General features: G+C 65.1%; 105 protein-coding genes, 5 tRNA genes and 1 pseudogene (2 of these 111 only partly in view). 47 read left to right on the top strand and 64 right to left on the bottom strand.

Annotated elements, in window-relative coordinates:
- From secE to Lysil_RS08865, 8 genes are all read right to left on the bottom strand, one after another.
- A protein-coding gene (gene secE / locus Lysil_RS08900; RefSeq protein WP_103075258.1) for a preprotein translocase subunit SecE crosses the window boundary here: on the bottom strand, positions 1-60 show its beginning. 345 nt of this gene lie to the left of the window's left edge; only the first 60 of its 405 coding nucleotides appear in the window; it begins with the start codon at positions 58-60; its stop codon lies beyond the left edge, outside the window.
- A gap of 48 nt (positions 61-108) precedes the next feature.
- A tRNA-Trp gene (locus tag Lysil_RS08895) sits at positions 109-184 on the bottom strand.
- Between the two features lie 103 nt (positions 185-287).
- Positions 288-1,478: an elongation factor Tu gene (gene tuf / locus Lysil_RS08890; RefSeq protein ID WP_103075257.1), complete on the bottom strand. Its 1,191-nt coding sequence runs from the start codon at positions 1,476-1,478 to the stop codon at positions 288-290.
- A gap of 37 nt (positions 1,479-1,515) precedes the next feature.
- A tRNA-Thr gene (locus Lysil_RS08885) sits at positions 1,516-1,591 on the bottom strand.
- A 39-nt stretch (positions 1,592-1,630) separates the two neighbouring features.
- Positions 1,631-1,704: transfer RNA gene (locus tag Lysil_RS08880), tRNA-Gly, on the bottom strand.
- A 32-nt stretch (positions 1,705-1,736) separates the two neighbouring features.
- A tRNA-Tyr gene (locus tag Lysil_RS08875) sits at positions 1,737-1,822 on the bottom strand.
- 77 nt (positions 1,823-1,899) lie between these two features.
- Complete coding sequence (locus tag Lysil_RS08870) at positions 1,900-2,949, bottom strand: isoaspartyl peptidase/L-asparaginase family protein (protein ID WP_103075256.1); 1,050 nt, start codon at positions 2,947-2,949, stop codon at positions 1,900-1,902.
- 31 nt (positions 2,950-2,980) lie between these two features.
- A complete protein-coding gene (locus Lysil_RS08865; protein WP_205756924.1) occupies positions 2,981-4,012 on the bottom strand; it encodes a cyanophycinase in 1,032 nt (343 codons plus the stop codon).
- Between the two features lie 239 nt (positions 4,013-4,251).
- On the opposite strand from Lysil_RS08865, the gene Lysil_RS08860 reads away from it, so the two are divergent.
- The gene (locus Lysil_RS08860) at positions 4,252-7,065 is read left to right on the top strand and encodes a TonB-dependent receptor plug domain-containing protein (RefSeq protein ID WP_103075254.1); all 2,814 of its coding nucleotides are present in this window, start codon (positions 4,252-4,254) and stop codon (positions 7,063-7,065) included.
- A gap of 71 nt (positions 7,066-7,136) precedes the next feature.
- Here Lysil_RS08860 and ychF read toward each other — a convergent pair whose 3' ends face one another.
- The 8 genes from ychF to Lysil_RS08820 form a co-directional block, all read right to left on the bottom strand.
- Positions 7,137-8,228 carry a redox-regulated ATPase YchF gene (gene ychF / locus Lysil_RS08855; RefSeq protein WP_103075253.1) on the bottom strand — a complete coding sequence of 364 codons (1,092 nt, stop codon included), beginning with the start codon at positions 8,226-8,228 and terminating at the stop codon, positions 7,137-7,139.
- Between the two features lie 6 nt (positions 8,229-8,234).
- Entirely contained in the window at positions 8,235-8,816 is a 582-nt protein-coding gene (gene pth, locus Lysil_RS08850) for an aminoacyl-tRNA hydrolase (RefSeq protein WP_103075993.1), read from the bottom strand.
- 48 nt (positions 8,817-8,864) lie between these two features.
- The gene (locus Lysil_RS08845) at positions 8,865-9,521 is read right to left on the bottom strand and encodes a 50S ribosomal protein L25/general stress protein Ctc (protein WP_103075252.1); all 657 of its coding nucleotides are present in this window, start codon (positions 9,519-9,521) and stop codon (positions 8,865-8,867) included.
- A gap of 81 nt (positions 9,522-9,602) precedes the next feature.
- Positions 9,603-10,562: a ribose-phosphate diphosphokinase gene (locus tag Lysil_RS08840; RefSeq protein ID WP_103075251.1), complete on the bottom strand. Its 960-nt coding sequence runs from the start codon at positions 10,560-10,562 to the stop codon at positions 9,603-9,605.
- A 53-nt stretch (positions 10,563-10,615) separates the two neighbouring features.
- Positions 10,616-10,691: transfer RNA gene (locus Lysil_RS08835), tRNA-Gln, on the bottom strand.
- Positions 10,670-11,563: a 4-(cytidine 5'-diphospho)-2-C-methyl-D-erythritol kinase gene (gene ispE, locus Lysil_RS08830; RefSeq protein WP_103075250.1), complete on the bottom strand. Its 894-nt coding sequence runs from the start codon at positions 11,561-11,563 to the stop codon at positions 10,670-10,672. The genes Lysil_RS08835 and ispE overlap by 22 nt, the downstream gene beginning before the upstream one ends.
- Positions 11,560-12,204, bottom strand: a complete 645-nt coding sequence (gene lolB, locus Lysil_RS08825) for a lipoprotein insertase outer membrane protein LolB (protein WP_165782446.1) — start codon at positions 12,202-12,204, stop codon at positions 11,560-11,562. Before lolB ends, ispE begins: the two co-directional genes overlap by 4 nt.
- A complete protein-coding gene (locus tag Lysil_RS08820) occupies positions 12,201-13,877 on the bottom strand; it encodes a tetratricopeptide repeat protein (RefSeq protein ID WP_240600473.1) in 1,677 nt (558 codons plus the stop codon). The genes lolB and Lysil_RS08820 overlap by 4 nt, the downstream gene beginning before the upstream one ends.
- Before the next feature lie 77 nt (positions 13,878-13,954).
- On the opposite strand from Lysil_RS08820, the gene hemA reads away from it, so the two are divergent.
- Genes hemA through ppk2 form a run of 4 tightly spaced genes read left to right on the top strand, consistent with a single transcriptional unit; the run spans position 13,955 to position 17,540 of the window.
- Complete coding sequence (hemA, locus tag Lysil_RS08815; RefSeq protein ID WP_103075248.1) at positions 13,955-15,253, top strand: glutamyl-tRNA reductase; 1,299 nt, start codon at positions 13,955-13,957, stop codon at positions 15,251-15,253.
- Positions 15,225-16,310: a peptide chain release factor 1 gene (gene prfA, locus Lysil_RS08810; protein WP_103075247.1), complete on the top strand. Its 1,086-nt coding sequence runs from the start codon at positions 15,225-15,227 to the stop codon at positions 16,308-16,310. The genes hemA and prfA overlap by 29 nt, the downstream gene beginning before the upstream one ends.
- Positions 16,307-16,750, top strand: a complete 444-nt coding sequence (locus tag Lysil_RS08805; protein ID WP_103075246.1) for a GNAT family N-acetyltransferase — start codon at positions 16,307-16,309, stop codon at positions 16,748-16,750. The genes prfA and Lysil_RS08805 overlap by 4 nt, the downstream gene beginning before the upstream one ends.
- Positions 16,751-16,763: 13 nt before the next feature.
- Positions 16,764-17,540 (top strand): polyphosphate kinase 2, encoded by a 777-nt coding sequence (ppk2, locus tag Lysil_RS08800; RefSeq protein ID WP_103075245.1) that lies wholly within the window; start codon positions 16,764-16,766, stop codon positions 17,538-17,540.
- A 20-nt stretch (positions 17,541-17,560) separates the two neighbouring features.
- On the opposite strand, the gene Lysil_RS08795 is transcribed toward ppk2, so the two are convergent.
- The 3 genes from Lysil_RS08795 to Lysil_RS08785 form a co-directional block, all read right to left on the bottom strand.
- Entirely contained in the window at positions 17,561-17,974 is a 414-nt protein-coding gene (locus Lysil_RS08795; protein ID WP_103075244.1) for an acyl-CoA thioesterase, read from the bottom strand.
- 112 nt (positions 17,975-18,086) lie between these two features.
- Entirely contained in the window at positions 18,087-18,668 is a 582-nt protein-coding gene (locus Lysil_RS08790; protein WP_103075991.1) for a TlpA family protein disulfide reductase, read from the bottom strand.
- Positions 18,669-18,673: 5 nt separating this feature from the next.
- Complete coding sequence (locus Lysil_RS08785) at positions 18,674-19,954, bottom strand: YihY family inner membrane protein (RefSeq protein ID WP_103075243.1); 1,281 nt, start codon at positions 19,952-19,954, stop codon at positions 18,674-18,676.
- Between the two features lie 51 nt (positions 19,955-20,005).
- Here Lysil_RS08785 and wrbA point away from each other — a divergent pair, with 51 nt between their 5' ends.
- From wrbA to Lysil_RS08770, 3 genes are read left to right on the top strand one after another with little or no spacing between them, the layout of a single operon-like run.
- The gene (gene wrbA / locus Lysil_RS08780; protein WP_103075242.1) at positions 20,006-20,599 is read left to right on the top strand and encodes an NAD(P)H:quinone oxidoreductase; all 594 of its coding nucleotides are present in this window, start codon (positions 20,006-20,008) and stop codon (positions 20,597-20,599) included.
- Positions 20,596-20,946, top strand: coding sequence for a DUF2069 domain-containing protein (locus Lysil_RS08775; RefSeq protein ID WP_103075241.1), 351 nt, complete (start codon positions 20,596-20,598; stop codon positions 20,944-20,946). Before wrbA ends, Lysil_RS08775 begins: the two co-directional genes overlap by 4 nt.
- A 39-nt stretch (positions 20,947-20,985) precedes the next feature.
- On the top strand, positions 20,986-21,474 hold the full coding sequence (locus tag Lysil_RS08770; RefSeq protein WP_103075990.1) for an asparaginase domain-containing protein: 489 nt from the start codon (positions 20,986-20,988) through the stop codon (positions 21,472-21,474).
- Here Lysil_RS08770 and sufT read toward each other — a convergent pair.
- The 4 genes and pseudogenes from sufT to Lysil_RS08750 all read right to left on the bottom strand — a co-directional run bounded on the left by sufT (position 21,471) and on the right by Lysil_RS08750 (position 24,880).
- Positions 21,471-22,028: a putative Fe-S cluster assembly protein SufT gene (gene sufT / locus Lysil_RS08765; RefSeq protein ID WP_103075240.1), complete on the bottom strand. Its 558-nt coding sequence runs from the start codon at positions 22,026-22,028 to the stop codon at positions 21,471-21,473. The two genes, Lysil_RS08770 and sufT, sit on opposite strands and share 4 nt — an antisense overlap.
- A 58-nt stretch (positions 22,029-22,086) precedes the next feature.
- A pseudogene (locus Lysil_RS08760) lies at positions 22,087-23,454 on the bottom strand (NAD(P)(+) transhydrogenase (Re/Si-specific) subunit beta); the annotation flags it as partial.
- A gap of 26 nt (positions 23,455-23,480) precedes the next feature.
- Entirely contained in the window at positions 23,481-23,780 is a 300-nt protein-coding gene (locus Lysil_RS08755; RefSeq protein WP_103075238.1) for an NAD(P) transhydrogenase subunit alpha part 2, read from the bottom strand.
- Positions 23,777-24,880: an NAD(P) transhydrogenase subunit alpha gene (locus Lysil_RS08750; RefSeq protein WP_103075237.1), complete on the bottom strand. Its 1,104-nt coding sequence runs from the start codon at positions 24,878-24,880 to the stop codon at positions 23,777-23,779. The genes Lysil_RS08755 and Lysil_RS08750 overlap by 4 nt, the downstream gene beginning before the upstream one ends.
- A 108-nt stretch (positions 24,881-24,988) precedes the next feature.
- Between Lysil_RS08750 and Lysil_RS08745 the strand changes: the two genes are divergently transcribed.
- The 4 genes from Lysil_RS08745 (at position 24,989) to Lysil_RS08730 (ending at position 26,927) form a co-directional block, all read left to right on the top strand.
- Entirely contained in the window at positions 24,989-25,399 is a 411-nt protein-coding gene (locus tag Lysil_RS08745) for a hypothetical protein (protein ID WP_103075236.1), read from the top strand.
- A gap of 91 nt (positions 25,400-25,490) precedes the next feature.
- Positions 25,491-26,063, top strand: a complete 573-nt coding sequence (locus tag Lysil_RS08740) for an RNA polymerase sigma factor (protein ID WP_165782445.1) — start codon at positions 25,491-25,493, stop codon at positions 26,061-26,063.
- Positions 26,060-26,458 (top strand): hypothetical protein, encoded by a 399-nt coding sequence (locus Lysil_RS08735; RefSeq protein WP_129588418.1) that lies wholly within the window; start codon positions 26,060-26,062, stop codon positions 26,456-26,458. Before Lysil_RS08740 ends, Lysil_RS08735 begins: the two co-directional genes overlap by 4 nt.
- Before the next feature lies 1 nt (position 26,459).
- Positions 26,460-26,927 (top strand): DUF3106 domain-containing protein, encoded by a 468-nt coding sequence (locus tag Lysil_RS08730; protein ID WP_103075233.1) that lies wholly within the window; start codon positions 26,460-26,462, stop codon positions 26,925-26,927.
- 16 nt (positions 26,928-26,943) lie between these two features.
- On the opposite strand, the gene Lysil_RS08725 is transcribed toward Lysil_RS08730, so the two are convergent.
- Positions 26,944-29,160: a DUF1631 family protein gene (locus Lysil_RS08725; RefSeq protein ID WP_165782444.1), complete on the bottom strand. Its 2,217-nt coding sequence runs from the start codon at positions 29,158-29,160 to the stop codon at positions 26,944-26,946.
- A gap of 161 nt (positions 29,161-29,321) precedes the next feature.
- Here Lysil_RS08725 and Lysil_RS08720 point away from each other — a divergent pair, with 161 nt between their 5' ends.
- Genes Lysil_RS08720 through Lysil_RS08705 form a run of 4 tightly spaced genes read left to right on the top strand, consistent with a single transcriptional unit; the run spans position 29,322 to position 31,863 of the window.
- Positions 29,322-29,888: a nitroreductase family protein gene (locus tag Lysil_RS08720; protein WP_129588417.1), complete on the top strand. Its 567-nt coding sequence runs from the start codon at positions 29,322-29,324 to the stop codon at positions 29,886-29,888.
- Entirely contained in the window at positions 29,885-30,814 is a 930-nt protein-coding gene (locus Lysil_RS08715) for a 5'-3' exonuclease (protein WP_165782443.1), read from the top strand. The genes Lysil_RS08720 and Lysil_RS08715 overlap by 4 nt, the downstream gene beginning before the upstream one ends.
- Before the next feature lie 7 nt (positions 30,815-30,821).
- Positions 30,822-31,379 (top strand): NUDIX hydrolase, encoded by a 558-nt coding sequence (locus Lysil_RS08710; RefSeq protein WP_103075230.1) that lies wholly within the window; start codon positions 30,822-30,824, stop codon positions 31,377-31,379.
- Positions 31,380-31,419: 40 nt separating this feature from the next.
- The gene (locus tag Lysil_RS08705) at positions 31,420-31,863 is read left to right on the top strand and encodes a hypothetical protein (protein WP_103075229.1); all 444 of its coding nucleotides are present in this window, start codon (positions 31,420-31,422) and stop codon (positions 31,861-31,863) included.
- A gap of 2 nt (positions 31,864-31,865) precedes the next feature.
- On the opposite strand, the gene pip is transcribed toward Lysil_RS08705, so the two are convergent.
- Both pip and prmC read right to left on the bottom strand, forming a co-directional pair.
- Positions 31,866-32,819, bottom strand: coding sequence for a prolyl aminopeptidase (pip, locus tag Lysil_RS08700; RefSeq protein ID WP_103075228.1), 954 nt, complete (start codon positions 32,817-32,819; stop codon positions 31,866-31,868).
- A gap of 21 nt (positions 32,820-32,840) precedes the next feature.
- Positions 32,841-33,677: a peptide chain release factor N(5)-glutamine methyltransferase gene (gene prmC / locus Lysil_RS08695; RefSeq protein WP_103075227.1), complete on the bottom strand. Its 837-nt coding sequence runs from the start codon at positions 33,675-33,677 to the stop codon at positions 32,841-32,843.
- 129 nt (positions 33,678-33,806) lie between these two features.
- Between prmC and Lysil_RS08690 the strand changes: the two genes are divergently transcribed.
- The 6 genes from Lysil_RS08690 (at position 33,807) to Lysil_RS08665 (ending at position 42,674) form a co-directional block, all read left to right on the top strand.
- Positions 33,807-38,180, top strand: coding sequence for a DEAD/DEAH box helicase (locus tag Lysil_RS08690; protein ID WP_103075989.1), 4,374 nt, complete (start codon positions 33,807-33,809; stop codon positions 38,178-38,180).
- A 106-nt stretch (positions 38,181-38,286) separates the two neighbouring features.
- Positions 38,287-38,850: an alkyl hydroperoxide reductase subunit C gene (gene ahpC / locus Lysil_RS08685; RefSeq protein WP_103075226.1), complete on the top strand. Its 564-nt coding sequence runs from the start codon at positions 38,287-38,289 to the stop codon at positions 38,848-38,850.
- A 185-nt stretch (positions 38,851-39,035) separates the two neighbouring features.
- Positions 39,036-40,628, top strand: a complete 1,593-nt coding sequence (ahpF, locus tag Lysil_RS08680; RefSeq protein ID WP_103075988.1) for an alkyl hydroperoxide reductase subunit F — start codon at positions 39,036-39,038, stop codon at positions 40,626-40,628.
- The gene (locus Lysil_RS08675) at positions 40,625-41,062 is read left to right on the top strand and encodes a VOC family protein (protein ID WP_240600470.1); all 438 of its coding nucleotides are present in this window, start codon (positions 40,625-40,627) and stop codon (positions 41,060-41,062) included. The genes ahpF and Lysil_RS08675 overlap by 4 nt, the downstream gene beginning before the upstream one ends.
- On the top strand, positions 41,059-41,949 hold the full coding sequence (locus Lysil_RS08670; protein ID WP_103075225.1) for a LysR substrate-binding domain-containing protein: 891 nt from the start codon (positions 41,059-41,061) through the stop codon (positions 41,947-41,949). Before Lysil_RS08675 ends, Lysil_RS08670 begins: the two co-directional genes overlap by 4 nt.
- Positions 41,949-42,674, top strand: coding sequence for a hypothetical protein (locus tag Lysil_RS08665; protein WP_103075224.1), 726 nt, complete (start codon positions 41,949-41,951; stop codon positions 42,672-42,674). Before Lysil_RS08670 ends, Lysil_RS08665 begins: the two co-directional genes overlap by 1 nt.
- Here the strand turns inward: Lysil_RS08665 and Lysil_RS08660 are convergent.
- The 3 genes from Lysil_RS08660 to Lysil_RS08650 are packed head-to-tail and all read right to left on the bottom strand — an operon-like array spanning position 42,668 to position 46,557.
- A complete protein-coding gene (locus tag Lysil_RS08660) occupies positions 42,668-43,606 on the bottom strand; it encodes a DMT family transporter (RefSeq protein ID WP_103075223.1) in 939 nt (312 codons plus the stop codon). The genes Lysil_RS08665 and Lysil_RS08660 overlap by 7 nt on opposite strands.
- A gap of 15 nt (positions 43,607-43,621) precedes the next feature.
- A complete protein-coding gene (gene msrA / locus Lysil_RS08655; protein WP_103075986.1) occupies positions 43,622-44,272 on the bottom strand; it encodes a peptide-methionine (S)-S-oxide reductase MsrA in 651 nt (216 codons plus the stop codon).
- Between the two features lie 41 nt (positions 44,273-44,313).
- Positions 44,314-46,557 (bottom strand): diguanylate cyclase, encoded by a 2,244-nt coding sequence (locus tag Lysil_RS08650; protein ID WP_165782442.1) that lies wholly within the window; start codon positions 46,555-46,557, stop codon positions 44,314-44,316.
- Positions 46,558-46,684: 127 nt separating this feature from the next.
- Here Lysil_RS08650 and Lysil_RS08645 point away from each other — a divergent pair, with 127 nt between their 5' ends.
- From Lysil_RS08645 to Lysil_RS08630, 4 genes are all read left to right on the top strand, one after another.
- On the top strand, positions 46,685-48,427 hold the full coding sequence (locus Lysil_RS08645; RefSeq protein ID WP_103075221.1) for a glutamine--tRNA ligase/YqeY domain fusion protein: 1,743 nt from the start codon (positions 46,685-46,687) through the stop codon (positions 48,425-48,427).
- 7 nt (positions 48,428-48,434) lie between these two features.
- Positions 48,435-49,004 carry a nucleoside deaminase gene (locus tag Lysil_RS08640; protein WP_103075220.1) on the top strand — a complete coding sequence of 190 codons (570 nt, stop codon included), beginning with the start codon at positions 48,435-48,437 and terminating at the stop codon, positions 49,002-49,004.
- A complete protein-coding gene (gene rlmM, locus Lysil_RS08635; RefSeq protein WP_103075219.1) occupies positions 49,004-50,059 on the top strand; it encodes a 23S rRNA (cytidine(2498)-2'-O)-methyltransferase RlmM in 1,056 nt (351 codons plus the stop codon). Before Lysil_RS08640 ends, rlmM begins: the two co-directional genes overlap by 1 nt.
- A gap of 265 nt (positions 50,060-50,324) precedes the next feature.
- Positions 50,325-50,627: a hypothetical protein gene (locus tag Lysil_RS08630; protein ID WP_103075218.1), complete on the top strand. Its 303-nt coding sequence runs from the start codon at positions 50,325-50,327 to the stop codon at positions 50,625-50,627.
- A 66-nt stretch (positions 50,628-50,693) separates the two neighbouring features.
- Here Lysil_RS08630 and Lysil_RS08625 read toward each other — a convergent pair whose 3' ends face one another.
- Both Lysil_RS08625 and ubiH read right to left on the bottom strand, forming a co-directional pair.
- A complete protein-coding gene (locus Lysil_RS08625; protein ID WP_103075217.1) occupies positions 50,694-51,872 on the bottom strand; it encodes an FAD-dependent monooxygenase in 1,179 nt (392 codons plus the stop codon).
- Complete coding sequence (ubiH, locus tag Lysil_RS08620; protein WP_103075216.1) at positions 51,869-53,101, bottom strand: 2-octaprenyl-6-methoxyphenyl hydroxylase; 1,233 nt, start codon at positions 53,099-53,101, stop codon at positions 51,869-51,871. The genes Lysil_RS08625 and ubiH overlap by 4 nt, the downstream gene beginning before the upstream one ends.
- A gap of 63 nt (positions 53,102-53,164) precedes the next feature.
- On the opposite strand from ubiH, the gene Lysil_RS08615 reads away from it, so the two are divergent.
- From Lysil_RS08615 to Lysil_RS08605, 3 genes are read left to right on the top strand one after another with little or no spacing between them, the layout of a single operon-like run.
- Entirely contained in the window at positions 53,165-53,740 is a 576-nt protein-coding gene (locus Lysil_RS08615; RefSeq protein ID WP_103075215.1) for a DUF6580 family putative transport protein, read from the top strand.
- Positions 53,741-53,783: 43 nt separating this feature from the next.
- Positions 53,784-54,335, top strand: a complete 552-nt coding sequence (locus tag Lysil_RS08610; RefSeq protein WP_103075214.1) for a cob(I)yrinic acid a,c-diamide adenosyltransferase — start codon at positions 53,784-53,786, stop codon at positions 54,333-54,335.
- Positions 54,336-54,337: 2 nt separating this feature from the next.
- Positions 54,338-55,258, top strand: coding sequence for a histone deacetylase family protein (locus Lysil_RS08605; protein ID WP_103075985.1), 921 nt, complete (start codon positions 54,338-54,340; stop codon positions 55,256-55,258).
- On the opposite strand, the gene msrB is transcribed toward Lysil_RS08605, so the two are convergent.
- A complete protein-coding gene (gene msrB, locus Lysil_RS08600; RefSeq protein ID WP_240600467.1) occupies positions 55,246-55,806 on the bottom strand; it encodes a peptide-methionine (R)-S-oxide reductase MsrB in 561 nt (186 codons plus the stop codon). The genes Lysil_RS08605 and msrB overlap by 13 nt on opposite strands.
- On the opposite strand from msrB, the gene lptD reads away from it, so the two are divergent.
- Genes lptD through Lysil_RS08570 form a run of 6 tightly spaced genes read left to right on the top strand, consistent with a single transcriptional unit; the run spans position 55,766 to position 62,690 of the window.
- Positions 55,766-58,216: an LPS-assembly protein LptD gene (gene lptD, locus Lysil_RS08595; protein ID WP_240600464.1), complete on the top strand. Its 2,451-nt coding sequence runs from the start codon at positions 55,766-55,768 to the stop codon at positions 58,214-58,216. The genes msrB and lptD overlap by 41 nt on opposite strands.
- Positions 58,213-59,601 carry a peptidylprolyl isomerase gene (locus Lysil_RS08590; RefSeq protein WP_103075212.1) on the top strand — a complete coding sequence of 463 codons (1,389 nt, stop codon included), beginning with the start codon at positions 58,213-58,215 and terminating at the stop codon, positions 59,599-59,601. The genes lptD and Lysil_RS08590 overlap by 4 nt, the downstream gene beginning before the upstream one ends.
- 5 nt (positions 59,602-59,606) lie before the next feature.
- Complete coding sequence (pdxA, locus tag Lysil_RS08585) at positions 59,607-60,587, top strand: 4-hydroxythreonine-4-phosphate dehydrogenase PdxA (RefSeq protein ID WP_103075211.1); 981 nt, start codon at positions 59,607-59,609, stop codon at positions 60,585-60,587.
- Entirely contained in the window at positions 60,587-61,393 is an 807-nt protein-coding gene (gene rsmA / locus Lysil_RS08580) for a 16S rRNA (adenine(1518)-N(6)/adenine(1519)-N(6))-dimethyltransferase RsmA (RefSeq protein ID WP_103075210.1), read from the top strand. Before pdxA ends, rsmA begins: the two co-directional genes overlap by 1 nt.
- A 44-nt stretch (positions 61,394-61,437) precedes the next feature.
- The gene (apaG, locus tag Lysil_RS08575) at positions 61,438-61,821 is read left to right on the top strand and encodes a Co2+/Mg2+ efflux protein ApaG (RefSeq protein ID WP_103075209.1); all 384 of its coding nucleotides are present in this window, start codon (positions 61,438-61,440) and stop codon (positions 61,819-61,821) included.
- A 17-nt stretch (positions 61,822-61,838) separates the two neighbouring features.
- Positions 61,839-62,690 carry a symmetrical bis(5'-nucleosyl)-tetraphosphatase gene (locus tag Lysil_RS08570; RefSeq protein WP_103075208.1) on the top strand — a complete coding sequence of 284 codons (852 nt, stop codon included), beginning with the start codon at positions 61,839-61,841 and terminating at the stop codon, positions 62,688-62,690.
- On the opposite strand, the gene Lysil_RS08565 is transcribed toward Lysil_RS08570, so the two are convergent.
- The 16 genes from Lysil_RS08565 to nudE form a co-directional block, all read right to left on the bottom strand.
- Positions 62,687-63,184: a dihydrofolate reductase gene (locus tag Lysil_RS08565; RefSeq protein ID WP_103075983.1), complete on the bottom strand. Its 498-nt coding sequence runs from the start codon at positions 63,182-63,184 to the stop codon at positions 62,687-62,689. The two genes, Lysil_RS08570 and Lysil_RS08565, sit on opposite strands and share 4 nt — an antisense overlap.
- 16 nt (positions 63,185-63,200) lie before the next feature.
- Complete coding sequence (locus Lysil_RS08560; protein WP_103075207.1) at positions 63,201-63,995, bottom strand: thymidylate synthase; 795 nt, start codon at positions 63,993-63,995, stop codon at positions 63,201-63,203.
- A gap of 22 nt (positions 63,996-64,017) precedes the next feature.
- Positions 64,018-64,920, bottom strand: a complete 903-nt coding sequence (gene lgt / locus Lysil_RS08555; protein WP_103075206.1) for a prolipoprotein diacylglyceryl transferase — start codon at positions 64,918-64,920, stop codon at positions 64,018-64,020.
- A 48-nt stretch (positions 64,921-64,968) separates the two neighbouring features.
- The gene (locus tag Lysil_RS08550) at positions 64,969-65,472 is read right to left on the bottom strand and encodes a TPM domain-containing protein (RefSeq protein ID WP_103075205.1); all 504 of its coding nucleotides are present in this window, start codon (positions 65,470-65,472) and stop codon (positions 64,969-64,971) included.
- Positions 65,472-66,362: a TPM domain-containing protein gene (locus tag Lysil_RS08545; protein ID WP_103075204.1), complete on the bottom strand. Its 891-nt coding sequence runs from the start codon at positions 66,360-66,362 to the stop codon at positions 65,472-65,474. Before Lysil_RS08545 ends, Lysil_RS08550 begins: the two co-directional genes overlap by 1 nt.
- A 28-nt stretch (positions 66,363-66,390) precedes the next feature.
- Complete coding sequence (locus tag Lysil_RS08540) at positions 66,391-67,008, bottom strand: LemA family protein (protein ID WP_103075203.1); 618 nt, start codon at positions 67,006-67,008, stop codon at positions 66,391-66,393.
- A 93-nt stretch (positions 67,009-67,101) separates the two neighbouring features.
- Entirely contained in the window at positions 67,102-67,851 is a 750-nt protein-coding gene (locus Lysil_RS08535; protein ID WP_103075202.1) for a TerC family protein, read from the bottom strand.
- Positions 67,851-68,252: a diacylglycerol kinase gene (locus tag Lysil_RS08530; protein WP_103075201.1), complete on the bottom strand. Its 402-nt coding sequence runs from the start codon at positions 68,250-68,252 to the stop codon at positions 67,851-67,853. Before Lysil_RS08530 ends, Lysil_RS08535 begins: the two co-directional genes overlap by 1 nt.
- Before the next feature lie 32 nt (positions 68,253-68,284).
- A complete protein-coding gene (locus Lysil_RS08525; protein WP_103075200.1) occupies positions 68,285-69,517 on the bottom strand; it encodes an ABC transporter permease in 1,233 nt (410 codons plus the stop codon).
- Positions 69,514-70,230 carry an ABC transporter ATP-binding protein gene (locus Lysil_RS08520; RefSeq protein WP_103075199.1) on the bottom strand — a complete coding sequence of 239 codons (717 nt, stop codon included), beginning with the start codon at positions 70,228-70,230 and terminating at the stop codon, positions 69,514-69,516. Before Lysil_RS08520 ends, Lysil_RS08525 begins: the two co-directional genes overlap by 4 nt.
- A complete protein-coding gene (locus Lysil_RS08515) occupies positions 70,227-71,804 on the bottom strand; it encodes an efflux RND transporter periplasmic adaptor subunit (protein ID WP_103075198.1) in 1,578 nt (525 codons plus the stop codon). Before Lysil_RS08515 ends, Lysil_RS08520 begins: the two co-directional genes overlap by 4 nt.
- 65 nt (positions 71,805-71,869) lie before the next feature.
- On the bottom strand, positions 71,870-73,147 hold the full coding sequence (locus Lysil_RS08510) for a sensor histidine kinase (RefSeq protein ID WP_103075197.1): 1,278 nt from the start codon (positions 73,145-73,147) through the stop codon (positions 71,870-71,872).
- A gap of 9 nt (positions 73,148-73,156) precedes the next feature.
- A complete protein-coding gene (locus Lysil_RS08505) occupies positions 73,157-73,867 on the bottom strand; it encodes a response regulator transcription factor (protein ID WP_103075196.1) in 711 nt (236 codons plus the stop codon).
- A 77-nt stretch (positions 73,868-73,944) separates the two neighbouring features.
- Entirely contained in the window at positions 73,945-74,769 is an 825-nt protein-coding gene (gene mazG, locus Lysil_RS08500; protein ID WP_103075195.1) for a nucleoside triphosphate pyrophosphohydrolase, read from the bottom strand.
- Positions 74,766-75,581, bottom strand: coding sequence for a 3'(2'),5'-bisphosphate nucleotidase CysQ (cysQ, locus tag Lysil_RS08495; RefSeq protein WP_425477158.1), 816 nt, complete (start codon positions 75,579-75,581; stop codon positions 74,766-74,768). Before cysQ ends, mazG begins: the two co-directional genes overlap by 4 nt.
- Complete coding sequence (gene nudE / locus Lysil_RS08490; protein WP_103075193.1) at positions 75,560-76,111, bottom strand: ADP compounds hydrolase NudE; 552 nt, start codon at positions 76,109-76,111, stop codon at positions 75,560-75,562. Before nudE ends, cysQ begins: the two co-directional genes overlap by 22 nt.
- 38 nt (positions 76,112-76,149) lie before the next feature.
- Between nudE and bioA the strand changes: the two genes are divergently transcribed.
- Positions 76,150-77,550 carry an adenosylmethionine--8-amino-7-oxononanoate transaminase gene (gene bioA / locus Lysil_RS08485; RefSeq protein WP_103075192.1) on the top strand — a complete coding sequence of 467 codons (1,401 nt, stop codon included), beginning with the start codon at positions 76,150-76,152 and terminating at the stop codon, positions 77,548-77,550.
- Complete coding sequence (locus Lysil_RS08480; RefSeq protein WP_103075191.1) at positions 77,541-78,275, top strand: 16S rRNA (uracil(1498)-N(3))-methyltransferase; 735 nt, start codon at positions 77,541-77,543, stop codon at positions 78,273-78,275. Before bioA ends, Lysil_RS08480 begins: the two co-directional genes overlap by 10 nt.
- 30 nt (positions 78,276-78,305) lie before the next feature.
- Here the strand turns inward: Lysil_RS08480 and Lysil_RS08475 are convergent, their stop codons facing one another.
- From Lysil_RS08475 to pilG, 6 genes are all read right to left on the bottom strand, one after another.
- Positions 78,306-78,785, bottom strand: coding sequence for a chemotaxis protein CheW (locus Lysil_RS08475; RefSeq protein ID WP_103075190.1), 480 nt, complete (start codon positions 78,783-78,785; stop codon positions 78,306-78,308).
- A gap of 7 nt (positions 78,786-78,792) precedes the next feature.
- Entirely contained in the window at positions 78,793-80,532 is a 1,740-nt protein-coding gene (locus Lysil_RS08470; RefSeq protein WP_103075189.1) for a chemotaxis protein CheB, read from the bottom strand.
- Positions 80,525-86,335: an Hpt domain-containing protein gene (locus Lysil_RS08465; RefSeq protein ID WP_103075188.1), complete on the bottom strand. Its 5,811-nt coding sequence runs from the start codon at positions 86,333-86,335 to the stop codon at positions 80,525-80,527. Before Lysil_RS08465 ends, Lysil_RS08470 begins: the two co-directional genes overlap by 8 nt.
- Before the next feature lie 50 nt (positions 86,336-86,385).
- Positions 86,386-88,401, bottom strand: a complete 2,016-nt coding sequence (locus Lysil_RS08460; protein ID WP_103075187.1) for a methyl-accepting chemotaxis protein — start codon at positions 88,399-88,401, stop codon at positions 86,386-86,388.
- 86 nt (positions 88,402-88,487) lie between these two features.
- Positions 88,488-89,027 carry a chemotaxis protein CheW gene (locus Lysil_RS08455; RefSeq protein ID WP_103075186.1) on the bottom strand — a complete coding sequence of 180 codons (540 nt, stop codon included), beginning with the start codon at positions 89,025-89,027 and terminating at the stop codon, positions 88,488-88,490.
- A 1-nt stretch (position 89,028) separates the two neighbouring features.
- On the bottom strand, positions 89,029-89,430 hold the full coding sequence (gene pilG, locus Lysil_RS08450) for a twitching motility response regulator PilG (RefSeq protein ID WP_103075185.1): 402 nt from the start codon (positions 89,428-89,430) through the stop codon (positions 89,029-89,031).
- Positions 89,431-89,605: 175 nt separating this feature from the next.
- Between pilG and gshB the strand changes: the two genes are divergently transcribed.
- Positions 89,606-90,556, top strand: coding sequence for a glutathione synthase (gene gshB, locus Lysil_RS08445; RefSeq protein ID WP_103075982.1), 951 nt, complete (start codon positions 89,606-89,608; stop codon positions 90,554-90,556).
- On the top strand, positions 90,553-91,461 hold the full coding sequence (locus Lysil_RS08440) for an energy transducer TonB (protein WP_425477157.1): 909 nt from the start codon (positions 90,553-90,555) through the stop codon (positions 91,459-91,461). Before gshB ends, Lysil_RS08440 begins: the two co-directional genes overlap by 4 nt.
- A gap of 12 nt (positions 91,462-91,473) precedes the next feature.
- Here the strand turns inward: Lysil_RS08440 and lepB are convergent, their stop codons facing one another.
- The 10 genes from lepB to hrpA all read right to left on the bottom strand — a co-directional run bounded on the left by lepB (position 91,474) and on the right by hrpA (position 107,349).
- On the bottom strand, positions 91,474-92,097 hold the full coding sequence (gene lepB / locus Lysil_RS08435) for a signal peptidase I (protein WP_103075980.1): 624 nt from the start codon (positions 92,095-92,097) through the stop codon (positions 91,474-91,476).
- Positions 92,098-92,194: 97 nt separating this feature from the next.
- Positions 92,195-93,316, bottom strand: coding sequence for a hypothetical protein (locus tag Lysil_RS08430; protein ID WP_103075184.1), 1,122 nt, complete (start codon positions 93,314-93,316; stop codon positions 92,195-92,197).
- 29 nt (positions 93,317-93,345) lie between these two features.
- On the bottom strand, positions 93,346-94,056 hold the full coding sequence (gene tsaB / locus Lysil_RS08425) for a tRNA (adenosine(37)-N6)-threonylcarbamoyltransferase complex dimerization subunit type 1 TsaB (RefSeq protein WP_103075183.1): 711 nt from the start codon (positions 94,054-94,056) through the stop codon (positions 93,346-93,348).
- Positions 94,057-94,059: 3 nt separating this feature from the next.
- Positions 94,060-95,985, bottom strand: a complete 1,926-nt coding sequence (yoaA, locus tag Lysil_RS08420) for a DNA repair helicase YoaA (protein ID WP_103075979.1) — start codon at positions 95,983-95,985, stop codon at positions 94,060-94,062.
- Between the two features lie 23 nt (positions 95,986-96,008).
- Positions 96,009-98,426 carry a penicillin-binding protein 1B gene (gene mrcB, locus Lysil_RS08415; protein ID WP_103075182.1) on the bottom strand — a complete coding sequence of 806 codons (2,418 nt, stop codon included), beginning with the start codon at positions 98,424-98,426 and terminating at the stop codon, positions 96,009-96,011.
- A 63-nt stretch (positions 98,427-98,489) separates the two neighbouring features.
- The gene (locus tag Lysil_RS08410) at positions 98,490-99,389 is read right to left on the bottom strand and encodes a glycosyltransferase family 2 protein (protein ID WP_103075181.1); all 900 of its coding nucleotides are present in this window, start codon (positions 99,387-99,389) and stop codon (positions 98,490-98,492) included.
- Positions 99,389-100,363, bottom strand: a complete 975-nt coding sequence (locus Lysil_RS08405; protein ID WP_103075978.1) for a glycosyltransferase family 2 protein — start codon at positions 100,361-100,363, stop codon at positions 99,389-99,391. Before Lysil_RS08405 ends, Lysil_RS08410 begins: the two co-directional genes overlap by 1 nt.
- Positions 100,360-101,202, bottom strand: a complete 843-nt coding sequence (locus tag Lysil_RS08400) for an NAD-dependent epimerase/dehydratase family protein (protein WP_103075180.1) — start codon at positions 101,200-101,202, stop codon at positions 100,360-100,362. Before Lysil_RS08400 ends, Lysil_RS08405 begins: the two co-directional genes overlap by 4 nt.
- Before the next feature lie 62 nt (positions 101,203-101,264).
- Positions 101,265-103,358, bottom strand: a complete 2,094-nt coding sequence (locus Lysil_RS08395) for a RelA/SpoT family protein (RefSeq protein ID WP_103075179.1) — start codon at positions 103,356-103,358, stop codon at positions 101,265-101,267.
- A gap of 22 nt (positions 103,359-103,380) precedes the next feature.
- Positions 103,381-107,349 (bottom strand): ATP-dependent RNA helicase HrpA, encoded by a 3,969-nt coding sequence (hrpA, locus tag Lysil_RS08390; protein ID WP_425477171.1) that lies wholly within the window; start codon positions 107,347-107,349, stop codon positions 103,381-103,383.
- A 126-nt stretch (positions 107,350-107,475) separates the two neighbouring features.
- Between hrpA and Lysil_RS08385 the strand changes: the two genes are divergently transcribed.
- The 8 genes from Lysil_RS08385 to trpA all read left to right on the top strand — a co-directional run.
- On the top strand, positions 107,476-108,297 hold the full coding sequence (locus Lysil_RS08385; RefSeq protein WP_425477156.1) for a glutaminyl-peptide cyclotransferase: 822 nt from the start codon (positions 107,476-107,478) through the stop codon (positions 108,295-108,297).
- A 193-nt stretch (positions 108,298-108,490) separates the two neighbouring features.
- Entirely contained in the window at positions 108,491-109,879 is a 1,389-nt protein-coding gene (locus tag Lysil_RS08380) for an anthranilate synthase component I family protein (protein WP_103075177.1), read from the top strand.
- On the top strand, positions 109,876-110,451 hold the full coding sequence (locus tag Lysil_RS08375; RefSeq protein WP_103075176.1) for an anthranilate synthase component II: 576 nt from the start codon (positions 109,876-109,878) through the stop codon (positions 110,449-110,451). The genes Lysil_RS08380 and Lysil_RS08375 overlap by 4 nt, the downstream gene beginning before the upstream one ends.
- Positions 110,448-111,479 (top strand): anthranilate phosphoribosyltransferase, encoded by a 1,032-nt coding sequence (trpD, locus tag Lysil_RS08370; RefSeq protein ID WP_103075175.1) that lies wholly within the window; start codon positions 110,448-110,450, stop codon positions 111,477-111,479. The genes Lysil_RS08375 and trpD overlap by 4 nt, the downstream gene beginning before the upstream one ends.
- A complete protein-coding gene (locus Lysil_RS08365) occupies positions 111,476-112,291 on the top strand; it encodes an indole-3-glycerol-phosphate synthase (protein WP_165782441.1) in 816 nt (271 codons plus the stop codon). The genes trpD and Lysil_RS08365 overlap by 4 nt, the downstream gene beginning before the upstream one ends.
- On the top strand, positions 112,288-112,902 hold the full coding sequence (locus Lysil_RS08360) for a phosphoribosylanthranilate isomerase (protein WP_103075173.1): 615 nt from the start codon (positions 112,288-112,290) through the stop codon (positions 112,900-112,902). The genes Lysil_RS08365 and Lysil_RS08360 overlap by 4 nt, the downstream gene beginning before the upstream one ends.
- Entirely contained in the window at positions 112,886-114,070 is a 1,185-nt protein-coding gene (trpB, locus tag Lysil_RS08355) for a tryptophan synthase subunit beta (RefSeq protein WP_103075172.1), read from the top strand. Before Lysil_RS08360 ends, trpB begins: the two co-directional genes overlap by 17 nt.
- Positions 114,071-114,672, top strand: partial view of a tryptophan synthase subunit alpha gene (gene trpA / locus Lysil_RS08350; protein WP_103075171.1) — the 5' portion only. Its footprint extends 139 nt past the window's final position; the window shows 602 of its 741 coding nt (coding positions 1-602); it begins with the start codon at positions 114,071-114,073; its stop codon lies off the right edge, out of view.

Genomic DNA, 114,672 nt, shown 5'->3' with positions numbered 1-114,672 from the left:
GGCCCGGGAATCTCCCGGCTTCGGGGCGCCTTGCTTGGGCTGAATGACCTTGCTGTTCACGCTTGCTTGATTCCTTGACCGGGAGAACGCGCGCGATGCGCAGCGAAGTGGCACGCCAGGAGGGACTCGAACCCCCAACCTGCGGTTTTGGAGACCGCTGCTCTGCCAATTGAGCTACTGGCGTAGACCGAAACCCGGATGTCTCTAAAACGACGACGGCGAACGGACATCTCCGCTCGCCTTCGGCGGTGGCGGAGCCGCTTGCGCGACCCGCCGATGCGGTTGGCTTACTTCAGGATCTTGGCGACGACGCCGGCACCCACGGTGCGGCCACCTTCACGGATCGCAAAGCGCAGGCCTTCGTCCATCGCAATCGGATGGATCAGCGACACCGTGATCTTCACGTTGTCACCCGGCATCACCATCTCCGTGCCTTCCGGCAACTTGATCGCACCCGTCACGTCCGTCGTGCGGAAGTAGAACTGCGGGCGATAGTTGCTGAAGAACGGCGTATGGCGACCACCCTCGTCCTTCGACAGCACGTAGATCTCGCCTTCGAAGTCGGTATGCGGGGTGATGCTGCCCGGCTTGGCCAGCACCTGGCCACGCTCGACGTCGTCACGCTTGAGACCACGCAGCAGCAGACCGGCGTTGTCGCCTGCCTGGCCCTGGTCCAGCAGCTTGCGGAACATCTCGACGCCGGTGACCGTGGTCTTCTGCGTCGGGCGGATGCCGATCACTTCGATTTCGTCGCCGACCTTGATGATGCCGCGCTCGATACGACCGGTCACCACGGTGCCGCGGCCCGAGATCGAGAACACGTCTTCCACCGGCATCAGGAACGGCTTGTCGATGTCGCGTTCCGGCTGCGGGATCCACGTATCCAGTGCATCCACCAGCTTCAGGATCGCCGGCACGCCGATGTCGCTCTGGTCGCCTTCCAGCGCCAGACGCGCGGAACCGGCGATGATCGGGGTGTCGTCGCCCGGGAACTCGTACTTGCTCAGCAGTTCGCGGACTTCCATCTCGACCAGCTCAAGCAGCTCGGCGTCGTCGACCATGTCGGCCTTGTTCAGGAACACCACGATGTACGGCACGCCAACCTGACGGCTCAGCAGGATGTGCTCGCGCGTCTGCGGCATCGGGCCATCGGCAGCCGAGCACACCAGGATCGCGCCGTCCATCTGGGCAGCACCGGTGATCATGTTCTTCACGTAATCGGCGTGGCCCGGGCAATCCACGTGGGCGTAGTGGCGGTTCGGGCTTTCGTACTCGACGTGCGCCGTCGAGATCGTGATGCCGCGCGCCTTCTCTTCCGGCGCCGCGTCAATCGCGTCATAGGCCTTGAACTCGCCGCCAAAACGCTCCGCGCCCACCTTCGTCAGCGCCGCCGTCAGCGTCGTCTTGCCATGGTCAACGTGACCAATCGTCCCCACGTTCACGTGCGGCTTCTTGCGCTCGAACTTTTCCTTTGCCATCTCGCGTCTCGACTCGAATGTTTGGTGGAATGAAAGGTGGTGCTCACGAATGGAATCGAACCATCGACCTCCTCCTTACCAAGGAGGTGCTCTACCGACTGAGCTACGTGAGCGAAACTTTATGCAGCGATCCTGCTGCGGAGCGTCCAAGGTGGAGCGGGAGACGGGAATCGAACCCGCGCTAGTAGCTTGGAAGGCTACAGTTCTACCATTGAACTACTCCCGCATCGGGAACACCGTTCAACGCCTTGCATTTCGTGGTGGAGGGAGGTGGATTCGAACCACCGAAGGCGTAAGCCAGCAGATTTACAGTCTGCCCCCGTTGGCCGCTTGGGTATCCCTCCGCCGAAAAACGCGTGGCGGTGAAACAGCCCACTATTCTGGCGTGCACCTTTGGCGATGTCAACGCGCCACGATCACCTTAATGCGTGGGCGTGGCAGCAGGCGCCGGCTGCTTCAGGACGACGTCACCTTCCAGCCCGTCATCGGCATAGAGGGCCACATGGGGAATGCCGTCTGCGCCGATCCAGCCGCGGTACATGCCTTCGGTATTGAAGGGGAAGGCGAATTTTCCGTCCGAAGTGAGGACGATGGCACCACCGTCGCCGCCCATCTTCACCACTTCACCGTTGATGACGGCACCGCCGGCCTGCGCCGCCGTCTCTTTCAAGAATTTTACCCGGCCACAAACATTGCTGGCCGCGTGGGTGCGGATGTAGTACTCGCCCCAGCCGGTTCCGGAGAAGGCGCAACTGTCGTCCGCCCAGGTTCCGGCGCCGATGATCGGGGAGTCGCCGACGCGGCCCCAGCGCTTGTTGGTCATGCCGCCGGTCGAGGTGCCCGCCGCCAGATGACCCTTGCTGTCGAGCGCCGCGGCGCCGGTGGTGCCGATGTGCTTGACGTATTCGGGATCGGTCGAGGCCTGCTTGGCCGCCTCCTCCTTCAGTATCTTCTGCAACTGCTGCCAGCGCTTCTCGGTGCGGAAGTACGAGGGGTCGACCAGGGTGACGCCCTGCTCTCGCGCGAACGTTTCGGCGCCGTCGCCGACCAGCATCACGTGTTCCGATTTCTCCATTACCGCACGCGCCAGCGTGATCGGGTTGCGCACGCGATGCACCGCCGCGACCGCGCCCGCACGCTGGCCGTCGCCGTCCATGATCGAGGCGTCGAGTTCGTTCTTGCCATCGTGGGTGAATACCGCGCCCTTGCCGGCATTGAAGTGGGGATCGTCTTCGAGCACGCGGATCGCAGCCACCACGGCATCGGCCGAACTCTTGCCCGCTTTCAATTCGGCATAGCCGTTGCGCAACGCGGTTTCCAGCGCCTTGCGCACGGCAGCCTCATCGGCCTTGTTGTTTTCTTTGCGGATCACCCCCGCCCCACCATGGACGATGAGGACGGGCTCGGCGGCATGGAGGCTGGAAGCGGCGGCGAGTGCCAACGCGAGCGTGGCGATCTTGAAGGTGCGCATCGGCGGAATTCCTGGATGTGAAGTGGGATCGTCAGGGCTGGAGTGGTGGCGCGTATTCGAGGCGGCCATCGCGGATGGACGCCGTCGTGGTGAAATCGGGATGCGCCACGCGCCAGTCGCGGGTGTCGATGCGACTGCCACGACCGGCGAGCGTCACCTGCCAGTCGTCGGCACGCAGCGGCCCGTTTTTCTGCAATGAAGAATGGCCAATGCGGAACAACCATGCATGGCCGCCGTTGTCGCTGAAGACGACGCCTTGTCCATCACCATCGATGCACAACGCCGTCTGTTCGTCGATGCCGATGCCGAGCAGCGGCCTCGCGGGATGACGTTCGCGCACTTGCGCCATCATCGTCATCAGGCGCACCTGGCGATCGCGCTGGTTGAAATGGGTATCGGTGAGTACGCCCGCCGAATACAGCGGCTCCAGGCGCAGGAAATCCTCGACGATCGTCACCGCGCGCGCGCGTGAATCCGCCAACGCCTCCTTGCTGGTGAGGCTCCCACCGTCCATCGCGCCGTAGACATAACGCCCCTGCACCGCGAGCCCGGCACTGGTGCCGCCCAACGGCTTTCCGCTGGCGACATGGCGATTCAACGCATCCTGCACCGGCGTGCCTTTCCAGAAATTGACGTAATTCGATTGATCGCCACCGGCGATCCAGATGCCATCGGCGTGCGTGATCACCGCGAGTACCTTGGGATCAAACGACGCCTTGCGATCATGGAAGACCAGTGTTTCGACTGACGTGACACCACCAATCTTGTCGAAAATCTCGCGCTGGTTCTCGTCGCCATAGGACGCACGCAACACCACGATGTGGCCATTGCCGGCACGATCGAACAGCCAGTGGAATGCAGCGTACGGCCAATCACCGCCACCGAGCAGCATCAATCCCGGGCGGACTTTTCCCGGCGTTTTCGCCGCGATCTCGCCGATCCGGTAATAGTCGAAGGGTGATTGCGCGACTTTCGGCGCAGCACTTGCGCACGCCGCGAGAAATAACGCACACATACTTGTTGCAAATGAAACGATGATGCGTTTCGCCAATGGATGTTGCATGCGCACAACCGATGATGCAGTGACATCAACCATACGACATCGAAACGCCGCGTGCATGTGCGCATTCCATTCGCGCGCGCATGCATGACGTTCGTACAGTTGCCACGCGCGGATTTTTTTAGTAATGGTAAATCGGACTCGTTGCGTGATCACTGTATTCGCGGCAATACATCCTGGAGGGGATGCGCGAATCAATCACGTTTGTCGATGCATTCGAAGCCCAAGATAGGGGAGAACTGATGAAGAAAACGAAACTTGATCTCGCAATCCACTGCGCCCTGCTGTTGCTCGCCACCACAAGCGTGCAGGCACAAACAACGACCGATGCACAAACGCAAACACCGCCCGCCGACCAGTCGCTGGGAACAGTGACGGTCACGGGATCGCGCATTCCGCGCGCGCAGATCGAGGGCCCGGCGCCGGTGACGGTGATCACCGCCAAGGACATCAAGAACAGTGGGTTCACCTCGGTGCCGGAAGTATTGCGCTCGCTCTCGCAAAACAGCGGCAGCGTACAGGGGCAACAGAACACCACCAGCGCGCAATCCACACCGGGTGCACAGGCGGTCGACCTGCGCGGGCTCGGGCCCAACCACACGCTGGTGCTGGTCAACGGTCGCCGCATCGCCGACTTCCCATTGCCACTCAATGGCCGCAGCAACTTCACCGACATCGGCAACATTCCGCTGGGCATGATCGATCGCGTCGAGATCCTGACCGGCAGCGCCTCGGCGATCTACGGATCGGATGCGATGGCAGGCGTGATCAACTTCATCCTCAAGAAATCCACTGATGGCACGACCATCGATTTCCGCTATGGCGGCAGCGACCGCAGCGGTGGCCGGTCACGCGACCTGACGTTGACGACCGGCTTCGCGCAAGGGAATTTCTCCGGCATCGTCGGCGTGGAATTGCAGGACAAGAGCCCGTTGTGGGGATTCCAGCGCGATGTGCAGGATTCCACGCTCGACGCACCGACATCGCGACGCCAGCTGCCACGCCTCACTGCGCAACTCTACGATTGGGACGACGACGTCAACATCGCGCCGGCCGACGGTTGCAAGGCGATGTCCGGCCTGAACCAGAACACGACGGTGCTGGCCAATGATCGCTACGGCGAACCGTATTGCGGCAGCGATCGCGCCATCGCCTATCGCACCATCCAGAACCAGCGCAAGGGCGCCAGCGTCTATGGCTCGTTCGAATATCGCTTCTCCGACAAACTGTCGTGGTTCGCGGATGTCCAGCTCGGCTACCAGACCGTCAAGCTGCTGACCGGCACCAATGGCAACGACGTCGCCAGCGACGCCATGGGTTGGGAATTCCATGATCCGAATTCGACCAACAACTACCGCAACAAGATGTTCTACAACGCTCTGACCGGCCACTACGAGATCTGGACACGACAGTTCACGCCCGAGGAAATCGGCGGCCTGCAAAATCGCATGAACAGCACCACCCAGAAAACGCTGGGCATGACGACCGGCCTCAAGGGTTCCTTCGCGGAGACGTGGAACTGGGAAGCGGCGTACAACCATTCCGAGTACAAGGCCGACGTGAAGATGCCGCGCATACGGGCGGCGGCGGCCAACAGCCTGTTCCTCGGTCCGCAGCAGGGCTACGACGCCGACGGCTATGCGATCTTCAGCCCGGATCCGGCGCGCCTGTTCACTCCGATCACGCCTGCCCAATTCGCTTCCATCGCGGCGATGTCCACCTTCCGTCCCGTGGCCAAGAACGACAACCTCAGCTTCACCGCCGATACGCCCGCGCTGTTCTCGCTGCCAGCCGGCAATGTCGGTTTTGCCGGCGCGCTGGAATATGGCCGGCAGTCCTACCGCATCAATCCCGATCCGCTGGCGCTGACCGCCGATGCCTATTACGGCCCGCAATACGGCGATGGCAATGGCGGCCGCAATCACTGGAGCGCGGCGGGCGAACTGCGCATCCCGGTGTTCTCCACCCTGCAGGCCAGCGTTGCCGGCCGCTACGACCGGTACAGCTACGGCGGCAAGAACCCCGGCAAGTTCACCTACAGCATGGGCCTGGAATGGCGCCCGATCCACTCGCTGCTGTTGCGCGGCTCGTATGGCACCGGCTTCCGCGCACCCGACATGCATTATCTGTTCGCTGGCAATGACTATTACCGCACCCGTTACGCCACCGACTACTACCACTGCCGCACCGACACGCCGGGTGCCAGCAATGGCTTCTGCTACGACGACGGCAGTTGGGACGGCGCCACCTTCGACGTCTACCACGGCAATATCGGCTTGAATGTCGAAACCAGCAAATCGTTCACCACCGGCTTCGTGTGGTCGCCCAGCGCCAATTTCGATCTGTCGGTGGACTACTACAAGATCCAGGTGATGAACCAGGTGCAGGTCCAGGACCGGGATCGCTTGAGGATCCAGGAAGCCGATTGCCGCCTCGGCGTCACCGATACCGGCGCGAAAGTCGATGCCAGCTCACCCACTTGCGTCGATGCCCTTGCCCGCGTCATCCGCGATGGCACTGGCGACATCACCAGCGTGCATTTCGCCCCGATCAACATCGCCCGCGAACAGACTTCGGGCATCGACGTCAGCGCCAACTACCGCCTGCGCACCGCCCAGGCCGGCAACTTCAACTTCAGCGCCAACTACAACTGGACGCAACGCCACAGCCGCCAACTGTATCCGGGGGATCCAACCGAAAACATGCTGGATGTCAGCTTCGGCGACACCACGCTTCCACGCACCAAGGGCAACGTCGGCGTGAGCTGGGACAAGGGCGCATGGGGGGCGAGCCTGTTCGGCAACTACCTGGGCCGCGTCGCCAACTATGCCAACACCGACTGGACCGAAGCCACGTGGCGCTTCAATGCCGGCGCGCGCTACAACATCAACGACCATCTGCGCCTGTCGTTGTCGATCAACAACCTGCTCGACAAGATGCCGCCCAAGGATCCGACCTGGTCGAACTACCCGTACTACGACACCTCATGGTTCGATGCGACGGGCCGCAGCTACTTCCTGCAGGTCACGTGGAAATTGGGCGGGAAAGCGTTGTAATTCGTGGCGGATGCAATGCAAACAGCCCCGCTTCGGCGGGGCTGTCTGTTTGGCGAGCTGGCGAAGCCGGGTCAGACGTTGAAGCGGAAATGGAGAACGTCACCCTCTTGAACGCGATACTCCTTCCCTTCCAGGCGCATCCGTCCTGCTTCGCGCGAACCGGCTTCACCGCGGTACTTGATGAAGTCGTCGTAGCCGATGGTTTCGGCGCGGATGAAGCCCTTCTCGAAATCGGTGTGGATCACGCCCGCGGCCTGCGGCGCCGTCGCGCCCTGCTTCACCGTCCACGCCCGCACTTCCTTCACGCCTGCGGTGAAGTACGTCTGCAGGCCGAGCAGCATGTACGCCGCGCGGATCACGCGGTTCAAGCCCGGTTCTTCCAGCCCGAGATCGGCGAGAAAGGTATCGCGATCCTCGTCGTCGAGCTGGCTGAGCTCTTCCTCGATGGCGGCGGACACCGGCACCACCTGCGAACCTTCGGCTTCGGCGCGGGCGCGCACGGCATCGAGGTGCGCGTTGTCGTGGAAGCCGTCTTCGCGCACGTTGGCGACGTACATCACCGGCTTCAGGGTAAGCAGGAACAGGTCGCGCACGGCGGCACGATCCTCCTCGCTCAGCCCCATGCCGCGCGCGGCTTTGCCTTGATCGAGGCCGGCACGGATGCGACCGAGCACTTCGGCGCGCGCCTTCGCTTCCTTGTCGCCGGACTTGGCGGAACGCTCGGCGCGCTGCAACGCCTTGTCGACCGATTCCAGGTCGGCGAGCGCGAGTTCGGTATCGATCGTCTCGATGTCGGCGATCGGATCGACCTTGTTGTTGACGTGGATGACGTCGTCATTTTCGAAGCAGCGCACCACGTGCGCGATCGCATCGACTTCGCGGATGTGAGCGAGGAACTTGTTGCCGAGGCCCTCGCCCTTGGCGGCACCGGCGACGAGGCCGGCGATGTCGACAAACTCGACCGCGGTCGGGATCACGCGCTCGGGCTTGACGATCCCGGACAACGCAGCGAGGCGCGGGTCCGGCACCGGCACCACGCCGACGTTCGGTTCGATGGTGCAGAAGGGGAAATTCGCCGCAGCGATGCCCGCCTTGGTCAGTGCATTGAACAGGGTCGACTTGCCGACATTGGGCAGGCCGACGATGCCGCATTGGATCGCCATCAGTCTTTACTCTTTATTCGTGTTGAGGCGTTTCATCGCCTCGTTGAAATTTCCCGACAGCGCCAGCGGCATCACCGCGATGGCGTCGTCGATGGAACGGTCGATCAGGATGTTGTCGTCCGCGTTGGCCCGTCCCAGCACCCAGCCGGTGACACGATCCTTGTGCCCGGGATGGCCGATGCCGATCCGCAGGCGATTGAACTTGCCGTGGCCGAGCAGCTTCATGGTGTCACGCAAGCCGTTCTGGCCGCCGTGCCCGCCATCGAACTTCAAGCGCGCGACGCCCGGCGCAAGATCGAGTTCGTCGTGCGCGACCAGCATCTGCTCCGGTTCGATCTTCCAGAACCGCAACGCCGCCATCACCGATTTGCCTGAGAGATTCATGAAGGTCGCCGGTTTCAGCAACCAGACGTCGTGTCCGCCGATGTTCGCTTTCGCGACTTCACCGAACAATTTGCCTTCGATCGACCAGCGCGCGCCGACCTGTGCGGCCAGTTCGTCCACAAAACGAAAACCCGCGTTGTGGCGGGTTTTCGCATGCTCGGGTCCGGGATTGCCCAGTCCGACGATGAGACGCAAGGATTCCATGTGCATAAGCGTGATCGCCCCGGACAGTCCGGAGCGATCGCCGGACGATTACTCGACCGTGCCGCCTTCTTCCTTGCTGGCCGGCACATCACCGGCATCGGGAGTGGCTTCTTCTTCCACTGCTTCCACCTTGGTGTTGCGCGCCACGGCGACCGCCGGGTTGTGCGCGTCATCGATGGCGTGGGCCAGCTCGACGCCCTTCGGCAACTTGACGTCGGACAGGTGCACGGTATCGCCGACGTTGATGCCGCCGAGGTCGACTTCGATGAACTCCGGCAGGTTGCCCGGCAGGCAGACGATATCGATATCGTTCTGTTCGCTGGTCACGGTCGCTTCGGTGCTCTTGCCGGCCGGCGACTTGTCGATGTTGATGAAGTGCAACGGCACCTTGACGTGCAGCTTCTGGTCGGCCTTCACGCGCTGGAAGTCCAGGTGCATGATCAGCTGCCGGTACGGATGGCGCTGCATGTCGCGCAACAGGACCTGCTCGCTCTTGCCATCGACGTCGAGCGTGATGATCGACGCGTAGAACCAGTCATTCTGCTGGGCCAGCCAGGTCGGCTCGTGGTCCAGCTGGATGCTGGCGGGTTCCGCGCCACCGCCGTAAACGACGGCCGGAATACGGCCCGCATGACGCAGGCGGCGGCTCGCACCTTTCCCCTCGTCCTTGCGGCCGTAGGCCTTCAATGTGTGTTCGTTCGACATTTGTGTTCTCACTTGCTTGGAAAGAAACCGCATCACTGCGGTTGTGATGACTCGTCCGCGACCAGACGAGCCGTTGGTTCGTCAGTCCACGTAAAGCGAACTGACGGATTCTCCGAAGGCGATGCGGCGGATGGTTTCCGCCAGCAACTCGGCAACGCTGAGTTGGCGGATCTTGCCGCAGGCCTTCGCTGCGTCGCTGAGCGGGATGGTGTCTGTCACCACCAGCTCGTCGAGCTGCGATTTGTTGATGTTGTCGATCGCCGGACCCGACAGCACCGGATGGGTGATGTAGGCGGCGACCTTGGCCGCGCCGCGCTCCTTGAGGGCAGCAGCAGCAGCGCACAACGTACCGGCGGTATCGACGATGTCATCCACCAGCACGCAGTTCTTGCCGTCGACCTCGCCGATGATGTTCATCACCGTGGCGACGTTGGCGCGCGGGCGGCGCTTGTCGATGATGGCGAGATCGGCGTCGTCGAGGCGCTTGGCGATCGCGCGGGCGCGCACCACGCCACCGACGTCCGGCGACACCACCACCATGTTTTCGGTGCCGTAGGCGCGCCAGATGTCGGCGAGCAGCAGCGGCGACGAATACACGTTGTCCACCGGCACGTCGAAGAAACCCTGGATCTGGTCGGCGTGCAGGTCGACGGTCAGCACGCGATCCGCGCCCACCGTCCCGAACATGCTGGCCACCACTTTCGCGGTGATCGGCACGCGCGCGGAACGCGGACGGCGATCCTGGCGTGCGTAACCGAAGTACGGCACCACCGCCGTGACACTGGTGGCCGATGCGCGCTTGAGCGCGTCGATCAGCACCAGCAGCTCGATCAGGTTTTCGGCGCTGGGCGCGCAGGTCGGCTGGATCACGAACACGTCCTGGCCGCGGACGTTTTCCTCGATCTCCACCTGCACTTCGCCATCGGAGAACGTCGAGACCAGCGCCTTGCCCATCCGCACGCCAAGTTCCTTGCACACGGCCTTCGCCAGCGGGCGATTGGCGTTGCCGGAAAACACCAGCAGATTGCGTTCGTCCTTCATTGCGCGCTCCGGCGGCGATTTCGTTACGACGAAAAGACGGTGGATGGGAGGAATGGCAGGGGCGGAAGGATTCGAACCTACGCATGCCAGGATCAAAACCTGGTGCCTTAACCGCTTGGCGACGCCCCTGTTGTGGTGCAACGTTCCACTGCGTCCAGCAATGACGATCGCGCGGCACCCTGCACCACCCAACTCCGGCAACCGGCCGGAACCCGCGGCAACAGGACTTCGGCTTGCGCGCGCGTGGCGCACTCGACGAAGACCGCACTTCCCGATCCGGTGAGTCGTGGCGACGCCCAAGGCTGCAGTGCTTGGAAGACCGCATCGACGTCCGGTTCGAGCCGGCGCAGCACGGGTTCGAAGGCGTTGCCCTCGATCCGGTCTGCGACGAAGTCGGATATTGTCGCGGGTGGAGAATCCCGCGTCAAATCAGGGGCCTGGAACAATTTGGCGGTCGCGCTGTGAACGCCCGGATGAATCAGCAGATACCAGGCTGGCAGCAGCGCCAGCGGGACCAGTATTTCGCCCAGCCCGGTGGCCCAGGCATTGCGGCCGCGCACGAAGACCGGCACATCCGCGCCCAAGCGCAGGCCCAGATCCGCCAGCCGATCCTCGCCCAATCGGGTGTTCCACAGATGATCGAGGGCGACCAGCACGGTCGCTGCATCGGACGAGCCACCGCCCAGCCCGGCGCCGCTTGGAATCAATTTTTCGACGATGATGTCCGCACCTTGCGGACAATTGGCGTCCGATTGCAGCAACTTGGCGGCACGAACGGCGAGGTCGTCATCTTCCGATATCCCTTGCGCCGACGTCCCGACCCGTACGATCCGGCCATCGTTGCGCAGGCGCAGGCGGATGCGGTCACCCCAGTCCAGCAGGCGGAATACAGTCTGCAACTCGTGGTAACCGTCGGCACGCCGCCCGGTGATGTGCAGGAACAGGTTGAGCTTGGCCGGGGCCGGCCAGGACGACCAGCCATCGGCATCGACACCGTTCATTGTTCCAGCGGACCCCAGCGGTCGACCACCAGCCGCACGCGATCGTCGCCGCGCGTGGCGTTGATGCGCACGGGGCGGCTTTGGGCGTCACGGGCGGGATAGTCGATCTGCCAGCCGCCCTGCACCAGCGTCGCGAGCTGGTCGTCGGCGAAGACGTAGCGATCGACCGGCTGCGCCGGATCGGCCAAGCCGCGGATCCAGTAGCGCAAGGACCGTACCGGAATCTCGAAACCGGTGGCTTGCCTGAGCAACGCGGCACCATCGGCACCGATGCGCGGACCGCCAGCCATGCCTTCCAGCGTGGCGCGACCGTTCTGTTCCTGCAATCGCCAGCCCTGCCGGGTGATCGGCGCGGTGAGGACGACCAGATAGCCGGACGGCCCGGCATCTTCCCACTCCACGCCGAGACTGCCCGACTGCTTGCCGTGGCTGATCGCAGCGCGACCACCCATGCCCCACGACGGCGTTTGCGTTGATGCCGATGCGTTGAATGCATCGATGTGACGCACGCATTCGGCGTTCTTCGACAGCTGCGGTTCGCAGACGAGAGTTGGGCCAGTCGGCGATGGTGCAGTCGGCACGGTGCTGCACGAAGCAAGCACGATGCACGCCAGCGCAGTCGCGAGCGACTTGCGCGTCACGCCTTCACCCCGAGTTTTTCCAGCGTGCGCTGCAGGGCCTTGCTGTCGGGATCGAGCTTGCGCGCTTCCTCGAAGTAACGCCGCGCGTCGTCGCGATGGCCCTGCACCCACAGCACTTCGCCGATGTGGGTGGCGATCTCGGGATCCTTCTGCAGCATGTAGGCGCGGCGCAGGTATGGCATCGCCTCATCGGTCTTGCCGAGGCGATAAAGCACCCAGCCGTAGCTGTCGATGATGGCGGCGTTGGCGGGATCGGCGGCGCGCGCGCGATCGATCAACTGCAACGCTTCGGCATAGCGCGTGGTGCGATCGGCCAGGGTGTAGCCGAGCGCGTTGAGCGCGGCGATGTTCTCGGGATCGGTGACGAGGATCTTGCGCAGGTCGGCCTCGGCCTTGTCGACGCGATCCATCCGTTCCCACGCCAGCGCGCGGGCGTAAAGAATGCCCGGTTCGTCCGGCAATGCGGCGGTGCCACGGTCGTAGGCTGCGATTTCGCCCTTGTCGTCCCTGTCCTTGCGGCGAAACTCGCCTTCCAGCAGGAAGGCGTCGCGTTGCACGGCGTCGATCACGCGCGGATCGGTCTGCAACGACTGCAACGCCTTGTATGCCTCGTCCTTGTGGCCCTGATCGTAACGGACATTGGCGCTGCGCAGGCGCGCGCTGTCGCCGGCTTCGCCAGTGACGCCGGCATACCATTTCAGGGCTTCGTCGTAACGCTTCAGCGTTTCGGCGAGGGTGCCGAGCAGCATGCGGTTGCGTGGATCGTTGGCACCTCCGCGACGCTTCGCGAACTCGTAGAGACGCGCCAGGCCGGCATCGTCCTTGGCACGGTCGAACATCGCCGCGCGCAGGCCAATCGTATCGGTCGACTGCGGACCTTTCGCGAGGACACGCTCGGCGGCGGCGAAATCGCCAAGGGCTTCGTACTGGCCGGCGATGGCCAGGCGCAATTCGGCGCTGCCAGCGGCCTGCGGTTCGAGCTGGGCGACCACCGCGCGCGCTTCGTCGATCCTGCCTTCATCCACCAGTTGACCGGAATGCAGCAGGGCGACGCGCGGATCGGCGGGCCAGCGCTTCACCGTTTCCGCCACCATCGCCTGCGACAGTTGTGGCTGCGACAGCTTCTGCGCCAGCCCGGCATAGGCCAGCCACGCCTGCACGTCATCGGGCAAGGCATTCGCGCCCACCAGCGAGGTCAGCACCTGCGCGGCGACTTTGGGATCCTTGCTGCCGCCGGACAATGCCACCAGCGCGTACTTCCAGCCGCGCGGATCGCGATCGGCGATGAGCGCGCGCGCCTGCGTGGTGACCGCGGCGGCATCGTCCGCGCGCAATTTGAGGGTGAGATCGGCCATCCGCACCACCAGCGAATCCGGCGCGCTCGGCCGCCACAACTCCAGCGCCTCGGCTGCGCGCGCGTTGTCGTCGGCCAGCAGGGCGATGCGCGTGGCGCGCTCCGCCAGCACGGCGTCGTGGCTGGACTTCGCTGCGGCCAGATAGTGCTGTGCGGCGTCCTTGAGGCGACCTTCCTGCAGGGCGAATTCACCCGCCAGGGATTCGGCCAACACGCTTGGCTGGCCCTTGGGCGTGGCGGCGTTTGCCGGGCCTGCCAGCGCCGGAAGCAATGCCAATGCCAGCACCATGTGGCGAAAAGATGTGATGAAACCGGGCATCCTGCGGTACCAAGCGTAAAATGTCGGACGTTTTGCAGCTTACCCCACGCGCCTGAACCAAGGGCCTGTTAACGCCTATGACGCTGATCGCTCTCGGCTTGAACCACCAGACCGCGCCGGTTGCCTTGCGCGAACGGGTGGCGTTTGCCGGCGATGCCTTCGCGCCCGCGCTGGCGGCATTGCGCGCGCTGCCGCAGGTCGATGAAGTGGCATTGCTCTCCACCTGCAATCGCACCGAGGTCTACGCCATCGGCGACGATGCCGCGCCTGCCATTGCCGAATGGCTGGCAACGCACGCGGCGGAATCCACCGATCTGCACGCCTATCTCTACCGCCATGGCGAAAGCGCTGCCGCGCGGCACCTGTTCCGGGTCGCGGCGGGGCTCGACTCGCTGGTACTGGGCGAACCGCAGATCCTTGGCCAGGTGAAGGAGGCGTGGAGCCTGGCGCGCGAACATGGGGCGATGGGGCCGCAACTCGATCGCCTGTTCCAGCAAGCCTTCGCCACCGCGAAACGCGCACGCAGCGATACCGCGATCGGCGCGAATCCGGTGTCGGTGGCATCGGCGGCGGTGAAGCTGGCGCGCGATTCATTCGCGCGACCGCAGGATTCCACCGTGCTGCTGATCGGCGCCGGCGAAACCATCGAACTCGCGGCGCGCCATCTGGTGCAGGCCAACGTCCGCCGCTTGCTGATCGCCAATCGCACATTGGCGCACGCGCAGGCATTGGCGACCGCGCACGGCGGCTACGCCCTGGCGCTGGACGAACTCGACCGCCATCTTGCCGAAGCCGACATCGTGTTCTCGGCGACCGCCAGCCAGACGCCGATCCTGCATCGCGCGCAGGTGGAAGCCGCACTCGCCGCGCGTCGCCATCGCCACAACAACAAACCCGTCCTGTTGGTCGATCTCGCCGTGCCGCGCGACATCGCCGCCGACGTCGCCGAATTGCGCGACGTGTTCGTCTACACCATCGACGATCTCCACCGCGCGGTGGAGGACAATCGCCGCAGTCGCAAGGACGCCGCCGACGCCGCCGAAACGATCATCGACCTGCAGGTGGCGCGCTACATGGAAGTCGCCGGTGCGGCATTCGGCATGGACGGCGTGCGTGCAGTGCGTGCACACGGCCAACGCCTGAGCGCCGATGCACTGACACGCGCGAAGCAACAACTCGCGGCTGGCCAGTCGCCGGACGCGGTGCTCGATCAACTGGCGCACACCCTGACCAACCGCCTGCTGCACGCGCCGACCGTCGCCGTGCGCGATGCCGCCCTGCGTGGCGATGCCGAATTGCTGCGCGCCGCCGCGCGCATGTTCCCCGACCACAACGATTCTTCCGACGATGCTGCCGAGCCTGCGCCGCAAGCTTGAAGCACTGGCGGAACGACGCGACGAACTGGAACGGCTGCTGGCCGATCCGGGCGTGATCGCCGATGTCAAACAGTTCCGCAAACTGTCGCGGGAATTCGCGCAACTGGAACCGTTGGCGCTCGGGCTTGCGGAAGAACGACAACTGCAGGCAGCGCTGGCCTCCGCGCAGGCGATGCGCGACGACCCCGAGCTGCGCGATCTTGCGCAAGAGGAAATCGCGACGACGAACGCGCGTCTCGCCGAACTCGATGGCGAACTGATGGCGCATCTGGTGCCGAAGGATGCGCGCGACGACGGCAGCCTGTATCTGGAAGTCCGTGCCGGCACCGGTGGCGACGAGGCGGCGATCTTTGCCGGCGACCTGTTCCGCATGTATGCGCGCTACGCCGAGAAGCAAGGCTGGCGTGTCGACGTGGAATCGGCCAATCCGGGCGAACACGGCGGCTTCCGTGAAGTGGTCGCGCGCATCGAAGGCGGTGGCGCGTATTCGCGACTGAAGTTCGAGTCGGGGACGCATCGCGTGCAACGCGTGCCGGACACCGAATCGCAGGGCCGCATCCATACCTCGGCGGCGACGGTGGCGATCATCGCCGAGGAAGCCGGCGACATCGACATCGAAATCAATCCCGCCGACCTGAGAGTCGACACGTATCGATCGAGCGGCGCCGGCGGCCAGCACGTCAACAAGACCGAATCGGCGATCCGCATCACCCACATGCCGAGCGGCGTGGTGGTCGAATCGCAGACCGAACGCAGCCAGCACGCCAATCGCGACAAGGCGATGAAGCGGCTGAAGGCGATGCTGGTCGAGGCCGAACTGGAAAAACGCGAAGCCGCGCAGGCCGCCGATCGCAAACTGCAGGTCGGCAGCGGCGATCGCAGCCAGCGCATCCGCACCTACAATTTCCCGCAGGGTCGCATCACCGATCACCGGGTGGAAGGACTGACCCTGTACGATCTGCCGAATGTGCTGGAAGGCCAGCTTGATGCGTTGATCGATCGCTTGTCGCACGAAGCCCAGGCCGATGCGCTGGCAAAACTCGTGGAGGCGCCATGAAACCCGTCGTCGAATACGCCACCCTGGATGACCTCGATGCGCTGGCGCCGCTGTTCGACGGCTATCGCCAGTTCTACGGCCAGCCATCCGACATCCAGCGCGCACACGACTGGCTGAAGGCGCGCATCGGGCAACAACAATCGATGGTGTTGCTGGCGAAACACGACGGTGAGCCCGCCGGTTTCACCCAGCTCTACCCGATGTATTCCTCGGTACGCACCACGCGCATCTGGGTGTTGAACGATCTGTTCGTCGCCGCCGGATTCCGTCGCCATGGCGTGGCACGCGCCCTGCTCGATGCCGCCACGGAATTCGCCAAGGAAGATGGCGCGGCATTCGTCATGCTCGAAACCACCCGCGACAACGACGCCGCACGCGCCCTGTATCGCGCCGCCGGTTGGCAGGAAGACGAGACGCAGTGGTATTCCAGACTGCTTTGACGAGGGCGCCGCCATGGCCAAGCTGAAACGCAAGCACTACGAACATGCGCTGGAAGCGATGCAACTGGAACTGGTGCAGCTGGCGCGCTGGCTGCAGCACAGCGGCAAGCGTCTCGTCGTGGTGGTCGAAGGCCGCGACACCGCCGGCAAGGGCGGCACCATCGACGCGATCATGCAGCATCTCAATCCGCGACAGGCGCGCCACATCGCGCTGCCCAAGCCGGACGAGCGTGAACGCACGGAATGGTATTTCCAGCGTTACGTGCAGGAACTCCCGGCCGCTGGCGAGATCGCGCTGTTCGATCGCAGCTGGTACAACCGCGCCGGCGTCGAACGCGTGATGGGCTTCGCCACGCCGGAACAGGTCGCGGCCTTCCTGCGCCAGGCGCCGGTGTTCGAGAAGCAACTGGTGGATGACGGCATCCTGCTGTTCAAGTACTGGTTGTGCTGCGACCAGCAAGAACAGGAACAGCGTTTCGCCGAACGCCACGACGATCCGCTGAAGGGCTGGAAACTGTCGCCGATCGACCTCAAGGCGCGCGAGCAATACGCCGCCTATACCGAAGCGCGCGAGGCGATGCTCAAGGCCACGCATACCAAATGGGCGCCGTGGACATTGGTCGATTTCAACGAGCAGAAGCGCGGACGCCTGACCTTGATCCGCAATCTGCTCGATCGCGTGCCGGACACCCACATTCCCGACGACACCATCGACTTCCCGCCATTGCGAGGCAAGCTGCAGCGCGAACGCTACGGCGCGTTGAAGCCGATCAAGTCGTTCAAGGATTGATCATCGCGCACGTTGCGCGGTCAGGCTGCCTCGGCCACCGGCAACGGCGGCGCTTGGACCGGGCGACCAAGTTCGTCGAGCGCGATCATCACGAACTGACCTCGCGTACACAGTTTGCGATCTCCAGTGAGGAGATCTTCGGCGACCAGATCCACGTCGACGTGCATCGAGCTGCGGCCCACCTTCACGATGCGGGCGATGGTCTCGACCAGTTGCCCCTTGCGCACCGGCTGATTGAAATCGACCTGCTCGGAGCGCGCGGTGACCACGGTGCTGCGGGCATAGCGCGACGCGGCGATGAAGGCGGCCATATCCATCCACGCCAGCGCCTGTCCACCAAACAGCGTGCCGAGGTGATTCGTGTGATCCGGAAAGACCATCTCGAGCAGGCGCGCCTCGGTCGGACGCGGATCATTGGCAATGGCTTCGGACATGACGGCGGCTCCTGTCTGCATTGATCCCCGGAACCACCTTACATGCTGCACCGCAACATCGCCAGTCAGGCAATTTTACCCATTCAGTTTGACGGCATCAGAGCGCTGACCCTCAATTCGGTGCTGGCCCACCTGCGGCCGCGATCGCGGCTTCAATGTCCTTTGCAGTCACCGGACCCATGAAGCGTTTCACCACCTTGCCCTGCGGGCCGATCAACCAGCTGATCGGCAATGTCGGCGGCGGACTGAAATCGCCGGGTGGCGCGGCCGGATCGACCTGCACGATCGGATAGACCACCGGATGCTGCTGCAGGAATTCCTGCAGCTTGGCCGGTTCGATATCGTCATTGGCGACACCGACCACCTTGATGTATTCGCGCATCGCTGCCAGCGCCGACAGTTCCGGCATCTCCTTCAGGCATGGGCCGCACCACGTCGCCCAATCGTTGACCACCACCCAGTGACCGCGCTGTTCGGCGAGATCGAAGGTCTTGCCGTCGACAGTGGGGAGACGCAGCTTCGGTTGCGCACCGACATCGGCGAGACCTGCGGTCGCTGCTGGCATCGGCGTGGTCGCCGGTGTCGATGCGGGTTTCGGCGTGGCCGCTGTCGGCGGCGTCTGTTCGCCATGCGGCTTGCACGCGGCCAGCGCGATCACGAGCGTGAGCGCCAACAGTCGAGGGGAATGGTTCATCGTGTTCATTGCGGTTCGCTTCCAGGTTCGGAATAGATGGTGGCAACCTTGCGTTTCATCGCGACGCGCAGCGGCAGGCGCAGTTCATCGATCACCTGCATCACGTCGCGACCCAGGGCATCATCGCGCAGCGGCAGACTGACTTCCTCGACCGGGATGCGCAACTGCGCCACGACATAGAGTTCGCTCAGGCTGACATCGGCGAGATCGCGCGACAGCAGCCATTCGCCGGTTTCGGCGCGCTGGACGATGCCGGCTTCGCACAACTTCGTCAGCATGTCCTGCACCAGGGAATCGGTGAGGATGGGATCGAGTTCGCGCAGTTCATCGGCGTGCAACCCTTGTCCCCCCCCGCGCGCAGCGTGGAAACGCCCGAGCATGCGCAGCAATCCGTAGATCTCGCAACCCTCCGGCAAGCGCAATGCCACCGGCTGGTAACGGAATGCCGACAGGCTGGATGCGAACGATGCGCCGAGCAGCACCGACACCCAGCTCAGGTAGATCCACAGCAGGAAGATGGGGATGAAAGCAACGGTGCCGTACAGCTTCTCGTAGCTGCGGAAGGTGCCGAGGTAGATGCCCATGCCCCACTTCACGAACTCGAACACCACGGTGGCGAGCAACGCGCCGGCGAAGGCATGGCGCCATTGCACGGTGCGATGCGGCACTACGCGATACAGCAACAGGAACGCGACCAGTTCGATGCACGGTGGCGCCATCCGCAGCATCAGGCTTTCCAGCACGCGCCCCGGCTCCGACGAGAACACGCTCATCGCGAACAACCTGGCGGACAGCGACATGCTGGCGACGGCGATCAACGTGCCGAGGGTAAGCACCGTCCAGTAGACAAGGAAACGCGCGAAGCGCGGCCGCGCCACCGGTACCCGCCAGATGCGATTGAAGATCGATTCGACGCTGGTGAGGGTGATCAGCAGCGACAGCACCAGCGCGATGATGCCGGCGGTGGTGAGCTGGCTGGCGTTGAGCGAGTATTCGCTGATATACCCCTGCACTGCGCGCGCGGAGCTCGGCACGAAATTGGAGAACACATAGTCTGTGAGCTGGTCGCGCAGCCGTGAATACACCGGGAATGCCGAAAGCATGCCGAACACCACCGTCGCCAGCGGCACCAACGCGAACACCGTGGTGTAAGCCAGTGAACCGGCAGCCTCGAACAGGTTGTCGTCCCAGAAACGACGGCCGAGGAAACGCATGAAGACCGCACGCCGCACCGGATCGCGCAGGTGCAACAAACGGGACACGATCTGGGCGGGAAGCCGGGCCATGACGCACAGGGTAGCCGGTCAGCCGTCAAGCCGGCCACGTACACTGGCGGGATGAAAGAAATCCTCGTGCTCTATTACAGTCGCGGCGGATCGGTCGCGGCATTGGCGCGGCAGGTCGCGCGCGGCATCGGTGAAGTGCCCGGCATGGCCGCTCGTCTGCGCACGGTGCCGCCGGTCGCGCCGCAAACCGAACAGGTTTTGCCGCCCGTTCCCGAGGAAGGCGCGGCCTATCTCGAAACGCGCGACCTCGACGAATGCGTCGGCTACGCCATCGGCAGCCCGACCCGTTTCGGCAGCATGGCCGCACCGATGAAGTTTTTCTTCGACGGCCTCGGTGCGCAATGGGCCAGCGGCACGCTGGTCGGCAAGCCGGCCTGCGTGTTCACTTCGACCGCGACCATGCACGGCGGCCAGGAATCGACCCTGCTAGGCATGCAAGTGCCATTGCTGCACCACGGCTGCGTGATCGTCGGCATTCCCTATACCGAACAACGCCTCAGCACCACGCGCACCGGCGGCACGCCGTATGGCGCCAGTCATGTGTCGGGTTCAGCGGATGATCCCGAGCTCAGCGAGGACGAAATCCAACTCGCTCGCGCGCTCGGCAAGCGTCTTGCCACCATCGCCGCAAAACTCTCGGCATGAGCACTGCACGCCGCATCCTGTTCGTCGCGCTGGTGCTGCTGGCGCTGCTCGATCTTGCCTGGTTCTGGCACGAACCCCTAGCGCGAATCGTGTTCACCCTGCCACCTGCCCTGTGCGCGCTCGCGGTGTGGTTGCGCCGGCGCACCGCCGGTTTCTGGTCGGGCGTGTTCGCCTTGCTGTGGTTCTCGCATGGGGTGATGGTGGCGTGGACACGACCGCCGGAACGCCTGCAGGCGTTCGCCGAACTGGCACTGGCCGTGGTGATCATCCTCGCCGCCAGCGTGCCCGGCCTGCGCGCACGGTTTGCAAAGGGCAACGCCTCCCAGCGCAACGCCGCGAAGGAATAAACTATCTTTATCCCCACACAACGCAGCGACATGGACACGATGGACGACCTGCTGATCGTTACCACTGGCGGCACCATCGACAAGATCTATTTCGATGCCAAGTCGGATTACCAGGTCGGCGATCCCCAGATCGGCCGCATCCTCAGCGCGCTCGGCGTCGCCTTCCGTTTCCACGTGATTCCGTTGCTGCGCAAGGATTCGCTGTTCATCGATGGCAGCGATCGTGAACTGATGCGCGCGACCATCGCCGCGCAGGCCGAACGTTGCGTCCTCGTCACCCATGGCACTGACAGCATGGTCGAGACCGCCAAGGTGCTGCGCACGATTCCCGACAAGACCATCGTCCTGACCGGCGCGCTCAATCCGGCGCGCTTCGAGGGTTCCGACGCCGAATTCAACATCGGTTGCGCGGTGGGCGCGGTGCAATCGCTGCCGCCGGGCGCCTATATCGCCATGAACGGTCGCATCTGGGATCCGGCGAAAGTGCGCAAGAACGTCGAGGCCAATCGCTTCGAGGCGGCGGGTTAGAACATTCCGGTTTCGAGCCGCGCCGCATCACTCATCATGTTGCGGTTCCACGGCGGATCGAATACCAGTTCGACGTCGGCTTCGGCGACGGTGGGAATCATCTCGAGCTTGCTGCGGACGTCATCGACCAGGATGTCGCCCATGCCGCAGCCGGGCGCGGTCAGCGTCAGTTCGACATCGATGCGGCGCTGGCCCGGATGTTCGGCATCCGGCTTCACCACGGCGGTGTAGACCAGTCCGAGTTCGACGATGTTGATCGGGATCTCGGGATCGAAGCAGGTGCGCAGCTGCTGCCACACCAGTTTTTCGACGTCTTCATCGCCAGCGCCTTCCGGCAACTCGATGGGCTCCGGCGGTTCCTTGCCGATGGCATCGCCGTCCTTGCCGGCGACGCGGAACAGGTTGCCTTCGACGAAGACGGTCCAGCTGCCGCCCAGCGATTGGGTGATGTAGCCGATGCTGCCGGCGGGCAGGCTCACGGCTTCGCCCGAGGGCACCATCACCACCGGGCAATCGCGCTCGAAGCGCACGGGTTCACTGTTGCGGGAATACATCACGGCACTGGCACTGGATCTTGAATCCGTACCATTTTAGTCCATTTTGACGAAACCCTCAGTGCCCGCCGTCCAGCGCCTTCACCTCGCTCACCAGCGCATTGGCCATCTCGGCGCCATCGCCGTACAGCATGCGGGTATTGTCGGCGTAGAACAGCGCATTCTCGATCCCCGCGAACCCGGTGCCCTTGCCGCGCTTGATCACCACCACGTTCTTGGCGTTGACCGCATCGAGGATCGGCATGCCGTAGATGGGAGATGACGGATCGGTCTTGGCGACCGGATTCACCACATCGTTGGCACCGATCACCAGCACCACGTCGGTATTGGCGAATTCGGGATTGATGTCGTCCATGTCGGCGATCAGGTCGTAGGGCACGCCCGCTTCCGCCAACAGCACGTTCATGTGCCCCGGCATGCGCCCGGCGACGGGATGGATGGCGAATTTCACCTTCACTCCGCGCGCGATCAGCTTTTGCGCCAGTTCCCAGATCTTGTGTTGCGCCTGCGCCACCGCCATGCCGTAACCGGGCACGATCACCACACGCTCCGCATAGGCCATCAACGCTGCGGCATCGGCGGCTTCGATCGGTTTCTGCGCGCCACTGATTTCCTGCCCGCCCGATCCGCCGCCACCGAAATTGGAGAACAACACGTTCTTGATGCTGCGATTCATCGCCTTGGCCATCAATCGCGTCAGCAGCATGCCGGCCGCGCCGACCATGGTGCCGGCGATGATGAGTGCGGGATTGCCGAGGACATAGCCTTCGAACGCCACCGCCAATCCGGTGAAGGCGTTGTAGAGCGAGATCACCACCGGCATGTCAGCACCGCCGATCGGCAGCGTCATCAACTTGCCGAGTCCGAGCGCGAGCACGAAGAACGCGACGATCCACGGCACTGCCAACGTGTGTACCGCCATCGCGCCACAGACGATCGCCACGAGCGCGATCGCCGCGTTGAACCACTGCTGGCCCGGGAAGGTGTAGCGCTTGTCCATGCGGCCATCGAGCTTGGCCCAGGCGATGATCGAACCGGTCAGCGACACCGCGCCGATCAGCGAACCGATCGCCGCCAGCGCCAGCGCGAAATCCGAAGGCCGTTCGCCGCCGGACGATGCCTTGAACAGTTCCACCGCACCGATCGCCGCCGCCGAGCCACCGCCCATGCCGTTGAACAGCGCGACCATCTGCGGCATGTCGGTGATCGCCACCTTCTTGCCCCACAGCCACGTCGGTGCGACGCCAATGATGACCGCGACAAGGATCAGCGCGATGTTGTGCAGGCCCGGCAATGCGAACGTGGCGATGGTCGCCAGCACCATGCCGATGCCTGCCCACTGGATGCCGCTGCGCGCGGTCTTCGGGCTGGACATGCGTTGCAGGCCGAGCAGGAACAAGGTCGCCGCGACGAAATAGCTCAACGCGACCAACGTCTGCAAGTTGAGGCCGATCATGCCTTCGCCTCCGGCTTCTTCGATGACTTGAACATGTCGAGCATGCGTTCGGTCACCACATAGCCACCCGCGGCATTGCCCGCGCCCAGCACCACCGCGATGAAGCCGAGCACCTGTTCCAGCGTGGTCTGCGCCTGGCCGAGCACCACCATCGCGCCGATCAGCACGATGCCGTGGATGAAGTTGGAACCGGACATCAGCGGCGTGTGCAGGATCACCGGCACCCGCGAGATGATCACGTGGCCGGCGATCGCCGCCAGCATGAAGATGTACAGCGCGGTGAAACCGTCGCTCATGGCGTCTCTCCGGTGGATTGCGGGCGCGGCGGCCAGACGGTTTTCGCCAGCAGTTCGTCGTTCCAGTCCATGGCCAAGGCGCCGTCCTTGATCATCAGGCTGGCGAAATTGAAGACATTGCGCGCGAACATCTCACTGGCGTGGGTCGCGCCCATCGAGGCGAGATTGAGCGGCCCGTCGATGACCACGCCGTGGTGCTCGATGGTCCGGCCGGGCTGGGTCAATTCGCAGTTGCCGCCGGTTTCCGCAGCCAGATCGACGATCACGCTTCCCGGCTTCATGCCGTCGACCATCGCCGCCGTGATGATCTTTGGCGCCGGACGACCGGGCACCGCTGCGGTGCAGACGATCACGTCGACGTTGCGGAGATGCTCGGCGAGGCGACGCTGCTGTTCGGCGCGTTCCTCGTCGGTGAGCTGGCGCGCATAACCGCCCTCGCCCGCCGCGCTGACGCCGAGATCGAGGAAACGACCACCCAGCGATTCGATCTGTTCGCGCGTTTCCGGGCGCACGTCGAAGCCTTCCACCTGCGCGCCGAGGCGCTTCGCGGTGGCGATCGCCTGCAATCCGGCGACACCGGCACCGATGATCAGCACCTTCGATGGCCGAATCGTGCCGGCCGCGGTGGTCAGCATCGGGAAGAACCGCGGCGTCAGTTGCGCGGCGATCAGCACCGCCTTGTAGCCGGCCATCGACGCCTGCGAACTGAGGATGTCCATCGCCTGCGCGCGGGTGGTGCGCGGCAACTTCTCCAGCGGAAACGCGACGATGCCGCGATCCTGCAAGGCCGACGCGCGCACGGGATCCGCTTCCGGCTGCAACATCCCGACCAGCACCGCGCCCGGCTTCAACGTGGCGATGGCGTCCGGCGATGGCGCCTGCACGCACAACACCATGCCGGCATCGGCGAATGGGGTGTCCGTCAGCGTGGCTCCGGCATCGACATAGGCCTGGTCAATGAAGCCGGCGCTGGCACCGAGGCCTGGCGCCACTGCGATCTGCGCGCCCGCCTTCACCAACTTGCCGCAGGTTTCCGGCGTCAACGCCACCCGGCGCTCGCCCACGGCCGTTTCCCGACCCACACCGATCCGTACCGCCATTGCACCACCCCGATCCGACCGTTCCCCGAATCCTAAGCGATCGCGCGCGATCCGGGCGGCCGGCCGTGTACCCGGTAACATCTGCGACTCGTTTTCGCGTCTTCCCCCATGCCCGCATCGAAAGCCTCCATCCTCCGCTGGTTCCTGTTCGTGCTGATGGCCGTGGCTTTCGCGGCGGCATGGACGGTGGCGTTCTCGTTCACCCGGCGTGCGATGCCGTGGCTGGCGTTGCTGGCGGCGGTCGATGCCGTGGTCGCGGCGCGATTGCTCGGTATCCCGCGCGGCACCCGCGGCGCGGTTGGCGGTGGCCTGTTCGTGCTGATCGCGGTGGCGCTGTCCAGCGTGGCGATCGCCGCGGTCAGCGTTGGTGGCCCCACCGGGTTCGGATTGGTGGAATCGCTGTCGCGCCTCGGCCCGACACTGGCCTGGGAGCTGGTGCAGCTCGCCACTGGCCTGCCACAATTGCTGCTGTACGTGATCGCGGCGGAACTTGCGGCATGGTGGTGCCACGGAAGATGAACACCCACGTTCTGGCGTCAACCCGGGTTGCCCGCAGGCGTTTTCTGCATGTCACCATTCGGGTACAAGCGGCGAACGGAGCCGTATGTTCATGCATGCCATTGCCGTCAACGCGAAAGGATTGTCCTTGAACGCACCGCTCACCGGCACGCGTGCGCTGACGATCGAGCAGTTCCTGTCTGGCATCCAGTCGCGCGCGTTCCGCTTCGCCGAGCTTGGCCTGCGCAACCGCGACGATGCCCTCGACGCGGTGCAGGACGCGATGCTGCGGATGCTGCGCTACGCCGACAAGCCCGTCGACGAATGGCAGGCACTGTTCTGGAAGATCCTGCGCACCCGCATCATCGACATCAGCCGCCGCCGCGCCTTCCGCTTCGGCTGGCTGCGCAACAGCGGCGACAACGACGAAGACAGCATGGTGGCCTGGGCCGACCCCGCCGGCGATCCTTCCAGCCACAACGACGGTCGCGAAGCCTATGCCCTGATGGCACTCGCGATCCACAAGTTGCCGACCCGGCAACGCGAAGCCTTCACCCTGCGCGTGCTGGAAGATCTCGACGTCGCCACCACGGCCTCGGTGATGGGATGCAGCGAGGGTTCGGTGAAGACACATCTCTCCCGCGCACGCGACGCCCTGCGCACGCATCTGCAAGACTGGACATGACGATGGACGACCACGATTTCGACCGCAAGGCCCGCCAGCTGTACCTGGATGCCGCACAGGAAACCCCGCAGGCTGTCCGGCAACGGCTGCGTTCGACGCTGGCTGCACCACCGCGCGCCAGCCATCCGGCATGGCAGCCAGCACTCGCGTTTGCCTCGGTCGCGCTGTTCGCGCTCGGCGGGCTGTGGCTGCAGCGGCCGCTGGAACCGGCGCCGGCCACTGCTCCGGTCATCGCGACGCCGGTCATCGCACAGGTGGATGCGACGCCGAACGTGGCCGTGCCCACGGTTTCGGCGAAGGAGACCACGCATCCCGTCACTGCGGCCTACGATAACGATCCGGAGTTCTATGCCTGGCTGGGCAACGATGCTCCACCGGTCCCCGGAGAACGATGAAATGCGTATCGCCGCAACATTGATGATGGGCCTGGTGCTGGCAGCGCCGGCGATGGCGCAGCAAGCCGCGGCCCCACCACCCACCACCGCCAGCTATCCGGAATGGGAAAAGCTGACGCCTGAACAGCGTCAATCATTGGTCGGCCCGGTGCGTTCGCGCTGGAACGACAATCCCGACATGCGCGATGAAATGTTGAAGCGCGCCCAGCACTGGCAACGCATGAGTCCCGAACAGCGCCAATCCGCGCAGCGCGGGATGAAGCGTTGGGAGAACCTGACGCCGGAACAGCGCAAGGCGATGCACGAGCAGTGGAAAGCGATGTCTCCGGAACAACGCAAAGCGTGGCTGGACGCCAATGGCCCGAAGACTCCGTCGAATGCGTCCTCCCCGGCCGGCCCGAAAGCGCAGTCAATGTCGCCGCCACACATGACGGCACCGAAGGCACCGAAACCCCAAGGCCATCACTGAGCGAGGGGCCGTCCGCTCAACCGGCGGTCTGGGCGAAACGCCGTTCGCCGAGTGAATCGGCAACCTGTGCCATCACCTGATCGACCGGCGGCTCGGCCGAGCGCACCAGCACGCGTCCATCGGCGACCAGCACCGCCAGCGTCTCCGGCCGCACCACCATCCGCCGTTCGCCGCGGCGATTGACCACCAGGATGCGTCCGGTCAACCCGCTCACCCAGGCGATCTTCGCCATCGTTTCGTGCGCGCCGTCCTCGATGATGCGCAGGCCCTGGCCGGCCCGCAGCCGGCGCACGCGCGCCACCAGCACGCTGTCGACCGTGCGCAGCCGCCGTTCCAGGTCCGGAATCTGCATCGGCAATTCGTCGGCCAGCGGCTCGGGAGGATTGGACAACACCACTTCGCCCGGCGCGGCGTCGGCGCGCAGCAATCCCGCCGCCAACCGCGCCAGCGCCTCGATCGCCGCTTCGCCCTGCAAGCCGACGTAACGCAGATCCTCGAGGATGGCTTCGCGGTTGTCTTCGAAGCCGGCGGCCAACGCGCGGCTGCGCAGCGCCACCGCATCCGCGTCCATCTGCAACAACGCATCGCCGACCGCACGCATCGCCTGGTAGCGCGGCGACTGTTCGCCAAAGCGCAACCAACCCTGCACCAGCACGTTGCGCCAGTATTCGCCGAGGAAATGGAAAGTGTCCGGCAGGATCTTGCGGCCTTCCAGCGCGGCGCCCACCGCCTCGTCGGCAGCGATGCGGGCCTGGCGCAGGCGTTCCTGTCCCTGCAACGTCTCGGTGATGCGGCGCTCCGTCACTTCCGCGAGCGAACGCTGGCGATCCAGCAGTTCCTGCAATTCGCGGGCGGCGAGGTCGAAGATCGCCATGCTCTCCTGGAAGCGCGCAACCACCTGGTCGACCACCTGCGAAGCACGTTCGAGCATCGAGCGGCTGGCATGACTGTCGCCGGTGTTGCCGTCGCAGGCTTCCACCAACGCATCGAGCAGGCGCCGCGCGGGATGGCCGCGATTCTCGAACAGCGAATCGTCCATCACCGCAACCTTGACATAGGGCGCGACAAGCTTGCCCATCATCCGGGTCGCCGGCTCCTCGAAGGCGTTGGCGCGCTGCAATCCATCGAACAACATCGCCACCAGATCGACGGCATCCTCCTCGCCTTCGGCGAACGAGGACTGCTCGGCATCGAAACCGAACTGCCCGGCGGCGGACATCAGTTCGCGACGGATCACCATCGGCAATGGCTGGTCGCCCTGCCCCAGCAGGGCCCGCACGAACGGCGTCGGATCGTCGCCCTGGAGGACGGAGGCGATCGTCAATACTTCCGAGGTGTTGATCACCCGCGCGGTCGATCGCACTGCCGTCGTTCCGCCGTTGTCGCCGTTGCGGGCGCGCCGACGCCATGCATCGAGTTGCGAGTGGACGCGGCTGCGGTAACGGGTTTCCGGACGCACGCCGGCATAACTGGCGATGTCGACGGATTCCCTGCCGCGGTTCGCTGCCGGCATCGCCGCGCCGATGTCACCTGCGGGCGCCGACGCCGGACCCACGCCGCCATGGACCGGGTCGTTGACGTGGCCATTCGTCGGCAACGTCTCCACCATCCCGCCTTCGGGTTGCCAGCCGCTGCCACCAGCCGCGGGCCGATGGGTGGCCGGGCTGTCGTACGCTTCGCTGGAGGATTCGCCGTCGCCGATCACCCGCAACAACTCCGGGATCAAGCCGCGCAGGATCACCGTCATCTGCGTTTCGTAATGGCGCATCAACAGCGGAATCAGGGTCGGCGTGAGCGCCTCGCGATCGAGCGTCGAGATGAACGTGCGGGTGATGCCTTCCACGCTCCACGGGCAATCGTGCCAAGGAAGGCCCGCATCATGCGCGAGCGCTTCGACCGCGCGATCCAGACGATGCGCGAGCGCGCCCAGCCGTGCGTGCATGGCATCGTTGGCCTGCTGGCCCTCGATTTCGAGCAGCAGTTCGCTTTCGCCCATCAAGGTCAGCGCGGTGCCGTGGCGCAGCGACTGGCGATGCCACCACGCCATCGCGTCGGCTTCCAGCGCGACCCGCAGGCGGGCGCGCCAATCCTGCGCATCGTCGAGCATCCCGTGCACGACGAACTGGTCGCGTGGCAAGGAGGAAAAATTGTTGGCCCCGGCCGGAATCCGGTCGAGCGCACTCTTCAACTCGCTCCAGAAAGGCGCAAGCTTCGCCGAAACAAATTCGGCCACCAGGCGCGCTGCCTTCCTTTGCTGCTCATCCACCTGGCTTGTTGCAGGAAGTGTGGAATCATTCCGACTCAAGCCGAACCTCTGAGATGCTGACCGCCGCCCCCTGACGACGGGAAGAATCCCCCCTAGCGCCATCCTAAGCAGGAAATCTTCACACGTCCATGACATTTCAATGTCTCGATCACCGCCGGTCGGTCCCGTCCCGCCAGTTGTCGGCACCGGGCCCGAGCGAAGACCAATTCGGACGCATCTTGCGCGCCGCGGTCCGTGTTCCCGATCACGGGAAACGGGTGCCGTTCCGCTTCCTGCGCATCACCGGCGACGCCCGCCTGGCGCTGGGCGCCCTGCTGGAAGCCCGCACCCGCGAAAGCGATCCGGGCAGCAGCGCGTCCATGCTGCAGAAGGAGCGCGAACGTTTCAGTTTCGCGCCGCTGATCGTCACCGTGATCGCCAAACAGGGGCCGGATGAAAAGATCCCGGCGAGCGAGCGCTTTTCCAGCGCCTCGTGCGTGTGCTTCGCCTTGCTGCAGGCGGCGCAGGTCGCCGGCTTCGGCGCGCAATGGCTGACCGGCTGGGCCGCCTACGATCCGGTGATCCGCGCGCACCTCGGTGTCGGCGACGACGAGGCCATCGTCGGCTTCATCCACATCGGCACGCCGCTGATGGAAGCGCCGGAACGCGAGCGGCCCGATCCCACCGCGCTGATCAGCGACTGGACGCCACGATGAGCCGGGTGCTGCATCCACGGCCGACGCTGTACCTGGTCGACGCCAGCATGTACATCTTCCGTGCCTGGCATTCGATGCCCGACGAATGGCACGACGAAGACGGCTGGCCGCTCAACGCCGTCCACGGCTTCGCGCGCTTCCTGGTGGAACTGCTGGAACGCGAGCGCCCTCGCCACATCGCCATCGCCTTCGACGAAGCACTGGATTCGTGTTTCCGCAATCGCCTGTATCCGCAGTACAAGGCCAATCGCGATCCCGCGCCGGAAGAACTGCGGCGCCAGTTCGCGCTGTGCAAGGCGTTGAGTGCGGCGCTGGGCATGGCGGTGCTGGGGCATGGCGACTACGAGGCTGACGATCTGATCGGCAGCGCGTTGGTGCAGTCGCGCGGGCATGGCGCGCGCGGCGTGATCGTCTCGGCCGACAAGGACCTGTCGCAATTGCTGCAGGACGACGACGAACAGTTCGACTTCGCCCGCGGCCTGCGCTGGGGCCAAGCCGGCGTCAAGGAACGCCACGGCGTGCGCGCCGACCAGATCGCCGATTACCTCGCGTTGTGCGGCGATGCCGTCGACAACATTCCCGGCGTACCCGGCATCGGCCAGAAAACCGCCGCGGTGCTGATCTCGCATTTCGGATCGCTCGACGCCCTGCTCGCGCGCGTCGACGAAGTCCCGTTCCTGCGCCAGCGTGGATCGGCGCGTGCAGCGGCATCCTTGCGTGAACATCGCGAACAGGTGTTGATGTATCGCCAACTCACCACCATCGCGGTGGACGCGCCGTTGCAACCGCATGAGGCGCCGTTCGCGCGCGGCGCCGCGGATGCCACGATGTTGTCATCCCTGTACGAGAGATTCCGCTTCGGCCCGCTGACCCGCCGCCGGCTGCAGACTGCCGCTGGCCTCGATTCCACCCCATCCACTAACTGAGACACGCATGGCCCATCAACTCGATGTCCCCACCGAACTCCTGCACCAGGGCAACTGGCTGCGACTGGTGAAGCGCGGAACCTGGGAATCGTGCGAACGCGTGCACGGCGACGGCATGGCAGTGCTGATCATCGCGGTGACGCCGGAGGATGAAGTGTTGTTCGTCGAGCAATACCGGGTGCCGTTGCAGGCGCGCACCATCGAGATGCCGGCCGGGCTGGTCGGCGACGAGCACGACGACGACACCCTGGAACACGCGGCGCAGCGCGAGCTGATCGAGGAAACCGGCTGGGATGCGCGCGATATCCGCGTCTTGCTGATCGGCCCGACCAGTTCCGGCATGAGCAATGAACGCATCGCCTTTGTCCGTGCCCGCGACCTGGTGAGAGTCGGTGACGGCGGCGGCACGCCCGACGAAGGCATCACCGTGCACGCGGTGCCACGCCACGACGCCCCGCGCTGGCTGATGCAGAAGCACGCCGAGGGTTACGAACTCGACCTCAAGCTGTGGGCCGGGCTGTGGATGGTCGATCACGAGCCGGATGGCAGTCGCATCACGCCCTAGCGCCTACACTGCAACCAACCGCCGCCAACTGGAATTCGTCATGGACAAGACCGCATTGCGCGATGCCCTGCTCGCACTCGAAACGCACGAACTCCAAGCTGCGCGCGAGGCCTACGCCGACTATCTGGCTGCATCCAAACCGGACAATACCGAAGCCCAGGACGTGCAGGATCATTCGCTGGAAGTCGAAGACGCGGAACTCGCCAGCGGACTGGAAGCGCCGTTGCAACAGGCGCAGGATGCGATGGCGCGCTTGCAGGCCATCGACTTCGGCGCGAAGACCGAAGTGTCGCCGGGCGCGGTGATCCGGATGGGTGGAAAGCGCTTCGTGGTCGCGGTGGCGACGCAGCCGTTCGAAGTCGGCGGCGTGACCTACATGGGCATGTCCACTTCGGCACCGCTGTATCGAGCGGCGCAGGGACTTTCTGCTGGCGATACCGCATCATTCAACGGACGCACCATCACCATCGAACAGGTGGACTGAGCCTACATCGCGCGCGGCGCGAAATGATCCGTCGCACGCACCAGCGCGTCGATGTTCTCGGCCTCGAACGCGGAATGCCCCGATAGCGGCGAGACCTGCAATTCCGACTTCGGCCACGCCGCGTGCAGGTCGAAGGCGCTCTGCACCGGGCACACCACGTCATAGCGTCCGTGCACGATCACGCCGGGGATGTCGGCGATGCGGTGGGCATCGCGCAGCAGTTGGTCATCGGCGTCGAAGAAGCCCTTGTTGACGAAATAGTGGTTCTCGATCCGCGCAAATGGCAGCGCGAACTTCGGATCGCCATGGCTGGTGACGTAATCGCCGGGAATGCGCAGATAGCTGGTGCCGCCTTCCCAGATCGACCACGCCTGCGCCGCCGCCAGCCGCGTCGCTTCGTCATCACTGGTCAGGCGCGTGTGATACGCCGCCATCATGTCGCTGCGCTCGCTTTGCGGAATCGGCGCGAGATAGTGCTGCCACGCATCGGGAAACAAGCGCGACGCACCTTCCTGATAGAACCATTCCAGTTCCCAGCGTCGCAGCATGAAGATGCCGCGCAGCACCAGCTCGGTCACGCGCTGCGGATGCGTTTCGGCGTAGGCCAGCGCCAGGGTCGAACCCCACGATCCGCCAAAGACCTGCCAGTGCTCGATGCCGAGCATTTCGCGCAGGCGTTCGATGTCGGCGACCAGATCCCAGGTGGTGTTGTCGACGAGATCGGCGAACGGCGTGCTGCGACCGGCGCCGCGCTGGTCGAACAGGATGATCCGGTACTTCTTCGGGTCGTGGAACCGGCGCATGTTGGTGCCGCAACCGGCACCGGGCCCACCGTGCAACATCACCACCGGTTTGCCATCGGGATTGCCGCACTGTTCCCAGTAAATGGAATGGCGGTCGCTGACGGCCAGCATACCGCTCTGGTACGGCTCGATCTCGGGATACAGGGTACGCATGTGGAATTCCTGCGGTAGCAATCAAGCAGTGGAGTTTAAGCGCCCCAGCGTCACCCGATCGCGATCCTCGAGATCGCGCTGCGTCGCGACGTCGGTGAATCCGGCCTGCTCCAGCAACGCGCGCACTCTGTCGCCCTGGTCGTAGCCGTGTTCCAGCAGCAACCAGCCGCCGCCGTGGAGATGGGCCGGCGCATTCGCCACGATGATGCGGATATCGTCCAGGCCATCACTGCCCGATGACAGCGCCGATGCCGGTTCGTGGCGCAAATCGCCTTCGCCCAAGTGCGGATCGCCTTCGGAAATGTACGGCGGATTGCTGGCGATGAGATCGAAACGTTCGCCTTGCAGCGGTACGAACCATTCACCGTGGCGGAATTCGACGTTGGCGATGGCGAGTCGTTTCGCGTTGCCTGCGGCTACCTTCAACGCGTCGATGCTGGCATCGCTGGCGATGACATGCGCGCGCGGGCGTTCGCTGGCGATGGCGAGCGCGATGGCGCCACTGCCGGTGCCGAGATCGGCCACGCGCGATGGGCGATCGCTCGGCAAACGCTGCAGTGCCAGTTCCACCAGCAGTTCGGTTTCGGCGCGCGGGATCAGCGTTGCCGGGGTGACATCGAGATCGAGCGTCCAGAAACCGCGACGTCCCGTGACGTAAGCGACCGGCTCGCCGTGGGCACGACGCTGCACCAGCGCCTCGAAGCCGGCCACCTGTTGCGCCGTCGCGACATCATCGCCATGCGTGAACAGCCACGTCCGCGGGCGATCCACCACGTGCAGCAGCAGCCATTCGGCATCGACGGGATCGATGCGGAGCGCAGCGGCGGCCAGCAAGGTGCGGAAAGTCGGCATCGTCATCCCCACATGCTACCGGTCTCAACCGCTGAGACGGCATCGAATCACCCTGTACCGATGCACGGCCAGATCCGCTTCGACTTCCATTCCGGCATTCAGGGCGGGTCGCCGGCCGCGGCGGATAATCCGCAGATGGCTGCACATCCCGCCCTCGCGCAGTTCCATCCGGCCGTGTCCGGTTGGTTCGCGCGCAGCTTTGCCGGCCCCACCGAGGCGCAGATCGCGGCGTGGCCATCGATCGCCGCGGGCCGCCACACGCTGGTGGCCGCGCCGACCGGGTCGGGCAAGACGCTGACCGCCTTCCTCACCGCCATCGACACATTGGTGCGCGATGGACTGGCGCGGGGCGAATTGCCGGAAGGCGTGCAGGTGCTCTACATCTCGCCGCTGAAGGCGCTGTCGAACGACATCCATCTCAACCTGGAAGCGCCGCTGGCCGGCATCGGCGAGGAACTCGCCCGGCTGGGCCTGCCCGACGTGGCGATCCGCGCCGCGGTGCGCACCGGCGACACCCCGCAGGGCGAACGCGCCGCGCTGCGCAAGCATCCGCCGCACATCCTCGTCACCACGCCGGAATCGCTGTACATCCTGCTCGGTTCGGACTCCGGACGCGACATGCTCAAGGGCGTGCGCACGGTGATCGTCGATGAAATCCACGCGGTCGTACAGAGCAAGCGCGGCAGCCATCTCGCACTGTCGCTGGAACGGCTCGATGCGCTGGCAGGGCGCCACATCGCGCGCATCGGATTGTCGGCGACGCAGAAACCGATCGAGAACGTCGCGCGCTATCTCGTCGGCAGCGCGCATGTCGATGCCAGTGGCACACCCGATTGCACCCTGATCGATATCGGTCATTCCAAACCACGCGACCTCGCGCTGGAGCTGATTCCAGTGCCGTTGCAGGCGGTGATGTCGAACGAGCAATGGGAACTGGTCTACAACCGCATCGCCGAACTGGTCGAGCAACATCGCACCACCCTGGTCTTCGTCAACACCCGACGCATGGCCGAACGCGCCGCGCGCCATCTCGGCGAGCGACTGGGCAAGGAACACGTCGCCGCGCATCACGGATCGCTGGCCAAGGAATTGCGGCTGGATGCGGAGCAACGGCTGAAGCATGGGAAATTGAAGGTGCTGGTGGCGACGGCGTCGCTGGAACTCGGCATCGACATCGGCGATGTCGATCTCGTCGTGCAAATCGGTTCGCCGCGCAGCATCGCCGCGTTTCTGCAGCGCGTTGGTCGCGCCAGTCACCATGTCGGCGGCATGCCGAAAGGCCGCATCATTCCGACGACTCGCGATGAACTGGTGGAATGCGTGGCCTTGCTCGATTCTGTGCGCCGCCACGAACTCGATGCCCTTATCATGCCGCCCGAACCGGTCGACGTGCTGGCGCAGCAGATCGTCGCCGAAGTGGCCTGCCGCGAATGGGACGAGGCCGCACTGTTCGACACTTTGAAGCGCGCGTGGCCGTATTCGACGCTGGAGCGCGAACGCTACGACGCCATCATCAAGATGCTGGCGGAAGGCTTCACCACACGTCGGGGCATCCGCAGCGCGTGGATCCATCGCGACGCCGTGCATGGGCAGCTGCGCGCACGCAAGGGCGCACGCACCACCGCGACGATGTCGGGCGGCACCATTCCCGACACCGCCGACTACGCCGTGGTGCTGGAACCGCAGTCGATCATGATCGGCACCGTCAACGAGGACTTCGCGATCGAGAGCCTCGCCGGCGACATCTTCCAGCTCGGCAACGCCAGTTATCGCATCCAGCGCGTCGAAGCCGGACGCCTGCGCGTGGAAGATGCCGAAGGCCAGCCGCCCACCATTCCATTCTGGCTCGGCGAAGCGCCCGGTCGCACCGACGAGCTCTCGCACAGCGTGTCGCGTTTGCGCGGCGAACTGGAAACACGATTGTCGGCAGAAGGTGGAACGCCGGACATCGGCGCCGCGATGGCGTGGCTGCGCTCGGAACTCGCGCTGGACGAGAATGCCGCGCGCCAGGTCGCCGAATACTGCGCGGAACAGCTGATCGGTTTCGGTGCCCTGCCGACGCTGGAACGGATGACGATGGAGCGCTTCTTCGACGAATCCGGCGGCACCCAACTCGTCATCCACACGCCGTATGGCAGTCGCATCAATCGCGCTTGGGGGCTGGCGCTGCGCAAACGCTTCTGCCGCAGTTTCAATTTCGAATTGCAGGCCGCCGCAACCGAGAACGCCATCGTGCTGTCGCTGTCGACCAGCCACAGCTTTCCATTGGATGATGTCGCGCATTTCCTCCATTCCAATTCGGCGCGCGACGTGCTGGTGCAGGCCTTGCTCGACGCACCACTGTTCCCTGCACGCTGGCGCTGGAACGCGACCACGGCGCTGGCGTTGCCGCGCTTCATCGGTGGCAAGAAAGTCGCGCCGCAATTGCAGCGAATGAAATCGGAAGACCTGCTCGCCACCGTGTTCCCGGACCAGGTCGCCTGTCTCGAGAACATCGTCGGCGAGCGCGAGATTCCCGATCATCCATTGGTCGCGCAGACGCTGCACGATTGCCTTGAAGAAGCGATGGACACCGAAGGCTGGCTGGCGATGCTGCGGCGACTGGAAGCCGGCGAAATCAGCATCGTCGCCCGCGATCTCACCGCGCCGACGCCATTCGCAGCCGAGGCGTTGAACGCGCAACCCTACGCCTTCCTCGACGATGCGCCGCTGGAAGAACGCCGCACCCAGGCGGTGCAGACGCGCCGTTACAGCGACCCGCAACAGGCTTCGGATCTTGGTCGGCTGGATGCGTCGGCGATCGAACAGGTGCGCGAGGATGCGTGGCCGCAGGCGCGCAGCGACGATGAGGTCCACGATGCATTGATGAGCCTCGGCGCGGTCACCGCATCGGAAGCAGAGGCCAGCGAGTGGTCGGATACATTGCAACGGTTGGCGAAACAGCAGCGCGCCACCCGCATGATCGAAACCGAACTGTGGTGCGCCGCCGAACGCCTGCCGATGCTGCAGGCGATCCATCCCGAAGCGGCATTGCAACCCCGAATTGCCGCACCGCCCGGCTATGCGGGACAGACATGGACGCGCGAAGACGCCGTGCGCGAACTGCTGCGCATGCGCCTGAGCGGCAATGGACCGATCACCGTCGCCACGCTCGCGGATACGCTGAGCATCGAACCCGGTGACATCGACACCGGATTGGCGATGCTGGAGCGCGACGGCTACGCCATGCGCGGACGCTTCGATCCCGGCATCGATGGCGAACAGTGGTGCGAGCGTAATCTCCTCGCGCGCATCCATCGCCTGACATTGGGCCGATTGCGTCGCGAGATCGAACCGGTTCCCGTGCGCGATTTCCTGCGCTTCCTGTGCGAATGGCAGCATGTCGCGCCATCATCGCGCCTGCGTGGCCCGGAAGCGCTGGCCAGCGTGCTGGCGCAACTGGAAGGCTACGAGGCCGCCGCTGCAAGCTGGGAAAGCGAACTGCTGCCCGCGCGCGTCTCCGACTATTCCATCCACTGGCTGGACGAACTCTGCCAAGCCGGACGCATTGCCTGGGCGCGCCTGCGTGCGCCGAGTGCCGAGGGTGGATCGACTGCACCCGTGCGTTCCACGCCGATCGTGCTGGTGCCGCGCCGCACCTTGCCGTTGTGGTCGCGCCAGATCACGCCAACGCGCGACGACGGGGCGCTGTCCTCGCGCGCGCAGAAAGTCGCCGATGCCCTGCGCAAGCACGGCGCCTCGTTCTTCGACGAACTACTCGACGAAACGCGATTGCTGCAGACCGAACTCGAAGATGCGTTGGCCGAACTGGTCGCGCGCGGGCTGGCCAGTTGCGACAGTTTCTCGGGATTGCGCGCATTGCTGCTGCCGCAAGGCAAGCGCCCGAAGGCAAGCGCACGCCGCATTCGACGCGGACTGGTCAGCGGCATCCGCGATGCCGGACGCTGGACGTTGGCGCGCGTGCCGCGTTCGCGCGATTCCGACGCCAGCAACGCGACCGCGGACGCCGACGACATCGAGCAGATCGCCCGCGTATTGCTGCGCCGCTACGGCGTGGTGTGCTGGCGCATCCTCGAACGCGAGGCCGCGTGGCTGCCGCCGTGGCGCGAACTGGTGCGCGTCTATCGCCGATTGGAAGCGCGCGGCGAACTGCGCGGCGGCCGTTTCGTCGCAGGGTTGGTCGGCGAGCAATTCGCCCTGCCGGAAGCGGTGGCGGCGTTGCGATCCCTGCGCAAGAAGACGCCCGATGGCGCGATGGTGCTGCTCTCCGCCGCCGATCCGCTCAACCTCGTCGGCACCCTGCTGCCCGGTCCCCGCCTGCCGCGCATCGCCGGAGCGCGCCTGCTGGTCCGCGACGGCCTGCCGCTGGCCAGTTTCGTGGCCGGCGAATTCACCGCCCTGACGCCGCTCTCGCCGGAAGACGAGGCCGAGGCCCGTCGCCTGCTGCGGCTCGCCCCGGCACATGCCCGGCGCATCGATAGTCAATATCTATCAATAAAATCACAATAATCGATTTGATTTAACTATCGACAGTCTCTATCGTGGCCGTCACAGGATCGACGCCGACGTCGGTTCCCATGGTTCCCGTATCCCCCCAAAACCCAAGGAGCACGCAATGTCCCTCATCAATACCCAGGTCCAGCCGTTCAAGGCGCAGGCCTTCAAGGATGGCAAGTTCATCACCGTGACCGACGCCGACCTGAAGGGCAAGTGGTCCGTGATCATCTTCATGCCAGCTGCCTTCACCTTCAACTGCCCGACCGAAATCGAAGACGCCGCCGAGCATTACGCCGAGTTCCAGAAGGCCGGCGCCGAAGTCTATGTCGTCACCACCGACACCCACTTCTCGCACAAGGTGTGGCACGAAACCTCGCAGGCCGTCGGCAAGGCCAAGTTCGCTCTGGTCGGCGATCCGACGCACGCGCTGTCGAAGGCGTTCGACGTGCTGATCCCGGAAGAAGGCCTGGCCCTGCGCGGCACCTTCATCATCAACCCGGAAGGCACGATCAAGACGATGGAAGTACACGACAACGCCATCGCCCGCGACGTCACCGAAACCGTGCGCAAGCTGCAGGCTGCGCAATACGTCGCCAGCCATGACGGTGAAGTGTGCCCGGCCAAGTGGAAGGAAGGCCAGAAGACGATCAAGCCGTCGATCGAACTGGTCGGCAAGATCTGATTCTTGCACCTGCTGCGCTCGCGGCTTCATCGCCGCGGCGCTGCTCGGAAGCGTCATGGACTTGATGTCCACTCCACTTCCTGCGCTGCGACGCGACTTCAAATCCGCGTCGCTCGCAACGGTGCTTCATATATAAGCCTCCGCCGAACTGGCGGATCGGCACTTCGTTCCCGATGGAGTCCGCCATGCTCGACAGCGATCTGAAAACCCAACTCGCCGGCCTGCTGCAGAACCTGCGCACGCCGATCGAACTGGTCGCACACCTCGATGGCAGCGATGCCTCGAAGGAAACACGTGCGTTGCTGGCCGATATCGTCGATGCCGGCGCCGGCAAGGTCACGTTGCGCGAAGCCACGTCAAGCGACGGCGAACGCGTCCCCAGCTTCCAGATCACCCGCCACGACGAAGACGTTGGCGTGCGCTTCGCCGGATTGCCGCTCGGCCACGAATTCACCTCGCTGGTGCTGGCGTTGCTGCATGTCGGCAAGCATCCGCCGCGCATCGGCGACGACGAGATCGCGCAGATCGAAGCGCTCGATGGCGAGTATCTGTTCGAAACCTATTTCTCGCAGTCGTGCCAGAACTGCCCGGACGTGGTGCAATCGTTGAACACGATGGCGGCACTGAATCCTCGCATCCACCACATCGCGATCGATGGCGGCTCGTTCCCGCAGGAAGTCGAATCGCGCGAAATCCTCACCGTGCCGCAGGTCTTCCTCAATGGCCAGCCATTCGTGCAGGGTCGCCAGACGATTCCGGAATTCCTCGCCAAGCTCGACAGCGGCGCGGCCGCGCGTGCGGCGGAAGCGCTGAAGGACATCGAACCGTTCGATGTGCTGGTGGTCGGCGCCGGTCCGGCGGGTGCAGCGGCAGCGATCTACGCCGCGCGCAAGGGCATCCGCACCGGCATCGTTGCCGAACGATTCGGCGGCCAGGTGCAGGACACCATGGCGATCGAGAATTTCATTTCGGTCGAATACACCGAAGGCCCGAAACTGAGCGCGGCGCTGGAAGCGCACGTGCGCAGCTACGGCGTGGAAATGATCCCGCTGCAGCGCGCGGAGGAATTGATCCCGGCGAAACAACCGGGCGGATTGATCGGCGTGCGCCTGGCCAGTGGGCCGGTGCTGCAGGCACGCTCGGTGGTGCTTGCGCCCGGCGCGCGCTGGCGCCAGACCGGCGTGCCCGGCGAGGCCGAACATCGCAACAAGGGCGTGACCTATTGCCCGCACTGCGATGGCCCGCTGTTCAAGGGCAAGAAGGTCGCGGTGATCGGTGGCGGCAACTCCGGCGTGGAAGCGGCGATCGATCTCGCCGGCCTGGTCGACCATGTCACCGTGCTGGAATTCGATGGTCAGTTGCGCGCGGATGAAGTGCTGCAACGCAAGTTGCGCAGCCTGCCCAACTGCAGCGTCCACGTGAACGCGCAAACCACCGGCATGCACGGCGATGGCAGCAAGCTCAACGCGCTCAGCTACACCGACCGCAGCAACGGCGAAACGCGCCAGCTCGATCTTTCCGGCGTGTTCGTGCAGATCGGCTTGCTGCCGAACAGCGAATGGCTGAAGGGCACGATCGAACTGTCGAATCGCGGCGAGATCGTCATCAATGATCGTGGCGAAACTTCGCTGCCCGGCGTGCTCGCCGCGGGCGACGCCACCACGGTGCCCTACAAGCAGATCGTGATCGCGATGGGCGCGGGCTCCACTGCCGCACTCTCCGCTTTCGACTACCTGATCCGCACCAGCGCGCCGGCAGCCGAAGCGATTGCCGCGTGACCGCCATTCGTCCCTTCGTGCTGCAACGGATCGACCACGTGGTGTTGCGCGTCGGCGATCCCGAACGGTCGCTGGCGTTCTACCGCGACGTGCTCGGTTGCGACGTGGTGAAACGCCGCGATGACCTCGGCCTGATCCACCTGCGCTGCGGTGCCTCGATGATCGATCTGGTCGATGTCCAAGGCAAACTCGGGCTGGCGGGTGGTGCTGCCGCTGGCGAACAGGCGCGCAACGTCGACCATGTCTGCCTGCGCATCGAGCCTTTCGATGAAACCGCGCTGGTCACGCATCTCGCCGCGCATGGACTGAAACCGCTCGGGCCAGCGCATGACAATTTCGGCGCCGAAGGCGATGGGCCTTCGCTCTACCTGCGCGATCCCGATGGCAATACCATCGAGCTGAAAGGCCCATCGCGGCCTGACCGAAAACCATGAACTTGCGCGATCTCCATTATCTGGTGGCACTGGCCGAGCTCCGGCACTTCGGGCGCGCGGCGCAGGCCTGCCATGTCAGCCAGCCGACGCTGTCGATGCAGATCAAGAAGCTGGAAGAGGAGTTCGGCGTCTCGCTGGTGGAACGCGCACCACGGCGGGTGATGCTGACACCGATCGGCCGCGAGATCGTTGATCGCGCCAGGCACGTCATCCATGATGTCGACCAGATGAAGGAACTGGCGCGACGCAGTCGCGACCCCGAAGCAGGCAGCCTGCGCCTCGGCGCGTTCCCGACGCTCGGCCCGTATCTGTTGCCGCAGGTGTTGCCGGCGTTGCGCACGCGATTCCCCAACATGGAGTTGCTGCTGAACGAGGAAAAGAGCGACGTGCTGGTGGCGAATTTGCGCGATGGCAAGCTCGACGCCGCGTTCCTCGCCCTGCCGCTGTCCGATGATCGCCTGCACGCCGAACTCTTGTTCGAGGAACCGTTCGTGCTGGCGGTGCCGAGCGGACATCGTCTGGCGCATGCGCCGCATTTGCGCATCGGCGACCTGGTGGACGAACAATTGCTGCTGCTCGACGACGGTCATTGCCTGCGCGAGCAAGCGCTGGACGTGTGCGGACTTGCCGGCGCGCACGAGAAACCCGGTTTCCGCGCCACCAGCCTGGAAACGCTGCGACAGATGGTCGCGCTCGGCAACGGCGTGACCCTGCTGCCGGAGCTGTCGGTGCGACCACCGCACGTGCAGCCGGATGGGCTGGAACTGGTGCGGTTCGAGGATCCCGCGCCGCATCGGCGGATTGCATTGGCTTGGCGTGGCAGCTCACCGCTCGATGGCCTGCTGCGCAATGTCGCGGCGACCGTGCGCGCGGCGGTCAGGATTTGATGACGCCCTGGCGCGTCGCGCTGTGGTCGCTGGGTGCATGCGTCGTCGCACTCGCGGTATGGATCGGCATCGTGCAATGGCAGAACCTGCATTCACCGCGGGCGCAGCTGGCGAAGGCCGCCCTGCCCGCGAAGCCGTGGTTCCAGGCATCGCCCTATGCGCCACCCGTGCGCCCGCAACGGGTGACGGCGAACCCCGCCTGCCCGGAGCCGCAGGTCACCGGCGATGGCGAAGCGCCACTGCAGACAGCGGTGCCGGATGGCATCGCCAAATTCAATGTCACGCATGGCCGCCTCGATGCGCTGGCCGGCTTCAGTGTCGATGCACGCGTGTTGTCGCGCCGCGACTACAGCGGCGATCGCCCCGCATTGTTCTCGCCGATCGATCTCGCGCTGGGCTGGGGCCCGATGACCGACGGCACCACGCTGGCGCAACTCAATGTGCGCCAGTCCAATCGCTGGTATCGCTATGGTTGGGTCGGCAATCCACCGCTCGACCCCGGCGCCATCATCCGCAACAGCGCCAACATGCACATGATCCCGTCGAATGCCGCCATCGAGAACGCACTGCGCGCCGTGCAACGCGACGATCGCGTGCGCATCGACGGCTGGCTGGTGGAAGCGCACGACGGCGGCGGCTGGAACTGGCGCAGTTCGATGACACGCGATGACAGCGGTGCCGGTGCCTGCGAAGTCGTCTATGTGTGTCGCATCACGCGCTATTGACCGGTCGCCGGCGCTTCCGGAGTGGCGTCCGGCAACAACTTCTTCTTCCCCTGCAGGCCGGCGATGAAGATGCCGGCGAGGCTGACTGCCAGGCCCAGCCATTGCCGCGACGTTGGCGTGTGCGGGTACACCAGGATATCGAGCACATAGGCGACGATCGGTTGCAGCAACAACAACAAGCCAACCATGCCGGCGCCGAGCGACTGCATCGCGCGCGAGATCAGGATCCAGCCGAGGCAATGGCCGAACACCGCGAGGACCACCAGCACCAGCGCCGACTGCACATCGGGAATCGCGAAGGAGTCGCCTTCGACCAGCGCGGCGATGCCGAGCAGGATGGCGCAACCGGCCGTTGCCATGCACAGCACCTGCGTCACCGGCACATGTGCATGCACCTTGGCGACTTCCTCCTGCGAACGCTTGATGCCGACGTTGTAACCCGCATAGCCAATCCCGGCCGCCAACCCCAGCCACACGCCCCAGTGATAGCTCGCTGGCAACGTCGCCCAATCACCGCCGAGCAGCAACCACAGGCCGAAGAAGGCACAGAGCAATCCGGCATAGAAGCGCGGTGCCAGGTGTTCGCCGAAGACCAGCACGCCGGCCATCGCCATGAAAAATACCTGGGCATTGGCGAGCAAGGTCGACAGCCCGGGCCCGACGATCATGATGCTCCGGTGCCACATCCACAGGTCGCTGGAGAAGGCCAACGCTGCAACTGCGATCCAGATCCAGACTTTGCGCGGCATGCGCCGCCAACCGTGGCGGAACTGCACCAGCAGCGCCAGCACGATCGTCGCGATCAACATGCGCCAGAACGCCGACACCGTCGGCGAGGTGTGCGACAGCCGCACCATCATCCCGTTGGTGCCGATGATCGCCGCGCCGACCAGCATCTGGGTCAGCGCCGCGCGCGATGCCGGCTCTGTCATCCCGTGTCGCTCGGATCATGCACCGGTGCCGACCGGACACGACACGCCGGTGCCACCGAGTCCGCAGTACCCGTCGGGATTCTTTGCCAGATATTGCTGGTGCATGTCTTCGGCGTAGTAGAACTCGGGCGCGGGGAACACGATTTCGGTGGTGATCGCGCCAAGCCCTGCTGCTGCCAGCCGCTTCTGGTAATCATCGCGACTGGCCAGCGCCAGCGCGTACTGCTGCTCGCTGGTGCACTGGATCATCGAACGGTATTGGGTGCCGGTGTCGCCGCCCTGGCGCATGCCCTGGGTGGGATCGTGGTTTTCCCAGAACGCCTGCAGCAATGCGCCATAACCGATGATGGCCGGATCGAAAATCACCCGCACGATTTCGGCGTGACCGGTTTCACCGGAGCAGACTTCGCGATAGGTCGCATTGGGCGTGTAGCCGCCGGCGTAGCCAACCGCCGTGCTGACGACACCCGGCAGCGACCAGAACAGGCGTTCCGCGCCCCAGAAGCAGCCCATGCCGAAGCGCGCATCCCCCATGCCGGCGAAGGCATCGCGCAACGGCGTGCCAAGCACGTCATGGACGTTGTGCAGCGGCATCGGCTCGGCACGACCGGGCAGCGCGCGCTCCGCTGCGATCATGCGATCCTTCCACGGCCCAATACCACCCATTTCCGTCACTCCATCCACCGGGAGCGACAGCATAACAGCGCCTATTCGGCAGCCGGATCAAACGCCGCGGCGTCCAGGTCGAAACGAACCTGGTTGCGGCCACGGCGCTTAGCGTCGTACAGCGCCTGGTCGGCGCGATCGAGCAGATGCGTGGCTTCGTTTTCGTCGCGCCGGCGCATGGCGATGCCGACACTGACCGTCACCGGGATGGTGTGGTCTTCCCATTCCACTCTTAGTGTCTGCACCGCCGCGCGAATGCGCTCGCCGAGTTGTTGCGCCACCGCCAGCGTGGCCCCCGGCGACACCACCACGAATTCCTCGCCGCCATAACGACCGAGCAAATCGCCGGAACGCACGTTGGCGCGCAGCAGGCGCGCGACCGCACGCAGGCATTCATCGCCAGCGGCGTGGCCGAGCTGGTCGTTGATGCGCTTGAAATGGTCGAGATCGAGGAACAGCACCGCCAGCGGCGAACGCGTGCGCGCCGATTGCGCCAGCACCGCCGCAAGGTCGTTGTCGAGGGAATTGCGGTTGAGGACGCCGGTGAGGGCATCGATGCGTGCCGTCACCAACAGGGTGCGCGCTTCGCGCTGTCGCCGCAGCGCCTCGCGCGTCGCGTTCACCATGCTCGCCAGCGCGACGTAGTCGGCGGCGGTGAACGCAGGCGCCTCTTCGCTGCGTTCGATCACCAACACCGAATGGCTGCCCTCCAGCACCTGCGCCGGCACCAGCATCGAATGCATCCCGCGGCCAACCACCGGCGTGTGGTTTTCCATCGGCGCGGCACCGGTCGCCACCGATTCCACCCAACTGCGCCGCGGCGCGAGCCAGCCGCGCAGGCCGTCCAGCGTCATCGTCGGTTGTGCGTATGCCTGCGGCGCGCGCCGCCCCGGGAACTGCACCAGTCCCGCACCTTCCAGCCCCAAGCAGGCGGTAGCAGCCGCCAGCAAGCGATGGATCGCGGCAAATTCCAGTTCGGGATCGGCGACGTCACCCAACGTGGTGGCGAGATCGCTTTCGAGCGCGCGGATCGCCGTCTGCGCATCCATCTGCCGGCGCAATTGCTGGTGGGTCTGGCGCACGCGCGCCAGTTCGATCCGGTAGCTCTCGATGCGCCGCACCAGGCTGACCGCCACCACCGTGCACAACACCGCCCCGGTGATCTGGACCAACCGCCCCGCCCACCACCAATGGGCGATCAGCCCGGTTTCGTACGCCAGGTGCGCCAGGCTGGCCGCGAACGACACCAGTACGGCCACCAGCACGGCGAAGCGATGCGGAATGTGGTTGCGGAACGCACGCACGCAGAACCCCAACGCCATGAGTCCCAGGATGATCCACGCGGCCTGGCCGAGCACCCATGCCGTGATCGGCGGCAACGGCGCGAACAACAGCACGCAGCAGATCGCCACGGCGATGAGCACCAGCACGCGCGACAGCCGTCGCCATTGCCTGGCATGTGGCTCGCCAACCAGCGCGCCATGTTCCTGCACCAGCAGGATGCCGCTGGCAACGACGAGGATCATCAACGACAGGGTGCCGCGATTGTCGAAACGCGCGAACCACGCCATTGCTGGAATCTGGTACAGGTGGCCGTTGAGCGACATCAGCACCAGCAAGCGGAACATCGCGAACCACGAGAACGCCAACATGCTGCGCTGCCCGGTCGCCACGTAAAGCGCGATCATCACCAGCGCCAGCACCAGATAGACGGCGTAGCTCATCGCCGCGGTACCGGCGACCCGTCGATCGTCGCGCCCGGCCTGCAGATGCGGCTCCAACCGCCCCATCAGCGCAACCGGAATCTGCGACTGCGCGCGAATGCGCAGGTGCAGATCGCCCTGATGCGGCACCATGACGTTGAACTGGAATGAAGAGGTCAATCCGGGCAGGCGTTCGCGATTCGCGTGGTAGAAGCCATCGACCACCACGCTGCCAACCGCCACGTCCTCGACTTCGATGCGATCGATCGCGGTGCGTTCGAAACGCAACGCAACGATGCCCTGCTCGCGCATCGCCTCGGGCAGGGTGGCAACGACATCGAACGTCACGCTGCGGTCATTGCCTGGCACCTTGGCGACCATGCCGATGCCGTCGACACCGCTCTCGCCCTGCTGGACAACGCCGTCCGTCTCGGAATGCCAGGACAGCGGGAACGACGGCGCCGGCGGGGTGAAAATCCGCCCGAGCAACGCAATGCAGACCGCAATGAGCAGCGCCATGAGTACGGCCAGCTGCACGCGATCGGACCAGCGCTCAAGGCGGGGGAACAGGAAGCTGGGCATGGACCGCATACGCTACTGCGCATCGGGGCCACTGCCTACCCGCTCGACCGCCTTATCTGTGACCGACGACGCAAGTCGTTCCCGCAGACCCGGTACACTGCGCACACCGTTCCAGTTCCAATTCCGCATGTCCGAGCTTCCTGCAGCGCCCGCGCCCACCGAGCGCACCGATTTCATCCGCAACATCGTCCGCGATGACCTTGCCGAAGGCCGCCACGCTGCGGTCAAGACGCGTTTCCCTCCGGAGCCGAACGGCTACCTGCATCTTGGCCACGTCCGCGCGATCCACACCAATTTCGGCATCGCCGAGGAATTCGCCGGCAGCTGCAACCTGCGCTACGACGACACCAATCCGGCGAAGGAAGATCCGGAATACGTGCAAGCGATCCAGGACGACCTGACCTGGCTCGGATACCACTGGCACGACCTGCGCCATGCCTCCGACTATTTCGACGTGCTCTATCTCGGTGCCGAACAGTTGATCCGCGACGGCAAGGCCTTCGTCTGCGATCTCAGCGCCGAGGAAGTGCGCGCCAGCCGCGGCACATTGACCGAGCCCGGCAGCAATTCGCCGTATCGCGAGCGTGGCGTCGAGGAAAACCTCGATCTGTTCCGCCGCATGCGCGCCGGTGAATTCCCCGATGGTTCGCGCACGTTGCGCGCGAAGATCGACATGGCCTCGCCGAACATGAACCTGCGCGATCCCGCCCTGTATCGCATCAAGCATGTCGAACACCAGAACACCGGCAATGCATGGCCGATCTATCCGATGTACGACTACGCCCACGCGATTTCCGACGCCATCGAAGGCATCACCCATTCGCTGTGCACGCTGGAATTCGAGGACCATCGTCCGTTGTACGACTGGGCGGTGGACAACGTCGCGCTGACGCGTCATCCGGATTTGCTGAAGCCGCTCACCGACAGGGGGCTGCCGAACGAAGCCGGCAAGCCGCGCCAGATCGAGTTCTCGCGGCTCAATCTCGATTACACGGTGATGAGCAAGCGCAAACTGATGGCACTGGTGCAGGAAGGGCTGGTCTCGGGCTGGGACGATCCGCGCATGCCGACGCTGCAGGGCATCCGTCGTCGCGGCTATACGGCGGACGCGTTGAAGCTGTTCATCGCGCGACTGGGGCTGTCGAAGCAGAATTCGACCATCGATTACACCGTGCTGGAAAACACCCTGCGCGAAGACCTCGATGCGCGTACGCAGCGACGCATGGCGGTGCTCGACCCGCTGAAACTGGTGATCACGAATCTGCCGGACGACCATCGCGAAACGCTGTCCTTCCACAATCATCCCAAGGACGAGACGATGGGCGAACGCCGCGTCGCCTTCTCCAACACCTTGTGGATCGACCGCGAGGATTTTGCCGAAGTGCCGCCGAAGGGCTGGAAGCGTCTGGTGCCGGGTGGCGAAGTACGCCTGCGCGGTGCCGGCATCTTCCGCTGCGATGACGTGGTGAAAAACGACACCGGCGAGATCGTCGAACTGCGCGGCTGTCTCGATCCCGAATCGCGCCCGGGCATGGAAGGCGCCAACCGCAAGATCAAGGGCACGATCCATTGGGTCGATGCCGCGACCGCAGTGCCGACGGAATTCCGCCTGTACGACCGCCTGTTCACCGCCGCCAATCCCGACGACGACAGTGATGGCAAGAGCTATCGCGATCATCTGAATCCGGATTCGCAGCGCACCGTGCGTGGCCATGTCGAAGCCGACGCCGCGCATGCCGCGGCGGAAACGCGCTTCCAGTTCGAACGCGTCGGTTACTTCGTCGCCGATCGCCGCGATCACGCGGCCTCGCAGCCAGTGTTCAATCGTGCGGTCACCCTGCGCGATACCTGGATGCAGAAGGAAGGCTGAGGACGCGATGCTGCCTCTGCAACTCCACCTCACCTTGCCGATCTGGGCGCACGACTTCCCGTTCGACGGGGACTACGCTTCCGACGACGCCAAGGTCGCGCTGGCGGTCGCATTGTCGAAACGCAACATCGAAGCCGGCAGCGGCGGCCCGTTCGGCGCAGCCGTGTTCTCGCCGGATCACAAGGTGGTCGCGATCGGTGTCAACCGCGTGGTCACACAATCGTGCTCGGTGGCGCACGCCGAGACGATGGCCTTCATGCTGGCGCAGCAACGTCTGCAACGACCGCGCCTCAATCGCAACGATGACGGCAGCGTCTGGGGTCCGATCACCCTGGCCACTTCGGCGCAACCCTGCTGCCAGTGCTACGGCGCAACCGTGTGGGCCGGCATCGATCGCCTGCTGATCGGCGCGCGCGCCGAAGACGTGATGGCGCTGACCGAATTCGACGAAGGCCCATTGCCCGCCGACTGGATCGGCGAACTGCAACGTCGCGACATCGAAGTCGTGCGCGACCTGCAACGCGACGACGCCTGCGCGGTGCTGCGTGCGTTCGGCGAGAGCGGAACACATTACTGATGGACACACGTTCCGGCCTGCTGTGCTGGTGCCGGGCGGGGTTCGAACCGGAACTGGCCGCCGAATTGAGCGATCGCGCGGCGATGCTGGGCCATCCCGGCTACGCCCAGACCGATCGCGACAGCGGCTACGTGCTGTTCCATTGCGAGGACGGTGCAGCGCTGGATGAAGCATTGCCGTGGCGCGAGCTGATCTTCGCGCGCCAGAAACTTCGGTTGATCGCCGAACTTTCCGATCTCGATCCGGTTGATCGCATCACGCCGTTGCTGGCCGCATTGCGCGAATCGGGTGCCGGGCCGTTCAACGATCTCTGGGTCGAACATTCCGATTCCGACGCTGGACGCCCACTGTCGGGGTTGGCTCGCAGCTTCGGCAACGCGTTGCGGCCGGTATTGAAGCGCGAAGGCTTGCTCGATGCGAAAGCAAAACGACGCCTGCACGTCGCCTTCATCGACGGTCGCCATGCCTTTCTCGCCAGTGCCGATGGCGACGACAGCGCCCCGTGGCCGCTGGGCATCCCGCGCCTGCGCATGCACGCCGATGCGCCGTCGCGCTCGGCACTGAAGCTGGATGAAGCGCTGGGCGTGCTGCTGACTCCGCAAGAGCACGAACTGTGGTTGCGGCCGGGAATGCGCGCGGCCGATCTTGGGGCTGCACCTGGCGGCTGGACCTGGGTATTGTTGCGGCAGGGATTGAGCGTCATCGCGATCGACAATGGCCCGCTGCGCCCGCATCTGTTCGACATCGGGCAGGTCACGCATCTGCGCGAGGATGGTTTTTCCTGGCATCCGCAGGAATCGCTCGACTGGATGGTCTGCGACATGGTGGAACAGCCGATCCGCGTCACCGAACGGATGGCGACGTGGCTGCGCGAGGGCTGGTGCCGGCGCATGATCTTCAATCTCAAGTTGCCGATGAAGAAGCGCTGGCTGGAAACGCAGCGCTGCCTCGAGTTGTTCCGCGCGCAGTGTGGTGGCGATGTCGATCTGCGCGCGCGCCAGCTCTATCACGACCGCGAAGAAATCACGGTGTTTGCTGCGCATTCGCGGAAGTAGCGAGCACGCGTGACAAGTGGGGTGTAGTCAGTTGTCGCGGATATGGTTGTCGCACTCACGCATTCATCCGCGCATTGTTGCGCATTCATCTCGGTGATGTCCGTTTTCGCCACACATTGCGTTGCTGCGATTTCGTCACCGTCATTTCTTGCATCGCGACGATTATCCTGAACGGAAATTCATCCGTTTAGCGCAGCGTTAACTCGCGCAAATCCGCATCGGAATTACGGTCTGTCCTCCCCTGACACCACGAGAGGATTCCGCAATGAATCGCACCTCCCTTTTCATCGCAACCGCTGCGTTGCTCGCTTCCACCGGCATCGCCTCGGCGCAGACTGCACCGCAGTCGGCACCGCAACAGACGCCTGCCCCCACCACCACGCAGCAGTCGGCACCAACCCACGACAGCATGTCGGCGCCGGCGCAAAGCGCGCCGACCACCACGCCGGCGATGGACCCGACGACTGCAACGCCGACCGATCCGGCGAGCACCGGCAACACGGACACCAAGAAGAAAAAGAAGCACGGCAAGAAGGACGCGACGCCGGCGCCATCCACCACGCCGTGACGGAGCAACACGATATCGGCTGAAGGCAGGCGATGCCCCGCTCCGGCGGGGCATTATCGTTTGCGCTCAGAGTCCGGCGGCGTGACGCCACAGCGCGTGGCGCAGCATCGGCAAACGACCTGCAATGTCGAGCGCATGTCCGCGCAACAATGTAGCAGCGGGCTGGTCGTTCGAATAGATGCGATTGATCGCTTCGAAGGCGAGTGTCGATACTGTGTTGTCGCTGCGGCGTTCGCGCGCCCAACGTTGCAGGCGCGATAGCGCATCGAAGTCGCGACCTTTCGCCGCGGCATCACGCACACTGCGCAGCCACGCCGAGACATCGCGCAGGCCGAGATTCACGCCCTGCCCGGCCAGCGGATGCACCACGTGCGCAGCATCGCCCATCAACAGCGTGCGCCCGGCGAGTTGGGTTCGCGCCAGTTTGCGCCGCAACGGGAACGTGGCGCGCACGGAATCGAGTTCGAGCGCACCGAGACAACCATCGGAGGCGCGCGCGAGTTCGTGATTGAAGGCTACGACGTCCGCATCGAGCAATCGTCGCGCTTCGTCGGCGGGCAACGTCCACACGATGGAGCTGCGACCTTGCGGACATGGCAACAGCGCCAGCGGTCCACCCGGCAGGAAGCGCTGGAAGGCGGTGTCGTCATGCGGGCGCTCGCTGCGCACGTAGGCGACCAGCCCGAGTTGGTCGTAGTCGTGTTCGTCGCTGGCGACTCCAGTCAGTTCGCGCAGCGCGGACTGCGCGCCATCGGCAGCGATCACCACCCGCGCATCCAGCGTCGAGCCGTCGTCGAGGCCGATCCGGACGCCATCCTCATCCTGATCCAGCGTCACCACGCGTGCCGGGCAACGCAAGACCACGCCGCGCTGCTGTGCACGCTGCCACAATCGATCCACCAGCAATCCATGTTCGACGATCCAACCCAGCTCAGGCCGCGCGAATCCATCGGCTGAAAATTCCAGCGCGCCGCCGACCGCCGCATCCCACACCCGCATGCGTCGATACGGTTGCACGCGCTGGCGCAGCACATCTTTCCACACACCCAGCGCATCAAGCAGCATCGCGTTGTCGGGCGCGAAGGCGTACACACGCAGATCCGGATGTCCAGGCGACCACTGCGCCGGTTCCGCCGCTTCCACCAGCACGACGTCGAGTCCGGCGTCAGCCATGCCCAGCGCGCACGCGGTGCCGACCACGCCACCACCAACCACGACCGCATCAAGGCGTCCGCGTCGATTCATCGCACCACCTCGCGGCACAACGCCGGTACGTCGCCGCGATAACCCATCGCACCACCGACCAGCAGCGATTGCACGGCATCAATCTCGGCGATCGCCGCCATCCCGAGCGAACGCAGCGGCCGCAGCAACGGCGAGGGATTCATGCCGATTCGCGCCAGTCCATCGGAGAATGCGATCGTGCGCGAACGATCTTCCTCGCGCCGTTGCGCGTAACGCTGCAGCATGGCGTCACTACCAGCGTCGACCAAGGACGCGGCGATGCATTCCACCAACGTCAGCGCATCGCGCAATCCGAGATTGAAGCCCTGCGCACCGATCGGATGGATGGTCTGCGCGGCATTGCCGACCACCACGCCACGCGGCGCGATCAACCCGTCCGCCAGCACCTGTTGCGCCGGATAACGGCTGCGCGAATCCGCCGACAGGAAGCGGCCAGCGCGCCAGCCGAACGCGTCCTGGATACGCGCGCACCACGCCGCGTCATCAAGTGCGGCGACGGCATCGGCATCGTTCGCGGGCACTGCATGGACCACGCCGTAATGACGATCGCCACGCGGCAGCAACGCGGTCGGGCCGTCATCGCCCAGCCGCTCGTAGGCGCTGCCATCCGGCGCGCGACCACATCGCATCCGCGCCACGAACAACACCTTGCCGTAATCTTGCCGTTGCGCGGCGATGCCGAGCGCCTTGCGCACCATGCTTTCCGTGCCATCGGCGCCGACCAGCAAGCGCGTCGACAGCTGGTGCTCGCCATCGCCATCGCTTATGCGGAGAGTGCGTGCATCACCACCCACATGCGTGTCGATGAAGCGCGCCGGGCGATAGCGCGTCAGGTTGCGCAGTTCGGCCAACCGCGCTTCCAGCGCCTCGCCGAAATCACTGGCGACCACCACCTGCCCGAACGCTTCGCGGCCGTAGTCGCGAGCATCGAGTTCGACGCGGCCGAAATCGCCACGGCGGCTGACATGGATGCGGCGGATCGGTCCCGGTGGCGTTCGCAGCAATCGCCACACTCCGAGATTCGCCAGTGCGTTGCAGGTGGCGTCGGCGAAACTGAGGTTGCGCTGGTCGAACACCGCCGGCAGCGCGCCAGCCGCTGCGGCCTCCACCATCGCGACGTCGAGGCCGAGGCCGTCGAGGGCGATCGCGAGGCTGGCGCCGACCAGTCCACCGCCGACGATGACGATGTCGTGGTGGCGTGCGCCGGGGCGGGTTGCGGGGACGGACATTGGCACGGAATTGGGCATGACGCGCTATGCTAACGGCTTCCGCATCACCCTTTGTTGAAGCCGATGAACCGTACCGACCAGACTTCCGCCCTCGCTGCCGGCCCGTGGACGCTTGCCGCGATGATCGCCGCCGCCGCGCTGACCCGCCTGCTGCCGCACCCGCCGAACTTCTCGCCGGTCGAAGCGATGGCGCTGTTCGGTGGCGCTTACTTCGCCTCGCGCCGCGCCGCACTGTGGGTGCCGCTGCTGGCGATGCTGCTGTCGGACGTCGCGCTCGGCCTGCTGAAAGGTGGCCTCTACTGGAGCCACATGACCGATGGATCGTTCCTGCTGGTCTACGCCTGCATCGCACTGACGGCATTCGCCGGCTATGCGTTGCGCGGCCGCGTCAACGGCGCGCGCGTGCTCGGCTGGTCGCTGGCAGGTTCGGTGTTCTTCTTCCTCGTCACCAACTTCGGCGTGTGGGCCAGTGGCACCATGTATCCGAAGAACGGCGCCGGCCTGATGGCCTGCTACGTCGCCGGCCTGCCCTTCTTCCAGTGGGCCGTACTCGGCACGCTGCTGTATTCGGCGGTGCTGTTCGGTGGTTTCGAGCTGCTGCGCCGCCGCGTTCCGGCGCTGCGCGCGCAAACGGTGTAACAGGAACGCTGTCGTCCCGAGTATCGCGAGGGACCTGCTTGGCATGGGCAATCGCCTTTCGAAGATCTACACCAAGACCGGTGACGATGGCAGCACCGGCCTCGGTGATGGCAGCCGCACAGGCAAGGATTCAGCACGGGTCGGCGCCTATGGCACGGTCGATGAAGCGAACTCCTGCATCGGCCTGCTCCTCGCTGCGGAATTGCCTGATGACATCCGCACGCTGCTGACGTCGATCCAGCACCAGTTGTTCGATCTCGGTGGCGAACTTTGCATTCCCGGCCATGCCGCCATCGACGATGGTGATGTCGAACGCCTCGAACAACGCCTCGACCATTACAACGAAGCCTTGCCGCCGCTGAAGGATTTCATCCTGCCCGGCGGTGGCGAAGCGGCCGCGCGTTGCCACATCGCACGCACCGTGGTCCGTCGCGCCGAACGCGAAACCGTTGCACTGGCGCGCGTGGAAACCGTGCGTCCGCAGGCGATCCACTATCTCAATCGCCTCTCCGACCTGCTGTTCGTGTTGGCGCGGGTGCTGGCGCGCGCCAGCGGCCATGGCGAGGTGTTGTGGCAGCACGAGCGCCGCCGTTGAACCTGCGCATCTACACACACAGCGCCTGCCTCGATCACGACACCGGCCCAGGTCACGCCGAACACGCCGGGCGCCTGCGCGCCGTCCGCGACGCCTTGCACGCCTCCGGATTGCCGCTCGACTGGCAGGACGCACCGCCCGCAACCCGTGGTGAACTGCTGCGCGTCCACCACGCCTCACTGGTCGATCGCGTGCTGGCCGGTCCCGCGGGTTCGGAGATCGAATGGCTCGATTCCGATACCGCGCTGTCTGCGGGCGGTCCCGAAGCCGCGTTGCGCGCCGCCGGTGCCGCGCTCGCCGCCGTCGATTGGGTGATGGCGGGAGATGATCGTCGCGCCTTTTGCGCGGTGCGGCCGCCCGGACACCACGCCGAAACCGATGTCGCGATGGGTTTCTGCCTGCTCAACAACATCGCGGTCGCCGCCGCGCACGCGCTGGCGAATGGTGTCGAACGCATCGCCATCGCCGATTTCGACGTTCACCATGGCAACGGCACCCAGGCGATCTTCGAACGCGACCCCCGCGTGCTCTTCGTCGACTCCCACCAGTCGCCGCTCTACCCAGACAGCGGCCACGCCGATGAAACCGGTGTCGGCAATATCGTCAATGCGACCTATCCGCCGTTGACTGGCAGCCGCGCGATCCGGGCATTGTGGGAGGATCGGCTGATCCCGCGCATCGACGCCTTCAAGCCGCAGCTACTGCTGATTTCCGCCGGCTTCGACGCCCATCGCGAGGATCCGCTGGCGCAGGGAATGCTCGAAGCGGCCGATTTCGCCTGGATCACGCAACGCCTGATCGAAGTGGCGGAACGGCATGCGCGCGGCCGCATTGTTTCGACGCTGGAAGGCGGCTACGCACTGCCGGCACTGGCGGAATCCGCCAGCGCCCACGTCGCCGCCCTCGCGGGTCAGCGCGGCTGAGCCTCGTCGGGATCGAAGTCCAGCGCCGCGGAATTGATGCAATACCGCAGTCCGGTCGGCGCCGGGCCATCGGGGAAGACGTGGCCAAGATGCGACGCGCAGCGGCTGCAACGGACCTCGATGCGGCGCATGCCATGGCTGTCGTCAGCGACTTCGCTCACCACCTCGCCATTGAGGGGACGCATGTAGCTCGGCCAGCCACTGCCGGAATCGTATTTGTCGCCGGAAGCGAACAGCGGCTGGCCACAGGCCACGCAGGCATAGCGCCCGGGCTCGTGGTGATCCCAGTATTTGCCGGTGAATGCACGCTCCGTCGCTGAACAGCGGCAGATGGCGTACTGCTCCGGGGAGAGGCGTTGCCGCCACTCGGAATCGTTCGGCAGCGGGTCTGATGTCCCGGATTTGGTCATGACGATGCTCCAGCGGTCCATGAACGAAAATGCGGCCTTGATTGCCCGCAGGCAAGCGATCCGGCAAAGTAGCTCGACTTGGCATTCAGGAAACCCCGTGCGCCCCAACCCGCGCCTTTTGCCCTTGTCGTTGTGCATCGCTGCGGCCCTGCCGCTCCACGCCACGGAAAGGTACCAGTTGGACTGGGGTCGTTGCCCGGCCAAGGATCCCGTCCCGCTCTTCACCGATACCGCGCCCACCGGCGACGAGAAGGTCACTCCGCGCAAGCAGTTGAAGACCACGCTGGAAGGCGATGAGCAGACCGGCACGGTGGACATGCCGGTGTTCAACGGCAACGTGGCATTGAACCGGGGTAACCAGTTCCTCGGCGCCGACCACGTGACTTACGACCGCGACAAGGACACCTATGTCGCCGTAGGCCACGTGCGCTACCAGGACCCGAAGATGCGCATCCTGGCCGACAAGGCCCAGGGCAACCAGACCGCCGATACCCACAACATCGACAACATCCGCTACCAGATCGTGTCGCGTCGCGGCAACGGCACGGCGGAGCACATCGACCTGAACGGCAGCAAGGGCGAGCTCTACGACGCCACCTACACCACCTGTCCGCCGGAACAGCGCGACTGGGAGTTGCGTGCTTCGCGCATCGATGTCGATACCGAGGAAGGCATGGCGGTGGCCCACAACGCCAAGATCCGCATCGGCAAGGTGCCGGTCGCCTACATTCCATGGTTCAAGTTCCCGATCGACGATCGCCGCCGCACCGGCCTGCTGTTCCCGTCGATCGCGCAGACCAAGCGCAACGGCTTCGACTGGCGCCAGCCGATCTACATCAACATCGCGCCGAATTTCGACGACACCATCAGCCCGCGCATCATGACCGCGCGTGGCGTGGCCATCGACAATGAGTTCCGCTACCTCAATGGCAGCGGCTCCGGGGTCGCGCGCGCGTTGTGGATGCCGAACGACAAGCTGCGCAACGACGATTCGCGCGGCAGCTTCAGCTACCAGGCATTCCAGAATCTGTCGCCGAACTGGCAGGCGCGCGCCAACCTGCTGTGGTTGAGCGATCCCCGCTACCTGGAAGACTTCAACAACAGTTCCGCTGGCCTCGCCCAGTATTCGGCGATGAGCCAGGTCGGCCTTTACGGTCGCGGCCACCACTGGGACGCGTCGATCAGCGTCGACCACTGGGTCCGCACCGATTACACGCTCACCGAGGCTTCGCTGCCCTACGATCGCCTGCCACGCCTCACCTACAACCTCGACGCGCCGGTGGGCGTGCTGTTCCGCGCCGGCGTCAACGCCGAGGCCGTGCGCTTCCAGCACCAGAATTACCGCAACTTCACCACGGGCACCTTCGACCAGTCGGGGCCATCGCTGCGGATTCCGGGCGGCAGCCGCTTCGACATCAAGCCGTTCGTGTCGATGCCGCTGGAGGGCAACTGGTGGTTCCTGACACCGACCGTGGCTTGGCGCTACACCGCCTACCAGCTCGATAGCGACCTCGCCAACAACAACGCCAAGGATCGCGCCATCGCTGCCGAGCCGCTGCAGGGCTGGAACCGCGACACCGTGCCCAACGCTGTCTGGCAGCCACTGGTCAAGCGCAACCCGACCCGCAGCCTGCCGATCCTCTCGCTCGACGCCGGCATCCAGTTCGACCGCAACGTCACCTGGGGCGGCAAGGATTACGTGCAGACACTGGAACCGCGCGTCTTCTACCTGCGCACGCCCTACCGCGACCAATCGGACCTTCCGGTCTTCGACACCGGCCTGCTGACCTATAGTTGGGGCCAGCTGTTCCGCGACAACCGCTATTCCAGCGCTGATCGCCAGAGCGACGCCGACCAGGTGACGTTCGCGCTGACAACGCGCATGAACCGCGAATCCGACGGCCACGAAAAACTGTCGGCCAGCCTCGGCCAGATCCGCTATCTCAACGATACCAAGGTCACGCTTCCGGGCGAAATCCCGCTGTTGCGCGGACGCTCGGCGTGGGTGGCCGATGCCAACTACTCCTTCAACGACCGTTGGACCATGGGCGCGTCCTACCAGTGGGATCCCCGGACCAAGCAACGCGACTTGGTGTCGGTGCGCACGCGCTTCCTGTGGGGCGAGGATGGCGTGGTCAACCTGAGTTATCGCTATCGCCGCGGCCTGCTCGAACAGTCCGACCTGCAGTTCCTCTACCCGATCACGTCGTCGTGGAGCGTCGTCGGCCGCTATTACGTGTCGCTGCGCGACCAGACCACGTGGAAACACACCCTCAAGCCGCTGGAAATCGTCGGCGGCCTGCAATGGGATAGCTGCTGCGTGGCGGTGCGCATCGTCGGCCGTCGTTTCGTCGCCACCCGCGAAGGCGACCTGCGCAACGGCATCATGATGGAATTCGAACTGAAGGGGCTCGGTTCGGCCGGCCAGGACACGAGGCGCGTTTTGCGCCGTGCTATCCTCGGTTACTTCCGCGACGACCTCTATCTCGTCCCACCTGAAGCCCTGTCCTCTGGGCAACACATTGTCGATCCGGATCCTATTCAATGAAGACTTTGTTCTCCGCCGTACTCGCCTTGCAACTGGCGCTGGCCGCGCCGTTGTTCGCACAGCAAACCGCCAACACGCCCATCGACGGCATCGCCGCCGTGGTCAACGAAGACGTGATCCTGAAGAGCGAACTCGCGCGCGCGATGGCCAACGTGCAACAGCAATACGCTGGCCGCAGCAATGAATTGCCGCCGCACGACATCCTCGAAAAGCAGATCCTCGACCGCCTGATCCTGCAACGTTTGCAGGTGGCACGCGCGCAGCAGAGCGGCATCACCGTCGATGACCAGGAACTGGGCCAGGCGATCGAATCGATCGCGCAGAACAACAAGGTCTCGGTCGACCAGTTGCGCCAGCAGATGGCGCAACAGGGCCAGTCGTACGACAGTTTCCGCAACGCGGTGCGCGATGAACTGCTCACCCAGCGCCTCAAGCAGGCCTATGCGCAGAGCGCGGTGCACGTCAGCGAATCGGAAGTGAATGCCGCGCTGGCCGCGCAGTCGCACACCGGCACGCAGCTGCATCTCGCCAACCTCGTGATCGCGCTGCCCACCGGCGCCACGCCGGAGCAGATCGCCACCGGCCAGAAGAAGATCGACGGCATCAAGGGCCTGATCGACCGCAAGGAAATGGACTTCACCGCCGCAGCGATCCGTTACTCCGATGGCTCGAACGCGCTTGAAGGCGGCGATCTCGGCTGGCGTTCCGCGCAGGAAATCCCGGCGGCGTTCGCCCAGATCATCGGCAACATGAAAGCCGGCGACGTCGCTGGCCCGATCCGCGGTGCTTCCGGCTTCCAGCTGCTCAAGCTGGTGGAAACGCGCGACGGCGGCCAAGGCCTTGGCAGCGTGACCCAGTACCACACCCGCCAGTTGCTGGTGAAATCGAAAGATCCAGCCACCGACGCCAAGGGCAAGGCCCGTGCCGAAACCCTGCGTGCACGACTGGCCGGCGGTGCCAAGTTCGACAAGATCGCCCAGTCCGATTCCGATGATCCGGTCGGTCGCGCCAATGGTGGCGACACCGGCTGGCGCAGCCAGGACGGCCTCGGTACCGAAGTCGGCGCCGCCGTGGCAGCACTGCACGATGGCGAGATCAGCCAACCGATCCAGACCAAGGATGGCTGGGTGATCGCGCAGCGCGTCGCCTCCCGCCAGGGCGTGGCTGCCAGCGACGACCAGCGCGGCGCCATGCGCGAAGCGATCGGTCGCCGCAAGCTGGAAGACGCCTACGACCGCTTCCTGCGCGAAATGCGCGGCGAAGCCTATGTCGATGTCCGCGTCGGCGATGCCGCGCAATCCCAGTCGCAGCCGGCACAGGAAGCGGCACCTGCCGCACCCGCGGCTCCGCCTGCCGGAAAGCACGGAAAGCGGCGCGGAGGCTGATCGGCATGACGATCCGGCTGGCCCTCGTCCCCGGGGAGCCGGCGGGCATCGGTCCGGAACTATGCGTGCGCCTGGCGCAACGCGTCGATCTTTCGACACTGTGCACGGCCTATGCCGATCCCGATGTATTGATGCAAGCCGCATCGGCATTGCGGTTGCCGCTTGAACTGCTCGATTCCGAAGCGGAAATCACCCGGCCAGGCCAATTGCGGCTGATCGAATACCGTCTTCCCACACCAACGCGCGCCGGCCAGCCTGATCCCGCGAACGCGCCCGGAATCATCGCCGCGCTCGACGCCGCTGCGCATGATTGTCTCGATGGCCGCATGCACGGGCTGGTCACCGGTCCATTCCACAAGGCCGCGATCAACGATGGCGGCATCGCCTACACCGGCACCACCGAACGGCTGGCGCAACAGGCCGGCAGCGATATGGTGATGATGCTGGCGCGTCCGGGTTTGCGCGTCGCACTGGTCACCACGCATTTGCCGTTGCGCGCCGTCGCCGACGCCATCAGCGGCGAACAGCTGGAACGCATCCTCACCATCACCGCCGATGCGCTGCGCCGCGACTTCGGCATTGCATCTCCGCGCATCGCCGTCCTCGGGCTGAATCCGCATGCGGGCGAAGACGGCCATCTTGGCCGCGAGGAACTCGACATCATCATCCCGACATTGGAACGCTTGCGCGCACGTGGATTGCACCTCGACGGCCCGCTGCCCGCCGATACCGCTTTCCTGCCGCACAAACTCGCGACGTTTGATGCAGTCGTCGCGATGTACCACGACCAGGGCTTGCCGGTGCTGAAATCCACTGGCCTCGAACACGCGGTCAACATCACCCTCGGCCTGCCCTATCCGCGCGTCGCCGTCGACCATGGCACCGCGCTCGACATCGCCGGAACGGGGCGCGCCACGCCCGACAGCCTGTTCGCGGCGGTGGCGCAATGCGCACAGTTCGCAGCGCAACGGGAGCAGGACGCCTGATGAACGACTCTCCTGCATTCCGCCGCGACGCCAAGAAACACCTCGGCCAGAACTTCCTGCACGACCACAGCGTGATCGAGCGCATCGTCCAGGCAATCGATCCGCGTCCCGGCGATGCCATCGTCGAGATCGGGCCCGGCCAAGGCGCGCTCACCTTCCCGTTGCTGCAACGGCACGGCCGCATCACCGCCATCGAATTCGACCGCGACCTGCTCGATCCGTTGCGCGCCGCCGCGCAAGCGCATGGCGAGCTCGACCTCGTCGCCGCCAATGTCCTTGACGTTGATTTCGGCGCGCTGGCGCAGCGTCTTGGCGTCGAACAGATCCGTCTTGCCGGCAACCTGCCCTACAACCTGTCGTCGCCAATCCTGTTCCACGCGCTCGACTACGCCACGTCCATCCGCGACATGCACTTCATGCTGCAGAAGGAAGTGGTCGATCGCATGGCCGCCGGTCCCGGCAGCAAGGTCTATGGACGCCTGTCGGTGATGCTGCAGGCCTACTGCGCGGTGACGCCGCTGTTCGTGGTGGCGCCCGGTTCATTCCGGCCCGCACCCAAGGTCGATTCCGCGGTGGTGCGGCTGGTACCGCGCGATCCCGCCAGCATCGGCGTGCAGGATCCCAAGCGTTTCGCCGACGTGGTGCGCGCCGCCTTCGGGCAACGCCGCAAAACACTGCGCAATGCCTTGAGCGGCGTGGCCGATGTCGCGCTGATCGAAGCCGCCGGACTGCGCCCGGAACTGCGCGCGGAGCAGATCGACGTCGCCGGATTCGTGCGCCTGGGCAACCTTCCGGTAATCGGCTGAGTGCCGCTGGCGCAGCGTTCACCCATCCACCGTACACTGTCACCATGAACACATCGGATGACTATGCCTTCGACGTGGATGTCGACACCCAGTACCTGGACGACGAATCGTCGCCCGCAGAAGACCGCTTCGTCTTCTCCTACACCATCACCATCCGCAACAACGGCAACGTGCCGGCACGGCTGCTGCGTCGCCACTGGCAGATCACCGATGGCGAGGGCCATGTCGAGGAAGTCCATGGCGATGGCGTGGTCGGCGAACAACCGTGGCTGCGTCCGGGAGACGGCTTCCAGTACGTCTCGGGCGTGGTGCTGGCAACCACGGTAGGCACGATGCAGGGCAGTTACGACCTTGTCGCCGACGATGGCACCGAGTTCGCCGCCGACATTCCCGCGTTCACCCTGACCATCCCGCGCACGTTGCACTGACGCCAAGGAGACCGACCATGGCGGTGTGGGCGATTGGCGACCTGCAAGGCTGTTACGACGCAACGCAACGACTGCTGGAGCGAATCCGTTTCGATCCGGCGCGCGATCGCCTGTGGTTCTGCGGCGATCTGGTGAACCGCGGCGGCGAATCGCTGGAAACATTGCGCCTGGTGCATTCGCTGCGCGCGAACGCCAGCATCGTGCTCGGCAACCATGACCTGTCGCTGATCGCGATCGGCGAGCGTCGTCCCGAAGAACAACGCCGCGTCAATGCCGACCTACAGCGCGTGGTGTTTGCCGACGATGCGCGGCCACTGCTCGACTGGTTGCGCCAGCAGAAACTGATGCACGTCGATCGCGAACTCGGCTGGGCGATGGTGCACGCCGGCTTGCTGCCGCGCTGGAGCATCGACGAGGCGCACGCATTGGCGCAGGAAGTGGAAGCACGTTTGCAGGGCAACGGTTTCCGCAAGCTGTTGCGCAACATGTACGGCAACCGGCCGATGTGGAACCCGCGCCTGACCGGTTTCGAGCGCTATCGCGCCATCATCAACGTGTTCACGCGCATGCGTTATTGCTCGCCGCGCGGACGCATCGCCTTCGAGGAGAAGGGCACGCCGGGCTCGCAGTCGGCAGGCATGTATCCGTGGTACGAATCGCCGGAACGCGTGCCGCGCGAACTGTCGATCGTGTGCGGGCACTGGAGCACGCTGGGATTGATGATTGGCCTCGGCGTCCACGCCATCGATACCGGCGCAGTCTGGGGCGGCAAGCTCACCGCGTTGCAGCTGGATTCCGAGGAACTGCGCATCCGCCAGGTAAAGGGGCGCGTGGTCCCCGCCGCGGAAGCCGCGCAGGCGGATGACTAAGCCGTCGCGATGCGCGAATAGTCGACGAACTCGAAATCGAACGGATGCTTCGCATCGGCAGCACGCCGGTCGCACGCATCGATCTGCCAATGTGCTGGATCGAAACGCGGGAAATGCGCGTCGGCACCGATGATCGCGGTATCCACCCAGGTCAGATGCATGCGGGTGGCCATCGGCAAGGTCATGGCGAAAATTTCGCCACCGCCGATCACGCAGACTTCAGCGGCATCCGCCACCGAGGCCAACGCCGATTCCAGCGTGGCGAACGCTTCCATTCCCGCGAATGGCACTTCACCGGAACGCGTCAGCACTAGGTTGCGGCGACCCGGCAACGCGCGTCCGAGCGACAGCGCGGTCTTGCGTCCCATCAACACTGGTTTGCCCAGCGTCAGCGCCTTGAAACGCTTCAGATCATCGGGGAGATGCCACGGCAGCGCGTTGTCCTTGCCGATGGCGTAATCACGATCGAGCGCGGCGAGCAGGGAGATCGTCATCATCTTGGAGCAGCCATCACACCGCCACGGGCGCCTTGATCCCCGGCAACGGATCGTAGCCGAGGATGGCGATGTCCTCGTAGCGGAAAGCGAAAAGGTCGCGGACGTCGGGATTCAATTCCAGCGTCGGCAACGATCGCGGCGTGCGCGAGAGTTGTTCATCCGCCTGCGCGAAATGGTTGGAATACAGATGCGCATCGCCCAGCGTGTGGATGAAATCGCCAACGCCGAGCCCGCAGGCCTGCGCGACCATGTGAGTAAGTAATGCGTAACTGGCGATGTTGAACGGCACGCCGAGGAAGATGTCGCCACTGCGCTGGTAGAGCTGGCAGCTCAACTTCCCGTTCACTACGTAGAACTGGAACATGGTGTGGCAGGGCATCAGCGCCATCTTCGGCAAATCGCCGACATTCCAGGCGTTGACGATCAGGCGGCGCGAATCGGGATTGCGCTTGATCTCGTCCACCAGCCACGCGATCTGGTCGATGGTCTTGCCGTCTGCGGTCGCCCAACTGCGCCACTGCTTCCCGTACACCGGCCCCAGTTCGCCATCACCATCGGCCCATTCGTCCCAGATGCTGACGCCGTTGTCCTTGAGGTAACGGGTATTGGTGTCGCCGCGCAGGAACCACAGCAGTTCGTGGATCACCGAGCGCGTGTGCACCTTCTTGGTGGTGACCAGAGGAAAGCCCTCGGCGAGATCGAAACGCATCTGCCAGCCGAATACGCTGCGGGTGCCGGTGCCGGTGCGATCGGCCTTGTCGGTGCCGTGTTCGCGAACGTGGCGCAACAGGTCGAGGTACTGTTTCATTGCTTGCCTCCGGCAAGACGCTTCATGCCGATGCGTTCGCCTGGGTGTCGTCGCCGGTTGTCGCAGCTACGCGCAATGTCGGCGCGCTGCGCGATTTCCACAACAGGAACACTCCGGCGGCGATCAACGGCACGCTGAGGAGTTGCCCCATCGTCAACCAACCGAAGGCGAGATACTTGAGCTGCTCGTCGGGGATGCGCACGAATTCGATCACGAAACGGAACACGCCGTAGAGCAGCAGGAACATCCCCGACACCGCGAAGCGCGGCCGTGGTTTCTTCGAGAAGAACCACAACACCAGGAACAGCACCAGTCCTTCGAGGAAGGCTTCATACAACTGCGATGGATGGCGCGCGAACGGGTTGAGCGCACCGGCGCCAAGCTGCACCTGCAGGTCGCTCGCGCTCATCGTGCTGTAGGGCGCCGGCAACGATTGCGGGAACACCACGCCCCAGCCGCTGCCGGTGGTCTTGCCCCACAGTTCGCCATTGATGAAGTTGCCAATACGCCCGAAACCGAGGCCCGGCGGCACCAGCGGCACGATGAAATCGGCGACGTCGAAGAAGTGCATGCGCTGCTTGCGTGCCCAGTACCACACCGCCAGCATCACGCCGATCAGTCCGCCGTGGAAGCTCATGCCGCCCTTCCACACTTCGAACACCTGCAACGGATGCTGCAGGTAGGTCCCGAGATCGTAGAACAGGATGTAGCCGATGCGGCCGCCGAGGATCACCCCGAGCATGCCGTAGAACATCAGGTCGCCGAAGCCGGCCTCGCTGACGCCCGGCAGGAAGCCGGCGCGGATGCGGCGTTGACCCAGCCACCACGCTAGCGCGAACGCCAGCAGGTACATCAGGCCGTACCAATGCACCTGCAGCGGGCCGAGGTTGAGGGCGACGGGATTGATCTGGTGGAGCAGCGGCATCGACGCGCCTTGTCAGGGGATCGGCCTATTTTGCCCGACCCGGCACCGTTATCGGAGGATCACTGGCTCGTCCGGCAGCTCGTCTTCATCCACCTCGCCCGGACGTTGCGGGAAATGGGCTTCCAGCAACTGCGTGATCGCCTCGATGCCTTCGGCCACCGCCGCTTCGGGTTCGCCGGCGGACAGGCGTTCTTCCATCAACTGGCAGATGCCGCGCCATTGTTCGGCGCTGACCAGGCCATCGAAGCCGCGATCGGCAACGATCTCGATGCGACGGTCGGCGAGTTGCAGGTAGATCAGGACGCCGTTGTTGGCGGCGGTATTCCAGACATGCAGATGGGCGAACGCGTGCAGCGCGCGATCCCGCGGCGACACATTCATCCAGACTTCGCGCAACGGCATGTCGGATTCGAGCGCGAAGACGATTTCGCCACGATGGCGCGATTCGCTGGCGCGGATCATTGCGGCAATGCGATGCAGGCTGTCGGCCGGAAACAGCGACCGCGCCGGACGCGCGAAAAGGTGCCGCAACAGGCGGGCAGGACCGACCATCACCAGCTCCCCGAGGCGCCACCGCCTCCGCTGTCGCCACCACCACCGCCCCAGCCACCACCACCTCCGCCGCTACTGCCACCGCCTCCTCCACCAAATCCGCCGCCGCTCCAGCCACCCCAGCCGCCGGTATTGACGAAGCTGCCGATGGTGCTGCTCATCAGCCCGACAAACAGCCCGACGAATCCACCCAGCACCGCCAGCGCGATGAAGCCACCGCCGAACAACCACGCGACACCACCGGCGACAGCGGCCGATCCCACGCCGCGAATGCCTGCGGGCAGCGAGCCCAGCAATGCGCGGGCGATCATCGCGGCGACATAGGCAGCGATCAGCGCACCGACCCAGTTGCGTCCGTGGTCTTGCGGTTGTTGCGATTTCGCCACCGGGGGCGGCAAGGTTTCGCCATCGATGAGCTTGACGATCTGCGCGGTGGCGTCCTTGAGTCCGCCGGCGTAATCGTTCTGGCGGAACTTCGGCACCATGTATTCCTGGATCAGTCGCCAGGCGGTGGCATCGGGAATCACGCCTTCCAGTCCGTAGCCCGTCTGGATGCGCGCGCGATGATCGTCCTTCGCCACCACGATCAGCACGGCATCGTTGATCTTGGCGCGTCCGAGTTTCCATTGCTCGAACGCGCGTTGCGCGTAATCGGCGATGTCCTCAGGCGAGGTGCTCGGCACCATCACGATCTGCAGTTGGCTGCCCTTGCGTTGCTGCAGGTCGAGCGCCTGTTGCTGCAGCGCCTGTTTGTCCGCAGCCGACAACGTGCCGGTGGTATCGACCACCGGCGAATCGAGCACGGGGATCGTCACCAGGCCCTTCTGGGCGTGCGCGACCATGCTGCATGCGGACAGCAGCAGGATCGCAGCGTATCGACGCCAGTTCATGCGTCGCGGTCCAGTTGGAATCCGTCGATCAGTGCGCCGGCGCCGGTTGTGACGCCGCCGGTGCTGCACCGCCAAAGTCGACCGTCGGTGCGCTCTGGATCTGCTGCTCGTTCTCGACGGTGAAATTCGGCTTGACCTTGTAGCCGAACATCTTCGCGGTGATATTGGTCGGGAACTGGCGGATGTAGGTGTTGTAGTCCTGCACCGTGTCGATGTAGTTCTTGCGTTCCACCGCGATGCGGTTCTCGGTGCCTTCCAGCTGCGCCTGCAACTGCAGGAAGCCCTGGTCCGCCTTCAGCTGCGGATAGTTCTCGGAAACCGCCAGCAGGCGGCCGATCGAACTCTGCAATCCCTGCTGCGCGGCCTGGAACTGCGCCAGCGATGCCGGATCGTCGGCGTTGACATTGATCGCACCCACCTTGGAACGCGCCTCGGTGACTTCGGTGAACACTTTTTCCTCGTGGGTGGCGTAGCCCTTCACCGTGTTGACGAGGTTCGGCACCAGATCGGCACGACGCTTGTACTGGTTGATCACCTGCGACCAGGCGGCCTTCACGCCTTCGTCCTTGCGCTGGATGGTGTTGTAGCCGCAGCCGGACAACAGGGAGACCAGCACCAGCAGCAATACGATTCGAAGGGATGTCATCGGAGGTTCTCCAGGGTGATGCCGGGTTCCGTCCCGGCGCATTTGTTCAATCCTCATCGAACAAACGTTCATTTTGAGTGAATTTCAGCAGACTCACCAATCGCCGCTGCCGGGGACGTGGTGCGCGCGGGCGCCACGCCGCATTAATTGGTTCAGCCATTCGACCAGAACCGAGAACCCCATCGCGAAATAGATGTACGGCTTGGGCACGTGGACGTCGAAACCGTCGAGGATCAGCACCACGCCGATCAGCAGGATGAAGGCCAGCGCCAGCATCTTCACCGTCGGATTGGCATCGATGAAGCGGCCCATCGGGTTGGCGGCGAGCAGCATCAGCGCGACCGCCACCAGCACCGCCATCACCATGATCGGGATGTCGCGCGCCATGCCGACCGCGGTGATGACCGAATCCAGCGAGAACACGATGTCGATCACGGCGATCTGCACGATCACCATCGCGAACGCCGATGATGCCCGCGTGGTGCGCGGATCCGCATCCTCGCCGCCGCTGATCAGTTCGCGGATTTCCATCGTGCCCTTCACCAGCAGGAAAGCGCCGCCGAGGATCAACACCAGGTCGCGGATGGAAATGCCAATGCTGCCGACGGTGAACAGGTTCTGGTTCATCCGCGCCAGGTACGCCAGCGAGATCAACAGCAGGATGCGGGTGATGCAGGCCACCGCGATGCCGATCTTGCGCGCCACTGGGCGCTGCGCTTCCGGCAGGCGTCCCACCGCGATCGAGATGAAAACGAGATTGTCGACGCCGAGGACGATTTCCAGTGCGCTCAACGTGACCAGTGTCAGCCACGCCGAAGGATCGGAGAGGAAGGACAGATCCATCAACCAGTGCCCAGCATCCGCGGCAACAGGCGTGGCAACAAGATCAGGCCCCACGTCAGTACCACATTCATCATCAGCACGAAGACAGCGGCGGAACCCATGTCCTTGGCGCGTCCGGCCAGTTCGTGGAATTCCGGGCCATAGCGCTCGATCACCGCTTCCACCGCGGAATTGAGCAGCTCCATCGCCATCACCAGCATCATCGAGCCGATCAACAGCGCGCGCTCCAGCCCGGATTCGCCCAGATGGAACCCGACCGGCGCGAGGACGACGAACAGCACCACTTCCAGCCGGAACGAGGATTCGTGCAGCCACGCCGCCTTCAGTCCTTTCAGCGACCACATCGTGGCGCGGTAGATGCCGCGCGGCCCGCGCGGGAAATGTCCAATCGAATCAGCCATGACGGAATGATGCCATACGGCCATGCCGCGCCTTACTGGGAACGCAGCGCCTCGATCGGGTCGAGCATGGAGGCTTTGCGCGCCGGGTAGTAACCGAAGAACAGCCCGGTCGCCATCGAGAACGCGGCAGCGAGCAGCACCACCTGCGCGTTGAGTTCCACCGGCAGCTGGCCGACCTTGCTCAGGACCAACGCACCGATCACGCCGATGCCGATGCCGATGACGCCGCCGATCAGCGAGATCAGCATCGCTTCGGCCAGGAACTGGCGGCGCACGTCGCGCGGGCCCGCACCCACCGACATGCGCAGGCCGATTTCGCGGATGCGCTCGGTCACCGACACCAGCATGATGTTCATGATGCCGATGCCGCCGATGATCAGGCAGATGCCGGCGACCGCGCCCAGCAACTTCGACATCAGGTTGGTGGTGGCGGTGCGCGTCGCCACGATCTGGCTGATGTTGCGCACCACGAAATCATCGTCGGTGCCGGGCTGGATCTTGTGGCGCTGGCGCAACAGTCCTTCGATGGCGTTCTGGGCGCTGTCGAGGTTCTTCGCCGAATCGACGCCGACGCTGATGCCCTGCACCGCACCGGGCGGCATGCTGTTGGACGTGGAGAGACGGCGACGCGCTGTTTCCAGCGGCACCACCACGATGTCATCCTGGTCCTGGCCGAAGCCGCCCTGTCCTTTCGGCGCCAGCGTGCCACTGACGGTGAACGGCACGCGGCCGATGCGGATGCTCTGGCCAATGCCGTTGCCATCGCCGAACAATTCCTTGCGCACGGTTTCGCCGATCACCACTTTCTTCACCGCGCTGGTGTAATCGCGTGGTTCGAAACCGTCGCCGTTGGCCAGCGTCCAGTCGTTGATGGCGAACCAGTCGTTGTCGACGCCCTGCCATTGCGTGGAGGCGTTGTTTTCGCCGTTGACCACCTGGGTACCGCCGCGCAGCGAACCGCTGACGTACTGCACTTCCGGAATTTCGCTGCGGATCGAATCGACATCGCTGCTGTTGAGGCTCCAACGGCTGCCCTGCGCCAGTCGCGCGCCGCCGCCCTGGCCACCGGCGCTGCCGATATCCAGGCGCTGCGAACCGAGGCCGGACACCAGCTTGTCGATTTCCTTCTGCGTGCCCTGCCCGATCGACACCATCACGATCACCGCGGCAATGCCGATGATCACGCCGAGCGACGTCAGCGCACTGCGCAACCAGTTGCCGCGAAGGGCGGCGAGCGCCGTGCGGATGATGTCGAGCCAACTCATGCGCGCAAGTCCTCGTGCGAACCTTCGTGCAACCCGCCATCGTGCATCACGTAGACGCGATGGGCATGTGCGGCGACATGGGCATCGTGGGTGATCAGCACCACGGTGTGCTGCTCTTCGCTGAGGCGGTTGAACAGCGCGAGGATTTCCTCGCCGGTCTTGCTGTCGAGCGCGCCGGTTGGTTCGTCGGCGAGCAGGATCGGCGGATGATTGATGAGGGCGCGCGCGATCGCCACGCGCTGCTGCTGCCCGCCCGACAATTCGTTGGGACGATGGCTGGCGCGTTCACCCAGGCCCACCGCAGACAATGCCGCCTGCGCGCGTTCGCGACGTTCCTGATACGGAACACGCGTATAGGCCATCGGCATCGCCACGTTTTCCAGCGCGCTCATCCGTGGCAACAGGTTGAAACCCTGGAACACGAAGCCGATCTTGTCGCGACGCAAGGCCGCCAAATCCTCGGCGTCGAGCGTCGACACGTCGACGCCATCACAGGCATAGGTGCCGCTGCTGGGCGTGTCGAGGCAACCGATCATGTTCATCAACGTCGATTTTCCCGATCCCGACGGCCCCATGATCGCCACGAACTCGCCGCGCTCGATCCGCAGGTTCACCCCGCGCAGCGCGATCACCTCCGCTTCGGTTCCGGGCGAATAGACCTTGCGCAGATCGTGCGTTTCGACGACTGGCGGCTGACCGCCTTCGTGACTCATTTCTTGCTGCCCTGCGCCGCACTGTCCGCCGATTGCTGCCCGGTGATCGCCAGGTCGCCTTCCTTCACGCCACCGCTGACTTCTGTATTGCTGCCGTCGGTGGCTCCGAGCCGCACCATCGTGCGCTGCGCCTTGCCATCGACCAGCAGATAGATCGGCGCACGCCGCGCGTTCATCAGATCGGTGAGGCCGGCATCCCATTTGGCTTTCTGCGTGGCATCGAGCGTGCCAGTGAACGCGGCGAACTGCTGCTGGAAGCGATCGCGCATGCGTGCGCGCATCTGCGCCTGCTGCTGCGCATTGCCAGCGCCGTTGCCGCTGCGCGGCGGGCCGCCCATGCCGCCACCAAACAGTTTGCTGCCGCCGCCCTGCTGCTGCGCGGACTGCTGCTGCGCCTGCTGCATGCGTTCGGCCGAGCGCTTCTTCATCTCTGCCGCCGCCGCATCGAATGCCGTCTGCTGTTCCGGCTTCAGCTGCAGGCCGGAAGCGATCTTCGCGATGTCGTCGCCCATGCCGGCGCCGCCACGTCCGCCACCCTGCGACGCGCCACCACCCTGCGCCTGCGCCGCGGGATCTTCGTCCGACGGTTTGTAGCGCAATGCCGCGTTGGCCACGCGCAAGACATTGGGCTGGCGACTCACTTCGATTTCGGCGTTGACGGTCAGGCCCGGCAGCAAGGTGCCATCACTGTTGTCCACCGTCACCAGCACCGGATACGTCACCACGTTGTTGGTGGTGGTCGCGGCCATCTGCACCTGCGACACCACGCCGGTGAACTGGCGATTGGGGAAGGCATCGACGGTGAAATTGACGTTCTGCCCCTGCTTCACCTGGCCGATGTCGGATTCGTCGACGGTGAGCTGGATCTTCATCTTCGACAGATCCTCGGCGATGGTGAACAGCGTCGGCGCCTGCAGGCTCGCCGCGACTGTCTGGCCGGGCTCGACCGCGCGCGTCAGCACCACGCCATCGACGGGTGAACGGATCACCGTGCGCTCGAGGTTGAGCCGCGTGGTCTGGGTCGATGCGATCTGCTGGCGGATCGACGCCCGCGCACTGTCGGCCTGCGCCTGCGCCTGCAGCATCGCCGCGCGCGCCTGGTCGACATCCGACTTCGCCACCAGTTGCTGCTGGCCGAGCCGGGCGTTGCGCTGGTACACCAGCGTGGCATTGGCGAGCGTCGCCTCGAACTGCTTCAGCTGCGCCTGCGCGCTGGCGATCTGGGCATTGCCCTGCACGATCTGCGCTTCATAGGTCGCGGGATCGATGCGCGCGAGGATCTGTCCCTTCGTCACCTTGGAATTGAAATCGACCAGCACCGCAGTGAGCAGACCGGAAATCTGGCTGCCGACGGTGACGGTGGAAATGGCGGACAACGTGCCCGTCGAGGAAATCGACACGCGGATATCGCCGCGATCGATCGCCTGGGTGCGATAGGCACCCGCCTGCGACGACGCGCCGTGATGCTTGATCCACCACCAGCCTCCGCCCGCCAGCACGACGACGCCGAGCACGACGGGAATCCACCGAAACGATTTGCGGGAGCGCGAACGTGCGGCTGTGGGAGTCGTCATCAGGGGTCTGGCGGATCAGTGTCGGGAATGAACGTCCGCCAGTATCGCCGGTTGACGGTCGATCATCAGGCAAACCGCAGGATCGCGGTGGTGCCGACGCCCGGTTTGCTGTCCAGTGTCACAGTCCAGCCCATGCGTTCGACCAGCCGCCGCACCACGTTCAGGCCCAGCCCCCTGGATTCGGTGGCCACATCGGCGCGGAAAAATGGTTCAAACACGCGCGACAGGGTTGCCGCATCCATGCCCACGCCGGTATCGCGGATCTCGATGCGATCCATGTCGATGGTGACCGCGACTTCGCCGCGCTCGGTGAAGTCGCAAGCGTTCTGCAACAGATGGCCCAGCACCACGCCAGGCAGGCGCAACGGCGCATCGACCACCGGGCAGGCATTGACCTGCAGGCGCATCGCGACCGGCTTGCCTTCGAGGCGCGGGCGCGTGTGCTCGATCTCGCTTTCAACCACTTCCGCCAGCGAGGTTTCGGTGACATCGATGGGCAAGCGCGGATCACGCGCCAGCAGCAGGAACGCATCGATCAACCCTTCCATTTGCTGCGACTGCTCCTGGATGCGCCGCACCGCACGCGTGCCACGCGCGTCCAATCCTTCTTCGTGTTGCAGCAGATCGCCGGCCATCCGGATCACCGTCAGCGGCGTGCGCAATTCGTGGCTGGCGTCGCGGGTGAAATCGCGCTCGCGACGCACGAAGGCATCCATGCGCGAGGTCATGTCGATCAAGGCGTGGCGCAGGCGTTCGACTTCATCCAGCGGTTCATGGATCGTCGACGATTCCGTCAGTCCCGGTGGTGCGGTCGATTCCGGACGCCAGCGTTCCGCCGCATGCGACAGGCGCTCGAGCGGCGCCATCATCCGCCGGAAACGGCGATGGCCGAGCCACGACAGCGTGGCGATCGCGATCAGCGACAGCGTCGCCGCGAAGATGCTCACCCAGCGCACCAGGTTGGTCGCGAACACCGGCTCGACACGCAGGTAGAGGCGGCCTTCGGCATGTTCGCCGACATAGATCATGCTGCTGCCGTCGGCATCGCGGTGGAATCCCGGGGAAGTCACCCGCAGCTGTGGCGGCACGGCGTCCGGCTGCTTGCCTGCCGGCACGAACCAGGCCTGGTAGCCGAAGCCGTTCGGCAATGGTTTGGCGGGATCGCGCTGCACCAGTTCCCACATGCGATCGCTTTCGTTGCGTATGCGATCGCGCAACAAGCCTGCGGCCAGCATCTGGCTGCCGACAACGGTACCGATCAGCACCAGCACCACCGCGATGATCCCCTGCAGCAGGAAGACATCGCGAATGCGTGATTTCAGCCGTTTCGGCCTTGAAGCCATCGCTAAGGATCAGCTCGGTGGCTGGTCGATGTCGGCGATGCGATAACCCGCGCTCTGCACCGTGTGCAGCAATTGCTTGTCGAACGGTTTGTCGATGATCTTGCGCAGGTTGTAGAGATGGCTGCGCAGCGTGTCGGAATCCGGCAGGCTGTTGCCCCAGATTTCGCGCTCGATCTCGTGGCGACCGACAACGCGCGGCGATTCGCGCATCAGGATGGTCAGCAGCTTCAGCCCGATCGGCGACAGCAGCAATTCGCTGCCGCCGCGGGTGGCGCGCAGGCTGGCTGGATCGAGCACGAGATCGCCGACCTTCAGCACTTCCGAGCCCACCTGGCGGCGTTCGCGACGGATCAGCACGCGCAGGCGCGCTTCCAGCTCCTGGATGGCGAAGGGCTTGGTCAGGTAGTCGTCGGCGCCGGCGGAGAGGCCGGTCAGCTTCTCCTCCAGGGTGTCGCGCGCGGTCAGCATCAGGATCGGGGTGGACTTGCGCGCTTCCTCGCGCAGCTTGCGGCAGACATCGACGCCGTCCATGCGCGGCAGCATCAGGTCGAGCACGATCACGTCGTAGGCGTTTTCCAGCGCCAGCCGATAACCGTCCAGCCCGTCCTGGGCGAAATCGACCTCGAAGCCGCGGCTTTCGAGATATTCGCCGATCATTTCCGAGATATTGCGATTGTCCTCGACGATCAGGACCAGGCCGCCATCCTGTTGATTTGTCATGGTGGATCCCCGCTTCAGCTTTGTGAAGGAGACTGCCGCCGGGGTTGTCGACGGCAGGTGAAGATCGTGTGTCACGTTCATCCGCGCGCCAGTTCGCCGCGCTTGATCTCGTCCCAAAGGCGCTCCTGCCCTTCCAGTTCCAGCGTGGAGAAATCCTGCCCGCGTTGGCCGGCCAGCGCCTCCATCGCCCGGAAGCGCCGTTCGAACTTGGCGTTGGCGCCACGCAGGGCCGTGCCCGGGTCGATGCCGGCATGGCGCGCCAGGTTGGCGGCGACGAACAGCACATCACCAAGTTCTTCCTGCAGGCGCTGGCGATCGCGCTCGCCGGCGTCGAATTCCGCTTCCAGTTCGTCCAGCTCTTCGCGCAATTTCGCAAACACGGGTCGATGATCCGGCCAGTCGAATCCGGTGCGGGCCGCGCGCGATTGCAACTTCACCGCGCGCTGCCATTCCGGCAGTCCACGGGCGATGCCTGCGAGCGCGGAAGTGTCGGTCTCGCCTTTCGCGGCGCGCTCGTTCGCCTTCAGTTGTTCCCACGCCCGCGTCTGCGCCTCGCTGTCGGCGAAACTGGCATCGGCGAACACGTGGGGATGCCGACGCACCATCTTGTCGCAAATCGCCACCACTACATCGGCGAAAGCGAACGCGCCCGCTTCTTCCGCCATGCGCGCATGGAACGCCACCTGCAGCAACAGGTCGCCGAGTTCATCGCGGAGATCGGCCATGTCGCCGCGCTCGATGGCATCGGCGACTTCGTAGGCTTCCTCGATGGTGTACGGCGCGATGGTCGCGAAATCCTGTTGGAGATCCCACGGGCAGCCGCCATCCGGATCGCGCAGGCGCGCCATGATCGCAATCAATTCGTTGATGTCGCCGCGGTGGTTGGTGTCGGTATCGATCATGAGTATTCCAGCCAGTTACGCCACGGCAAGGCGGGATCGCCCATCGCCATGAAATCGCCGTTTAGCAGGGTATCGCGCTGGTTGTAGCGGAACGGGCGACCCTGCGCATCCATCACCACGCCACCGGCACCTTCGACGATGGCCTGGCCGGCGGCAGTGTCCCATTCGCAAGTCGGGCCGAAGCGCGGATAGAGGTCGATCGCGCCTTCGGCGATCTTGCAGAACTTCAGCGCGGAACCGCAGGGCACGCTGTCGACATTGCCGATGCGATCGATCAACGCCTGCGTGCGCGCATCACGATGGGAACGGCTGGCGGCGACGCGCAGTGCTCCATCGCCACGGCGGACATGCAACGGCACATCAACGCCATGCTCGCGCCGCCATGCGCCCTGTCCCGGCGCACCGAACCACGCGAGGCCGGTGGTCGGCTGCTGGATCAATCCGAACACCGCGACGCCGTCCACGATCAAGGCGATGCAGATGCAGAACTCGCCATTGCGCTTGACGAATTCGCGGGTGCCGTCCAGCGGATCGACCAGCCACAGGCGTTTCCATTGATGACGCTGCGCCTTGTCGGCATCGGGCGATTCCTCCGACAACACCGGAATGCCCGGCGTGAGCGCGGCCAATCCATCGACGATGCAGTGATGCGAGGCGAGATCGGCTGCGGTGAGCGGGCTGGCGTCGTCCTTGCGAACGACATCGAAAGCATCGCCATAGACATCGAGGATGCGTCGTGCCGCCTGCTGTGCCAATGCGATCACTGCGTCGCGAAGCCCGGCGTCAACGATCATCCGTGTTTCGCCAGCCATTCGCGCACGATGAACAAGCCGGCCAGGCTGCGCCCTTCCGATGCTTCGTCACGCAGCACCAATTCGCCGAGATCGGCCAGTTTCCACGGCACCACTTCCAGTTCCTCGGGTTCGTCGCCCGGCAACTTCGCCGGATGGAGGTCGCGCGCCAGTACCAGCGCGGTCTGGTGTTCCATGTAGGTCGGCGCGAGGCTGAGCATGCGCACCACATCGAGTCGATGCGCGCCATAACCCGCCTCTTCCATCAATTCGCGATTGGCCGCTTCCTCGATGGTCTCGCCCTCATCGATGCGTCCCTTCACCAACCCGAGTTCGTAGCGATGCACGCCGGCGGCGTATTCGCGCACCAGCAGCACGGTGTCGTCATCGAGCATCGGCACCACCGCCACCGCGCCCGGACCGGGCGCCAGCACCCGATGGAAGATCCGGCGTTCGCCATTGGAGAATTCGAGATCGACATCCTCGACGACGCGACCACGTCCCTCGTCGCGCTGGTGGCGGGCGTGGACGATGGGAAGTCTCTGGCTCATGACGAGACCTGCCGGCCGCGCCGGGCGATAATCGGGGAATGTCGAACGTTGTCCATGCCGCAATGATGATAACCGCCGAGCACGACCTCGTCGCCCGCGATCTGGCGACGATCTGGCATCCCTGCACCCAGATGCGCGAGCATCCCGATCTGCTGCCGCTGGTGCCGATCGTGCGTGGCGAAGGTGCGTGGCTGGTCGCTGCCGATGGTCGCCGCTATCTCGACGCCGTCTCGAGCTGGTGGACCAACATCCACGGCCATGGCGAACCGCGCATCGCCGCCGCCATCGCCGAGCAGGCGCGGACGCTGGAACACGTGCTGCTGGCGGGATTCACCCATCCGTCGGCGGTCGCCTTGGCCGAACAGTTGCTGGCGCGCGCACCACGCCAACTCGGGCGCGCACCATTGACGAAGGTGTTCTACGCCGACAACGGTTCGGCAGCGGTGGAAGTCGCGCTGAAGATGGCCTTCCACTGGTTCCGCAATCGCGGCGAACCCGAACGGCGCAAGTTCATCGCGCTGCACAACGGTTATCACGGCGAAACGCTGGGCGCGCTCGCGGTCGGCGACATCCCGCTGTATCGCCGCATCTACGCGCCGTTGCTGGCGGAAGCGATCTTCGCGCCATCGCCCGATGCCCATGACGCGCGACCTGGCCAATCCGCCGAGGCGTGCGCGCTGGAAGCCGCCGACGTGCTGGCCAGCCTTCTCGATGCCCACGGCCACGAAATCTGCGCGTTGATCGTCGAACCGCTGCTGCAATGCGCCGGCGGCATGCGCATGCATCATCCGATCTACCTCAAGCGCGCACGCGAACTGTGCGATGCGCACGGCATCTTCCTGATCGCCGACGAGATCGCCACCGGCTTCGGCCGTACCGGCACGCTGTTCGCCTGCGAACAAGCCGGCATCCAGCCCGACCTGATGTGCGTGTCGAAGGGATTGACCGGCGGCTTCCTGCCACTGGCCGCGGTGCTGGCGACACAGGCGATCTACGACGGCTTCCTCGATGATTCGCGCGAACGCGCCTTCCTGCATTCGCACAGTTACACCGGCAATCCGCTGGGTTGCGCCGCGGCGCTGGCATCACTGGCGATCTTCGACAGCGATGACGTGCTCGAACGCAACCGCGTGACGGCAGCACGCATGGGTGAACTGGCCAACGGGATCGCGACACTGCCGCACATCGCCGATGTGCGCCAGTGCGGCATGGTGGTGGCGTTCGAGCTGACCCGCGATGGCGACAAGGCGACGCCGTTCGATCCCGCGTTGCGCATCGGTTTGCAGGCCTATCGCGCGGCGCTGGCGCGTGGCGTGGTGCTGCGTCCGCTCGGCGACATCCTTTACTGGATGCCACCGTATTGCATCGATGACGCCGCACTCGCGCAACTCGCGGACGTCACCGCCGCAACCATCCGCGAGGCCACGGCATGCGCCTGACCCGCGTCCATGTCGATGCTGCGTTGCGCGAAGGCGACGAGCTGGCGTTGCTGGAAACATCCGCCGCGCACCTGACGCGGGTGTTGCGCCTGCAAGCCGGCGACGCCTGCGTGGTGTTCGATGGTCGCGGCTTCGAGGCCGATGCGCGACTGGTCGCCATCGACAAGCGTGGCGCACGCGTGCAGATTGGCGCGGTGCGCAGGCCCGACAACGAATCGCCGTTGCGCATCACCCTGCTGCAGGGCGTGGCACGCGGCGAGAAGATGGACCTGATCCTGCAGAAGGGCACGGAACTCGGCGTCACGGCATTCGTGCCAGTGTTCAGCGATCGCAGCGAAGTGAAACTGGACGGCGCGCGCGCGGCGAAACGGCTGGAACACTGGCGCGGTGTGGTGACATCGGCTTGCGAACAGAGCGGTCGCGCCTTCCTGCCCGACGTGGCTTCGCCACAACCGTTGGCGAACGCGATGGCGGCGTTGCCTGCCGCGGCACGGTTGTTGCTCGATCCGGTGGCATCGATGAATTGTCGAAGCGCGCTCGCCGCGAACACGCGCGACGTCGTGTTGGCGGTCGGCCCCGAAGGCGGATGGTCGCCGCAGGATCGTTCATTGCTGGAAGCACAGCGCTTCCTCGGTGTTCGCCTCGGCCCGCGCGTCCTGCGCACGGAAACCGCAGGACTGGCGGCGATTGCCGCGCTGCAGGCGTTGCACGGCGACTTCGACTGAACGGCTCGCTCGAAGCCTGCTTCCAGACGATCAGGCCGCTTCGGGCAACTCGCTGCGCAAGCGCGATTCCACCGCATCCATGTCCGGCACCACCGCACTTTCGTCGTTGATGGCGACGCGCGCGAAAATGCAACGACCGGGATCGGAGGATTCCGCCAGAGTTTCCAGTGTCGCTTCGGACAGGCTCATCAAGCGCGGGAAGCCGTCGGCCAGGAAGGCGAAATACGGCAGTCGCGCATGTCCACCCGGCGCCTTCACCACCAGCACCCGGCGGCGTCCGCCCGCGGCGGGCTGGGACCCGGCATCGATGCCATCGAGGCGCGAGAAATCGACCAGCGGCACCTGCCAGCCACGCCAGCGCACGCGTCCCAGCAGCCACAACGGCGCATGGGCGATCGGCTCCGGATCGGAATAGGACAACACCTCGGCGACGGCGGCATTGGGCAGCAGCAGCTGTGTGCCCGCCGCCTGGATCAACACGCCACGCAAGGTGCTCGGAAGTTCGCTCATGGATGCCTCATGCGTGCCAGCGTGCGTTGAGTTTCTGCGCCAGGGCCAGCGGCTCGGCGATTTCGGCGCCGCGCGCGGCCACCAGTGCCGGGACGGCGTGATCGAAGCAGCCGTGCTCGGCCTGCGCCGCGACCCATGCGCCGGCGACCTTGAAGCGCAACGCTTCCTCGATGAAATCGGTGGGCGCGCCGCTCAATACCAGCAAGGCACTGTCGGCGGGATCGAGCCGCGAGGTGACATCGGCGAAACCGCGTGCCTGGGGCACATCGACGAACGCCAATCCACCTGCGGTTTCGTCCAAGCCCAGCGAAACCGGCAACACGTAGACAGTATTGCCTTCCACGGCCATTCCGGCGGTCGCGAGTTTCACCTTGAGACGGGTGGCGCGCTCCATCTGGCGCGCCAGGCGATCGTAATTGCCGGCGTCGAGGTGCTGCTGGATCAGGATCGGCCGCGGGAAGTTCTCCGGCAACTGGCCGAGCAGTGCGCGCAGCGGATCGGGACCACCGACGCCGGCCACGATCAGCACCGCGCCGTGGCTGCCGATGATGCTCAGGGTGGATGCGGGCGCGCGGTCGTCATCCCCGGCTTCCAGCCCGACCGTGCCGTCATCGACCATCGACATGCCATCGAGGCGTTGCGAAACGGGTGCGAGCGGTGACTGTTGCGAGGATGGTGCCGCGGCCGTTCCGTGGTCTTCATCGACCAGCGACCATGTTTCATGCAACGCTGACGGCGTCATGTCCGGCGCATCCATGCTCGCGGCCGATGCCAGCATCACGGGCTGTGCATTCGCGACCGGCGGCGGCACCTGTTCCATGCCGATCACGTCACCGTGGTCGGCATGATCCATCGGTTCGAGCGGTTCCAGCCGCTCGAGCTGGATCGGCTCGGCATCGGGCAGGTGATGCGCGGCATCGATGAACACCGCGGGATCGAAAGCTTCGTAGTGATGTTCGCCGCCACCACGCGGCACCATCTTCACTGGTTCCAGATAATCGAGACCGTCATTGGCGTCGCTTTCACCAGCCGGGTGACTGTTCCAATCGACCTCCGGTTGCCCGGCTGCGGCAGGCTGTTCCGGCGACCAGTGATGGCCTTCCAGTCCCGGCGCCGACGGCGGCTGCACGGGCGATTCGACCATCATTTCGTCCAGGGCAATCATCGGCGTAACCGCGGACTCGACTGCCAGCGGCGTGGCCGTTTCGACCCCTGCGTCGATCGCCGGCACCACAGGTTCTGCTTGCTCCTGTTCCTCTTGCTGCAGAACCGATGATTCTTCCTGCACATGCATGTGCACGGCCGGCTCTTGCGCTTCTGGCGTTGCTGCCTGTTCCGCCTTCGGCTTCAGCGCATCGCGCGGCAGCGGCGCCACGAATCCGGCGTCGTCGTCATGACCTGCCGGCAACACGTCGTGGCTGCCATGCAGTTTCGCCGACAGATGGCGGCCCCAGCGCGCGAGATCCCAGCCCTGGCGCGATGCCAGCACGCTGGATTCCTCGAACAGCAGCTCGATACCCGGGTCGTCGAACAAGGCGTCGAAGCGGGCATCGAGCGCTTCTTCCACGCCCGGCTCCATCAGCACCACGACATTGCGCGGCGCCAGCGCCTGTACTTGTGCGGCATCGCCGCTCATGGGATCGACCACCAGCGCGATCTCCGCGCCGGCTTCGCGCAGGGCAGCCTCCAGGCGATCGCGCAACTCGCCCGGACGGCCCAGCACGACGGTGGCGCGACGATCAGCCACCGGACAACTCGAGCAGTTCGGACACGTTGCGCATCAGCTCCGGCTCCTGGTACGGCTTGCCAAGATACCGGTTGACGCCGATTTCGAAAGCACGCTCGCGATGCTTCTCGCCAGTACGCGAGGTGATCATGATGATCGGCACGCCACGCAGGCGCACGTCGCGGCGCATCTGTGTCGCCAGTTCGTAGCCGTCCATGCGCGGCATTTCGATGTCGAGCAGCATCAGGTCGGGCACGCGTTCGCCCATCCGCTCCAGCGCGTCGATGCCGTCCTTCGCCGTGATCACTTCGTAGCCATGGCGTTCCAGGATGCGGCCGGTGACCTTGCGCATGGTGACGGAATCATCCACTACCATCACCACCGGGACCACGTGGGTTTCAACGACTTCCTGCGGCTGCGCCGGCGCCGCGGCTTCCATCTCGTGCTGCGGACGCAGGGCATGACGACGGGCGAGCGGCGCGACGTCGAGGATCACCACGACCGAACCATCGCCCATGACGGTCGCGCCGAAGATGCCGGGGATCGACGCCAACTGCGGGCCAAGCGGCTTCACCACGATTTCGCGGTTGCCGAGGATCTGGTCGACGCCGACCGCCGCCTTCAGTTCACCGGAACCGATCAGCAGCAATGGCACCTGCAGGTGTTCCTGCGCCGCCAGCGGCGCCTGGCCGATCAGCAGGCCAAGATCGAAGACGGTGAATTCCTCGCTACCGTAGCGATGTTGCGCGCCACTGGCGTATTCGTTGCGGGCAATGCGGCTGACGCCACGCACCGATGCGATCGGCACCGCATAGGTGGTTTCGCCGATGCGCACGAACACCGCCTGGGTGACCGCCATCGTCTGCGGCAACCGCAACGAGAACAGGGTGTTCTTTCCCGTTTCCGAGGCGATGTCGAGCGAGCCGCCGAGCTGGCGGATTTCGTTGTGGACCACGTCCATGCCGACGCCGCGACCGGCGAGCTGGCTGACTTCGCTGGCGGTGGAGAAACCGGGCTGGAGGATGAAACGGTCGATTTCCTCGCCCGGCAAATCCATGCCGGGTTGCAGCAGGCCGCGTTCCTCGGCGCGCGCGCGGATGGCCTTGCGGTCGATGCCGGCACCGTCATCATGGATGGCGAGCACCACTTCCGAGCCTTCGTGGCGCACGTTGATCTCGACGCGCCCTTCTTCCGGCTTGCCGGCGGCGCGACGCGCCTTCGGCGATTCGATGCCATGCGCCAATGCATTGCGCAGCACATGTTCCAGCGGTGCGGTCATGCGCTCGAGCACGTTGCGATCGAGTTCGTTCTCGGCGCCAGTCACCAGCAGCTGGGCCTGCTTGCCGGTTTCGCCGGCGGCCTGGCGGATCACGCGGCGCAAGCGCGGCAGCACGGTTTCGAACGGCATCATGCGCGTGCGCATCAAGCCTTCCTGCAGGTCGGTCGACACCCGCGACTGCTGGCGCAACAAGGTCTCGTACTGGCGCGTCAGGTCTTCCAGCGAACCCTGCAACGTCGACATGTCGGATGCCGATTCGTTGAGGCCGCGGGTGAGCTGCTGCAACGTCGAGTAACGATCGAGTTCCAGCGGGTCGAACGCGGGATCGTGTGTTTCCTGTTCGCGGTGGTGGCGCGCGACGATCTGCGCTTCGGTTTCGAGATCGAGTCGGCGCAACTGGTCGCGCAGGCGCAGGTTGGTCTGCTCCATTTCGCCCATCGCCGAGCGGAACTCGCCCAGCTGCTGTTCCAGTCGCGAGCGGTAGATCGCCACCTCGCCCGCGTAGTTCACCAGGCGTTCCAGCAGGTCGGCGCGGATGCGCACCTGTTCCTGCGAACGCACCTGGCCGCCTTCCACGTTTTCGCGGTCGAGCGCGGTTTCCATGATCGGCGCCGACAGTTCCGGCAGCACCACCTTCGCCGGCTCGGCGGAGGCATCGGCCGGCGTGGCGATGACACCGCGCGCGCGCGCGGTCATCTGCGCGACGAGTTCGCCCGGGGTCTGCGACGATTTGCGGCCCGCCACGCGCTCGGTCATCGCGCGCAGGGTATCGAGACCGCGTTCCAGCAACGGCACGCCGTCGCTGCCGAGCTGGGTGCGGCGTTCCGACACCGATTCCAGCAATGTTTCCATCGAATGGCCGAGATCGCCGATCGACATGACGCCGGCCATGCGCGCGCCACCCTTGAGGGTGTGCAGATCGCGCTGCAGTGCGGTCACCGTCTCGAGATCGTCGGGGTTGCTGCGCAGGCGCGCCAGCAAGCCGTCGGAATTGTCGAGCAGGTCGTTGCTTTCCTCGATGAAGATGTCGAGCAACTCGCTGTCGAGGTTCGCGGTGTCGAGCGGGTGTTCCGGGCCGAGATCCACGGCATGCACATGCGGGTGCGTTGCAGGGTGCGACGCGCCAGGCTGCGTGTCGTGCGCCGAAGCTGCAGCTTCCTCGTGGGCGACGCCGGCGGCGCCGGCGATCGCGGCCGCGGTGATCGCAGCGACGACTTCGGCGGTTTCGCCTTCGTGCGCCGGAGCTTGCCTCTGCTCGTGCTCGCGACGGGCCTGTTCGGCATATTCGGCTTCGAGGCGCGCATATTCGGCGTCTTCTTCCGCCTTGATGCGTTCGGCTTCAACGCGTTCGGTTTCGACGCGCTCTGCTTCGGCACGTTCGGCTTCGACGCGCTCTGCTTCAGCACGTTCGGTTTCGAGGCGTTCCGCTTCAACACGCTCCGCTTCGACACGCTCCGCTTCGAGACGCTCTGCCTCGACGCGCTCTGTTTCGGCACGTTCGGCTTCGAGACGCTCCGCTTCAACACGCTCGGCTTCAACACGCTCGGCTTCGAGGCGTTCTGCCTCGATTTGCTCGGGCGTGGGCAGATGCACTTCCGGCAGGGCATCACGCAACGCCACCAGTCCGGCGGCCAGTCCGGCCTGTGCCGGCACATGCTGCGCGGCCTGCTGCAAGCCGGTCACCGTGGCATGGATCTGCGCGACCAATTCGTCCAGTGTCGCGAGGCCATGCGCATCGACTGGCTGCGCGACTGCGCCCAGGCGCTTGAGGTAGCCCTCGGCAGGCCCCGTGGCATCGGTGATTTCCGGCACCTCCGCCATCGCGAAGGCACCATTCATGGTGTGCACGGCGCGGATCAGGATGTCATCCGGCACCTGCGGCGATTGTTTCGCGCCCTGCAGCCACGACTCGACCGTGGCGACGTGGCCACCGACTTCCGCGGCAAGGATTTCCAGCAGGATCGCATCGACCTGCACCGGGACGTGGCCGGCGGGAATAACGGGCGCATGCGGCTCTTCGACTGCAGCAGGCGCTTCGACCTGCGCGACCGTCTCGGGCTCGGCTTCTGCAACTGGCGCGGGCGTTTCGATGACCGGCTCGATCGCAGGCGTTGCCGGCGTTGCGAGAACTGCAACGTACTGCGCTTCCTCGCCCGCCGCGACACGATCGGCGACGGCGGCGATGCCATCGAGATCGAGTTCGGGCACCGGCTGGTTCTGCAGCGCGGCAAGCAGGTGCGGCAGATTGACACTGGCAGTCTCGACCACGCCGATCACTGCAGGCGATGCCGGACGCGTGCCGTCCAGCACGCGATTGAGCATGTTCTCGACTTTCCAGCTGAATTCGCCGAGACGGGTGGCGCCCACCAGGCGCCCACTGCCCTTCAAAGTATGGAAGATGCGACGGATCGGGCGCAGGCGTTCGGGGTCGTGCGGCTGCTCCAGCCACACCGGCATCAGTTGCTTGAGGTTGGCGATCTCTTCTTCGAATTCCTCGACGAAGATCGAGCGGATTTCATCGTCGATCTCGTCCTTGCCGTGATCGAACCCGAGCTCCGCGCGCACGGCCAGATTGCCGCCGACAGCTGCTGCCGGCATGGCGATCGGCGCAGCAGGCGTCGCGATCGTTTCGACCGCCTCGAACACCGGCGTTTCGACAACGGGCGGTGCGGCTTCGGCAACGAATGCCGACAGCGGTTCCGCTTCCATCACCGGCAACGGCGGCGGTGCATCGTGGAGCGCGGTCACCGGCTCGCTGGCGGCGCGCGTCATCAGCGCTTCGTAAGCTGTTTCGAGTTCGGCGTCCACCGGCGTCGCTTCATCCACTTCGGGAGCGGATGGCAACGGCCAGTAGTGCAGCGCTTCCAGGCTCTGGCGGGTGATGGCGAGGATGTCGTCGCGATCCGCGCGCTTGTCGCGCAACGCTTCGAGGTAGTACTCGGTGCTGGCGAGCGCATCGGCCAGCGTGTCGAGCTGCTGGCTGCCGGGCACGCGCTTCTTGCGAATCAGCTCGTGCTCGGTATAGAGGCGGATGCCCTTGAGATAGTCGGCGGCCTGCGGCAGTTCCAGCATGCCCAGCGCGCCAGCCACTTCATTGAGCAGGCGGGGGATTTCGGCGAGTTGCGCGTGATCCCAGCCGGTTTCGACGAAGGCGACGAAGCCTTGGCGGGCATCGCCGAAATTGGCGATGGCCTCGCGGATCAGCACGGTCATCAGCTGGGCGGCGTCGGACGCGCCCATCGACCCGCCTTCGGACGGCGCCAGCGCATTGTCGTGGCCGAGACGCGCCACTTGGTCTTCCAGCGAGGCATCGACGAACAGCAATGCCCCGGCAACATCAAGCAAGGCCTGGTCGCTGGCGCGGTTGCTGCCATCAACCACCCGCGCGAGTTCGTCGCGCTGGCGATGCATGTTCTCGCGTGCGGCACCCAACCCGAGCATGCCCAGGGTGTCGCCGATGCGACCAAGCGCCTCGACCTGCGGCGCCAACTCGGACATGTCGGTGTTGCCGGTGCGCAGATGGAGATCGAGCGCATCCTTGACCCGGAACACGTCTTCCTTCAACGCCGACGCCACCGTATCCAGCAATGCGCGATTGACACCGGTGACGCTGCTGCGCGCGTGTTCCAGTTCCTGGTCGGACACGCCGGAATCGCCACCGATCGCGAACGCCGAGCGCAAACGATCGAGTGCCGGCGATCCCGCCTGGCTGTTGGCCACCTGTTGCAGCAACTGGCGCACCGGCTCATAGAGTGCCGAGGCCGAACCTGCGCGCAAGCCATCGGCGTGCAAGGCCTGGCGGGTTTCCCGCGCCACCAGCACGAAGGCGTTCTTCAATGCCATGGATGCGGGTAGCGCACCCTGGCCCAATGCTTCGGCGGATTCGCTGGCCACCCACAGCATGCGCCGGGTGTCCTCGTCCTGCGCCAGTTCCAACAACCCGGACAGGGCATCGTGCAACCCGGCGGTATCGGCTGGGCCGTGGCCGTGGTTCCAGCCATCAAGCGCGTGATCGAGCGCGGCCAGCATCGCCGGTGCGCCGGACAACGCCGTTGCGGCAACCACCGCATCTGCACGCGGGACGTCATCGGGCAGCGGGCGATTGAAATCGGGCGCGAACAGCACCGCTTCACCCAGCGGCTGTTCGCCGCGCAGCGCGCGCAAATCGTTGAGCAGCGGCAACAGCACGATCGGGATATCGCGATGGCCGCCCTGCAGGCGTTCCAGATAGTCGGGCAGTTGCACCGTTGCACGCAGCAAGGCATCGCAGGCCTCGTGCTCGCGGCCCTGCAACTGTCCGTCGGCGATCGATCCGGCGAGATGTTGCATCTCCTCGCCCACCATCGCCGGTGCATACAGCTCCAGCATCCGCAGCGTGCCTTCGATCTGGCGCAGCTGGTCCGCAGCGGAACGCATCGCGCCGACGTCGGACGGCGTCTCGACATAGGCCTCGACGTCGGTCTGGACCTGCTTGAGCGCGGCATCCAGCTCGGGCTTGATCCAGCCCAAGGTGGCGTGTTCGATCGCTTCGCGCAGCGCGCTCATTCAGCGTTCCTTCGAGGTGTTGCCAGTGCAGTCACGGGACGATCCGCCACTCAGGCCGGCAGCTTGAAGTCGGCCACCGAACGACGCAGGTCGGTCGCCAGCTGTGCCAGCGTTCCGATCGACTGCGCGGTCTGGCTGGCGCCTTGCGATGTCTGCGCGGTGATCGAACGGATCGTGTCCATGGTCTGGGTGATGTTCGATGCCGCGGTCGACTGCTGCTCGGCGGAATGGGAAATACCTTCAATCAGGCCTGCCAGATCGCTCGACACGCGTTCGATTTCGCCCAGTGCGGTACCGGCGTGTTCGGCCAGTCGCGCACCACGCACCACTTCCGTGGTCGTCTGTTCCATCGAGCTGACCGCCTCGTTGGTATCGGACTGGATGGTGTGGACGAGACCTTCGATTCGCTTGGTCGCGCGTGATGCGCGTTCGGCGAGTCGCTGCACTTCGTCGGCCACCACCGCGAACCCGCGGCCGGCCTCACCGGCCGAAGCCGCCTGGATCGACGCGTTCAACGCCAGGATGTTGGTCTGTTCGGAAATGTCGTTGATCAGTTCCACGATCGAGCCGATTTCCTGCGAGCTTTCGCCCAGTCGCTTGATGCGCTTCGAGGTTTCCTGGATCTGGTCGCGGATGTTGTCCATGCCCTGGATCGTCTGGCGCACGACGCCGGCACCGTTGGTGGCGATTTCCACCGACTTGCGCGCCACTTCCGCGGACTGCGCCGAGTTGCGCGACACCTGGTTGATGTTGGTGGCGATTTCGCTGATGCGGTCGGAAGCGTGGGTGATCTCCTGCGACTGGTGTTCTGCGGCCTCGGCGAGGTTGAGCGCGGTGTTCTGCGTTTCCTGCGCACCGGCGGCGACCTGCACCGAGGTGACGTTGATCGTGCCCACCAGGCTGCGCAGCTGCTCGATGGCGAAGTTGATCGAGTCCGCGATCGCGCCGGTGACGTCCTCGGTCACGGTCGCCTTCACGGTCAGGTCGCCTTCTGCGAGCGAGCCCATTTCATCGAGGAGCCGCATGATCGCCTGCTGGTTGCGGGCGTTGAGTTCTTCCACCGCCGCGCGGCGTTGTGCCTGGGCGCGGTACTGGTTGAACAACAGGAACACCAGCGAGAACACCGCCAACGCACCGGCCAGCAGGGTGATCCAGACGTTGCCGAGGATGTGGGTGTCCTTCAGCGATCCGCTCGCGGTGAAGCTGTTGAACAGTTTGCGGCTGTCGGCCAGCAGCTTGTCGGCGCCGGTACCGATCTTGTCGGATGCGGCCTGCGCGGCGAACAGCTGCGAGGAATTGCCGAGAACGGCGTCGAGATCCTTCTTCATCTCGCCCCACATCAGCGTCGCCTTGTTCAGCGGCGCGACTGCGGAACCAGTGGTGACCTTGGCGGCCATGGTGCCGCCATCGCGCAGCGAGGTCATGATCTGGTCGAACAAGCCGGCATCCTGTTTCAGGCCGTTGCCGGCCACCGGGGCGCCAGCGCCACCGGCGCGGATTTCGGCGATACGACGACCCATACCGGATGCCAGCACGATCTGGCGCATGGCGATCTGCTGCTGGGCGGTCGGGGCGCCGCCATTGCTGAGACCCGCCACCACTTCGTTGAGTTGCGCCTGCAGGTCGGGGATGCGTGCAGTGAACTTGTCGGTATTGCTGGAGAGGCCGGTCAGCACCGATTCGGAACCGATAATGGCGTCGCCGCTCTTGGCCAGCGGCGCCCAGGTCGCCTTGACGCGCGCGATGTCCGAGGACACCGCCGCTTCGCTGCCGTAGCGCGAATCCACTTCCGCGATCGACTTCTGGATGTCGTCGCGAACGGTCTTGAGGTTCTTGAAGGCGTCGGGCTTGCCATCCACCGCCGCGCGGCTGAGGTTGGCGTACTGCTGCGACAGCACCTGCAGGTCGGCCACGGCACCGCTGGCGCTGCTGTAGCGCGACGACTTGTACAGCGAATAACCCGCATTGACCAGGAACACCAGCAATGCACCCGCAAGGATGATCGCCCAGAAGTTGCTGCCGGCGGCGCGTGCCCTGCCGAGGATGTTGTCCGCTGTGGTGCTCATGGTTTTGCCCCTATTGGTGACGCGTGTTGCGCTGTTGTGCTGCGCTGCCGTGGATGTGTGTGAAGTGGATGGATGATGCCGCGCGTTCAGGCCGCGGCTTGCCTGAACTCCGGTGTGCGCACCAGCCGCGACAAGTCGAAGACACCCCAGGTCTCGCCGTCGGCATGGAATGCGCGCTGGATGAAATGCCCGTAGCGTCCGTCGCCCACCTGCGCGGGGTCGGCGGCGTGCTGGTCGTCGAAGATGCGCTGCCCGAACAGGGCATCGATCAGCACGGCGACATCGCCACCCGGCTGGCGCACGATCAGCATGCGCTGGTCTTCGCGCAACACGGTGCGTTCGCCTTCCAGGAACAGCTTGAGATCGATCACCGGCAGCAGGTTGCCGCGGATGTTGGCGAGGCCGAGCAGCCACGCGTGCCCGCCCGGAACCGGGGTGGTCTCGGGCAGGGTCAGGATTTCGACGATGTCGTCATAGCTGGACAGCAACTGGTGTGCGCCGAGGCGATAGCCCAGCCCGCGCCAGCCGCCCTCGCCCGAAACATGCTGCGGCAAGCCGACGTTGCGCGATTGGCAGCGGCGGTCGAGATCGCAGAGATAGTGGTAGGCGCTGAGACCGGCGTCCATCTCAATGCCCCGGCACGTGGGCCTGGATGGCCCCCAGCAATTCTTCGCGGGTAAAAGGCTTGGTCAGGTATTGCTCGGAGCCGACGATCCGGCCCTTGGCCTTGTCGAACAGGCCATCCTTGGACGACAGCATGATCACCGGCGTCGACTTGAACACCTGGTTGTTCTTGATCAGGGCGCAGGTCTGGTAGCCGTCGAGGCGCGGCATCATCACGTCAACGAAGATGATGTGCGGGTGCTGCTCGACGATCTTGGCCAACGCCTCGAAGCCGTCACTCGCGGTCACCACCTCGCAGCCCTCGCGCTTGAGCAGCGATTCCGCGGTGCGGCGGATGGTCTTCGAGTCATCGATGATCATCACCTTGAGTCCGTTGAAGCGCTCGTGGCTGTTGTTGCCTTCCATCCACCTGTCCTGATGCGGGGGCACGCCGGGGGGAGCATGCCAATCGTGCGAATGTTCCATCCGGCGCAGAGCCTGTCAAGCTTGCGTGACGAAAACGATGCAGTTTGCGCGCATTCCGCTAAGCCGTGCGGATCGATATTGCTACCATCCGCACATCGCGAAGGCGGAGAGTGGCATGCAACACGAAGTGGTGGTGGTGATGGATTCGATCGCCGGGATCAAACCGGCCAAGGACTCCACCTTCGCCATGTTGCTGGAAGCGCAGCGGCGCGGATACCCGATCCGCTACGTCCGACCGGGCGGATTGTCGCTGGCCGATGGCGTCGCCGGGGCCGAGGCTGCCTTGCTGCAAGTGCGTGACGACAAGGCCGACTGGTTCACGCTGGGCGAATTCCAGCCGCTGCAGTTTGATGCCCGTCACATCGTGCTGATGCGCAAGGATCCGCCGGTCGACCCCGATTTCGTCCACGACACCCAGATCCTGACGCAGGCACAGCGCCAGGGCGCGCTGGTGGTGAACGATCCGCAGGGCCTGCGCGACATGAACGAGAAACTGGCCGCGCTGTGGTTCCCGCAATGCTGCGCGCCAACGCTGGTGAGTCGCGATGCCAAGGCGCTCAAGGCCTTCGTGCGTGAACAGGGCGAGGCGGTGCTGAAGCCGCTGGACGGCATGGGCGGGCGTTCGATCTTCCGTGCCAGCCGTGGCGACCCGAATCTGAATGTGATGCTGGAAACACTGACCGAAGGCGGCCAGCACCTTGCCCTCGCCCAGCGTTACCTGCCGCAGATCGTCGACGGCGACAAGCGCGTGCTGCTGGTCGATGGCGAGCCGGTCGACTATTGCCTGGCGCGGATCCCGCAGGGCGACGAGTTCCGCGGCAATCTCGCTGCCGGCGGCCGTGGCGAAGGTCGCCCGTTGAGCGAGCGCGACCGCTGGATCGCGGCGCAGGTCGGCCCGGAACTGAAGCGGCGCGGGATGATCTTCGTCGGGCTCGACGTGATCGGCGATTCCCTGACCGAAGTGAACGTGACCAGCCCGACCTGCATCCGCGAGCTGGATGCGCAGTTCGGGATCAATATCGCAGGGATGCTGTTCGACGCCATCGAAACGCGACTGGCGGCGTGAGCGCGACCAGCCCGATCAGCGCGAATGGCGACAGCCCGCCGACGCCGGCGCCGCCGCGCATTGGCGATGGCCAGCGCCTGAGCGCGACCTTCCTGCTGTCGCTGGCGGTGCATGCGGTGTTGCTGCTCGGCGTCGGTTTCGCCATCAGCAAAGCTGCGCCCGTCGTGCCGACGCTGGACGTGATCCTGACCCAGGTACAGACGCCGTTGACGCCGAAGCAGGCGGATTTCCTCGCCCAGGCCGCCAACCAGGGCGGCGGCGAACACGACAAGTCGACCCGTCCCACCGATCCCCAGATCGGCGACACCCCGACGCCGCAGGATGGCGTCGCCGCGCGCGAACTGCAGGCGCAGGCGCCGACACTGCAACCCCCGCCGGAAACCCGCGTCGTCACCACCCATGACAGTCCGCAGGTCGCGGCCACCGCCAGCGACACCTCGCCGCCGGGCGACCGCCCGCTGCCGCCCGGCAGGGAGCGCGTGGACATGGACATGAGCGAGGCACGGCTGGCTGCCGAGATCGACGAACAGACCCGGCAATACGCCAAGCGGCCGAAGCGCAAATACGTTTCCGCGAGCACCCGCGAATATGCCTACGCCACCTATTTGCGGCAATGGGTGGATCGCGTCCAGCGCGTCGGCAACCTCAACTATCCCGAGGAAGCGCGCCGCCGCAAGCTGCAGGGCTCGGTGATGATCGCGATCGACATCCGCCGCGACGGCACCATCGAAAACCTCAGCATCACGCGCTCCAGCGGCAACAAGACGCTCGACGATGCCGCGCTGCGCATCGCCCGACTCGCGGAACCGTATCCGCCGCTACCGAAGACGCAGGACGGTCTCGACGTGCTGCAGGTGACGCGGACGTGGGAGTTCTTGCCGGCTGGCGAGATCGTCGACCGCTGAGAACCTGATTGCTTATAGGCGTTTCCAGACGAACGCTTCGCCACTGCGCCAGAACACTGCGGTCGCGCGTCCGTAGACTTTTTCTTCCGGGACCAATCCGAAAAAGCGCCCATCGAGACTGTTGCCACGATGGTCGCCCATCATCAGCAACCGGCCCTGCGGAATCCGCATCGGCGGGACATCGGGGCCGCCGCCATCATCAAGGTCAAGCGTCACCGTGCGTGCGTCAAAACGTTCCTGCTCGCCACGACCGTCCGCCATCCAATGGTTATTGATGCGCAGGTGGCCGTCGCGCACTTCCACCGTGTCGCCACCAATCGCGACGACGCGCTTGATCAGGCGGACGCCATCGGCGGGTGAATCGAAGATCACCACTTCGCCACGTTGCACCGGTTGCCCGCGGGTGATTCGCCAGGTCGTCAACGGAACCCGCAGGCCATGCGCGCGCATGTCCACCAATACGCGATCGCCGGGTTCCAGCGTCGGCTGCATCGATCCGCTCGGCACCACGTAGTGGTTGGCGAAAGAGGCGCGGAATACCCCGAGCATCAGCAACAGCGCCGCGGTTCGCGCCCATTCGCCGCGCCAGTGCCACCACGGGCGGCGTGGCGATGTCGTGTCCCGAGAGCGATCCATGTCCGGCTCCATCCTGCAATGGAACGCAGCATTGCGCCGACGTGGCGCGATGGCATGTGCCGGAAGTCAGAATGGCGTCAGCGCAGGAGCGATCCGTTCAGTGGATGCGAACCGCACCCGGGTACGCATCGACCAGCTTCCACGGCAGGATCGCCCAGTCGGGGTCGTCGCAGGCACGCGCCACGCGGGCGAAATAGGCGGACAGGTGGATGCCTTTCGGCGTCGCGTACCACTGCGCGAAGTCCCAGACGCCCGGATCGTCGTAGCTGCACTCGTCGTCACCCTTTTTGAATTCGGCCGGATACAACGACTTGAACCGCGCCACCACCCACGGCGCGAAACGCTTGCCGCGATACTCGGCCCACGCCGCGTTCCAGTCATCGCCCTTGCCGGCATGCAACGGCTTGCCTGGGCCCAGCCACAGCACGTCATCGAGGTCCAGTTCGCGGCCGTCGCGCGGATCGATGTTGAGCGGCGAATCGCCGAAATCGGGATGCGCGCCGCCACAATAGAAATTGCTGGACAGGCTGGCGCTGATGATCTTCGGGCTGACGTGGCGCAATGTCGTCGTCGTTTCGAATTCACCGAGGCCATCACGGGCGCCGGACATGCAGTCGTAATAGCTGTCGACCCAACTCCACAGCCGCTTGCGCAGCGTCGCATTGATGCGCTGGAGTTGCGCCGCGGAATAGCCCGAGGTGACTTCGAACAAGTCGATGCTGCTATCGGGTTGATGCAGCCATTGCAGGGTGACGCCATTGATCTGCTGGGTCTTGCCGCGCTGCAATTCCAGTTCCGAGAGGCGCAGCCATGCGTAATCGCCGAGCTGGCCACGCAATGTCGCCAGACTAGGTTCGCGCACAGTCGTCGCGGTTGCTGCAGCAAGGCCATGCAGGCGGATCGGCAGACGCCGTCCCTTCGGGCCGATCCATTCGCCCTCCCAGCGATCATGCGCCGGGGCCTGCATGCGCCAGCTGGCCTGCGCAGCGTCGTCACCACCGAAGCCTTCCTTCAGGACGATGCTGCCACCGATACCGGCGTTGCCTTCCAGGCGAATGTCCATGCGGTGGCGACGGTAGAAGTAGCGGCCGTCGAGGTCGGCACTGCCTTTGGCGGGCGTGTCGATCTCGACCACGATGTCATTCGGGCCCAACGTGCCTTGCCAGACCTTGCCGGCGCCCTTCGCCTGCGCGATTCCGCATGTGAGGAGCGCTGCCATGGCAAGCAATGTCTGGCGCCAGAGAAACATCATCGAGTCGTTTCCTTGCGCACGCGTGCGGCTTGCTGTTCGACCAAAGTGAGCGCAACGTTGTTGCGCAGATAGGCGGGTTCGACCAGATCGGGCGAGACGATCTCGCCACGTGCGAATGCAGTTGCAGCGAGGCGGGAGAGATCGGCGGCGTGCGGCAACGCGGCGGCATCGATCGCGACGAATTGCTGCTTCAACCGCTTCGCCAGTTCGGAATCACCGGCGGAAAACCCGGTACCGATGCCATGCCAGCCATCCCCTTCGACATCGATCGCTGCCGGCGCGACCACCGCTTCCGGCGATGTTTCCTGCGGAATGCCATCGCGGATGCAATAGCTCGCCCAATAGACTTCGTGCATGCGCGCATCGATCGCGGCGAGCACGCGATCGCCATCGCGCGCGTTCGCACCAGCCGCAAGCACCTGCAACGTCGACATCGCGACCAGCGGGCGACCCAGCCCCAGCGCGATGCCCTGCGCGACGGCGATGGCGAGTCGCACGCCGGTGAACGCGCCCGGCCCGCGGCCGACGGCGATCGCATCGAGTTGCGCGCGCGACACGCCCGCTTCGGCGAGCAAGGCATCGCACCACGGCAACACCAGTTCGGCGTGGCGGCGCGGTGCGATCTCGAAGCGTTCGCGCACCTCGCCGTCGCTCCACAACGCGACCGAGCAGGCTTCCGTGGCGGTTTCGATGGCAAGCAGTTTCATTGCTCAAGTATCGGCGAAGAAGGCCCGGATGTCGTCGATGTCGCGGCTGCGCGGGATCGGCGGCAACGAATCGAGGAAAACCTTTCCGTAACTCTTGTTGGTCAGGCGCGGATCGCACAGCACCAGCACGCCGCGATCGCTTTCGCTGCGGATCAAGCGTCCGACGCCCTGCTTCAGGGCGATCACCGCCTGTGGCAACTGCTCGTCGCGGAACGGCACGCCGCCGCTGCGACGGATCGCTTCGAGGCGCGCTTCGAACACCGGATCGTCGGGCGCAGCGAAGGGCAGTTTGTCCATCACCACCACGCTCAACGCGTCGCCAACCACATCGACGCCTTCGCGGAAACTGGCGGTGCCGAGCAGCACGCCATCGCCGGAGGCGCGGAAACGTTCCAGCAACTGTCCGCGCGGCGCCTGTCCCTGCACGAACAGCGGCCACGGTGCATCGCGCAGCAATTCGGCGGCTTCACGCAGCGCGCGATGCGAGGCGAACAGCAGGAAGGCGCGACCCTTCGATGCTTCCAGTACCGGTTTCACCGCATCGATCACTGCGGCTGTGAAGCCGCGATCGGAGGGTTCCGGCAGTCCTTTCGGCAAGTACAGCACCGAGTTGGTCTGCCAGTCGAACGGGCTGGGTTCCAGCACCGTTTCCGGTTCCCACAGGCCGAGGCGCTTGCCGGCGTGGAGGAATTCGCCGCCGACCGCAAGCGTGGCCGAGGTGAACACCCACGCCGCCTTCGACTGTTCGCGATGCTGGCGCAGCGGCCCGGAGACATCGAGCGGCGTGCGCTGGATGCGGAAACCGCGCGGCGTCAATTCGTACCAGCAGACGTCATCGCTGTCGTCGACGTCGACGTCGAGCCAGCGTTCGAGCCGGGTCACGGCATCGCCGGCGCGGGCGTGGCAGGCGTCGAGGCCAGGCGAGGTTTCGCGCACGCCATCGAGTGCGGCACGCAAGGCGGCGAGCGCATCAAGCAGATCGACGAAGCCGTCCTCGACCTCGGCAATCGCCAGCGCACGCTGGCGCGTTCCGCGCACCGGGGCATTGTCGAATGCAGCGCGCAGATCGCGGGCAACGCGCTCCAATCGCTGCGCCGGCGGATCGACCACCGGGATCGCCGCGGCAACATCCTTGGCTTCGGTGATGGCATCGCGGGCGAGTTCGACGATCTGGCGCGCGCCCAGCACTTCGCCGAAGAAGTGCGCGGCGAGTTCCGACAACTGATGCGCCTCGTCGACCACGAACACTTCCGCGCCGGGCAGGATTTCGCCGAAGCCTTCCTGCTTCAAGGCGAGATCGGCCAGCAGCAGATGATGGTTCACCACCACCAGGTCGGCGGATTGCGCGCGCTGGCGCGCCTGCACCACGAAGCAGTCCGACCAGAACGGACATTCGTTGCCGAGGCAGTTGTCGGCGGTACTGGTGACCAGCGGCAGCAGCGGGCTGTCGTCGGCGAGATCGGCCAGCTCGGCCATGTCGCCCATCTTGGTACGCCCCGACCACGCGACGACGCGCTGGAACTGCGCCACCTGTTCGCGCGAGGTGAAACGTGGTTCGCCCTTGGCCTTTTCCAGCCGGTAACGGCAGAGATAGTTGGCGCGGCCTTTCAGCAACGCCGACTTCACACCGATGCCGAGCGCATCGCGCACGCGCGGCAGATCGCGGTGATACAGCTGATCCTGCAGCGCGCGGGTGCCGGTCGAAACGATGGCCTTGCGCTTGGAGATCAGCAGCGGCACCAGATAGGCGTAAGTCTTGCCGGTGCCGGTGCCGGCTTCGGCCAGCAATTCGGAACGCTGTTCGATCGCCTGCGTGATCGCCACCGCCAGGCGTTGCTGCGACGGCCGCGTGGTGAACGCCGGCAACGCCGTCGCCAGCGCGCCGCCTTCACCGAGCGCGTCGTCCACGGCCTGCGCCAACGTGCTCATCTCCATCACGTGCCGTCCATCCACTACTGCTGCACGTCCGGCGGTTGCGACGGCGTGGGGTTTTGATCCGGTGGCTGCGTCGTCGTGCCGTTTTGATCAGGCGCGTTGGAATCGACCGGATTGCCGGACTCATCCAGCGGAGTCGGCGCCGTCGCGGTGCACGGCTGGTACTGCGGCGCGTAACCCTGCACGAACGGCAGGCGTTGCGCCCCCGGACAGCTGGCATCGGTGCTGTTCGCCCCCGAGGTCCACTGCCAATCGAGGCCCTTGTTCTTCACCGTCAACGCCGATGTCGGCAACTTGCGGAACAGGCCCGACCACACCCGCATCGCGCCGGTCGCGCCATAAAGTCCGGTCGGCTGGTTCTGGTCATTGCCGACCCAGATCACTGCGAGATGATCGCCGGTCCATCCCGCGAACCAGCTGTCGCGACTGTCGTTGCTGGTGCCGGTCTTGCCTGCGGGCGTCAATCGTCCGAAACCGTCGGCCATCAACTGGTGGCCGGTGCCCGAACTCACCGCACGCTGCAATGCCACCGTGATCAGGTGCGCCGCCACCGAATCGCCGGACTGCGCCGCCGCTGGCGTCTTGTCGTAACGATTCACCGCCTTGCCCTTGGGATCGAGCACGCCGCGCACTGCGCGCAACGGCTGGATTTCGCCATCGCTGGCGAGGAACTGGTAGGCCTGCGCCATGCCATAGGGACTCTGGTCGGTGGCGCCCAGCAACACCGATGGTTGCGTGCTGACGCTGAGCCCGGCCAGCACCTTGAGCAATTCGCTGACGCGCTCGGCGTGGACCTGCATGCCGAGGCGCACGGTGGCCTGGTTGTACGAATGCGCCAGCGCATCGATCACCCGCACCGTGCCGTGGCTGGTGCCATCGGAATTGTCGGGACTCCAGGTCTTGCCATTGCCCAGCAACACGGTCACCGGCGTGTCTTCCACATACGTGGCGAGCGACCACTGCGTCGGTTGCGCCAGCGCCAGCATGTAGGTGAACGGCTTGACCAGCGAACCGATCGGCCGCTGCGCGTCGAGCGCGCGATTGAAGCCCTGTTCGCGGAAATCGCGGCTGCCGACCACGGCGACGACTTCGCCGGTGTGGACATCCGTGACGACGAGGCCAGCCTGCAGCGGTGGCCGTCCACGCGTGCTGATCTTGGCCAGGCTGGCGGTGACCGACCCTTCGGCATAGGCCTGCGCGGAGGGCGACATCGCCGTCATCACCGACAGGCCCGCGCCCTGCAGCGCATCGGAGGAATAATCGCTGGCGAGTTGGCGCCGCACGAGATCGACATAGGCCGGGAAACGATTCGGCGGACCGTTGCCGGGCGCCGGCGTCACCCCGAGCGGCGCCTTCATCGCGGCGTCGTATTCGGGCTGGGTGAGGATCTTGTTTTCCAGCATCTTGTCGAGCACGAAGCCACGACGCGCCAGCGCGTGGTCGGGATGACGGCGCGGATCGTAGAACGACGGCCCGCGCACGATGGCGATCAGCAGCGCGATCTGCTCGTTGTTGAGCGATTGCACGTCGCGCCCGAACCAGAATTCGGAAGCCGACTCGATGCCGTGGATCGCCTGCGCGCCCTGCTGGCCGAGGTAAACCTGGTTGAGATAGGTCTCGAGGATGGTGCGCTTGTCATAGCGCATCTCGAGGATGATCGCGTACAGGATCTCGTTGAGCTTGCGGCTCGGCGTGACTTCCTTGCCGATCCCGAGCAGGCCGCTGCGCGCGAGCTGCTGGGTGAGCGTGCTGGCGCCCTGTCGGCTTTCGCCACCGGAACGCATCGCCACCCACAGCGCGCGGATCATCCCCAGTGGATCGACACCGTGGTGGCGCGCGAAATTCTTGTCCTCGACCGCCTGCAAGCCGGTCACCAGTTTCTCCGGCACTTCATCGAGGCTGACCAGTCGGCGTTCTTCCTGCGCACGTCCGTACAGGGTGGCGATGCGGGCGGGATCGAGCCGGGTCGCCGCCACTGCCTTGCGGCTCTCGCGATCGCTGACGGCGGTGACGCGGCCGCCATCCAGCGTGGCATCAATGCGATGCGCCGCAATATGGCCACCGATATCGTCGAAACCGCGGCTGGAAACCAGCGCGTGGCTGCCCTTCACCGCATAGGTGCCGGGACGATCGCCGATACCATCGTTGTAATAGGCGGCAGCGTCCAGTTCGGTTTTCAGCGTCGCCATGTCGAGCGCGAGGCCCGGCTGCAACTGCAACGGGCGGGCATACACGCGGGTCGGCAACTGCCAGCGCAACTGATCGAAGTGCAGCGTCACCTGGTGGTTGAGGTAGAGCATGTACGGGATCAGGAAACCGAGGCCGATCCCGACGCATGCCAGGAAGGCCTTGAGCCACCAGCGCGAGCGCGGATGGGAATCGTCCGCGTCGTCGTATTCGAGATCGTCGTCTTCGTCGTTGTCGATGCGTGCCACGCAAGCAACCGCAGGTGGAAAAGCGCAGTCTAGAGCAGAACGGTGCCGTACCGGTGTCGGCGTTCAGCCCACATCGGGGTCGGGGCCTTCCCGGCCCGCCAATCCGTCGCGCAGGCCGCGGCACATGGCCAGCAGGTTGGCGCGGCGCGGCGCCACCACCAGCGAGAATCCGAGGAATTTCAGCAGCGCGCGCGGGATGTCCTGGGCGATCCAGCGCCACGGAGTGTCCCGACGGCGATAGAGGAGGACGCGGTTGCGCATGATGGTGTAGAGGCGCGACGGCCCGTGCACGATCGCCCGCCCACGCGGTCGCCAATGCAGGCGATCGCCGATGCGATGCATCATCCGCGCGTCGGTGACGCCGGCCAATCGATAGCCGCGCGTCTTCGCCCGGAAGCACCACTCCAGGTCGACGTTGTCGATGAACAAGCCGACGTCCATGTCGCCGATGGCATCGATCGCGCGCAACGAGATCAGGCAGCCGGAGGTGATCAGGAAATCGCAGTCGACGATTTCGCCGGGCACTGGTTGCAACTTGTGGTTGAACGGAAAGCCGATGCGTACGAACGGCGCGGCGTGCCCGGTTCGCACATCGACATGGGCGGGGCCGACTGCGGCCAACCGTTCGCCGCCTGCCTGCAACGCTTCGTGCAGATGAATCACCATGTCGTCCGCAGGCAGGCTGTCCTGATCCATCAGCAACACGCAATCGCAACCGGCCGCACGCGCCGCCGCAATACCCTGGTTGAGCGCGGCGGCGACACCTAGGTTGGCGGAATTGGTGATGAGGCTTGCGCCGCGCTCGCTTGCGAGTTCGCGAATCGATTCCACGTTCGCCGATGCGTTGTCGACCAGCCACAAGCGATCGACCTGCGGAACCAGCCCATCGAGCAATGCCTGCAGCGTGGCGCTCTCGGGGCGATACGTCACCACGATGGCGGCGATGGTGGATGGACGCGCCATCAATCCAGGCCCAGCAGATCGGCGAGCGCGGAACGCAGGCCCGAGCCGAAGCGGTGATAGCCGCCACGGCCCACTTCGCGAGTGACGTGCGCAAGACGCGCGAATGGCGTAGATGGCAGGTTGGCGCGGACTTCGGCATGACGCAGACGGTCGGCGATTGAATCGTGGACTGCGCCCGATGGCGCGGCGCACCGTTCCAGTTCGCGCAACCGCAACACTTGTCGTTGCTGGTAGGACTGCCGCGATACACCGATGCCAACCTGCTGCAACGGCGTCTTGGCCGCTGCGCCGATCTGGTTGCCACTGTGCTGGCGATAATCGATCAGCGCGCGTTCCAGCGTATCGACGCGGCCATGCATCGCCGCGACCATCGCCATCCATTCGTCGTGCGCCCAATGCGTGGCGAATGGGCTCGCCAGCGCCACCACTGTGCGACGCAGCGCCATGGTCGCGCCGGTGACGATGTTTCGTCGCAACAACACGTGGAAGGCGTCTCCGCGATGCATCTGCCGCAGTTCGCGTCGCGTCACTTCCAACACGTCGAACAGCGTGCGTCCCATGGGCGTTCCCGCGTCATCCACCAAGCGCGCATCGGAATGCAACACCAGCAATGAAGGATCGGCGACGAACATTTCCATCATCTTGCTGACCTTGTCGGGATGCCAGGCATCGTCCTGATCACAGGTGAACAACACATCGGCGTCGGCGCGTGCCAGCGCCTGCTCGAAATGGCGGACATAGCCCAGCGCCTGCGGATTGCGATGGAGGATGACGTCGGCGCCAGCCGCGCGGCGTTCGTCCGCGAACGCCTGCAACAACGCCCAGCTGCCATCGCTCGAACCGTCATCGGACAGCACGTATTGATCGATGTGCTGCGTCTGCGCGCGCAGGCTATCCAGTTGTTGCGACAGGAAACGTTCGCCGTTCCAGCTGCACAGCACCACCGCGCAACGAAGCGTGTTCGCGGCATTCATGGCGATGCCTCCCATGTCGCCGGCATCGGACGGAACGGGCGCGGGTGGATGCCAAGCAGCTCGGTCGCGACGGTGTTGTCGGCGACGAGATCCTGTTCGAGTCGCGACAAGGCCCCGCGCAGTCGCGGAACGGCACGCGCGGCGATTGGCATCCAGCGCAAAGATACCGGCAGCGCCAGCGAGCGACAGCCAAGGCTCGTGCGCACGCGCTGGAACATGTCTTCCACGCGCAATCGTTCGCCACCGCCAAGCTCGATGACGCGCGACGCCGCCGCATCGCGATGCAATGCCGCGATCGCCGCGTTGGCAACATCCTGCGCATGCACCGGCTGGCGCAGGCCGGTTCCGCGCGGATACGGGAACAGTCGCCAGCGCCGGGCCCGACGCACGATCGGTGTCAGGTTGCGATCGCGCCCGACACCGTAAATCATGGTCGGGCGCAGGATCGTCCAGCGCATGCCCAGTCTTTCGCATTCGCCTTGCAGCATCGCTTCGCCACGCTGCAGGCGTTCGGCCACGGCACGATCTTCGGGAACACTCGCATCGCGCTTGCTGACCGCACTCATCGAACTGGTCGCGACCACGATCCGCGCCGGCGCATCGGCAAGCGTCGCCAGCCATCGCGCCAAATCGTCGAGCGGCCCGAAACTGACGATGCCATCCAGCGTTGGCAGCGCAGGCAGCGCATCGGGCAATCGAGCTACTTTCCAATCCACGCCCGCACCGCCGCCCGCAACCGACCGCCGTGACAACGCGATCACGTCCGCACCTTCGGCCACCAGCAACGGCAGCGCGGCATGCCCGAGCTGGCTGGTGGCGCCGGTCAGGAGGATGCGCATGCGACGGGATCGATGATCGGGTTCACGTGCCCAGTCTAGCGTCCGCGCCTCGGAACGGGCTCTCAACGCGGGCGGCGTGCACTGCGCACACCCCGCAACGCCAGCAGGGCATCGCCGAGTTGCGCCAGCTGATCGACGTCGCGCACGCGCACTTCCAGCCGCGCCTGCACACCCTGTTTCGACGTGCGCATTTCCAGTGCATCCATCGCGCAGCCGGCCTGCGCCACCACGTTGACGATGTCGCGCGCCAGCAAGGGACGATCCTCGCCCTCCACCACCAAGGCCACGCGCTGTGTCTCGGGTCGTCCCCATTCCACGTCGACCACGCGATCGGGCGCGCGTTCGGCCATGCGCAGCAGCGTCGGGCAATCGGCGCGATGCACGCTCACCTGATGTCCGCGGGTGAGATATCCGATCGCCGGTTCGCCGGGCACCGGCTGGCAGCAGCGCGCGATCTGCGAAACGAGATTTTCCAGTCCACCGATGCGCAGGCGATTCGACGGCGCCGGGGGAGATTCGCGGCCACTGCGGATCGTTGTCGGTTCGGGTTCTGGCTCGACGCGCTCGCTGTCGGTGATCGCCCGCAATACCTGCGTCGGGCCGATTTCGCCCAGCGCCACACGCATGTACAACTCGTCGACGCTGGCCTGCTGGAAACGCGCCAGCAGCGGTTCGAGCGGACTGCGCGCACGACCGTAACGCTTGAGCTCGCGTTCCAGCAATTCACGACCGACCTGGATGTTGCGCGCGCGATCGAGCTTGCGGAACCACGCCCGCACCTTGTCGCGCGAACGCGCATTGACGAGATAGCGGTTGCCCGGCAGCAGCCAGTCGCGGCGCGGCGTCGCTTCCTTGCCGGCGATGATCTCGACGCGCTGGCCAGTGGCGAGCGGAGTATCGAGCGGGACGATGCGGCCATCGACACGCGCACCACGGCAACGATGGCCGAGTTCCGTGTGCAGGCGATAGGCGAAATCGAGCGGCGTCGAGCCGGTCGGCAGATCCACCACTTCGCCGCGCGGCGTCAGCGCGTAGATGCGGTCCTCGACCAGTTCGCTGTCGAATTCCTCGGCCAGCGCGACATCGCCACCCTGCGCCTGCACATCCAGCAACTGGCGCATCCACACCACGCGCCGTTCCAGCGCGCTGTCGGATGGCCCACCTTCCTTGTAGCGCCAGTGCGCAGCGACACCGAGTTCGGCACCGCGGTGCATCTCGTGGGTGCGGAACTGGATCTCGAACACCTTGCCGGCGGGACCGACCACCGCCGTATGCAACGAACGGTAATCATTGTTCTTGGGGCGCGCGATGTAATCGTCGAATTCACCCGGCACTGGCGGCCACAACGCGTGCGCGACACCGAGCGCGGTGTAGCAATCGGCGACCGTCTCGACCATCACCCGCAACGCGCGCAGATCGTTCAGTCCTTCGAAGGGCAACGACTTGCGCTCCATCTTCCGCCAGATGCTGTAGATGTGCTTGGGGCGGCCACTGACGGTCGCCTTCAGTCCGTGCGCCTGCAGGGCGATTTCCAGCGCTTTCTTGGCGGTGTTGATGTCGTGTTCGCGTTCGCGACGACGTTCGTCCACCAATCCGGCGACGCGCCGATAGTCATCCGGCGACAGCACGCGGAACGCGAGATCTTCCAGCTCCCATTTCAACTGCCACACGCCGAGGCGGTTGGCCAGCGGCGCATGGATGTCGCGCACGGCGCGCGCCAATGCCGATGTCGCATCGTCGCGGCGATCGGCCAGCGAACGCAATTCGGCCAGCCGTGTCGCCAGCAGGATCGGTACCACGCGCAGGTCGCGCGTCATCGCCAGCAACAATCGTCGCAAGCCTTCGGGATTGCTGCCACCCGCGGACTGGCCATGCAGCGCCAGCACCTGGCGTTCGGCGACCTGCCCTTCGATCAACTCGGCAAGCGCAGCGCGCTCGGACTCCGGAAGCGTCGCGCCACTGGCGGCGATCACCGCAGCGACCGCTGCATCGCCATCGGCACCGAGCGCGGATAACGCATCGAGCGCCTGCGGCAACCACGACGGAATCGCTGGCGCCGTGGCCAGCGCAGCGCGCAACGCATCGGCACGCGCCGGCGGCAGCGCGGCCAGCAGCGCATGGTTGAGCACGGCATCGATGGCGGAGGAAGCGGTCATCGTTCCAACAAGTTAACGCCGATCAACGCGACGTGCGCAAGCCGGCAACGCGCGACGCCAGCTTCTTGGCGGAAACGCCGCCTTTCGCGCCCAATTCCTGCGCGAACACGGCCACGCGCAATTCCTCCAGTTCCCAGCGCAATGCCTGGACTTGCGGATCGGCGGGATCGGCGACGGCCAACGCATCGGCGAACGGCTTGAGTTCGAGCATGCGCGCCTGGTCCTTGGCGGGATCGCGTTGCGCGCGCTCGGCCCGCAGCGACAGCGCCTTGAGCCAGCGCGGGTATTCGGACAGCACCTGCGCCGGCACCTCGCGCAGGAAACCGGGTCGCGCCAGTGCCGCGAGATGCGCACGCATGTCATCGAGGTTGCCGCTGGCCCAGCCCATCAGTTTCGATTCGAGCCTGGCGCGAATGTCCGCGATCAGCGACAGGATGGTTTCCGCCTGCTGCAGGCGGCGCATCGCCTCGGCGAACAAGGTCTTGCCGATGGTGTCGTGGCGCGCGGCGAAGGCATCGGCATCGCGGATGTCCACCAAATCATCGTTCGACAATGCGGCGAACGCACCTTCGACCAGATCCTCGCGCAGGCGATCGCTCTCGGTGATCTTTTCACCACGCTGTGGCGCCGCCGATTCGATCGCGGCATACAGCAGCGCGGTCTTCGCCTGCACCGGCAATTGCCGCCGCGCCTGTTTCAGCTTGTCCGCCAGTGCGATCCGCAACAAGCGGCGCACGCCAGTGGCATGGTGGCGTTCAGCGACATCGCGCTGGGCATGCACGTGCAACGAGACGGTCTCGCCATCGTCATGCAACGCCGGAAACGCGGGGATCCCGCCGTCGCCGCTGATCTGCGCCGGGATGGCGATGTCCGGGAACGTCGTCAGTCCCGAGCGTGCGAGATCCTTGGCGGCGCGTCCGGCGAAGGCGCGTTGCGCGCGAGTGCCGAATTCCGCACGCAACCCGGCGAGATCACGCGAACTGGCGAGCACATGCTTGCCCGACTCATCCTGCAATTGCAGGTTCATCCGCAGGTGCGGCTCGATGCTGGCCTCATCGAAATCGGTCGCCGCGACTTCGACATTCGACAAGCGCTTGAGGAAACGTGCCAGCACCGACACCAGCGCGTCGGTCTCCGGCTCGCGATGCGCTTCGGCGAAGGCCCGCGCGAAATCCGGCGCCGGCACGAAGTTGCGACGCAGGATCTTCGGCAACGACTTGATCAACGCCGCCGCCTTGTCCTGCACGAAACCGGGCGCCAGCCACGACAACTTCGCCTCATCCAGCGCGTTGAGCAGATGCAGCGGCACCACCAGCGTCATGCCGTCATCGGCGGCGCCGGGATCGAAGCGGTAACGCACCGCCAGCCGCACATCGCCCATCGCCAGGTACGGCGGGAAGCGCGCGGCATCGGTTTCATCGGCGACGAGCAAATCGTCGCGCGACCATTCCAGCGCCGCCTGCGCTTCCTTCGACAGTGATTTCCACCACGCATCCAGCGCCTGCGCGTTGTGGACCTGTGGCGGCAGGCGATCGAGATACCAGCGCGCCTGCCAATCTTCATCGACAACCAGCCCGGCGCGACGCTGCTTGGCTTCCTCTTCCTTCGCCAGCTCCAGCGTGCGCAGATTGCGTGCGAGGAAGCCGCTGCGGGTGTTGATCTCACCAGTGACGAGCGCATCGCGCACGAAGATCGCGCGTGATTCTTCCGGATACAGTGCACCGTAGTGCACCGGCTTCTTCGGCGCCAGAACAAGACCGAAGAGACTGATCTGTTCGCTGCCGAGCACGCGACCCTGCGCGCGCGACCAGTGCGGATCGTGATGGCGCCGTGCCAGCAGATGCGGCAGTTCGGCGATCACCCATTCCGGCTCGATCGCCGCATTGGTGATCGCCCAGACTTTTTCGGTATCGAGCAAGGTCGCCGACAGCAGCCACGGCGGCGCGGCTTTTGATGAGGATGTTTTGGCCAGCGCCGAGCCGGGAAACAGCTGGAAGCGACGTCCGCGCGGACCTTCGTAGATGCCGCGCTCGCCGAGATGGCCGATCTGGGTCGGCAAGCCGGCGATGAGGGCACGATGGAGTGAGGCGTATGGGATCTCGCTTGTCGTCGCGAGCACGGCGAGCGACCCGTTTTTGCGCTGATGGCCGTCGGGTGCAGCAGATCCGCGATGCTCGGGACGACGGGCGGTTTCATCCCATCCCATCTCCACGCACTGCAACTTCAATTGCCGATGCAGTTCGCGCCATTCGCGCAGGCGCAGGAACCCGAGGAAATGCTTCTCCGCCCAACGTCGAAGTTGCGACTGGCTCATCTCCTCATGCGCGATGCGATAGGCCTCCCACAGGTTGCAGATGCCGGCGAATTCCGATTTCGGATCGGCGAATTGCGCATGCGCGGTGTCGGCGGCGGCGCGCGCATCGGCCGGACGTTCGCGCGGATCGGCAATACCAAGGAAACTGGCGATCGCCAGCATCTCGTTCAAGCATCCATGCTGGTTTGCGGCGATCAGCATGCGCGACAACTTCACGTCCACCGGCAACCGCGCCATCTGCTTGCCGATGGTGGTCAGTTTGCGATTGGCATCGACCGCGCCGAGTTCGGTCAGCTGCTGCCAGCCATCGGCGATCGCGCGCGGATCCGGCGGTTCGAGGAAGGGGAAGCGCTCGATTTCCCCCAATCCGATGCTCAACATGCGCAGGATCACGCCGGCCAGCGCGGAGCGGCGGATTTCCGGATCGGTGAACTCGGCGCGGGTGACGGAATCGGCTTCCGAATACAGGCGGATGCACACGCCATCGGCGACGCGACCACAACGTCCCGCGCGCTGATTGGCGCTGGCCTGCGAGATCGCTTCGATGTGCAGGCGATCGAGTTTCTGGCGCGGACTGTAGCGCTTGACGCGAGCGAAGCCGGGATCGACCACATAGCGGATACGCGGCACCGTCAGCGAGGTTTCGGCGACATTGGTGGCGAGCACGATGCGCCGCTTCACGCCCGGCTGGAACACCTTGTCCTGATCCTTGGCCGACAGTCGCGCGTACAGCGGCACCACTTCGGTACTGCGGTATTTGCGGCGTTCCAATGCCTGGTGCGCATCGCGGATTTCGCGTTCACCGGGCAGGAAGATCAAGGTATCGCCGAGCGGATTCTCGCGGGTGATCTCGTCGCAGGCAGCAACGATGCCATCCAGCACCGTGCGCTCGCCGCTCTCTTCACCCTCGCCTTCCAATGGACGATGGCGAATCTCCACCGGATACGTGCGCCCTTTCACTTCCACCACCGGCGCACCGCCGAAGTGCTCGGCGAAACGCGCGGTATCGATGGTCGCGGAGGTCACGATCAGTTTCAGGTCCGGCCGCTTCGGCAACAACTGCTTGAGGTAGCCCAGCAGGAAATCGATATTGAGGCTGCGTTCGTGCGCCTCGTCGATGATGATGGTGTCGTAGCGCGACAGCCAGCGATCCGAATGGATTTCCGCCAGCAGGATGCCGTCGGTCATGAACTTGATCGCGGTGGTGTCGCCGACCTGATCGTTGAAGCGCACCTGGTAGCCAACCGCGCCGCCCATCGCCACCTGCAGTTCCTCGGCGACGCGACGCGCCACCGAACGTGCGGCGATGCGTCGCGGCTGGGTGCAACCGATCATCCCCGCCTGCCCGCGCCCGGCCAGCAGGCACAGCTTCGGCAATTGCGTGGTCTTGCCCGATCCCGTTTCACCAGCGAGCACTACCACCTGATGCTTGCGGATCAGCTCGACGATCTCGTCGGCGTGCACGGCGATCGGCAAATCGGAATTGATCGTCGCGATCGGCAGTTGCGCGGCGCGTGCTTCACGCGCGGCGATCGATACCTGCAATTTCGTCGTGAACGCATCGCGCAACGCGGGATCGTCCGGCTTCGCCTGCCACTTCGCCAGTAACCCGAGCAGGCGGCCACGATCGCGGCTCGACGCGCCATCAAGGGCTCGCCGGGCCCGATCCAAATTCAGGTCGGACAGCTCCGTTCGCAATGTGGATTCCGTGATTGGCAACGATCGATTCCGGCAGGCCGTGAAGATACCCAAGCGTTCGGGCGTCTGTATATTGTGAGGCCGCGACGTTGATATCGGGATCGTGTGGTGCGAACTCAAGCTGGATTGCTTCTTGCCGTGTTCGCGATGCCATGCGCGCAGGCCGCGCAAAACGCTATTCCCACGTACGGCTATGAAGTCGTGCATCGCTACCCGCACGACCCTTCGGCCTACACGGAGGGGCTTTTTTATGAAGACGGCTTCCTCTACGAGAGCACCGGCGGCATCGGAAAATCCAGTATCCGCAAGGTGGAACTGGAGACTGGCCGGGTGATCCGGCAGGCCGAAGTTCCACAATCATTTTTTGGCGAGGGAATCGTCTCGTGGGGGCAGGCACTGATCCAGCTGACCTGGCAGGATCATGTCGGGCTCGTTTACGACCTGAACACCTTCACATCGTCCCGGCGCTTTTCCTATCGTGGCGAAGGATGGGCGCTCACCAGGGATTCCCACCATATCTACATGAGCGACGGAACGCCCAACCTGAAGGTGCTGGATCCGAAAACGCTTGCCGTGACATCGATCATTCACGTCACCGGGAATTCCATGCCGGTGACCAACTTGAATGAACTCGAATGGGTCAAGGGCGATATCTACGCAAACATCTGGCTCACCAATCGCATCGCGCGCATCGATCCTGCCAGCGGGCATGTCGTCGGCTGGATTGATCTGGACGGGTTGTTCGACACATCCACCCTCCCCGACCCCGGCAATGATGTCCTCAACGGCATCGCCTACGATGCGAAGCACGACAGACTATTCGTCACCGGCAAATGCTGGCCTTTCGTGTTCGAGATTCGATTGACGCCGCGAACACACGGCCGCGCCAAAGTCCGGCCGCAAACCCCCGCCCGACCAGCCGGTTGACACGGCCCCGCTCCATGCTGTTTCATGTGGCGATGCACCATCTCCCTGCCCCCTGCGCTTTCCCTGCCACGCCGCGCGCGTGGTGGTGGTGCCGTGGCTCGGGAGACTCGCCCGGCGCCTGAGCGCGCCTGCCTGCCGAATCCCCGAGCCCGGTCCGCAACGACCGGGCTCTTTTCATTTCCGGACCCCAAAAATGCTGCTCCGCCACCGACTCCCCGCCGATCTCATCACCCCGCTCTCCGCCTATCTGGCGCTGCGCTCCCACGGTGCCAGCCTGCTGCTGGAGTCCGCCGACCAGGGCGAACGCGTCGGTCGCCACAGCTTCGTGCTGATCCAGGGCGATGGCGAGGTCAAGATGTCGCCGCCCGCGCACGGCTGGGTGCAGGCGCTGCGCGATCTCGCCGACCCGGTGCTGGCGGACGACGGCAGCTTCGATACCGCATCGGAACTGCCACCGGGCCGCGACCGCATGCCGGTCGGTGTCGGCATCGCCGGTTATGTCGGATTCGAGGCGGTGATCGCCGACGAACCGACGCTGCAACTGCCCAAGCGCGATTCACTCGGCCTGCCGACGGTGTGGGCGCGTCGTTTCGACGCCGCGCTGGTCTTTGATCATCTCCATCAGGTCGCCGAACTACAGGTGATGGGTGAGGATGAAGCTTCGCTGCGGCAACGCCTGCTCACCCTGCGACTTGCTCTCACGCAACCAGTGCTGGCGCGTGACGATGCCGGATCGCCGCGCGTCTTCGCCACCATGCGCCGCGCCGATTACGAAGCGCATGTCCACAACGCGCAAACGCTGATCCACGACGGCGACGTCTATCAACTGGTGCCGAGCCAACGCCTGCGCATCGAACAGCCGCCGTCGCCGCTCACCGCCTATCGGCGCATGCGTCGGCTCAACCCCAGTCCCTACGGTTTCCTGCTGGAATGGGACGGATTCGCGCTCGCCGGCGCCTCGCCGGAAATGCTGGTGCGAGTGAATGGTGACGAAGCCGAAACGCTGCCGATCGCCGGCACCGTGCCGCGCGGTGACGACGATGCCGAAGACGCGACACGATTCGAGGCTTTGCGCAACGATCCCAAGGAACTCGCCGAACACCAGATGCTGGTCGATCTCGCCCGCAATGATCTCGGCCGCTGCGCCGCGCCTGGTGGCGTGCACGTGGAGAAACCGCTGGCACTGCAACGTACCAGTCACGTCTTGCATCTCACCACCACGGTGAAAGCGACATTGCGCGATGACGTCGACGCGCTCGACGTGCTCGCCTCGTGCTTCCCCGCCGGCACCGTCAGTGGCGCGCCGAAACTGCGTGCGGCCAAACGCATCGCCGAGCTGGAAGGCGACGCGCGCGGTCCCTATGCCGGTGCGCTGATCAAGCTCGGTGCCGATGGCGCGTTCGACAGTGCGTTGATCCTGCGCACCGCGGTCTACGCGAATGGACATGCCTGGCTGCAGGCGGGCGCCGGCATCGTCCGCGCCTCGGATGCGCACAAGGAATATCTCGAAACCCTGCACAAACTCGCTGCCCCCGCCGCCGCGATGGGTGTCTCGCTGAATGCCCTGGAGGGCGCGGAATGATTTTGCTGATCGATGCACTGGACAGTTTCACCTACAACCTCGTGCAGGCGTTCCAGGCGCTGGGGGAAGAAGTCGACGTCGCGCGTTTCGACCAGATCGATCTCGACGGCGTGCGTGCGCGCAATCCCGAATTTATCGTGCTGTCGCCGGGACCGGGTCATCCCACCGAATGCAAGATCCACATGGATATCGCCGCCAGTGATCTCGACATTCCGGTATTCGGCGTCTGTCTCGGCCAGCAGGCGTTGGCTGCAGGTAGTGGCGGTCGCGTCACCCATGCACGCGAACCGCTGCACGGTGAAGCGACGCCAGTAGAACACGACGGCACTGGTGTCTTCGCCGGTTTGCCGCAGCCGTTGATGGTCGGTCGTTATCACAGCCTGATCGTCGATGACGCCAGCCTGCCGCAGGAATGGGAGATCACCGCGCGCTCCACCTCGGGCGAACCGATGGCGATGGCGCATCGCACGCTGCCGCGCTGGGGCGTGCAATTCCATCCCGAAAGCATCCTCACACCCGATGGCCCGGCGCTGCTGGCCAACGTGTTGCGACTATCCGGACTCCGCACATGACCCTGCTCACTTCGCACAATCCGATCCACCCGCTGCCGGCCGATACCGCCGCCGAGCTGATGCGGATCTTCGTCGACCAGGACACCGACGCGTTGTTGGTCGGTGCCTGTCTTGCACTCCTTGCGCAACGCGATCCGAGTGCGGAGGAACTGCACGCGTTCGCATCGACATTGCTTGCTGAAGCGCAACCGTTCGATCGCGGCGATCTCGCCGTGCTCGATACTTGCGGCACCGGCGGCGACGGTGCATCCACGGCCAATCTCAGCACGCTGTCCGGCCTGTTGCTGGCGCATCTCGGCGTACCGGTCGCCAAGCATGGCAATCGCGCATCCACTTCGACCTGCGGCAGCGCCGATCTGCTGGAAGCGCTCGGCTATGACCTGTCGCGTGCGCCATCGCAATTGAAGCGCGATCTCGACGATCATCATTTTGCCTTCCTCTTCGCGCCGGCCTATCACCCGTTGCTCGGGCGATTGCGCGAAATCCGTCGCCGCCTCGGCATTCCCACCATCTTCAACCTGCTTGGCCCGCTGCTGAATCCGGCGCGCCCCGCCTATCAGGTGCTTGGTGTCGCCCGCGATACCTTGCTGGAACCGATGGCCGGCGCATTGGCGCAGGGCGGATTGCAACGCGGCTTCGTCATCCATGGCAAGAGCGCGCAGGGTGATGGCATGGACGAAGCGTCGATCGAAGGGCCGACCCGCGTGCTGGAACTGCGCGATGGCAAGGTATTGACGATGGAAGTGTTGGTGCCGCGCGATCTTGGCATCGCCGCGCCACCACGCGATGCTTTGCGTGTCGAGGATCGCGCCGAAGCGCTGGCGGTCGCACGTGGCTGCCTGCATGGTTCGACCTCTGCGGATTTCCGTCCCGCCGTCGCCGATGCAGTGGCGCTGCAGGCGGGACTCGGGTTGTTGTTGCAGCGGAACGCGCCGTTGTCGGAATTGCCGGTAGCCATGCGCGAGTGTCGCGATGTGCTGGAAAACGGCTTCGATGCACCGCTGCCGGCACAGGAGATCGCGGCGTGAGCGTGCTGCCGTCATTGCACGATGTGTTGCGCGATGCGCGGCTTCCGGCGGATTCACATCTGTCACGCGTGGTGGAAAGCGAGGCTGCTCGCATCACCGATGCAGTCATTGCGCCGGCAACGCAACGCGCGCCGAGCGGTCGCTTTGAACGCTCACTCCGCGATGCCAAGGCTGCGCATGGCGGTGCGGTGATCGCCGAATTCAAGCGCGCCTCGCCTTCATTGGGCATGTTTGCTGCAGGTCGCGACTTCGATACGCAACTGCAGGCCTATCGCGATGGCGGCGCCGCAGCGGTCTCGATCCTCGCAGAGCCCGCACTGTTTCGCGGCAGCGCAGATGAAGTTCGCGCTGGACAACGCTACGGCATGCCACGCCTCTACAAGGGTTTCGTGCTGGACGTGCGTCATCTCGATGAAGCGGCAACGATCGCGCAGGCCGACGCCGTGCTACTGATCGCGCGCATGCTCGGCAAGCACACCGCCATCTTCGCCGATGCTGCGCGCGCGCGCGGGCTTGAACCTTTGGTGGAACTGCACGAACTCGCCGAGATCCCGTTCGCGCGTGATAGCGGCGCCGCACTGATCGGCATCAACGCACGCGACCTCGCCAGCTTCGCCATCAGCACCCCAACCGCTGCGCCATTACGCGACGCCTTCCCCGATGCGGTACTGATCCGCGAGTCCGGACTCGCGGCGCCGAAGGATGCACACGCCGCATTCGCACAAGGTTTCGATGCCGCATTGATCGGTGAAGCCTTGATGCGCAGTGATAACCCGACCGCCTTCCTGCAGGAATGCAAGGTGCGTGGATGATCGCCAAGGTCTGCGGCATAACCACCAGCGAGGATGCGCGCATGGCGCTGGACGCCGGCGCCGACCTGATCGGCTTCGTGCGCCATCCGGCCAGTCCGCGTCATTGCACCGATCTTGCTGGCGCGAGTGCGGGCATCGGCGCGCGCGGTGTTCTCGTTGCGGTCGGTGACGGCATCCGGCCGATGATCGACGAAGCGAAGCGCAACGGCCTCGGCTGGGTGCAGCCGTATCTCCCCACATCACAGCGCGCTAATGCAGCAACGCATGCACACGCCGCCGGATTGAAATTGTTGCTGCCGTGGCCGGACGCCCCCGATCAACCGCCGGCCGAAGCCGATCTCTACGTATGGGAAACCGCACCAGCACAGACCGGCGTGCATGGTGGCTCCGGGCAATCGCATGCTGCACTGCATCCGCCACCGGGGCCCTTTCTTCTTGCTGGCGGCCTTGATGGCGGCAACGCGCGCGAGCGCATTAACGCGTTAATGCAAGACCAGCGCAACCAATGCCGTGGCGCCGATGCCGCATCTCGCCTCGAAGCCTCTCCCGGCCGCAAATCCCCACTGAAAGTCCAGACATTCACGAGTGCTGTCCATGCCATCCCGCTTTGAACTCCCCACCCGCTTCGGCCGCGCCGGTTTCGGCGGCTGTTATGCGCCGGAAACCTTGATGACGCCGCTGCTGGAACTGGAAAGCGCGTTCGTCGCCGCGATCAATGATCCCGCATTCCAGCGTGAACTCACCGAACAGTTGCGCGATTTCGTCGGTCGCCCGACCGCATTGACGCCGGCGCCGCGACTGGCGAAAGCCGTCGGACTCGAACATCTCTATCTCAAACGCGAAGACCAGTGCCACACCGGCGCGCACAAGATCAACAATGCCATCGCCCAGGTGCTTTTGGCTAAGCGCATGGGCAAGTACGAGGTCATCGCCGAGACCGGTGCCGGCCAGCACGGCGTCGCCACCGCCGCTGCCTGCGCACGACTCGGCCTGCCCTGCACGGTCTACATGGGTCGCACCGACATGGAACGGCAGGCGCCCAACGTCGCGCGCATGCGCATGTTCGGCGCGACGGTCGAAGCCGTCACCAGTGGCCAGGGCACGTTGAAGGAAGCGGTGAATGCCGCGCTGCGCGCCTGGGCTGCGCGCTGCGATCGTGCCCATTACGTGCTCGGTTCGGCACTCGGCCCGCACCCGTTCCCGACCATCGTGCGCAGCTTCCAGACCGTGATCGGCAACGAGGCGCGCGCGCAGATCATCGAACGTCGCGGAGCGCTGCCCGATGCGGTAATCGCCTGCGTCGGTGGCGGCAGCAACAGCTCGGGATTGATCGCGCCGTTCCTTGACGATGCCTTGCGTCGCGTCGTGGTCGAAGCCGGTGGCCATGGCACTGCGCTGGGCGAACACGCCGCGCGCGTCGGTGGCGGTCGCATCGGCGTGCTGCACGGTTGCCGCACGTTGCTGCTGCAGGACGACGCCGGCCACACTGCGGAAACCGCATCGGTGAGCGCGGGCCTCGACTATCCCGCACTCGGCCCGGAAGTCGCGGCCTGGGCCGACGAAGGTCGCGTCGATGTGTGGCGTGCCAGCGACGATGAAGCGCTCGCCGCCGCGCTGGAACTGTGTTCGCTCGAAGGCATCCTGCCGGCGCTGGAGTCGAGCCATGCGCTGGCGCGATTGCGCGATCTCGCCCGCGATGGCGCGCGTACCGTGTTGCTCGGCCTGTCCGGTCGTGGCGACAAGGACCTTTCTACCTACCGTTCGCGTCTGGAGCTCTGAATGGATCGCCTGCTTCCCTTCGTCATGGCCGGCGATCCCGCTGCCGATGCGCTCGCCGGACTGTTGCGCGCGGCGAAAGCCGCCGGCATTTCCACCATCGAAGTTGGTGTTCCCCACTCCGACCCGATCGCCGATGGCCCGGCGCTGCAAGCGGCGGCGCAACGCGCGATCGAACGCGGTATTGCCGCCGAATCCGTGCTGCGACAACTTGCAGCGATCACCGACAGCCCCGATGTCGTGCTGTTCACCTACCTCAATCCGTTGCTGCAGATCGGCAGCGATCGCCTGATCGAGCTGCTGAAGAAGACGCCGGTGCGATCACTGCTGATCGTCGATCTTCCCTTCGGCGAGGAACCGGAGTTCGAGACCACATTGCGCATAGCCGGCTATCCGATCGTGCCTTTGCTGTCGCCGACGACCTCGGTCGAACGCGCACAGCAGTTGCTTGCCGAACGACCCGATCCCGGCACCACCGCACCGTTCGCGCAACGTTTCGCCTACGTGGTCGCCCGCCTCGGCATCACCGGCGAAGGCACGCATGATTTCGCCCCGATCGCCGAACGCGTCGCGGCACTACGCACCATCACCGATCGCCCGCTGGC

The sequence above is a fragment of the Solilutibacter silvestris genome, from assembly GCF_002895945.1.
GTDB lineage: Bacteria > Pseudomonadota > Gammaproteobacteria > Xanthomonadales > Xanthomonadaceae > Solilutibacter > Solilutibacter silvestris.
This window is presented reverse-complemented; position numbering and strand designations above follow the sequence as displayed.

Excerpts from the sequence above, each read along its gene's own strand:
- apaG (WP_103075209.1), top strand. The coding sequence starts at position 61,438 with ATGAACACATCGGATGACTATGCCTTCGACGTGGATGTCGACACCCAG.
- Lysil_RS08650 (WP_165782442.1), bottom strand. The coding sequence starts at position 46,557 with ATGCCCAGCTTCCTGTTCCCCCGCCTTGAGCGCTGGTCCGATCGCGTG.
- Lysil_RS08545 (WP_103075204.1), bottom strand. The coding sequence starts at position 66,362 with ATGAACTGGCGTCGATACGCTGCGATCCTGCTGCTGTCCGCATGCAGC.
- Lysil_RS08665 (WP_103075224.1), top strand. The coding sequence starts at position 41,949 with ATGACGCCCTGGCGCGTCGCGCTGTGGTCGCTGGGTGCATGCGTCGTC.
- Lysil_RS08860 (WP_103075254.1), top strand. The coding sequence starts at position 4,252 with ATGAAGAAAACGAAACTTGATCTCGCAATCCACTGCGCCCTGCTGTTG.
- Lysil_RS08805 (WP_103075246.1), top strand. The coding sequence starts at position 16,307 with ATGAAACCCGTCGTCGAATACGCCACCCTGGATGACCTCGATGCGCTG.
- prfA (WP_103075247.1), top strand. The coding sequence starts at position 15,225 with ATGCTGCCGAGCCTGCGCCGCAAGCTTGAAGCACTGGCGGAACGACGC.
- ychF (WP_103075253.1), bottom strand. The coding sequence starts at position 8,228 with ATGGCGATCCAATGCGGCATCGTCGGCCTGCCCAATGTCGGCAAGTCG.
- sufT (WP_103075240.1), bottom strand. The coding sequence starts at position 22,028 with ATGTATTCCCGCAACAGTGAACCCGTGCGCTTCGAGCGCGATTGCCCG.
- Lysil_RS08660 (WP_103075223.1), bottom strand. The coding sequence starts at position 43,606 with ATGACAGAGCCGGCATCGCGCGCGGCGCTGACCCAGATGCTGGTCGGC.
- Lysil_RS08475 (WP_103075190.1), bottom strand. The coding sequence starts at position 78,785 with ATGAGCGAACTTCCGAGCACCTTGCGTGGCGTGTTGATCCAGGCGGCG.
- Lysil_RS08790 (WP_103075991.1), bottom strand. The coding sequence starts at position 18,668 with ATGAACCATTCCCCTCGACTGTTGGCGCTCACGCTCGTGATCGCGCTG.
- Lysil_RS08710 (WP_103075230.1), top strand. The coding sequence starts at position 30,822 with ATGGCCCATCAACTCGATGTCCCCACCGAACTCCTGCACCAGGGCAAC.
- tuf (WP_103075257.1), bottom strand. The coding sequence starts at position 1,478 with ATGGCAAAGGAAAAGTTCGAGCGCAAGAAGCCGCACGTGAACGTGGGG.
- Lysil_RS08375 (WP_103075176.1), top strand. The coding sequence starts at position 109,876 with ATGATTTTGCTGATCGATGCACTGGACAGTTTCACCTACAACCTCGTG.
- ispE (WP_103075250.1), bottom strand. The coding sequence starts at position 11,563 with ATGAACGGTGTCGATGCCGATGGCTGGTCGTCCTGGCCGGCCCCGGCC.
- msrA (WP_103075986.1), bottom strand. The coding sequence starts at position 44,272 with ATGGGTGGTATTGGGCCGTGGAAGGATCGCATGATCGCAGCGGAGCGC.
- Lysil_RS08795 (WP_103075244.1), bottom strand. The coding sequence starts at position 17,974 with ATGTCCGAAGCCATTGCCAATGATCCGCGTCCGACCGAGGCGCGCCTG.
- Lysil_RS08870 (WP_103075256.1), bottom strand. The coding sequence starts at position 2,949 with ATGCGCACCTTCAAGATCGCCACGCTCGCGTTGGCACTCGCCGCCGCT.
- gshB (WP_103075982.1), top strand. The coding sequence starts at position 89,606 with ATGCAACACGAAGTGGTGGTGGTGATGGATTCGATCGCCGGGATCAAA.
- ahpC (WP_103075226.1), top strand. The coding sequence starts at position 38,287 with ATGTCCCTCATCAATACCCAGGTCCAGCCGTTCAAGGCGCAGGCCTTC.
- msrB (WP_240600467.1), bottom strand. The coding sequence starts at position 55,806 with ATGCACAACGACAAGGGCAAAAGGCGCGGGTTGGGGCGCACGGGGTTT.
- yoaA (WP_103075979.1), bottom strand. The coding sequence starts at position 95,985 with ATGAGCACGTTGGCGCAGGCCGTGGACGACGCGCTCGGTGAAGGCGGC.
- Lysil_RS08735 (WP_129588418.1), top strand. The coding sequence starts at position 26,060 with ATGACGATGGACGACCACGATTTCGACCGCAAGGCCCGCCAGCTGTAC.
- Lysil_RS08530 (WP_103075201.1), bottom strand. The coding sequence starts at position 68,252 with ATGGCTGATTCGATTGGACATTTCCCGCGCGGGCCGCGCGGCATCTAC.
- Lysil_RS08400 (WP_103075180.1), bottom strand. The coding sequence starts at position 101,202 with ATGCGCATCCTCCTGACCGGCGCCACCAGCCAGCTCGGGCATGCCGCG.
- tsaB (WP_103075183.1), bottom strand. The coding sequence starts at position 94,056 with ATGAAACTGCTTGCCATCGAAACCGCCACGGAAGCCTGCTCGGTCGCG.
- Lysil_RS08570 (WP_103075208.1), top strand. The coding sequence starts at position 61,839 with ATGGCGGTGTGGGCGATTGGCGACCTGCAAGGCTGTTACGACGCAACG.
- Lysil_RS08630 (WP_103075218.1), top strand. The coding sequence starts at position 50,325 with ATGAATCGCACCTCCCTTTTCATCGCAACCGCTGCGTTGCTCGCTTCC.
- Lysil_RS08670 (WP_103075225.1), top strand. The coding sequence starts at position 41,059 with ATGAACTTGCGCGATCTCCATTATCTGGTGGCACTGGCCGAGCTCCGG.
- Lysil_RS08360 (WP_103075173.1), top strand. The coding sequence starts at position 112,288 with ATGATCGCCAAGGTCTGCGGCATAACCACCAGCGAGGATGCGCGCATG.
- Lysil_RS08640 (WP_103075220.1), top strand. The coding sequence starts at position 48,435 with ATGCTGCCTCTGCAACTCCACCTCACCTTGCCGATCTGGGCGCACGAC.
- Lysil_RS08740 (WP_165782445.1), top strand. The coding sequence starts at position 25,491 with ATGCATGCCATTGCCGTCAACGCGAAAGGATTGTCCTTGAACGCACCG.
- Lysil_RS08840 (WP_103075251.1), bottom strand. The coding sequence starts at position 10,562 with ATGAAGGACGAACGCAATCTGCTGGTGTTTTCCGGCAACGCCAATCGC.
- Lysil_RS08520 (WP_103075199.1), bottom strand. The coding sequence starts at position 70,230 with ATGAGTCACGAAGGCGGTCAGCCGCCAGTCGTCGAAACGCACGATCTG.
- Lysil_RS08430 (WP_103075184.1), bottom strand. The coding sequence starts at position 93,316 with ATGGCAGCGCTCCTCACATGCGGAATCGCGCAGGCGAAGGGCGCCGGC.
- Lysil_RS08395 (WP_103075179.1), bottom strand. The coding sequence starts at position 103,358 with ATGACCGCTTCCTCCGCCATCGATGCCGTGCTCAACCATGCGCTGCTG.
- Lysil_RS08480 (WP_103075191.1), top strand. The coding sequence starts at position 77,541 with ATGCGCCTGACCCGCGTCCATGTCGATGCTGCGTTGCGCGAAGGCGAC.
- Lysil_RS08785 (WP_103075243.1), bottom strand. The coding sequence starts at position 19,954 with ATGGCCCGGCTTCCCGCCCAGATCGTGTCCCGTTTGTTGCACCTGCGC.
- ahpF (WP_103075988.1), top strand. The coding sequence starts at position 39,036 with ATGCTCGACAGCGATCTGAAAACCCAACTCGCCGGCCTGCTGCAGAAC.
- Lysil_RS08690 (WP_103075989.1), top strand. The coding sequence starts at position 33,807 with ATGGCTGCACATCCCGCCCTCGCGCAGTTCCATCCGGCCGTGTCCGGT.
- lgt (WP_103075206.1), bottom strand. The coding sequence starts at position 64,920 with ATGCCGCTGCTCCACCAGATCAATCCCGTCGCCCTCAACCTCGGCCCG.
- Lysil_RS08465 (WP_103075188.1), bottom strand. The coding sequence starts at position 86,335 with ATGAGCGCGCTGCGCGAAGCGATCGAACACGCCACCTTGGGCTGGATC.
- Lysil_RS08460 (WP_103075187.1), bottom strand. The coding sequence starts at position 88,401 with ATGAGCACCACAGCGGACAACATCCTCGGCAGGGCACGCGCCGCCGGC.
- Lysil_RS08705 (WP_103075229.1), top strand. The coding sequence starts at position 31,420 with ATGGACAAGACCGCATTGCGCGATGCCCTGCTCGCACTCGAAACGCAC.
- Lysil_RS08535 (WP_103075202.1), bottom strand. The coding sequence starts at position 67,851 with ATGGATCTGTCCTTCCTCTCCGATCCTTCGGCGTGGCTGACACTGGTC.
- pth (WP_103075993.1), bottom strand. The coding sequence starts at position 8,816 with ATGGAATCCTTGCGTCTCATCGTCGGACTGGGCAATCCCGGACCCGAG.
- Lysil_RS08510 (WP_103075197.1), bottom strand. The coding sequence starts at position 73,147 with ATGGCTTCAAGGCCGAAACGGCTGAAATCACGCATTCGCGATGTCTTC.
- Lysil_RS08730 (WP_103075233.1), top strand. The coding sequence starts at position 26,460 with ATGCGTATCGCCGCAACATTGATGATGGGCCTGGTGCTGGCAGCGCCG.
- rsmA (WP_103075210.1), top strand. The coding sequence starts at position 60,587 with ATGAACGACTCTCCTGCATTCCGCCGCGACGCCAAGAAACACCTCGGC.
- Lysil_RS08550 (WP_103075205.1), bottom strand. The coding sequence starts at position 65,472 with ATGGTCGGTCCTGCCCGCCTGTTGCGGCACCTTTTCGCGCGTCCGGCG.
- rlmM (WP_103075219.1), top strand. The coding sequence starts at position 49,004 with ATGGACACACGTTCCGGCCTGCTGTGCTGGTGCCGGGCGGGGTTCGAA.
- Lysil_RS08715 (WP_165782443.1), top strand. The coding sequence starts at position 29,885 with ATGAGCCGGGTGCTGCATCCACGGCCGACGCTGTACCTGGTCGACGCC.
- Lysil_RS08865 (WP_205756924.1), bottom strand. The coding sequence starts at position 4,012 with ATGCAACATCCATTGGCGAAACGCATCATCGTTTCATTTGCAACAAGT.
- nudE (WP_103075193.1), bottom strand. The coding sequence starts at position 76,111 with ATGAGCCAGAGACTTCCCATCGTCCACGCCCGCCACCAGCGCGACGAG.
- mazG (WP_103075195.1), bottom strand. The coding sequence starts at position 74,769 with ATGATCGATACCGACACCAACCACCGCGGCGACATCAACGAATTGATT.
- pdxA (WP_103075211.1), top strand. The coding sequence starts at position 59,607 with ATGACGATCCGGCTGGCCCTCGTCCCCGGGGAGCCGGCGGGCATCGGT.
- Lysil_RS08505 (WP_103075196.1), bottom strand. The coding sequence starts at position 73,867 with ATGACAAATCAACAGGATGGCGGCCTGGTCCTGATCGTCGAGGACAAT.
- Lysil_RS08770 (WP_103075990.1), top strand. The coding sequence starts at position 20,986 with ATGGACGACCTGCTGATCGTTACCACTGGCGGCACCATCGACAAGATC.
- Lysil_RS08755 (WP_103075238.1), bottom strand. The coding sequence starts at position 23,780 with ATGAGCGACGGTTTCACCGCGCTGTACATCTTCATGCTGGCGGCGATC.
- Lysil_RS08515 (WP_103075198.1), bottom strand. The coding sequence starts at position 71,804 with ATGACGACTCCCACAGCCGCACGTTCGCGCTCCCGCAAATCGTTTCGG.
- Lysil_RS08380 (WP_103075177.1), top strand. The coding sequence starts at position 108,491 with ATGCTGCTCCGCCACCGACTCCCCGCCGATCTCATCACCCCGCTCTCC.
- Lysil_RS08745 (WP_103075236.1), top strand. The coding sequence starts at position 24,989 with ATGCCCGCATCGAAAGCCTCCATCCTCCGCTGGTTCCTGTTCGTGCTG.
- Lysil_RS08625 (WP_103075217.1), bottom strand. The coding sequence starts at position 51,872 with ATGAATCGACGCGGACGCCTTGATGCGGTCGTGGTTGGTGGTGGCGTG.
- Lysil_RS08525 (WP_103075200.1), bottom strand. The coding sequence starts at position 69,517 with ATGAGTTGGCTCGACATCATCCGCACGGCGCTCGCCGCCCTTCGCGGC.
- pip (WP_103075228.1), bottom strand. The coding sequence starts at position 32,819 with ATGCGTACCCTGTATCCCGAGATCGAGCCGTACCAGAGCGGTATGCTG.
- lepB (WP_103075980.1), bottom strand. The coding sequence starts at position 92,097 with ATGGATCGCTCTCGGGACACGACATCGCCACGCCGCCCGTGGTGGCAC.
- wrbA (WP_103075242.1), top strand. The coding sequence starts at position 20,006 with ATGAAAGAAATCCTCGTGCTCTATTACAGTCGCGGCGGATCGGTCGCG.
- Lysil_RS08820 (WP_240600473.1), bottom strand. The coding sequence starts at position 13,877 with ATGCCCGGTTTCATCACATCTTTTCGCCACATGGTGCTGGCATTGGCA.
- trpD (WP_103075175.1), top strand. The coding sequence starts at position 110,448 with ATGACCCTGCTCACTTCGCACAATCCGATCCACCCGCTGCCGGCCGAT.
- ubiH (WP_103075216.1), bottom strand. The coding sequence starts at position 53,101 with ATGTCCGTCCCCGCAACCCGCCCCGGCGCACGCCACCACGACATCGTC.
- pilG (WP_103075185.1), bottom strand. The coding sequence starts at position 89,430 with ATGGAAGGCAACAACAGCCACGAGCGCTTCAACGGACTCAAGGTGATG.
- Lysil_RS08455 (WP_103075186.1), bottom strand. The coding sequence starts at position 89,027 with ATGGACGCCGGTCTCAGCGCCTACCACTATCTCTGCGATCTCGACCGC.
- Lysil_RS08615 (WP_103075215.1), top strand. The coding sequence starts at position 53,165 with ATGAACCGTACCGACCAGACTTCCGCCCTCGCTGCCGGCCCGTGGACG.
- prmC (WP_103075227.1), bottom strand. The coding sequence starts at position 33,677 with ATGACGATGCCGACTTTCCGCACCTTGCTGGCCGCCGCTGCGCTCCGC.
- Lysil_RS08845 (WP_103075252.1), bottom strand. The coding sequence starts at position 9,521 with ATGTCGAACGAACACACATTGAAGGCCTACGGCCGCAAGGACGAGGGG.
- trpB (WP_103075172.1), top strand. The coding sequence starts at position 112,886 with ATGCCATCCCGCTTTGAACTCCCCACCCGCTTCGGCCGCGCCGGTTTC.
- Lysil_RS08410 (WP_103075181.1), bottom strand. The coding sequence starts at position 99,389 with ATGGCGCGTCCATCCACCATCGCCGCCATCGTGGTGACGTATCGCCCC.
- bioA (WP_103075192.1), top strand. The coding sequence starts at position 76,150 with ATGTCGAACGTTGTCCATGCCGCAATGATGATAACCGCCGAGCACGAC.
- Lysil_RS08540 (WP_103075203.1), bottom strand. The coding sequence starts at position 67,008 with ATGACATCCCTTCGAATCGTATTGCTGCTGGTGCTGGTCTCCCTGTTG.
- Lysil_RS08750 (WP_103075237.1), bottom strand. The coding sequence starts at position 24,880 with ATGGCGGTACGGATCGGTGTGGGTCGGGAAACGGCCGTGGGCGAGCGC.
- Lysil_RS08610 (WP_103075214.1), top strand. The coding sequence starts at position 53,784 with ATGGGCAATCGCCTTTCGAAGATCTACACCAAGACCGGTGACGATGGC.
- Lysil_RS08775 (WP_103075241.1), top strand. The coding sequence starts at position 20,596 with ATGAGCACTGCACGCCGCATCCTGTTCGTCGCGCTGGTGCTGCTGGCG.
- cysQ (WP_425477158.1), bottom strand. The coding sequence starts at position 75,581 with ATGGCTGGCGAAACACGGATGATCGTTGACGCCGGGCTTCGCGACGCA.
- ppk2 (WP_103075245.1), top strand. The coding sequence starts at position 16,764 with ATGGCCAAGCTGAAACGCAAGCACTACGAACATGCGCTGGAAGCGATG.
- Lysil_RS08560 (WP_103075207.1), bottom strand. The coding sequence starts at position 63,995 with ATGAAACAGTACCTCGACCTGTTGCGCCACGTTCGCGAACACGGCACC.
- Lysil_RS08720 (WP_129588417.1), top strand. The coding sequence starts at position 29,322 with ATGACATTTCAATGTCTCGATCACCGCCGGTCGGTCCCGTCCCGCCAG.
- Lysil_RS08645 (WP_103075221.1), top strand. The coding sequence starts at position 46,685 with ATGTCCGAGCTTCCTGCAGCGCCCGCGCCCACCGAGCGCACCGATTTC.
- Lysil_RS08405 (WP_103075978.1), bottom strand. The coding sequence starts at position 100,363 with ATGAATGCCGCGAACACGCTTCGTTGCGCGGTGGTGCTGTGCAGCTGG.
- Lysil_RS08565 (WP_103075983.1), bottom strand. The coding sequence starts at position 63,184 with ATGACGATCTCCCTGCTCGCCGCGCTCGATCGTGATTACGCCATCGGC.
- Lysil_RS08590 (WP_103075212.1), top strand. The coding sequence starts at position 58,213 with ATGAAGACTTTGTTCTCCGCCGTACTCGCCTTGCAACTGGCGCTGGCC.
- hemA (WP_103075248.1), top strand. The coding sequence starts at position 13,955 with ATGACGCTGATCGCTCTCGGCTTGAACCACCAGACCGCGCCGGTTGCC.